Origin of the sequence: Thermoflexus hugenholtzii JAD2, from assembly GCF_900187885.1 — a bacterium.
Taxonomy (GTDB): Bacteria; Chloroflexota; Anaerolineae; order Thermoflexales; family Thermoflexaceae; genus Thermoflexus; species Thermoflexus hugenholtzii.
Genome location: NZ_FYEK01000028.1, coordinates 1 through 112697 on the forward strand (window position 1 = coordinate 1; position 112697 = coordinate 112697).

Genomic DNA, 112697 nt, shown 5'->3' on the forward strand with positions numbered 1-112697 from the left:
CCCCACATTCACATGCGGCTTCGCCCGCACAAACACCGCCTTCGACATCGCTCGCCTCCTTATAAATGTTCTGAGTTCTGAGACAAATCGCCCGGATTATCGACCGACGGGCTTCTTTTCGCCGGCGCGGATGATCCCCTCCGCGATGTGGGGCGGCACCTCGGCATAGTGGTCGAACTCCATGGAGAAGGTGCCGCGGCCCTGGGTGATGGAGCGCAGGGTGGTGGCGTATCCGAACATCTCGGCCAGGGGGACCAGGGCGCGGATGGACTGGATGCCTTTCCCCCGGTTCTCGATCCCCTGGATCTGGGCCCGGCGGGAGGAGAGATCTCCGACTACGTCCCCGGTGTAAATCTCCGGAACGATCACCTCCACCCGCATGATGGGCTCCAGGAGGACGGGAGCGGCCTTCTCGGCGGCGTTGCGCAGGGCCAGGGAGGCTGCCACCTTGAAGGCCATCTCCGAGGAGTCCACCTCGTGGTAAGACCCGCCCACCAAGGTGGCCCGGATGTCGGTTAGGGGATACCCGGCCAGCACCCCGGCCTCCATGGCCTCGATCAGGCCCTTCTCGATGGCCGGGATGAATTCCTTCGGGATGATGCCGCCCACTGTGGCATCAATGAACTCGAAGCCCTTACCCCGCTCCAGAGGCTCGAAGTCGATGACCACGTGCCCATACTGGCCTCGGCCGCCCGTCTGCCGCACGAAACGCCCCTCCACGCCCTTCACCGGCCGAGTGAACGTCTCCCGATAAGCCACCCGTGGGCGCCCCACATTTGCCTGCACCCGGAACTCCCGCTTCATCCGCTCGATGAGCACCTCCAGATGCAGCTCACCCATCCCGGAGATGATGGTCTGACCGGTCTCCGGATCCATACGGACCCGGAAGGTAGGGTCCTCTTCGGACAGCTTGCGCAGGGCCTCGCTCAGGCGGTCCTGATCGGCCAGGGTCTTGGGCTCGATGGCCACCGAGACCACGGGCTCCGGGAAGGTGATGCTCTCCAGGATGATGGGAGCCTCCGGATCGCAGAGGGTGTCCCCCGTGAAGGTGTCCTTCAGCCCCAGGGTGGCCGCGATATCTCCGGCGTAGACCTCCTTGATCTCCTCCCGACGGTCCGCGTGCATCCGGAGGACGCGGCCGACCCGCTCCCGCTTGTTCCCGCGGGTGGAGTTGGTGATCTGCTGGCCGGCGGTGATCTTCCCGGAGTAGACCCGGAAATAGACCAGGCGGCCCACATAAGGATCTGTGACCACCTTGAAGACCAGGGCGGCCAGGGGGGCCTCGTCGGAGGCAGGCCGGGCTTCCTCCTGGCCGGTGAGGGGGTTGACGCCCTTCACCGGCGGGATGTCCACCGGGGAAGGCAGGTAATCGACGATGGCGTCCAGCAGGGGCTGGATGCCCTTGTTGCGAAGGGCCGAGCCGCACAGCACCGGGACCAGCTTCCCGGTGATGGTGGCCCGGCGAAGAGCTGCCCGCAGCTCCTCGGTGGAGATGGGCTCCCCCTCCAGGTATTTCACGGTGAGGGCATCGTCGGTCTCCGCGATCCGCTCCACCAATGTCTCCCGGGCTCGCTCCGCCTCCTCCCGGAGCTCCGGGGGGATCGGCTCATAAACCATCTGAGTTCCCAGCTCGTCGACCCAATAGATCGCCCGCATCTCCAGCAGATCGATCACCCCCCGGAAGTCCGCCTCGGCCCCGATGGGCAGCTGGATGGGGACGGGGTTCGCCCCCAGGCGGTCCCGGATCATCCCGATGGTGTTCCAGAAATCCGCCCCCACCCGATCCATCTTGTTCACGAAACAGATGCGGGGCACCCCATACCGGTCCGCCTGGCGCCAGACCGTTTCGGACTGGGGCTCCACTCCGTGGACGGCGTCGAAAACGACGACACCCCCGTCCAGCACACGCAGGCTCCGTTGGACCTCGGCGGTGAAGTCGATGTGCCCGGGGGTGTCGATGATGTTGATCTGGTGTTCCCGCCAGTAACAGGCCACGGTGGCCGCGGTGATGGTGATCCCCCGCTCCCGCTCCAACTCCATGTAATCCGTCACCGTGGTCCCCTCATCCACGGAGCCCAGCTTGTAGGTCCGCCCGGTGTAAAACAGGATCCGCTCTGTCGTCGTGGTCTTGCCGGCGTCGATATGGGCGATGATTCCGATATTTCGGATTTTCTCAATCGGGACTTCCCGTGGCATCTTCTCAGATCCTCCCCGATCAGCCGAGCTCCCTCTGAAATGTTCTCCGTGATCCAGCAATCATACCCGCGGCGGAGGCGCTTTTCGGGCCACCGCCCCTGAGATCTTCTCCCCTGCTGGCGGGAAGCGCGCCGGTTGTTCAGCGGCAGGGTCACGGCCCCTGGGCCGTCGCGCCTGCCGCGCCCTGCGGGTCCGGTTCCTGGCTCTCGGAACCGCTCACCAGCGGTAGTGAGCGAAGGCGCGGTTGGCCTCGGCCATGCGATGGGTGTCCTCACGCTTCTTGACGGCTGCCCCGGCCCCGTTGGCCGCATCGATGAGCTCGGCGGCCAGCTTCTCGATCATGGACTTGCCCGGGCGCTCCCGGGCGGCGTTCACGATCCAGCGCAGGGCCAGGCTGACCTGGCGATCCGGCGGCACCTCCAGAGGGATCTGATACGTGGCGCCGCCGACCCGGCGGGGCCGGACCTCGAGGAGAGGCTTGGTGTTGGCCAGGGCCTTCTCGAAGATCTCCATGGCCGGCCGGCCGGTGCGGCGCTCGATCAGGTCGAAGGCGCCGTAGACAATCCGCATCGCCAGGCTCTTCTTGCCGTTCATCATCACCTTGTTGATGAGCTTGGCGACCAGGACGCTGTTGTAACGAATGTCCGGCGCGATTTCCCGTTTGGGCGCACGACCCCGTCGCATCGTCCTCCTTCCTGCAGGTCCGGGTTTCCGATCCGAATATCTGCCAGGGGATGAGGCTCCCACCCCAGAGGATCACACCGCACATACATCGGATCCAGCCGCCGATGCGGCCCAGGCCGCCGGCGCGCGGAACGTCCCCGCGGCCGGACGGCGAAAAGAGGATCCCGGGGAAGCGCCCGCCTGGCAGACGCAACACAAGATTATAACGAGGGGGAAAGGGATTGTCAAACTCCATTCGCGCGGCCGGCTCACGGGTATGTCCCGAGATCATAGGACAACTGCTCGCAGTTGTCCTACAAAGCAGCCAGGCCCGACAAAATTGGAACACACCCCGCGCGGACACTGTGCCGGGAGATCGTCGCCCGATGGGGCGGCCGGAAAGGCGCAACGTCCATCCCGGGAACGGGAAGGAGTATATCCCCGCCGGAGGGGCCTCTTCGATGCCCAAACTCGGCCCACGGCCCCGGGGTGCTGCTCCCTCCAGCCCATTCCACACCCGGGGCGTGGATTCACATCCTCTTATACAATGAGCGGATGGAGGGATAGACCAACCGGTGAGGATCCCGATGGCTCAGGAACCCGATCGCAACCTGGCCCTGGAGCTAGTGCGGGTGACGGAGGCCGCTGCCTTGGCCGCCGGCCGCTGGATGGGCCGGGGGGATCGCGAGGCTGCGGACCGCGCCGCCGTGGAGGCGATGCGCCTCATGCTCCGCTCCATCGACATGGACGGCGTTGTAGTGATCGGCGAGGGGGAGAAGGACGAAGCCCCGATGCTTTACAACGGCGAGCGCATCGGCAACGGCCGCCCCCCTCAAGTTGACGTCGCCGTCGATCCCATTGATGGAACCCGGCTGCTGGCGCTGGGGCGGCCCGGGGCCCTGGCGGTGATCGCCCTCTCGGAGCGGGGGACCATGTTCAGCCCGGGCCGCATCGTCTATATGTCTAAGCTGGCCGTGGGGCCCGAGGCCCGGGAGGCCATCGACTTGGACGCGCCGGTCGCTGAGAACCTGCGCCGCATCGCCCGGGCGAAGGGGAAGGACATCGATGACCTTACGGTAGTGATCCTGGACCGCGACCGCCACGCAGATCTGATCCGTGAGGTCCGGGCCGCTGGGGCGCGGATCAAGCTGATCCCCGATGGGGATGTCTCCGCTGCCCTGATGACCGCCTTCCCGGACTCCGGGATCGATGTGCTGATGGGGATCGGTGGCTCCCCGGAGGGGGTGATCGCCGCCGCTGCCCTGAAATGCCTGGGTGGGGAGATCCAAGCCCGGCTCTGGCCGCGGAACGAGGAGGAACGTCGCTTCGCCGCTGAGATGGGCTATGATCTCCGCCGCATCCTCACCGCCGACGACCTGGTTCGGGGCGACAACATCTTCTTCGCGGCCACGGGGATCACCGATGGGGAGATCCTGCGGGGGGTCCGCTACACCGGGGCCGGGGCGCGGACGCACTCCCTGGTCATGCGCTCTCGATCCGGGACCATCCGGTTCGTCGAGGCCCATCACCGCTGGGACAAATTGATGCGGATCAGCGGTTACCCATACGATCGAGGCGCAGGCGAAGCCCCTCGATGAGGGCGCTGAGGGAGGCGGGGATCTCCCGGAGGCTCCACCATATCGCCCGGTTCCCGTAGGTTGAGCGATCCGCCGCCAGCCCCACGGCGTCGATGCCGGCCGACGCGCACAGCCAGAGGGCGCGATCGAGATGGAAACGCTGGCTGACCACCACGGCCCGGGTCACGCCGAAGACCTCCCGGGCCCGCCGGCATGAGTCCAGGGTCCGCATGCCCTCGGGGTCCAACCGGAGGGCGGCATCCGGGACGCCCAGGCGCAAGGCCAGGCGGCGCATGGCCTCCGGCTCGTTGTAGTAAGGGGAGGAGCGGCCGTCTCCGCTGAGCAGCAGGAGCTCGACCTTCCCGAGGTGATAGAGGGCGGCCCCGGCCCGAACCCGGTCGGCCAGCACGGCAGTGGGGGAGCCGTCAGCGCGCAGGCCGGCCCCCAGGATGAGGGCCGCCGGCCGGGATGGAACCTCCTCCGGCCGTTCGTAGATCCGATGGCGGCTGTAGAGCCCCAGGAAGAACCGGGCGGCCACCGGCGTCGCCGCGATCAGGGCGATCAACACGCCCACGTATCCCCAGCGCATCTCCCTCTCCCCAGGATACGGGAAACGGCCTCTGAATCCACAGGGAGCCCCCCGGAGGGCCCCGGACTTTCGAACTATCCTCTCCTACGGATCCCGGAGGTAAGATGATGAGGGATCCTAACCCGGAGAGATATCATACCGGATCTTCGAGAGGAGAGAGCCCGTGGAGGTGTTCTCCCTCACGGCCGTCTGGCTGACGCTGATCCTGTTGCTGATGGCCGGCCTGCTGATGAGCGGGGCGCTGCGGCCCGATCTGGCGGCCCTGATCCTGGCCCTTGGGCTTTCCTTTAGCGGTCTGCTCTCGCCGCAGGAGGCCTTCAGCGGGTTCAGCCGCTCCGCCGTCATCGCGCTGATCGCGCTGTTCATCCTCACCGCCGGCCTGAACCGCACGGGAGTCTCCCGGGCGCTGGGGGAGCGTCTGAGCCGATGGGCGGGGGATTCCCCCGGGCGGCTGGTGGCCGGGATGACGCTGCTCAGCGCGTCGCTCTCCCTGGCCATGAACTCGGTGACCGCGGCGGCGGTGGTCATGCCGATGGCCGTTCAGGCCGCCCGGCGGATCGGCCTGGCCCCTTCCCGCATCCTCATCCCCATCGCCTACGGCGCGCTGCTCGGGGGGATGCCGACCCTCTTCACCACCGCCAACCTGCTCCTCAGCGGGCTGATGCGGGACCACTACGGCCGATCCCTGACCATGCTGGATTTCATCCGGGCAGGTCTGCTCCCAGCCGCCCTGGGGTTGCTCTGGGTGATCGGGGTGACCTGGCGCACCCTCCCGGAACGCTCTCCGGCAGGACAGCTGATGCGCTTGCACCGGCTGAACCGGGAGCTGGCGGAGCTCTACGGCCTCCAGGATGGGCTGGTGGAGCTTCTGGTCGAGCCGGATTCGCCGCTCTGTGGGCTCTCCCTGGTGGAGAGCCAGCTGGCTTCCCGACACAGCGTGACGGTCATCGGGATCCGCCGTAAAGGGCACCTCCTCCTTTCCCCGTCCAGCTCGGAGAGTTTGCAGGCCGGGGATGTGCTGCTGGTCGCTGCCGGCCCGGAGGGCACAGCACCCTTCGAGCAGGCCCTCCGGGACCTGGGGCTGCGTCCTCTTCCCCGCCCGGTCTCCCCCCAGGTGCTGGAGGAAGGAGAAGCCGGCCTGATGGAGATCCTCCTCTCCCCCCATACCACCCTCATCGGTCGGACGCTGCGAGAGCTCCGGTTCCGGGAGCGCTATGGGCTGCAGGTCCTGGCCATCTGGCGGGAGGGGCAGCCGCTTCGGGCCCGGCTGGCGGACGAACGTCTCCGCTTCGGCGATGCCCTCCTGGTTTACGGCCCGTGGGAGCGTATCCGCCTGCTCCAGGGCGATCCCGAGTTCATTGTCTTGCAATCCAACGGGGAACCGTTGCGGACCTCCCGCCGCATCCCGGCCATCGTGATCATGGCGGGGGTGATCCTGGCCTCGGCCTTGACGTCCCGCTCGGTGGCCGAGGTGACGATGGCCGGGGCGGTGCTGATGATCCTGGCGGGATGTCTGACGATGGAGGAAGCGTATCGGGCCATCGAGTGGCCCACGGTGTTCATGGTGGCCGGGCTGCTGCCCCTCTCCATTGCCATGACGCGCACCGGGGCCGCGGAGGAGCTGGGGACGGTGCTGCTGTATGGTCTGGCGGGGGCACCTCCCTGGGTCAGCGTGCTGGTCTTTACCGGGATCGCCGCCGCCCTCACCCAGGTGCTCTCGGCTTCGGTCACTGCCGTGGTGTGGGGGCCCATTGCCCTGCGGGCGGCCGCGACCCTGGGCGTCCCGCCGGCGGAGATGGGGCTGGCGGTGGCCCTGGCGACCTCGGCGGCGTTCCTCACCCCCATGGCCCATCCGGCCAACGCCCTCGTGATGGGCGCCGGCGGTTACCGACCCCGGGATTTCCTGCGAGCCGGATGGCCGCTCTGGCTGCTCTCGGTCGGGGCGATCACAGCATCGACGGTGGGGTGGGGACTGGGACTTCCCCGGTGAGCGGGATCGGCTCCAGGGCGGTGTAGTACGGGGCTTCCGCGCACGCCCGGCAGAGGACCTCGCCGTCCCGCACGATCTCCCGCCCGTCGTTGATGCCCTCGCCGCAGCGCGCGCAGAAGACCCGACGGATCGGATGGCCAGGCAGATCCTCCGGAGGGATCTCCACCCGGACCCACCGGGCGTAGAAGAGGTCTTCGTCGGGCATGATGCGATAGGCGTGGCGTTGGGCAGCGGCCCGGCTGAGGCCCGGGGGGGCCAGATGCAGGGCCGTCTCGCGGGCATCATCCCGGGCCACAATCCGCACCGCCCGACCGGTCCGGGTGTCCACGAAAGTGGCGGCAGCCTTCCCGTAGTCGATGTGCTTGAGGGTCCGCCGCCCAAGCCGGCAACCGGTGACGGTGGCGATGGCGTCGGTCAGGCAGCGGTCGATCTCCACATAGACGATGAGCCGACGGCGATCCGCGGGGTCCTCGGGGTTCAAGCCCAGCAACCGGCATCCCAGGAGGGCCATTCGGACGCCGAGGATCTGGCCCGGGCAGAGGTGACCGTGGAACGCGGCGGCCTCTTCCAGCCATTCGTCAAGGGTGCGCATGGCGTGCCTCGTCAGGGATCCAGAGGCGATTGTGTCCCCCATCACGAAGGCTTGTCCGGCTTCGTCTCCCCTTTTTCCTCCTCCGAGGTCAGACCGCGCCGGAACTCCCGGATGCTCTGGCCGAGCTCCCGGGCCAGGTTGCTCAAGCGGCCGGGGCCGAAGAGCAGCAAGGCGATCAGGAGGATGATGATCAGCTCGGTTGGTCCCAGACGGAACGGCATCTCGGCCTCCATTACGCAATGTGAGCCTCCCCGCGGGGATCGCGCGGGGACCCTTTTCCATCATACGTCAGCCGGCCTGGGGAGGAAACCCAGGGGCTCCCTAGGAGGATAGGCCCGGAGCCGGACGGACGCGGAGAACGCCTGTCCGGCTTCCGGGGCTGAAGCGGGAGAACGCGGTGCCTATTCCACCAGAAGGAGGAGAGGGTTCTCCAGATAGCGCCGGAAGACCTGGAGGAAGCGGGCCACCTCGGCGCCGTCGGTCACCCGGTGGTCCGCCGACACGGTCACCTTCATGCGCTGCCCGATGGCGAGCTGCCCGTTCTTCACCACGGGCACCTCCCGGACGCTTCCGACGGCCATGATGGCGGCTTCCGGGGGATTGATGATGGCGATGAAGTGCTCCACGTCGAACATCCCCAGGTTGCTGACGGTGAAGACGCTGCCCTCAATGTCCTCGGGGCGCACCTTCCCGCTTCGGGCCCGTTCCACCAACTCCTTGCTCTCACGGGCGATCTGGGCCAGGGGCTTGCGATCGGCGTCCCGCAGGACCACGGTGATCAACCCCTCCTCCAGGGCCACGGCGATGCCGATGTGGATGGCTTCGTGGCGGACGATCCCACCCTCTTGGTAGGAAGAACGCAGGGCAGGGAACTCCCGAAGGGCCAGGGCGGCGGCCTTCACCACCATATCGTTCACGGTCACCTTTCCCCGCTCCCCCAGCGCCTCGTTGATCCGCGCCCGCCAGGCCATGGCTTCATCCATGTCCACCTCGACCGTGACATAGAAATGGGGCGCCGTCTGCTTGCTGGCAGTCATCCGCCGGGCGATGGCCTGTCGCAACGGGTTGACAGGCACCGCGGTGGGCGCGGGCGTGGGAACCGGGGCGGGCACTGGGGTGGGGATGGGCGCGGCGGCCGGCGGAGGCGGGGCAGCGGCCGGCGTGCGGGCTTGGAGGTAGCGATCCACGTCGCGCTTGACCACCCGCCCCCCCGGGCCGGTGCCGGAGATCTCCCGCAGGTCGATGCCGGCCTCCCGGGCCAATCGACGGGCCAGGGGGGAGGCCTTCACCCGCCCGCCGGGAGGCGGGGTGGGCGCCCCAACCGGAGCCGGCGCAGGCGCGGGTGGAGGAGGGGTGCCGGGCGCAGGGGTCGGGAGTGGAGGCCCCTCCCGGACGGCCGGGGCTGTGGCGGGGGCTTCCACCAGCTCATCCGGGGCGGCGATGATGGCGATGGGCGTGCCCACCGGCACCGTCGTCCCCTCCTCGATCAGCACAGCCTTCAGGACCCCGGAGGCCGGCGCCTCGAACTCGATGTTCACCTTCTCCGTCTCGATCTCCGCCAGGGGCTCGCCCGCCTTCACCGGCTCCCCCACCTTCTTCAGCCAGCGCAGCAGCTTCCCTTCCACCATATCGAAGCCCATCTTGGGCATCGTCACCGTCGTCGCCATCCCGGAACCTCCCGCCCGGCGTGTTCCTCAGCGCAACAGGAGCTTCACCGCCTTCACCACATCCTCCGGCCAGGGAAGGACCGCCCGCTCATGATGCTTGTTGTAGGGGTGCGGGACCTCGCGGCTGCCCAGGCGCATCACCGGGGCGTCCAGCTCATCGAAGGCATGCTCCTGGATGCGGGCGGCGACCTCAGCGCCCACGCCGAAGGAGCGCCACTCCTCGGTAACCACCAGGGCCCGATGGGTCTTGGCTACGGATTCATATACCGGTTCCATATCCAACGGGCGCAACGTGCGCAGGTCCACCACCTCCACCTCGATGCCCTCCCGGGCCAGCTGCTCCGCCGCCTGCAGGCTGGCCTGCAGCATCCGCCCGTAGGTCACGATGGTGCAATCCCGCCCGACGCGTTTGATTTCGCTTTTGCCGATGGGGACGACGTAATCCCCTTCAGGGACCTCGCCGCGCACCGGGTAGAGGGCGGTGTGCTCGATGTAGATCACCGGGTCCTCGTCCCGCAGGGCGGCCTTCAGCATCCCCTTAGCGTCGTAGGGGGTGCCGGGGTAGACCACCTTCAGGCCCGGCACGTAGGCGAAATAGACCTCGAAGGTTTGGGAGTGGGTGGCAGCCAGCTGGCCCCAGCCCGCCGGCACCCGGATCACCAGAGGCACCTTGAACTGGCCGCCGAACATGTAGGACATCTTGGCCGCGTGGTTGACGATCTGATCCAGGGCCAGGAGGATGAAATTGATGGTCATGATCTCCGCGACCGGGCGCAGGCCGCCCAGGGCCGCCCCCAGGGCCACCCCCACGATGGCCGACTCCGCGATGGGGGTGTCTCGCACCCGTTCCTCCCCGAACTCCTCGTAGAGGCCGCGGGTCACCGCATAGGTCCCCCCATAGGCTCCCACATCCTCTCCCATGATGAACACCCGGCGGTCCCGCTGCATCTCCTCCCGCAGGGCCTGCCGGATCGCCTCACGGATGGTCATCACCGGCATCGCGTGCCCTCCATGGCGGCGGATCAGGATCCTGAGGATTGATCCCAGAGCCGGAGGAAGCGCTCATCGCCCCGCCAGTCCCCCACTGGGTTGGCGTAGATGAAGTCGTAGAGCTCCTCCAAGGGCGGATCCGGGCTCTCCTCAGCGAAGCGCATCACCTCCTCCATCTCTCGCTCCACTTCCTCGTGGATCGCGTCCAGCTGGGCCTCCGGGATCCCCTCGACCTCGATGAGGTGCCGGCGGAAGCGCTGGATGGGATCCCGCTGCTTCCACTGCTCGACTTCTTCTTTGGTTCGATAGAGCTCGGGGTCGGCGACGGAGTGGCCCTGGAAGCGGTAGCAGAGGGCCTCGAGGAAATAGGGGCCGTTGCCAGCGCGGGCCCACTCCACAGCGCGGGTCGCCGCTTCGTAGACGGCCAGGACGTCCATGCCGTCGACCCGCTCGGCGGGAATGTTCGCCATGCAGGCCTTCTTGTAGACTTCCGTGACCGCAGAGGCCTTCTCGATGGCCACGCCCATCCCATAGAGGTTGTTCTCGCAGAGGAAGACCACAGGGGTCTTCCAGAGGGCAGCCATGTTCAGGGCCTCGTAGAACTCTCCGATGTCCGTAGCCGCATCGCCGAAGATGGCCATCACCACGCGTGGCTCCCCCAGATAGCGGGCGGCGAAGCCCAGGCCCACGGCCATGGGCAGGTGCCCGCCCACGATGGCGTGCCCGCCCCAGAAGTTATGTTCCCGGCTGGCGAAGTGCATGGAGCCCCCGCGGCCCCGGCTGCACCCGGTGACTTTCCCATACAGCTCCGCCATCAGGACGCGGGGATCCAGCCCCCGGGCGATGGCGTGGCCGTGATCCCGATAGTGCGTGAGGAGGTGGTCCTCCGGGCGGAGGGTGGCAATGGCGCCCACCGCCACGGCCTCCTCGCCGATGTAGAGGTGCAGGAAGCCGGCGATCTTCCCCTGCTGATACGCGATGCGAGCCAGCTCCTCAAAGCGGCGGATCAGGACCATCTGGCGATAGAAGGAGAGCTTGGTCGCCACGTCAAGCGCCGCGGCCGGCGCTGCAGCCTTCGCGGTGTTTCCTTTCCCACGACCGCTCATCCGGGACCTCCCCTTATGTGCGCTCGATTCGACCGGACGTCCTGGGGGCTCACCCCAATTTTGCAATTCGGTGTGATTATAACATATCGGGTGCAACGGGGTCCGATTTTGCCGGCCTGGGCTCTGACGCCCCGAATGGGGCCGGGTTAAAATTAAATCCCGGGCGGAGCGCTTGGGTTTTCCCTCCGCCCCGATTCGATCCATCTCCGATGGAGGAGGTGGTCCCGTGGAGGAGCCCAAGGAGACGATGGCGGAGAGCGCGGAGGAGAACACGGCCCCCACGATGTCCCCGGAGGCCCCGGCGGCGGAAGCCGAGGTCTCCCTCATGGAACAGCTGGATGCGCTGCGGAAAGAGCTGGAGCAGGTCCGGGCCCAAGCCCAGGAATACCTGGAGGGCTGGCAGCGGGAGCGGGCGGCCTTCGCCAACTACCGCAAGCGGGTGGAGGCCGAACGGGCCCAGTTCGCCGCGGAGGCCACCGCCCTCTTCATCCACAAGCTGCTGCCGATCCTGGACGATTTCGAGCGGGCGCTGCGGACCCTCCCGGACAACCTGCGGCATCTCACCTGGGTGGAAGGGGTGGCCCTGATCTACCGCAAGCTGCAGCTGGCCCTGGAATCGGAGGGCGTGCGGCCCATCGAGGTGAAGCCCGGCGATCCCTTCGACCCGATGCTGCACGAAGCGGTGCTCTACGAGCCGGCCGAGGGATTCGAGGACGGACAGATCGTGGAGGAGCTGCAGCGCGGCTACAAGCTGGGCGACCGGGTGCTGCGGCCGACCCTGGTGAAGGTCGCCCGCAAGGTCGAGCCCGGGCCGGAACCCTCAGCCGCAGAGGGCGGATAAGGCGCCATGGCGACTTTCCGGAAGGACTACTACGAGATCCTCGGCGTCCCGCGCAACGCCACGCTGGAGGAGATCAAGCAGGCCTACCGACGGCTGGCCCGCCAGTATCACCCGGATGTCAACAAGTCGCCGGACGCCGAGGAGAAATTCAAAGAAATCAACGAGGCCTACGCCGTCCTCTCCGACGAGGAGAAGCGACGGATCTATGACATGTACGGCCACGCCGGGCTGGAAGGGCGGGGGCTGCGCCCGGAGCCGGCGGACTTCACGGATCTCTTCGCCGATCTCTTCGAGGATCTCTTCGGGTTCGGGGTCCGGACGCGGGCGCGACGGGCGCCCCGGCGGGGCGCGGACCTTCAGACCGAGGTCACGCTGACGTTCGAAGAGGCCGCCCGGGGCGTGGAGAAGGATGTGGAGGTCGTCCGCCACGAGCTATGCCCGCGCTGCCGGGGGAACGGCGCGGAGCCCGGGACCGGCCCGGCCCGCTGCCCGACCTGCGGCGGCATCGGCGAGGTGCGGCGGGTGAGCCAGTCCTTCCTGGGCTCTTTCGTCCAGGTCACCACCTGCCCGACCTGCCAGGGGGCCGGCGAGGTGATCGCCACCCCATGTCGGGAGTGCGGCGGGGAAGGGCGCGTGCTCACCCGTCGTCGCCTCGCCGTCCGCATCCCGGCCGGCGTGGACGACGGGATGCAGATCCGCATCCCTGGGGAGGGGGAGCCCGGGGAGAACGGGGGGCCGCCGGGCAACCTCTATGTCCAGGTTAAAGTCCAGCCCCATCCCTACTTCCGGCGCCGGGGGGATGACCTGATCGTCCAAGTGGCGATCAACGTGGCCCAGGCGGCCCTGGGGGATCGCATCCCGGTCCCCACCCTGGAAGGAGAGGAGCGGGTGGAGATCCCACCGGGGACCCAGCCGGGGCATGTGATCCGGCTGCGGGGGCGGGGCATCCCCCACCTGCGGCGCAACGGCCGTGGGGACCTGCTGGTGGTCGTCCAGGTGGAGGTCCCCACGCGCCTCACCCCGGAGCAGCGACGGCTCTTCCAGGAGCTGGCGCGCACCCTTCCGACGGGGGGCGCGCAGAAACCGGAGAAAGGGTTCCTGGAGCGCCTGCGGGAGCTTCTCAGCGGATAAGCAGGGGCGCATCCCATGCGCTGGCTGGAGATCTCGGTGCGGGTGCCCACGGAGCTGGCGGACAACATCGCGGAGATCCTCTCCCGCTACGCGCCGAACGGCATCGCTTACGATTACGGCCCCGTGGAGGCGGACGACACGGACTGGGAACGTCCCCGCCGGCCCCCGCCGGTGCTCACGCTGCGGGCCTACCTGCCGATGATCGGGGACTGGGAGGCCGCGCGGCAACGCATTGAGGAGGGGTTCTGGCATCTGCGTCAGATTCTCCCCTTCCCCCCGCCGCAGTTCCGGGAGCTGGATGAGACCGCGTGGGAAGAAGCGTGGAAAGCCCACTACGATGTGCTGCGGGTGGGCCCCTTCGTGATCAAGCCGAGCTGGCGGACCGCGCGGCTGGAGCCGGGGGATGTGCTCATCGAGCTGGATCCGGGAATGGCCTTCGGGACCGGCACCCATCCCACCACGCGGATGTGCCTGCAGGCCCTGGCGGAGTGGCTCCGGCCCGGGGATCAGGTCCTGGATCTGGGCACCGGGTCCGGGATCCTGGCCATCGCCGCTGCCCGGCGGGGGGCAGGCCGGGTGTGGGCGCTGGACATCGACCCGGTGGCCGTGCAGGTGGCGCGGGAGAACGTGGAGCGCAATGGGGTGGCCGACCGGGTGGAGGTCCTCCAGGGCTCCCTGGAGGAGGCCCGCGCCCTGGGGGAGCGGTTCGATGGGATCGTGGCCAACATCGTGGCCCCGGTGATCGGCCGTTTCTGTGAGCAAGGGATCGCCGACCTGCTGCGGCCGGGGGGATGGATCGTGGTCTCAGGGTTCTTCCAGGGGGAGCAGGAAGGGACCGTCCGTCAGGCCCTGGAGGCCGCCGGCCTCACCGTGGCGCGCCGCTGGGCCGAGGAGAGCTGGGTCGCCCTGGGGGCGCGGCGGGAGATGGCGGCGGGCTACGCGCCCTGACCCGAGCCTTCGCCAGCTTCCGCGCGAAGCCGCCCGAGCTCCTCCCGGATCGTCTCCACCACTTCCTCATTCCAAATCCGCTTCCGACCGCCCTTCTCCGTGATGGAGAACACCACAAAGACCTTCCCACCCTGCTCCTGCTGGAAACGCGCATGGGATCGCTCCATCCACTCGTGCCATCTGTGGGCCTCCGGGGCCTGCTGATAAGTGATAGGCTTCACCTGGATCCCCACCGCCTTATTCCCAACAGGGATGTAAAAATCTACATTGTAGCGACGATCCCATTCGTCCGGAGCGGGCAAAATCTCCACACCCAGCCTTTCCTGCAGCTGCTCATAGATCGTCTTCTTCTCTGTGACATAGCCCTCGAAAGTCCGTCGGATTACCACGTCATGCACGTAATCCAAACAGTCTTTTTCTGTGATCTGATCGATTTCAGCTCGGAGCTGCTCGCTGATCTTCACGTAGAGCCTGCGAGCGACCTCCGCGAGATGCTCCCGCATATCATGGCCCAGAAGAGGGCCTTCTGGACGGACGTTCTCGAAGTAATAGCGCTCCCAGTCCTCCAGGGTGCGTGGAGCACAGGCTCGGATCGATTCGGACAGCCGGCCGACATAGCGAGGGCGGTTGAACTGCCAGCGGTTGAAGGCGATGTTCAGCACCCATTCTTTAGAGGATCGCATTCCGTCGCTCCTCCGCGGCGAGGAACCGCTCGCGATACCGGTGGGAGATCGAGCGATCGGCATCCGCCAGCCCCATCTCGATCATCTTGCGGTTCACGAAAAGCCGATTCGTCAGATAGAGATAAGCCGGCATCGGAGCGTTTTTCTCTTCAGGAGGCTGATCGAAGCGCAGGTGGACGGGCTTGCCCAACACGAACTTTCGCAAATAATGGATCGCCGCCTCACGGCGCTCCGGAGGCACCCGGATTCCCAGCAGCTGCACCACCAGCCCGTTCTGGAGCTGCAGGGTATGTTCATCCAGGACCGCCACCACTCGGAAGGTGACCTCTTCATCGAATCGCAGGGGGCCGGGGTCCACCCGCGGCTGGGCGTCCTTCACGCGGGGGATGTAATCCGGAGGCGGATCGACCGGCGGCGGTTCCTGCTCCCGCCGGAGGATCCGCACCGAGGGCGCGAACAACGCCGGCGCATGAAGGCCCAGCTTCTGGCGGATGATCGGCTCGAAGGCCGGCTGGATCTCATAGCCGATGGCCTTCCGACCCAGGTCGAGGGCCACCTTCACCGTCGTGCCGCTGCCCAGGAAGGGATCCAGCACGGTCTCTCCAACGAACGAGAACATCCGGATCAGCCGGCGAGGCAGCTCGTCCGGGAACATGGCCTCGTGAAGGGTCTGGCGCTCGCCGCCGAAAGACCAGTGGCCGCTGAAGAAAGCCTTCCATTCCTCGCGCGTCATCCGGGAGGCTTCGCGGATCTCCGCGGGAACCGGCTCCGGCCGACCGGGCTTTTTGAACAGCAGGATGAACTCATAATCCAGCTCCACGATCCCGTTCGGCGGATAGGGGAAGGAGCCCATGACCACCGCCCCGCCGGTGGTGCGCATCGTGGTTTTCTTCTGCCAGATGATCGCGCCCATGTAGTCGAAGCCGATGACCTCGCACTGGGCGATGATCTCCGCATGGAGCGGGATCACTTTATACTGGCCGTAAACCACGGCCCGCGCGAACTGATCCCCGATGTTGATGCACAGACGGCGACCCGGCCGCAAGACCCGCCATGCCTCCCGCCAGACCCGGCTGAGATCCATTAAATACTCGTGAAGGGTTTGCCCGTAGCCGATCTGGCCCTTTACGCCGTAGTCCTTGATATGCCAGTATGGGGGGGAGGTGACGATGAGATCCACGCTCTCATCCGCCACCTCCGCCATGTTCCGGCTGTCCCCGATGATGATCAGGGCTTCCGCATCCATCATCGCGCTCCTCGAAGTTCATCCCACCCAAGCCCGGGAAGCGTCCGCGGCTCCCTCTATAATGATAAACTGGGCTCTTGAGGGACCGCCGTCGTGGCTAAAGCCGCTCCTACAGACGAGGGAAAACAGAATGGTCATTTCACCCTTATCGAAATGGACCTTTGCTCTGTTGCAGGCCTTCTTCCACTGGCTGTATCACGGAGGGGCGTGGGCCTACGATGGGGTGGCAGCGCTGGCCTCGATGGGGCGCTGGACGCGCTGGGTGACCCGGGCCCTAGACGAAGTGGAAGGAACTTGGGTGCTGGAGCTCGGCCACGGCCCGGGGCATCTCCTCGCCGCGATGGCCCGCCAGGGCCTCCGCCCCGTCGGCCTGGATCCCTCCCCGGCGATGGGGCAGCGCGCCCGCCGGCGGACAGGTTCGTCTGTCCCCTTGGTGCGGGGACGCGCGCAAGCCCTCCCCTTCCGGGACGAGGTCTTCGACACGGTGGTGGCCACCTTCCCCGCTCCCTTCATCCGAGATCCTCGCACTTGGCAGGAGGCGGCCCGGGTGGTGCGCCCCGGAGGGCGCGTGGTGGTCCTGTTCGCCGCCCATCCCCCACTCTCTCTCGTCGGGCTCCCCTGGCGATGGCTCTACCGCCTGGCCGGGCTTCAACCTCCTAAAGGCCTTCTGGGGGCCTTTCTGCATGACCCGGCCCGACAGGCGGGGCTCGAAGTCGAGCCCTGGACGTTCCCCGATGGCGGCTGGACCCTCCACGGGATCCTCGCCCGCCGGCCTTCCCGCCCCTGAGCGCGCGCCTGACTTTTTGATTCGTCGCAGCGAGTGACCGACATTCCGCACTCAAATGGTGTCCAAACCGCATTTTCCACAATAGTGCCCCTTAATAAATGTCCTTATCTTGGTTCCTTTACCAGCCCCCCGCTGGCCTGCCTGCGATCCTCGGGACGGAAGACCTCTCCGCCTTCGATTGCTCGATGCCAGCGGGGACTCCGGTTGGGCCTACCCACCGCCGCCCGTTGCCTCACCAGCCCCCGCCCGCCGTTGGGCCTCTCTCCGAAGGGAACGGAGCGCTTCCGGATGGCCAGTCACCCCACCGACGTGCCCTTCCCGCAGCGCCCACCGCCCGAACAGCCACCGGCTTCCTTCCTGCCCCAGGCCAGGTAACAATGCCCTCTGCCCGAACGCGCCCCGCGCTCCCTTCTGGCCGACTCCCGGATTTAACTGATAGATTCCTCACTGCCCAGGTCACTAACGTGGATAGTGATTTGCATCCAACTATCGCGCGCCAATTCTCCCAAAAGTTTTACTGCGATGGGACTTTCGGATGGTAAACAGAACTTCTTAAATATATCAGCTATTGGCAAAACTTCTCGCACAACACCTATACTTTCAACTTTTTCGCCTTCTTGGGGATGACAAGCCCGTATAGATATCTTCCAGCCATGACGAAGACGCTCGTGGCGTTCTGCCACACGACGCGCATATTCTTCTGCGCTGCTGATCTCTACTTGCTGAAGGATACTATTCACACAGTCGTGAACTGGCCAAGGCTAGCCCAGGGAGTCAAAAAAGACTTTAGAACCGCAATCACAACTGAAGTAGAACACCTTTGCTCCGCGGTGTGGACATCTGGTGGGATAGGTGCGTGCCTTGCACCACCACCCCTGAGTAGGCTCATGATAGAGCATATTCGGCTCCGATCAATGCTGGCCCAACGATCTGCACATCAGCCGTCGCGAAGCGAGCGCGAAGCGCGAGCGAAGCGGTCGGCTGGATGCGCGGGTTAGCACAACTTTTCACTCTTTTGTATAGGCTATTCCTTTGATAATGCTTCGAATGATCTTAAACGCTTTCTCACCGTTTTCATTGTGAACTACGACGAGGTAGTAATCACTTGTTTCATCAAGGAGATCAAGTTTCGCGGTGAGCTAAGGAGTCTCAAGAGGTATTCCAAGTTGTTTTAATAGCTCAAACTCGTCTTTACTTCCCATAAATTGCACTATTTTCAGTTTGCCAGGGCCAATCAAACAGACAGATTAGGGACCAACGGGAACAGGATTGGCATATATCTTAACGCCAAAGTATAAGGTTGCAAGCATCAACCCCGACACCCCATACAAAACTGCTAGTCCCAAGTATAGGTTTAATTGCTGGAGAACACTCGGTTCACTGAGCATCCACCCCGCAAAATACTACTGACACTGGGAACAGAGCTATTCCGATCACCGATAGTATCCATAAGTAAAACGATGCCCCTTGCTCAACTCGCAAAATGCGATGCCAAAGGTGTTTTGACCAGTTACGAAAGCACTGGTTGTAGTATAGTAGGGCAAACAATAGCAGAGTAATGGTGCTGATAGCTAATCTGATTTGCAAGCTGGAAAGAGATCGAACAGGGAAGAGGAAAGCACAAGCAGACAAAACACCGAGAACGACCACCGTAAGAGAGGCTAAGAAGTTTAGGCCAACGGCAAGATACTTGGCCTTGAGTAAAAAATTACCCCCGCAGCACCCGCCACAGGATGCCTGGCCGCATCAGGCTCTGGGGTGGGGCCAGGAGCGAGGCCACGTCGTTGAAGGCCCGAGCCACGACCGGATCATGGTGCGCCGTCCGGTGCAGCCGCGCCATGTAGGCGTTGATAAAGCGGATGGAGGCCGTGCGCCTGCCTTCCGCCTCCGGGAAGCGCAGGTCGCCGCTGACGACGATCTGCCAGGGCATGTCAATGCTCCTGGCTGCGCGCCGGAAGAAGCGCCACCACAGCTGTTCGGTGCCCTGGCGCAACGCCTGCTGCAAATCCAATGCTTCCATGGCCGCCACGGACATCCCCTGGCCGTAGATGGGGTTGAAACTGCAGATGGCATCTCCGAAAACCAGAAATCCCTCCGGGAAGCTGGACAACCTCTCGTAGTGCCGGCGCAGGCTGGCTTTGAAGCGGTAGGTGACGATGTCCGACAGGGGCTCGGCATCTTTGATGACGTTGTAAACCTCCGGCGCGGCCAGGCTTTGGGCAAAGGCCAAAAAACCCGCTTCGTCCGCAGGCGGATAATCGCCGAGATTTCCAACCAGGCCGACGATCCACCGCTCGCCCTCCTGCGCCAGGATCACCCCGCCGCGTTTCAAGTGCGGCGGCTGAGGGGTGATGAGCGCCACTTTGGCGCCGTTCAGATGCTCCGGCCGACGGCGGTAAAGGCGGGTGCTGTAGCCGACGTTGATGGTGACTTGCTCCTCCTGCGGCGGCGCATAGCCCATCTCTGCCAGCCATTTGGGCGCCCGGGAACCGCGGCCGCCGGCATCCACCACCAGGTCGGCCTCCAGCACCTCCTCGGCGCTGCCTTCTGCCCGCCGTAGCAGGCGCACCCCGCGCACCCGGCTGACGCGTTCCGACGGCACCAGCCCCAGCGCATCGCACTGTTCGATGGCCCGCACATTGGGCAGGGCCAGCAGCCGCTGCCGCACGTAGCCTTCCAACAGCGGACGGCTGACCGCCAGCGCGCCGAGACGGCCGTCTTCATTCGTGAAGCGGGCGTGATAGCCGCCGCCGTCGAACCAGATCAGCTCCTTCTCGGGCCGGTCGAGGAACGGCGCGCCCCGCGCCATCAGGTCGGCGATCAGGCCGGGGAACATCTCCTCCAGAATTTTGCTGCCCCGCAGCAGCAGCACGTGGAGGTGGCGGCCCTGGGGCACCCCTTTGCGGTTTTCGCCCATGGGGGGGAAGGCATCCCGCTCGATGAGGGTGACCTGCTCGAAGAAATCGGCCAGGGCGCGGGCGGCGAGCAGCCCGCCCATGCTGGCCCCGATGACAATGGCGTGTTTTCGATTCGACATGATGACCTCCGTCTGAAAATGGACGACCCGCCGGGTCGTCCCTACTGTGTCTGTTTCTGCAAGAAGGGGATGAGGGCTCCGGCGACGGCTTCGGGGTCGTCGGCAAAGGGCCAGTGGCCGCTCTCCTCCAGGATCACGATCTGGGCGCGGGGGAAGAACGCCCGCTGACGCTCGGCGAAATGCACCGGCACGAAGGGGTCGGCCGCGCCCCAGATGACCAGGGCCGGCACGTCCAATTGTCGGAAGAGCGGACCGAGCACGTCGGCCATCCGCCCGGGGTTGTCGGTGGCCCGGTAGAGGCGCAGCACCGCCCGCTTCGTGCCCCAGTCCAGGTCGCGGTACATGCGGTCCACCGTGGCCCTGGGCAGGCCGCGAGGGCTGCTGCGCTGGATGAGAAAACCGAACCCGAAGCGGGTGGTGGTGGCCTGGAAGAGCTCGCCCAGGATGGGCGTGCGCCAGATGCGGGCCAGAGAGTGCCAGCGGTAGCCGGGCATGATGCCGATGTTGATCAGCGCCACGCTGGCCAGCCGTTGGGGATGTTGCGCCGCCCAGGTCAGACCCCACGGCCCGCCGAAGTCGTGCAGCACCAGGTGCGCTCGCTCGATCCCCAGGTGGCCGAGGATGCCATCCAGGTGCCGGGCGTAGCCTTCTACGGTGTAGTTGAAGTCCTCCGGCTTGTCGGCCTGGCCGAAGCCGGGCATGTCCGGGGCCACGGCGCGGGCAAAGGCGCCCACCCGGCCCAGCAGGTCGCGCCAGTCCTCCGAGGAGCCGGGGTTGCCGTGGACGAAGACCACCGCTTCCTCGCTCTGGCGGTCGCCGCTGGCCAGATAGGGGGAGCGGACGCCCTGGAAGACGACCTCACCTTTCTGTACCTCAGCTTGTGTGGTCGTTGCAGCACGCATCCTCATCCTCCTTCCCCCCAGGCCGCCCGGAAGTTCGGCCCGGTGTCGAAGATGAAATCCTGGATGTGTACCGCCTTGCCCCGCCGCAGGGTAGTCACGGTGACGCCGCTGTTGTGACCCTGCCGTCCATCGCGGTTGACGACCTCCACGTCCCAGCGGGTGGCGACCACGTTGTCCCCCGTCATGTCGAACAGGTTGGCCACCGCCACGCGGCGCACGGTAAAGCGCAGGGTGGGGAACTGCGCGAAGAACTGCTCGAACCAGCGCGCCACCGCCTCCTTGCCGCTGTGCACGCCGCTGGCGCGCACGTCGCCGGGGAAGATGAAGGTGACGTCGTCGGCGAAGTTTGCCAACACCGCCTTCAGGTCGTGGCGGTTGAAGGCCTGATAGATCTCGGGGATTTTGCGTTGAGCCAGCCAGGCGCCGATCATCGCTGCCTTCCTCCTGACTGGATTTCGAGGCGTGCCGCCACGCCCTCTTGCAGACAGGCCGGCTTGTTCGTGAGCCAGCCCTGCTGCCAGTAATAGTCCAGGGTCCTGGCGATGGCCTCTTCCAGCGGGGTGTAGCGCAGGCCCAGTTCCCGCTCGGCTTTGGAGCCGTCCACCCACGTGCCGTGGGCCAGCATGGATACAACATCGCGCGGCAGGTCGGGCGGGCGTCCGGTCAGCCGGGCAGCCAGTTCCTGCAAATTGGCCACAACTCGACCGACAAACAGCGGCCCCACCGGCGGCGGCTTCACCCCGGCCAGCCGGCAGGTTTCCCGCAGGAAATCGGCAGTATCCACGTTGTAGGCGCTCAAAATGTGGCGTTCGCCAGGACGGCCCTTCTCCGCCGCCAGCAGGTGGCCCTGGACCACGTCGTCGATGTACACGTAGCTGACACGGCCGCGGAAAAGCATCGGTTGCCTGCCAGTCACGGCCCTGAGCATGAGGTCGCCTACCGATTTCAGCGGGCCGGGGCCGAAGATGCCGGCGGGATTGAGGATGACCACCGGCAACCCCTGGCGCGCGAAATCCTGGGCGACCTGTTCGGCGCGGTATTTGGCCTCTTCGTAGGTGTGTACAAAATAGCCCCGGTGGGGTGTCTCTTCGTTTCCCACCTGGCCCCGGGGCTCGCCGATGGTGAAGCTGGTGCTGGTGTAGATGACCCGCCGGATGCCTTTTGCCTGGGCCGCGGCCAACACGTTGCGGGTGCCTTCCACGGCCGTGCGCTTCAAGAGTGCCTTGTCCGGCGTCCAGAATTCGTAGATGGCAGCGACGTGGTAGAGGGTGTCGCATCCGTCCAGCGCCTGTTCCACCGACGCTTGGTCGAGAATGTCGCCGGTGACGATCTCGACCCCCAGTCGGACCAGGTCCTCGGTGCGGCTGGTCTTACGAGCCAGCACTCGCACCCGTTCGCCGCGCCGGCGAAGCGCCCGCACCAGCGCGCCGCCTACGTAGCCTGTGCCTCCGGTTACCAGCGTCGTCATGGTCATGCCTCACTTCCCTGCGTTTTGCGCGCCCAGGCGGCGACCATGGGCGGGGTCACCAGCGTGCACCCCTTCTCCACCGCCTCCTGCCGCATGCGCTCGACCAGGGTGTCCACCTGCACCTCGTCGGCCGTGGCGACGCCGACCTGCTGCATCAGCGGCAGCAGGGTGCGGGTCAACTGCTCGATCCAGGCATAGATGGCCGAGTCGGGCCCGTTTTCGTAGCGGAGCATGGCGATGGTCTGGGCGCCGGGCAGCCCGGCCTGCTCGAAAATGCGCCGGAGTTTCGCGCCGCAGCGCGTGTCCACACCGAGACGGGTGAGGGTCTGGGTGATGCGGGTGGCGGCAGCCACGTAGGTGTCGCAGAAGGGATCGCACATCACCGCCGGGGGCGGGGTTACCGGGGTATCCAGCTCTTGAAAGGCGACGATGCCGCCCGGCTTGACGAAGGTGAGCAGCCGCCGCAGCACTGCGGCCGGATCGGGAAAGTACATCAGCACCAGCCGGCCGATGAGGGCGTCCACCGGCTCGCCGTCGAGTTGGAAATGGGCCAGGTCGGCAGCGATGAAACGCACATTCTGCAATCCGGCTGCCTGCGCCCGCCCTTGGGCGTAGCCGATGGCCTCCGGCGCCTTGTCCACGCCGATCACCGCGCCCTGCGGCCCGACCAGTTTGGCTGCCAGAAACGAGACATCGCCGGCGCCGCAGCCCACGTCCAGCACCCGCATGCCGGGGGCCAGGCCGGCCTTGAGCAGCATGTGCTCGGTCATCTCGCCGAAGAAGCGGCCCTGCTGGACCAGCCGCTCCAGCTCTTCCTGGGTGTGTCCCAGGGCATAATCGTTCGTCTGCATCTCGCACCTCCATTGAAGATTTGTTCACAATATAGTGCGGGCGATTGCTGAATTGCCAGACGAACTGGTGCCGAATTTCTGCCCAAAAAAGGCGGCCACGTTGAATCTGACCGCCTTTTCGGTGAGCCGATCTTACGCGTTCCTGCCGAGAGAATCAGGCGTCCGGGCCGTACAACTCCCGGTGCCAGAGCCAGTCGGTGACCCGTGCGATGCCTTTGTTCAGATGGTAGCGGTAGGTGTTGAAGGGCAGGCCGAGCCGTTCGGCGGCGGCTTCTTGGGTGGGGGCTGGCCGAAAGAACGTGAGGTCTAACGCCCGGTAGAATTTCTCGTCCTTCGGCGTGGCGGTCAGCGTGGCGGCGGCGTCCCGCAGCAGGGATTGCAGGTCCTCCGGGCCGGGGTTGGGGCCGGCGCTCTCCCGCAGGACCCGGGAACGCAGCAGGGGATTGCGGGCCAGGGCCTCCGGCCGATGGTAGTCGCGCAACGCCTGGCGCACGGCATCGGCGAACTCGGGCTGGGAGAGCACCAGCAGCGGCGGCGGAGCGGACTGCCCGACCGGCTCCGGCCTGAAGTCCAAATCCAGTTGTCGCTCCGCCATCTCCTCTCTCCAGACCGACAGCGGCTCGGCCCGCCAGTCGTGGGCGAAACCGCCGTAGCGCCGGCCGCCTACCTCGAAGTCGGCCTCCGCGACGCGGCGGAAGTTAATGTAGGCAAATACGCTCTCCCAGGCGGCCGGATCGGCCATGCAGCAGAAGGTCCAGGCCAGGTTGGGCGTGGTGAGCCAGGTGATCACGGTGTTCAAGGTGACCATGTTGTGAGTCAGAGGGGTCTGGTAGACCTCGCGGCCCATCCAGAAGCGGGCGATCTGGATGCGTTCGCCGGGGCGCAGGGGGCCGTAGCGCCGTACATACGCCCAGATGGCGCGCACGGCTGGGTCGGCCTGCTCGTCTTCCGGGGTGACGGTTTCCAGCAGGAGATTGGCGGCGAATCCCAGGGGTTGCGGTTCTGGCCCCCGGAACACAACGAAGGCCTGGGGCTGGCGCTGCAGCCAGTAGGCGGCAATCCGGGCCGACTGCGGCCCCTCGTGCTGCGCGACCATGGCCAGGATGTGGGGGTGATCCTGTGGGGTGATGGCATCCTGATAGACGCCGCCCAGGGTTCTCCAATCGTAGAAGGGTTTCATGGCCGGATGGTGACGCTGCAGAAAGATCAGGTCGGAGAAGGCCTGCTGACGGGCCAGGCCGCTGCTATTCCAGAAGCGATGGTTCAGGTGGCGTTGCACCTGGCGGTAGAGCTGTCGCCAGGCCTCCGGATTGCGCCAGCGCAGGTCGGTTTCCACAATCTCTCGCACCAGGTCATGAGGGAAGATGCCCGCCGGGCCGGTCTCGATGAAGGACAGGCGGCGCAACCAGGCGAAGAGGCCGGGCGCGGCTTCCTCGCCCAGCACCTCGGCCAGCAAGGCTTCGGTGGTCACCCGGGCCAGGGCACAGGCTTCCAAGGCCTGACGATGGTGGGGGGTGGGCACGTCTTGCATGAACCGCTCCACCAGCAGGTGGAGTACATCTGGGGCGTGTTCCAGGCTGATCTCTTCTGCCCTGGTGGCGCCCAGCGCCAGCCAGTCGGCTAGCAAGACCAGGGCCAGAGGGTGACCATAAGCCACGTCCAGGACGGCTTCCTGCAGCGGCTGCGGTACGCCTAGGGTCGTCAGTAGTTGGCGGCTTTCTTCGGGGCGCAGGTTGCGTAGGGAGACGATGCGGGCCAGGCCACGCCAGGCCGGGTCGGTGCGCCAAGGTTCGGTGGGGGGATTGCGGCCGGCGATGATCACCAACACGTGCGCCGGCAAGGCCGGTAGGAATCTTTCGCGCAGCCAGTCGTCCAGGGGCGCCAGGCGTTCGTAAGTGTCGAGCAACAGCACGGCCGGCGGCAAGGCCGTCAAGCGCTCCAGACTCAGGTGGCCTTCGCCGCCCCCGGTTTGCGCGGAAAGCGCCAGCAGAAAACTTTGCGGCGAGGGATCAAGATCGCGAGCATCCAGGTGGAAGATCCTACGTCCACTTTCGACGGCAATCTGCGCGTATGCGTGCAGTAGGGTTGTCTTGCCTACGCCGCCGGGGCCGAAGAGATACAGCACGGAGAATGGCGCTTCGTCGGCCTCTAGCGCCTGCCGAAACAACTCCAGCTCGGCAGCTCGGCCGACGAACGAATGTAACCGGGCCCGCGCCATTCGGTCGGCGAAACCAGAGGAAGTGGGTTCCTGACTCGTCGGTAGTCTCCCTATTTCGTGTTGGTGACATCAGGGGCCACAACCGTCATTAGCAGCTCTTTAACAGTCCAGATATGATCAGTCAAGCCAGCCGCCATCGCGGGTGAGCGTGGCTGCCACCGGCCTCGTCCGTTGCCCGCCTCGATGCGCAACGTTTTGACAGAGCGGGTCAGGTTGTAAACCCAATCTTCCCAGGCACAGGAGGCCTCGAGCATCTCCCGTCTCTTGGAAAAGGAGAGGGTCTTGCGCACCAGCCTCCCGTTCATCTGCCGGGACGTCAAATGCGTGCGCTCGACATAGGCGGTATGCTCACCAAGAAGATTAAGAACCTCTTCCGGGTCACCGTAGACCACTTTGATGGTGATCCCCTTCCAGCGGTTCCCGGAACGATTCTTTATCACCTGGAGGTAGTGCCAGTCGGGTTGGGCTTGCCTGCGCCTGGGCCTTCGACCTCGCCCCGCATATTTAGGTGCCTTTCCCCAAGTCTTGACCATCGCTTCCCTATAGCTTCCCTCCCCATCGCTGGCTATGGCAGGTGGAGAATCCGGATGACCACGGGCCTTGAGCTTAGCCATCAAAGCTGTGGCGACTTCACCCTCCTCCTTCCCAATGGCTCTTCCTACCCGCAGCCGCGTGTCGATGTCGATGATGGTGCCCCGCCAGAAGGTGCCTCGCTCTTCCTCTTCGAGATGCCCCCTTTCCCCCTTGTGACCGACATACGTCCAAAGGGCATCCAGTTGAGCGCGCGTTAGATGATAATTGGCCAATAGTAGCGCTTCGATCTCTTCGACATGCTTGGCTGCCTCCTTCAGCCAGTCTAAAACCGTCTCTTCCTTAATCCCTTTGACCCTATGAATGGCTGCCAGACTGCTTCGTTCCGCTAACCATGCCAGGCACTCAAGGATGGTCTCTTGGGAATGGTGGCGTCCGTAGAACACGGTCCCTTTAGTTTGGACAAAGGTCTTGCTACAAGTCTTGCATCGGTAGCGTTGCGTGCCCTTCTGGGTCCGACCGAACTTGATGATATTGCCATGACCAACCTTGCCGTAATCTGGACAATCTTGGTTCCAGCAGAAGGAACCGGGCGAAACCAATCGTGGGTGCTGCATTTGCGCCCTCCAATCGTCTGATGTGAAATTATTATACACCAACACGATTGAGGGAGACTACCGGGATGTGCATACGACAATGATCCGCGCCCACGTCCTCCAGCGCGGTGGCCTGGCGGTGCGCAGTCCGCTGGATTTTTAAGAAGTCTGGAGTAACCGATGGACCTCCTCTGTGTCGCCCCGATTGGCGTGGAGACCGGCTTCTGGCGATGCCGAGATCATCGCTAAGGGCGATTTCTTAAACTTTATCCCAGAGGGGGGAGATTTGTCAAACGCAATCGCAGGAAAGGCAGGGCTTTCCAGTAGGGGCGACCGGCCGGTCGCCCCTACCGGGCACGCATATTCGAAACCTGTCGACCAGGAACCGATCCCCCAGCGCCCTTATCCGCCTCGCATCTGGAAAAACCGGAAAGCCCTGAAGGAAAGGCCAGGCCACCTCTTCTCCCCTTCGTCGGATCTGGGCCGAGAGGGGTGATGCGGATCAACGGATCGAGTGGATCATCTGAGCGATTTCACCGCAACAGGAACACCCACTCTCCTTCCACCAGGGCTTCCCGGGCCGCCTGACGCCCCGCCTCTGTCAGGCGGAGGCATTCCCCCTCCCGGATCACCCACCCCGCCTCCTCCGCCCGCCGGATCACCGCAGCCGTGAAGCCGGGCTTCCAGCGCAGATGCGTCGGGAGATGGGCGAGGGCGCACTCCTCCGCTTCCGCCGGGGTGCCTTCGTGGCTCAGCAGATGGACCGCCAACAGCTGCTGGGCCAGGCGCCAGCGCCGCTGCGCCGCCAGGCGGCGCCGGGCGATCCACCCGTGGCGCGGCCCCCCGATCCAAGCCAGGGCGAACAGGAGGCCTCCCGTCGTCGCCATAGCCCCCGCGATGGAGACATCGAAGGCATGGGCAAGGCCGTATCCACCCATCGCCATCGCCACCCCCAGCCCGATGGACCCGAGGAGCATACGGCCCAGGCGATCGGTCAGAAGATAAGCGGTCGCCGAAGGCGCCACCAGCATCGCCACCACCAGCACCACCCCGGCGACGTCGAAAGCCGCCACCACCGTCAGGGAGGTCAGGGCCATCCACGCGTAGTGCAACCCGGCCGGCCGGAACCCGAAGACCTGGGCGAGATCGGGATCGAAGGCGGCCAGCTGGAGCTCCTTGTAGAAAGCCAAGACGAAAACGACCTGCAGGCTAAGCAGGGTCCCCATCACCCAGGCGCCCCGAGGCCCCAGATCCCATCCGCCCCACGTCAGGCGATCGAAGGGCGCAAAGGCCAGCTCCCCCAGCAGGACCGCATCGAGATCCAGGTGGATGGAGCCCGCGCCGCGGGCGATCAGCACCACCCCCAGGCTGAACATCGCCGGGAACACCAAGCCGATGGCTGCGTCCTCCTTGAGCCGCCCGCTCCGCAACAGGGCGTCCACCAGCCCCACCGTCAACACTCCGGCGCCGGCGGCCCCGAGGAGCAGCAGCGGGGAGCGGAGGTCCCGGACGATCAGGAAAGCCGCCACGATCCCCAGGAGGATCGAATGGCTGATGGCGTCGCCGATGAGGACCATCCGGCGCAGCAGTAGGAAGGCCCCCGGCAGGGCGCAGGCGGCCCCGGCCAGGGCAGCCACCAGCATGATCTCAACCTGCGGGGCGAGCATGGGACTTCCTCCGGTGCAGATACCAACGGCGCAGAAGCCCCCGGCGCGGCGCGATCAGGAGGGAAAGCAAGGCGATCCCACAAGCCCAGAGAACGATCAGGGGTCCCGTGGGCAGCCGGCCGATCTCCGCGCTCATCAGCGTCCCCAGCCCGCCGGAGAGGGCGCCGAACCCTCCGGCGAGGACCACCATCCGCTCCAGACGATCCGTCCACTGGCGGGCGGCAGCCGCCGGGGCCACCAGCAGCGCGCTCACCAGCACCACCCCCACCGCCGGCAGGCCGATCGCTACGGTCAGCACCATGAGCGCGGCGAGGAGCAGCTCCAGGGCTCCTACCGGCAGGCCGCAGGCTTTCGCGAAGACCGGATCGAAGGCGAGGAGTTTCCATTCCTTCCACAGGAGGATCAGGAGGGTGAGGACGAGGAGGGCTACCAGGGCGATGGCCGCCACATCCCGTCGGAGCATCGTCGCGGCCTGTCCGAAGAGGAAGCGATCCAGGCCGGCCTGGGCCGCCGTCGGCCGCTGCTGGGCCACCGTGAGCCCCACGATCCCCATCCCGAAGAACACGGAGAGGACCAGGCCCAGGGCCGCGTCCGGCTTGATGCGGGAGCGCCGGGGGATCTGCACGGCGAGGAGGGCGCCGATCCCAGCGGAGAGGGCCGCCCCGAGGAGCAAGGGCGGAAGCTCCCGACTGCCGGTGATCAGGAAAGCGAGGACGAGGCCGGGCAGGGCCGCGTGGCTCATCACATCCCCGATCAGGCTCTCCCGGCGGAGCACAGCGAAGACCCCCAGGGCCCCCGCCACCCCGCCCAGCAGGCTGGAACCCAGGGCAACCGTCCAGAACGTGGGATCCCGAAACAGTTCCGGAACCATTCCACCCCTCCGGGGGATGGCGTCTCTGCCCCATGCGCGCCTTATAGGAGAGCGACCGGAAGACCGGCGACCGCTCCCTGATAGGTCCGGCGCAGGTTCTCCACGGTGAAGGCCTGGGCCACCGGCCCCCAGGCGACACAACGGACGTTGAGGAGGGTCACCCAATCGAAATAGGCCGGCACGGTCTGGAGATCGTGGTGCACCACCACGACGGTCCGGCCGGCCTCCTGGAGGCGCTGCAGAACCGCCACCAGGGCCTGTTCGGTAACCGCATCCACGCCGGCGAAGGGCTCGTCCATCAGGTAGAGATCGGCATCCTGAGCCAGGGCCCGGGCCACGAACACCCGCTGCTGCTGTCCGACGGAGAGCTCGCCGATCTGCCGGTCGGCCAGGTGGTCCATTCCCACCTGGGCCAAGGCCTCCAACGCCCGCTCCCGATCCGCCGGGCCCGGCCGGCGGAACCAGCCCAGGTGGGCATAGCGGCCCATCAACACCACATCCAGGACCGTGGCCGGGAAATCCCAGTCCACCGCGGTGCGCTGGGGGACGTAGCCGACCCGGCGGCGGACCTCCGCGGGAGGGTGCCCGAACAGGGTGATGGATCCGGAAACCGGACGGACCAGGCCCATCAGGGCCCGCAGGAGCGTGGTCTTCCCGGCCCCGTTGGGGCCGACCACCGCCATCCGCACCCCTCGGGGAACCCGCCAGTCCACATCCCACAGGGCCGGGCGATCCCCATACATCACGGTGAGATCCTCCACCTCGATCGCCCACTCCTCCCCGATCATCGCCGTTCCTCCGAAGGCAAAGGCTCCAGCAGCCCACGGATGATGGTCTCCAGGTTGTAGCGCATCATCCCCGCATACGTGCCCTGCGGGGAGTTGGGGTCTCCCAGGGCATCGGAATACAGCGGCCCGAGGACCCGCACCGCCCATCCGCGCGCCCGCACCGCCTCCTGAACGGCCTCCAAATAGCGGAAGGGCACGCTGGTCTCCACAAAGATCGCCCGGATCCGCCGGCGGGCGATGAAATCGGCAAGATCCTGGACGTCCGCCAGGCCCGCCTCCGCAGCGGTGCTGATCCCCTGAAGGCCGCGGACCTCGAAACCGTAAGCCCGACCGAAGTAACCGAAGGCATCGTGGGAGGTGATCAGCACCCGCTGCTCGGGAGGGATCCGCGCCACCTCCGAGCGGATCCAGGCGTCCAGATCCTCCAGCTCGCGCTGGTAGGCCTGCAGCCGGGTCGCGTAGAGATCGGCGTGGGCGGGATCGAGATCCCTCAACGCCTGCGCCACCGCCTCCGCCGCCCGCATCCAGAGGCGGACGTCGAACCAGATGTGGGGATCGGGGGTGCCCTCGAACCCTGGAGGATAGCGGAGATCCTCCGGGGGGATGGCCTCCCCAACGGCGACCACCGGGGCCCAGCGGGACATCCCGGCCAGGACGTCGGCCATGCGAGCCTCCAGATGCAGGCCGTGGTAAACGATCAGATCCGCCCGCATCAGCTTCCACACGTCGCTCTCCCGCGCCTTGTAGAGATGGGGATCCACCCCCGGCCCCATCAGCGCGGCCACCTCCACCCGATCGCCCCCGATCCGCCGAACCAGGTCCGCGACCAGGGTGGTGGTGGCCACCACGCGGATGGGACGCTGCGCCAGCTCCGCCGCGCGGGCCCGCCGCTCCGCCGGAGCGCAGGCGACGATCCCGCTCACCGCCAGCACGAGCCAGAGCGCCCACCCGCCCCACCGCATTCCCTTCAACTCCCCACCCACGGCGCCCTCCGAGGCGATCGTCCGAACAAGATTTTAGGCTTTCCTAAAATCAGCGTCAAGCACCTCGATCCGTCCTCTCTTCTCCGAGCGCCGGCGAACCGCAGAGATGAGGATGTGTGCGCGTCGCCCGTTCCTCCCCTTGCCTCCGGGGGCTATTGCCCGCAACATTAAAGAGGGGCGCGTTCTCCTCCTGCGCGTCCGCATCCTCCCGGGAGGAAGCGAGCGATGTCCAGCGTGCATGGGGGACGGCTGGCGGCGAAGGCCTTGAAGGCGGCCGGTGTGGAGGTGATCTTCACCCTGTGCGGCGGCCACATCCTGCCCATCTACGACGGCTGCCTGGACGAAGGGATCCGGATCATCGATATGCGCCACGAGCAGGCGGCGGTCCACGCTGCCGATGCCTGGGCCCGCCTGACCGGACGGCCGGGCGTGGCGGTGGTCACCGCGGGGCCGGGGGTGACCGACAGCGTCACCGGGGTGGCCAACGCCTTCCGGGCCAACAGCCCGGTGCTGGTCATCGGCGGGCAGGGGCCCTTCGCCCAGCTGGGCCGTGGGTCGCTGCAGGAGATGGACCACGTGGCGGTGATGCGGCCGATCACCAAATGGGCCGGCGCAGTCTACGAAACCGAGCGGATCCCGGAGTTCATCGAGGTGGCCCTGCGCCACGCCTGGAGCGGGCGCCCCGGCCCCGTCTTCCTGGAGATCCCCTTGGACGTGTTGTTCCGCTTCGTGGACGAGCGGCACGTGAACTTCCCCCGTTTCGACCGCCCTGTGCCGCGGCCCGGGCCGGCGAAGGCAGCCCTGGAGCAGGCGGTGGGGATGCTGGGCGAGGCCGAGCGCCCGGTGGTGATGGCCGGGAGCGCGGTCCGCTGGTGCAACGCCTACAGCGCCCTGGCCCGCTTCGTGGCCGACCTCGACCTCCCGCTGTTCACCAACGGCATGGCTCGCGGGACGCTGCCGCCGGACTCCCCCCAGTTTTTCCAGCACGCCCGCCGGAAGGCCTTCGCGCAGACGGATCTGCTCATCCTGGTTGGCGGGGAATTCGACTTCCGGCTGCGGTTCGGGCAGGAGATCGCCGCCACCGCCCGGGTCATCCACGTGGACCTGGAGCCCACGGTGATCGGCCATAACCGCCCGGTGGACTTGGGGCTGGTGGGGGACATCGGGGAGATCCTAGAGGCGTGGCGCCAGGGCATGCAGGCGCGCTTCCCCGGCCGGCGCTTCACGGCGTGGCGCGAGGCGCTGCGGGCCGTCGAAGCGGAGCAGGCCGCCTTCTGGGAGCAAGGGAAGGACGCGACGGACGTCCCCATCCACCCGCTGCGGTTGTGCCACGAGCTGGCCCGCTTCATCGACGAGCGGACCATCGTCATCGGGGACGGAGGGGATATCGTGGCGGCAGCCTCCCGGGTCCTCCCGGTCTACCGCCCGGAGAACTGGATGGATCCGGGGCCCTTCGGCTGTCTGGGGATCGGGGCGCCCTTCGCCATCGCCGCCCAGCTGGCTTATCCGGACCGCCGGGTGCTGGTGCTGTTCGGGGACGGGGCCTTCGGCTTCAACGGGTTCGAGTTCGACACCGCGGTCCGCTTCGGGTTGCCGATCATGAGCGTGGTGGCCAACGACGCGGCCTGGAGCCAAATCCGGCGGCCCCAGATCGAGATGCTGGGGGAAGCCCGGGCGGTGGCCACCGCGCTCGCGCCCACCCGCTATGACCGGGTGGTGGAAGCCCTCGGGGGATACGGGGAGCTGGTGGAGCGGCCGGAGGAGATCCGGCCCGCCCTGGAGCGGATGGCCGCGGCCCGCCGCCCGGCCTGTCTGAACGTCCGCACCCAGCCTCTGCCGCCGGGCGTGCTCTCCGCTCGGTATTTCTAAAGGCTCCGGCTTCACTGCCTCAAGGGGAGGGTTCGGGATGCGGGTGCTTCTCACCGGCGGCACGGGCATGCTGGGACGCGCGATCCGGGAGGTCTGGGGGTCGCAGCCAGGGGTCGAGCTCCTCGCCCCGCCCCGCGCGGAGCTCGACCTCGCCCATCCACCCCAGATCTTCGATGCCGTTTCGCGCATCCGCCCCGAGGTGATCCTTCACGCCGCCGCCATCGCCGACGTCGACCGTTGCGAGGCCAACCCCGACCTGGCGTTCCGGGTGAACACGGTGGGGACCGCCTGTTTGGCGGCGGCCGCCCAGAGGATCGGCGCTACCCTGATCTTCATCAGCACCGACTATGTGTTCGACGGCACCAAGGGAACCCCCTACACGGAGTTCGACCGGCCCAACCCGGTCAACGTCTACGGATGGAGCAAACTGCAGGCGGAGGAGTATGTGCGGACGCTGTGTCCCCGCCACTTCGTGGTGCGCACAGCGTGGCTCTTCGCCCCCTGGGGACAACACTTCGTCACCCACACGGTGGAACGGATCCGGAAGGGGGAGCCTGTGGGGGGGATCGCCCAGACCAGCTCCCCCACCTTCGTCCTGGACCTCGCCCAGGCCCTGCTCCGCCTGCTGGAGTATCCGGCCTACGGGCTGTATCACATCGCCAATCACGGGGCGGTCTCCCGCTATGAGATGGCTCGGACCATCCTGGCGATGTTGGGGCGGGATCCGGAGGAGGCCGTGCGGCTCTCGGGGATCTCCGGCCGGCGGGCTCCCCGCCCCGATCGCAGCCCCCTGCGCAATTACGTGCTGGAGCTGCAGGGCCGGGACCCCATGCGGCCGTGGACGGAGGCCCTGGCGGAGTGCCTGGAGCGGATGGGGCTCCGGGTGCGCCATCTCTCGTCCTGAGCAGGAGCCTATACAACCCGATAGGAGAGGACCCGAATGGGCTTGAAAGAACGGTTGCAAGAAGACCTGAAAGCAGCGATGCGGGCGGGGGACGAGCCGCGCAAGACCGCCATTCGCATGGCGCTGCTGGCCATCCGGATGGCGGAGGTGGAGGCCGCTCGCCCCTTAAGCGAGGACGAGATCCTGAGGGTGCTCCAGAACGAGGTGAAGCGGCGCCGCGAGGCCCTGGCGGAGCTGGAGAAGGCGAACCGGCCGGACCGGCTGGCGGCGGAGCAGGCGGAGCTGGAGGTCCTGCTCTCCTACCTCCCGCAGCCTCTCACCCGGGAGGAGATCGAAGCCATGGCCCGGGAGGTGATTGCGGAGGTCGGCGCCGCCACGCCCGCCCAGCTGGGAGAAGTGATGAAGCGGCTGATGCCCCGGGTCCGCGGCCGAGCGGATGGCCGGGAGGTGCAGGAGATCGTGCGCCGTCTGCTCTCCGGGCCGTCCGCCGGCTCGTGATCCCATCGGTTCATCGCCCGCCGATTATCGCAGCTCCCAGGTCACCTCAATCTCCACCGCGATCTCCAGCTCCCCGGCCGCGACGGGGACAGCGGCTGCCTCGGCGGCCATCCGGGCCATGGGGACCGGGATGGGGCGTGCGAAGGAAACCTCCCGGACCATCCGCACGGGCCCCAGCTGGGCCCCCAGGGCGGCCGCCAGGGTCTGGGCCCGGGCCTTCGCGTCTTCGGCGGCCAGCCGCCGCGCCTCCATCGCCAGGCGGTCCGGGCTCCCGATCCGGAAGGCGATCCCCTCCACTCGGTTCGCCCCGGCCGCCACGGCGGCATCCACCCCGGCGCCTACCGCCTCCAGATCCCGGAAGATCGCGGTGTAAACGTGGACGACCCGATACACCCGAGGGCCGATGGGCCGGCCGGTTTGCGGATCCCGGGGCTCCTCGAACTGGATCTGGAAGGAGGCGGTCTGGATGTCGTTCTCCGCCACCCCATGGGCCTTCAAGGCGTCCAGCACCGCGGCGGCCCGCTGGTTGTTCTCGGCCAGGGCGGAGGCCAGGGTTTCCCCGGACGTCTCCACCCCCAGGGTGACGACCGCCTGATCCGGTCGCGCCCGCACGGTCCCCACCCCGTTCACCGTCAGCGTGCGCGGGCTCGCCTCTGTTCCCTGAGAACGCACGGCCTGGGCCGATGGCCCCACCGGCACCCCTGCTCCGGGCGCGGAGGGATTCGTCCGGCACGCGGCCAGCAGGATCCCCCCCACGACCCCCAGCCATCGCCAGCGGTTCATATCCGCCTCCTGATCCCATCGGGATGTAAGATGAAATTCACTTCGGCATCCGGAGGAAAGACGTTCCGGATCGCCCCTCGGTTCCCAGCCCCCCGGACGACCCCGGAGGGTGGAAGGAGCCTCAGCGAGCGAACCCCGAGGGGCGGGCGACGAGGCGGGTCAGCGCCCCAAGGGTCAGGAGATAGATCAACGTCCCAAGGCCTCCGACGGCGAGGAGGTGAAGGGCTTCGCCGGTGGTGGAATGGGGGAGAGGAAGCCGGGCCCATGCCATGGAGATGCCCAGCGCCATCATCAGGGAGGCGACGAGGACGCGGAGGGCCAGCCGGGACAGGCCGTAGGGGCGCATCGAACCCACCTGGCGGAGCAGCAGGACCCCCATGATCGCCGCATGGGCGGCCCACTGCACCGAATTGGCCACCGCCAGGTCGGTCACCTGCAGAGGCCGGAACAGCGTGGGGGCCATGGCGGCCGCGAGGTAGATCCCCACGTTGCAGATCAGCCCCACCAGGGCGGGGGTGAAGGTGTCCTGCCGGGCGTAGAAGGCGAACACCAACGGCTGATCGACGGCGGCGAAGATCAGGCCGGGCAGGTAGCCCCGCAGCACCCCGGCCACCACCGCCGTGTCTGTAGCGGTGAAGCGGCCGTGCTCGAAGAGGAGGGCGATCACGGGCTCGGCCAGCACATACAGGCCGAAGGCGGCGGGGATGATCAGGATCAGCACCATCCGCAACCCGGCGGCCAGGGTGCTCCGGAAAGGCTCCAGATCCCCCCTCCCCTGGCGGGCCTCCACGCTGAGGCGGGAGAGGCGGGGGAGGATAGCCACGGAGATAGCGGTCACCACCAGCCCCAGGGGGAACTGGATCAACGTGGTAGCGTAGCGCATCCAAGCGATGCTGTTGGGGCCGGTGCGGGAGGCCAGATGGTAGCTCAGCAGGATGGCGACCTGATTGACCGCCAACCCGAACACGACGGGAAGGTAAAGGCGCAGGATCCGCCGCAAGGCGGGATGATACACGGAGGGGCGGGGCCACAGGCCATGCAGGCCAGGCAGCTGCAATAGCACCTGGGCGATGGCGCCCAGGACCATCCCCAGGGCCAGGGCAAACACCCCGATGCGCGGCCCCAGCAGGAGGGCGGCCATGACGATGGCGGCGTTGAAGGCGGCCGCGGTGAAGGCCGGCAGGGTGAACCGCTGGAACGCCTGCAAGAGCCCGCCGATGACCCCGGCGGCGGCGAGGAACCACACCGCCAGAACCGTCAGGCGCAGGAGGTCCGCTGTCAGATCCAGCAGATCGGGATCCAGGCCCCCGGCTAACAGCCACGCGACCGGCTTGGCCCCGATCTCCACCAGAAGCACCACCGCCCCGATGATCCACCCGGCCCAGACCAGGACCGCGCCGGCCAGACGCCGGAGCTCCTGAGGCTGATCCGCATATTCCCGGAACACCGGGATCAGGGCGGAGCTGACCATGCCCCCGACCAGAAGGTCATACAGCTGGACGGGAACCACCGCTGCGGCCTCGAAGGCGCTCAGCGGCCCGCTGGACCCGAACAGCCCGCTCTTGACCGTCTCGCGCAGCAGGCCGATCAGGCGGCTGGCGACGTTGCCCGCGGCGATGATCAGCGCATCCCGGGCCAGAAGGACCGTCTCCGCCTCCCGCCCGGCCATCTGTCGGATCCGCCTGCGGAACCGTTCCCACCGGTCCATGTCAGTCTCCGCGCCGGATTCGGCGGGCGCACAGATACCCCCTGGGACACCTTCCCCATTTTACGCGCAGGCCGAAGCGCGTTCCGCCCTCCGGACGCTCCGCCTACCCGAGCCCCACGGAAAAGCACGTGGCCCTGGTCTGCAATTTGGTTGTTTCCACCTAAAAGGATGTTAAAATAGTTCCGAACAGGCGCGACGTCTGCTGCAGTGGAAGCGTCCTTGCCCGGGTTGGGATCTTCCGGCGATTCGGTATCCCAGTGTTTTCGAGGAGCGCCGCGATGGGGCACCCGTATCTCACACCGGATGAATGGCTCTCCCGGCTGGAGCAGCAGGTCCTCTCCGCCTTTCGAGAGCTCCGGGAGTTGTATGAGCAGGAGAGAGCCCGGCGGGAAGAGCTGGAGCGTGCCTACCGGCGGTTGAAGGATCTGGACGAGCTGAAGACAACCTTCGTGGCCCGCGCGGGCGCGGAGCTCCGCCAGCCCCTGGGGCTGGTGATCGGCTTCCTGGAAGCGGCCCTCGGCCAGCTTCCATCTTCAGGGATGCCGGACATCGCGGCGATGTTAGAGGGGGCCTTGCGAGGCGCTTATCGGCTGCTGGAATACATCGCTCCTCTCACCGCCTTTGCGGAGTTACACCGCCAGCCGACGGCTTTTGTGGAGCCTCTTCCGCTGGGCCAGCTGATCCATGATCTGCTCCGGGCGGAGCAGCCGACCCTCGCCGAGCGTTCGACGGAGATCCGTCTGGATCTGAGCGAGGAGGCGGAGAACACTCGCGTCGATGGACCTTATGGGGCTTACATCCTGCGCACCTTACTGGATTTCCTTTTCGCCGCTCGTCGAGAGGGAGGCCCTCTGGAGATCCGCGCCCGGATCCGGGAATCCGTCCTGCTGGTAGAACTGGTCGATCCCACTCTCCGCCTCCCGGCGGAGACGCTGGCCTGGCTGAACGAAGGGGCCGCCGGGATCTCCGGGCCACAACCCGCTCGCCCCCGGGTGGATCCCGCGGTGCTGGGCCTAGCGATCACCCGGAGGGCCGCTCAGGCCTTAGGCGGCGATCTCTTCCTCCAGAGCGAGGGGGACCAGGGGATCACCCTGAGCGTCCTGCTCCCGGCCCGCCCCCTGGGGGTGGAGGATCAAATCGCCCTGCTCAGCCAGGCCCTGGAACGCCTTCCCTCTTCCGAGCCCCAGCGGCCAAGCCCCAGGGTCCCCGAGTAGAAGCTCCGCCGAGGCCCTTCGAGGATGGGGAGACCGCATCGCCGGTGGGGGGAGAAGTCTCTCCCCCCACCGGGGTGTCCGACGCCTTCAGACGCCCATCGGGAGGGCGGAGGAGCGGAGCGAAGGCGTCTCCGTCTCTACTCGCAGAGCGGGGAGGACCATCAGGGGGCCCAGGCCGCGTTCCAGGGTGATTTGGGCCGACTCCTCGGGCTGCAGATAGTCCTTGAGCACCTCCACGATCACCTCCGGATCGGCCTCCCCGCAGGTGAACACGTCCACGGCTACGTAGGCGTATTCCGGCCAGGCGTGGAGGGAGATGTGGGACTCCGCCAGCAGCACCAAGGCGGAGAACCCATCCGGGACGAAGCGGTGGATTTTCATGTTCAGCAGGGTGGCGCCGGCCCGACGCACTGCGTGCTCCAGGACCTGCTTCAGCCCGCGCAGGGGCTCCCGGTTCCGGCATTTCCAGAACTCGGCGATGATGTGCCGGCCCAGGGTGAGCTGGGTGGGGAATGGGGTGGGCGCGGGGGTCATCACCGAGGCAGTGATGGCCATATCCACATCCGGGCTGCGCCACACCTGATCGATGGCGTCCTCGTCCTCATAAAGCTCCCGCCCTCCCTCGATGACGTAGTCCTCCGGCGGCTGGAACTCCGGCAGCGTCTCCACCCGGAAGAAGGTCGAGCGATACCATGGCGTCCGTGCCGGGCGGGCGAAGGGCGGCAGATCCGGGATGGGCTGCTCGTCCGGGTCCTCCCAGTTGGCATAGAGACTGAAGTCCGGCAGGATGTGGGTGAAGGTGATGGCGTGCCGGCTGAGGAGCTCCCGCTGCCACACGTGCCACTTGCCGATGTTGGACTCGATGCGGGTGATGCCGAAGTAGCCCGCATGCCCCTCCCCTTTCCGCAGGCACATGAAGCCCTTCTCCAGGAAGAGCAGCAGGCCGTGCTCGGTCTCGGTCGGGTCGGTGAGGAAAGTGTCGAAGCGGCCGAGCAGCTCGGTGGGGAGGCGCTCGGTGAGGCTGCGGCAGTAGACGGTGATGTTCAGGCCGGCCCGGCGGGCGGCCTGTTCGATGAAGTCGCAAAGGCGGCGGTCGATCTCAATCACCACGACCGAGCGGGGTAACCCGGTCAGGGCCAGGGCCAGGCTGGCCAGGTCGTCATCGCCCAGCACGATGATGTCTTTGCCCTCCACATCCCCCTGGGCGACCATGAGGGCGACCCGCCGCATCACCGAGTCGATGGTCTGATAGCCCTGGTCGTAGGCCGCCAGAGGCTCCGGACGGCCCTGGGCCAGCTCCGCGTAGCGCCGGGTCACTTCCGCGAAGAAGCCCAGGTCCACCCCGGTCCCCCCGCAGGCGGCGCAGCGGATCTCGGGGGCCACCTGAACGCCCAGCTCCCGGGCCAGGGCCTGGCCGCGGTCCGTTAGATGCAGGCGCTGCCCGTCGAAGGCCAGGAGTCCGTGACGGAGCAGTTGCTGGACGCCCTCCACCACTCGTGGAAAGGGAAGCCCGGCGGTGCCGGCGGCCTGCCAGGGATCCCCCTCCCGCACGATGGCGCGCAGGAGGCGAGCCAGCTCCGAGCGCCCCAGGGTCAGGATCTCCCCCGCCATCGTTCACCTCCTTTCCCCGGAATGTTGACGGCGCCTTCCGGCGCCCGGAAGCGGAGACGGCTCCGCACGCACCGTCCCCTTACAAAGCAAATAGGCAGCACGGGTTCCGCACCCGGCATCATCGGAAGTCCCGACGCATGCCCAAAGCCGGAACGGCTGCCTATTGAGTTGTCGCTTGCCTCAACGCAGCGCGACTTCGCACAAACCCGGCCGGCTCCCATTGCCGGTCCGCAAATCTCAATTATAGCAAAATGCGCGCGGGAGAACAACCTGGGCTTGCTGGGCCGCTTGCTGCGCTGAGGTTTAGAAACGAGTTGGGATGAGGACAAGGGCCTGATTCACCCTGATACTCGCCCCCATTTCCCGGAACGGTAGCGATCGCCTGGTCTGTCCATCACCTTTATGTCCCAACCTTAAAGGCGCAGATAAGAGGAGGCAGGCAGCCCAAACAGCACTCAGACTCTTCGGTTTTCCCGCCACAAGCGAATCTGGGCCGCCGCCTCGAGCATCCGCAAGCGTAAGCGATTACCCCGCCCTGGAGAGAGGATGATACGAGACCTTCAGCCTCGTTCAGAAAACGATTGGGCCTGAGTTGCTACCAATTGCGCAGAACAAGAGGCAGGTAAATCTGAAAACCAGGATGGCCGTGATGATCTGGATACAGATCGGGCGCGGAGAGCGCCAGATCGATTCGCAGCCCACTACTCCATGCCAGGGCTCCGATCAATATCAGCCCCAACAAGATCCCCACAGCCAAACCGTGATCCCGATCCTCCCACCACCTTCGATTCCTCTCCAGAGTCTCTATCCCCAGCGCCACCATCCCTGAGATCATCCACACCAACACCTGCACTCCACCGTGAAAGGCAAAGAAGTTCGAAGCAGCAGTGATGTAACGGGCCTCGGCAGGGGTCAAGAAGATGTGATGTAACAGCGGCAACTCCAGATAGGCCATCGCCGCCCCAGCCAGCCATATCTCCCAACCTCGTATGGGCGGGGCGTCCCAGAAAGCCCGCCATCGCGCCAGCCCCAGCAACCCTATCCCGCTGCTCAACAGTCCTGCGAGAACCATCCATGCTGCGACCTCCGGCTGGGCTAACCCCAAACCGGGCAGCTCCACCACTCGCAACCCCAGCAGCAACGGGGTTATCACCATCCCATACCCCAGCCGGGTCAGCCCTCGAGTCGGATCCCAAGCCATCCCCTTCGCCAGCCATAACCCCACGGCCAGACCAGCCAGGGTCAGACCGGCCACCTCCAGTCCTACCTTTATGGGAAGAGATGGCACACCCCCCCAGGCCACTATCGGAGGGATGCCCAGACCGAGCGGACTCACCGCTGTCAACCAGACCCCCAGCGCAGAAGGCGCGCTTACGGGGAGAAGGCGGCGCCGGGCGAAAACACCCCAAGTGCCGTAAAGAAAGAGCATGAAATCCATCACGGCGCCTGCCGCCACCAGCCCGCTCATCCGATAACGGCCTAGCGTTCGCTCATCCAGGGGGAGCGCTCCCATATGCCCGTAGAGGAAGAGACGAGAGCGGTCTGCATGGGTAAACCACTCCCAGAAAAGAAGCAGGAGCCCCACCGCAATCACCCCCCCCAGAACCACCGAGGGGAACGTGAACACCGTCCGAATTCGGCTCCGAATCCCCTTCACCAACCTGTATCCCACTCTCGCCGAAAGCATTGTCCTTTTTTGTTTAAAGCTTACATGATGCATTTAATTACTCCTTCAAATTAGTTTTTGCGCATATCTAAAACATATAAGATCTTGTAAGATATCTGTAGGTTGCCCTCACCGTCCCCGAAGGATAAGGGGAAGCCAGAGGCGGCGGGTCAAGGCCCGCTCCTCGATCCAGACCAGACGGTTGTCCCCCTCATGGCTGAGGACGGCGATCCCCCTCTCCGGATCGAAAACCATGTCTCGGGGATAGATCCCGGTGGTCAGCTGCGTCCACACCTGCGGACCCCTTAAAACCGCGACCTGCGTCTCCCCGGCCACATAGGCCAGCCCGCTGCGGGGGCTCACCCAAATCCGAAGGGGCTCAAAAGGAAGCGTGACCGTAGCCACCCGGTCTGTCCCGCTCAGCACCGCAACCCGCTGGGTGCCGCTCAGGGCCACATAGACCCACGGCCCCCCGGGGTCCGTCGCCAGGGCCACCGGTACCCCCTCCACCCCGATGGAGATCACCGGAGTAGAACCCGAGAGGATCCAGAGGGTCCCGGTGGGACCGAGCCCGGACCCCACATACGCCCGGCCAGTGCCCGGGTGGGCGGCCAGGGCCCGCAATGGATACATCCCGATCACCGTCGTCAGCCACGGCGAGGTGGTCACCGGCGTCGTGAGGGAGAGGACGGCCACCTGCCCGATTCCTCCCACGTAGAGATAACCGTGCGCGGGATCCACCGCCAGATCCCGAACTGGCCCTGCGAGCCCTCCTTCGATCGGCAGGCTGAAGATCTCAGTGCCTGTGATCGCGTAAATCTCGTCCACATAATAAGAGTCCTTGCCGCCGAAGATCACCCCGTGGTGCGGGTCCGCCCGCAGAACACTGATGCCGGAGGGGAGGGAACGTGTGAGCCAGCCTTCCCCCTGCCAGATCCAGAGCCACACGCTCCACGGGAGCGCCACATAGGCCCAACCGGTCCCCGGATCAGCCTCCAGCCGCCGCTCCTGGGGCAGGAGGATCGGATAGCTCCACGGCAAGAACGCAGTGGAAGTCACCACCTCCGTCCCTGAGAGCACATCGAAACGGCCTGTGAAGAGATCCAGAACGTAAAGCCGGCCATCGGGGGACCGCGCCAGGGAGCCCAGGCCGAAACCGTTCGGATACTCCGCCACAGGGACCGTCCGGCTGAGCACCAGCAGGTCGGAGGGCAGGGACCCCCCAAGGCTGTCTCCCCATCCGACCACATACACCCAGCCGTCCTCGTGGGGGAAGATCTGCCGGGGGCGCACCGGCATGGAGATCACGTTCAGCAGGGTGAGATCCCGGGAGAACACGTGGATCTGTTGCGAGAAAAAGGCCCCGGCCACAATCTCCCCCGTGCGCGGGATTACTGCGATGGGATTGTCGCCTTGGGGGAAGGGAACGCGCGTGATCACCTCCGTCCGGGAGAGGACGGTAATCCAGTCCGGACTCAGGTGGGTCAGATAGGCCCGTTCGCTGTCCGGATCAGGGGCGAAATCGAAGGTCCCGGTGACGGCAAGGGAGGCAAGCACCGTCCGCCCGTTCAGGACCTTCAACTCACCCTGGCTACCTACATAGGTGAGACGGCTGTAGGGATGATATTCGATCCAGCGAAGCATACCGGTCATCGTAAAGGTCCCCACCCGCTGGGTCCCGCTGAGGATCCAGACTTCGGGGTTAGGCCCGTAACTGTTGACGCCCACGTAAACATCCCCGCTCTCCGGATGCGGAGCGAGGGGCCCGGCGCTTGGGGTACTCGCTATGGTCAGGACCGTCGTCCCGGTGATCACCGCCAAATGCGTGGAGATCGGTGGGTAAGGAACGCTTTGCATCGTGACATAAAGCAGCTGGGTTCGGGGGTGGAGGACGATCCCGGTCACCGTGTAGGGGAGCGTCACCTGCCCCACAGGCGTCGTCCCGCTCATGATCACCACCGAGCGCCCCTCCGCCCGGAACCAGCGCGGGGTCTGGGCGTGGAAGCCTATGTCGCAAGAGCCAGGCTGGATGCTCCGGAGCTCCGCCCCCTGAAGGGTCATCCAGCCCCCATTGCGGCAGACCCACACCTCCCCGGAGACCGGATGAACCCCCAGGACGCCGGGAAACATCCCTGCCCCCGGGCGCAGAAAGCGCTCAGCTGTGATCACGGGGACCACCGGATCAGAGAGGGGAGCGCTGGCGAGGACAGGCCCGATAGGGGAAGTGGGCTGCAGGGCGATGAGGGCGATCCCCAGGAGGAGGCCGCCGGCGATCAGCATGCATATCCAGAGGACCCGCATCCTTCCCTCCAGATCTTCCGGTTTGCTCGGGGACCGATGCCCCAGTAGGGAAATCCAGTATCACATCGCCCCGCGATTTCCGCCAGGTGGGCCGCCGGCGCGGGAAGGCGATCCCCCGGACGGATCTCCTACCAGGAGGAGGACCTGGGTTAACATTGTAATGAGGTGCCGGTTGAGGGAAGGCGCCCGCTTGTGCGTCGAATGAATTCGCCCTCGGAAGGCCTTCGGCCGATGGTCGGCCTGCGCCGACCAAAAAGGTATTCTTTGCGTCGGTGTAGACCGACACCTGGCGCGCAAGCGTCTTGAGAGGCCGATCTCAATCGGCGTGAAGGAACGGGCGATGCCGGCCTCTCGGCGCTCCCCTGCCCCAGCGGGCCCTCCAAGGAAGGCCGAGGGACGAATTCGTGTATTCGCGCCCTGATTCGTGGATGGCTGGCAACAGGGGACGAGGCGGATCGCTGCAAAGGAGGCCTTCCCGCATGGCTTCAGACCGAACCTGGAGACACCGCGCCTATGCCTAAGCGGATCGCGATCATCGCCCACGACGGCAAGAAAGGGGAGCTGGTCGAATGGGCCCGGCGGGAGCGGGAGCGCCTGGCCCGGCATCAGCTGGTGGCCACCGCCACCACCGGGCGCACCCTTCAGGAAGCCCTGGGGCTGGAGGTGGCCTGCGTCCGCTCCGGCCCCCAGGGCGGGGATGCCCAGATCGCCGCGATGGTGGTGGAAGGCCGGATCGACGCGGTGATCTTCCTGGTCGATCCCCTCTACGCCCATCCCCACGAGCCGGACATTCGCACGGTGATGCGCCTGTGCAACGTCCACAACGTCCCCCTGGCCACCAACCTGGCCACCGCCTCGATGGTGCTGCGCGGCCTGGAGGAGGAATGACCCGACGCCGGCGCTGGATCCTCTGGCTGGTCCTCGATCTCTTAGCGCTGGCCGCCCTGTTCGGAGTGGACTGGCAGCTGCGGACGGGAGGGCGCGCGTCCACCGTGGCTGCGACACCCACCCCGACCCTCTCCGCCGCGCACTACGCCCGTCGGGCGGAGGCCGCCTATCAGGGGGGAGATCTCCGGAGCGCGGAGGAAGGCTACCGCCTCGCCCTGGCCCTGGAGCCGGAGAACCCGGCGCGCTACCCCCCGCTGATCCGCCTCCTGGCCTTCACCAACCGCCTGGAGGAAGCCGCCGCCTGGCTGGAGCGAGGCCGCCGGCTGGCTCCGGAGGATCCGCGCCTTCTTGGGATGGCGGCGTTGATCCTGGACTGGCAGGGGAAGATCCCCGAGGCGATCCAGGCTGGGGAACAGGCCGTGGCCCGCCTGCCCGGCGAGGCCGCTTTCCACGCCTATCTGGCGGAAGCCTACGCCGACGCCCATCGCCCGCAGGCCGCCCTGGCCGCCGCCCAGAAAGCCCTGAGCCTGGCCCCGGATTCGCCGGACGCCCACCGGGCCCTGGGCTACGTCTACGAGACCCTGGGGCGCTATGCGGAGGCGATGGCGGCCTATCGAGAGGCCCTGCGTCGGGATCCGCTGATGGTGGTGACCTGGCTCGCCCTGGGGCGCAACGCCATGGTCCTCGGGCAGACCGCCGCCGCCCTGGACGCCTTCCAGCGGGCCGCCGCCCTGCGGCCGGAGGACCCACGGGTTCTGGACGAGCTGGGCTGGCTGTATTACAACCTGGGCCGGCTGGAGGAGGCGGAACAAACCTTGAGGAAGGCCCGGGAACAAGACCCGGACGACTGGCGGCTTCTGTATCACCTGGGGGTCACCCTCTACGCCCGGCGGAAGTATGAGGAGGTGGTGGACACAAACCATCTGCCGCGGGGGATCGTCCGGCTGCAGGCTGTCCTCCAGGCAGAGGGGAAAACCTGCGCCCCGGAGACGCTGCCGACAGAGCCGCGCTGCGCCCGCCTGGTGGAGATGGCCTACCTGCTGGGCCTCTCCCACTACTATCTGGGGGACTGCGCCGCCGCGCGCCCCTGGCTGGAGCAGGCCCTCGCCATCTCCCCTCAAGAGGAAAACGCTCGGCGTGGCCTCCGGTGGTGCGAGGGTCAATCACCCACACCTTGAGGGAGCTACACCGAAGCACCTATGCGCGAACACTCACCGCCTCGGATCATAAGCCATAGCCAGGCCCCAGGGAAGCGATGTTGCGCCCTGGGGGCTCCGCTGGGGACCCTCCTGATCGCCTTCACCTTCTACCTGCTCGGGCTGCCTGCGTCCTTTGTCCACAACGATGAAGCCCATGGGGCCATTGTGCTGATCTACGATCTCCCGGGCACCCTGGCCGCCGTGGCCCGGGACAGCCATCCGCCGCTCTATTACCTCGTGCTCTGGGGGTGGCTCCGCTTGGTCCCGCATCCGTTCGCCCTCAAGTTCGCATCGCCGTTCTTCGCATTGCTGGCGCTGGCCCTCACCTACCGCCTGGTGGCGGAGGCCGCCGGGCGTCGGGCCGCCGCAGGGGCGATGCTCCTGATGGCCTTCAACCCGCTGTTCTTCGCCCTGGCCACCCTGGGCCGGATGTATCCGATGGCCATCGCCGCCGCCGCCCTGGGGTTCCGGCAGGCCCTCCGCCGGCGCGATGGCAGCTGGCTGCTCAGCGCCTGGGCCCTGACCCTCACCCACTTTTACGGCCTCCTTTTCCTCCCGGCCCAGCGCCTGCTGATCCCGGGATGGCGCCCCCGGCTCCGAGAGCTGGGCCGGATGGCCCTGGCCCTCCTCCCCATCGCCGGGTGGTCCCTCTGGGCCCTCGGCCCCTCCATGGCTCACACCGTCCGCACCCTGTCCCGCATCCCGGTTCGTCCCACCCCCCCGGAGGTCCTGGCCAACCTGATGGGCGCCCTGGGGATCGGGATCGGGGCGGACGGGCGGCTGGGGATGCTGGGGGCCCTTGCCGTCGCCCTGGGGATCCTGGCCTCATGGCGGGCCCGACGCCTCTGGGCCGCGATGGCGCTGCCCGTGGGCCTGGGGCTCCTCCTCACCCTGCGCTTCCCTTTCTACGCGGCCCGCTATTTCGCCCCCCTCCTCCCGCTTTACGCCTGGGCCCTGGCCGCCGGTGGGGCGGCGCGGCGGCGCGCGCTGTGGCTCCTGCTGCTGAGCCTGGGGCTCTACGGGATCGGACGGACATGGGCGGTTTACGCCAACGCACCGATCTACGCCGAGGCCCAGCGGGAGCTCTACGCCACCCTCTTCGAAACGGCCCATCCGACGGACCGGATCGCCTTCCACGGCTACTGGAACCAGGCGGAGATGGCCCTGTTCTACCCGGAGACCCGTCCGCGTCTGCTCCCGCTGGAGGCGATCCCTCCGGCGGGCTCTGCGCTTCCGACGCGCACCTGGGTGGTGGGCGTCACCTTCTTCCAGGACCTCTATCGGCCGGTCATCGAGGCCCTCGCTCGGGAGGGGCCCTTTGACATCCACACTTGGTATCCAATGGCGGAGGTCTTCCGTTTCGTCCCATGGGAGGAGCCCGCGCCGTGGCGGCCGGCCGGGGTTCGTTTCGAGCAGGGGATCGTCCTGGAAGCGGTGGCCTGGCTGGACCCGGTCACGGACCCGGGCGGGAGCATCCGGGTGGGGCTGCGCTGGCGAGCGGAGCGCATCCCTGAAGGGCGTTACGTGGTCTTCCTTCATCTATGGGATGAGCAGGGGCGCTACCGGGCCGGCGTCGATCGAGAGCCGGATCCCTCCACCTCCGAATGGCAGCCCGGGCAGATCGTCACCCAGACCCTGGCCCTCGCGGCCCCGCCGTTCCTGCCGGCCGGCCGCTATCGCCTGATGGTGGGGCTTTACGAGCGCCTGGACTCCGGCTGGCGGCGCCTGCGCACGGCGGAGGGCGCGGAGGCCTGGCAGATCGGGGAAGCGGAGATCCGCCCCCGCCTCGGGAACGCCCGCGTCCCCGGTGTTCCCCTGCCGGGCGGGATCACCGTCCGGCCGCAGGGGGCATGGCGGACGACCATCGATGGGACCCCACGGTGGCGGGTGCATCTCCTCTGGCAGACGGACCGCCCGCTCCCGGATGACACCCATCGCCTCTGGATCCGGGGTCCGGACGGAACGATGCGGCCCCTGGATCCCCCGGAGGGATGGTTTCCGGGATCGCGGATTGCCGGCGAGGAGGCCGCGGAGATCTGGGAATGGCGGGAGCCGCTCCCCCCGGGGCGTTATCAGGTTTTCTGGGAGGGTGGGGGTCTCTTCCCCCTCTTCGCCTTCCGGATCCCTCTGGAGGGCTACCGGTGGGATTACGACTGGATCTTCCGGAACCGTCTTCCCTGGTAGTCGCTTCGCCACGGGGGATGGCAAAATAGGAAGGAATCGCACGCGGGAAGCCAAGGAGGGCGCGCTGAACGCGGATTCCGGGACGGCGCTGCGCTTCTTCGCCGGACTGGTCTACTACACGCTGGGGCTGATCCTCCTTCTGCAGTCCCGAGGCCAGAGCCGGCTCCGTCTGGCCCGCAGCCTCCCCTGGCTGGCGGGGTTTGGCCTCCTTCACGCTCTTTACGAGTGGAGCGGGGTTTTCTCCTCGCCCGACCTTGCCCCGTCGGGGGAGCTTCTGGCCCTCACCCGGACGATGGTCCTCGCCTTGGCCTTCCTGTGCTTGTTCGAGTTCGGGGCGGACATTGTGGCCCCGCTGGGCCCCCGCTGGCGATGGCTGCGCTCCCTCGGGTGGGGCCTGTTCCTGACCTGGGGAAGCGTGACCCTGCTTCTCAGCCTCCTCCCTCAGCCCCTGCCCGCCTGGCGGATGGATATTGAGGCCGCCGCCCGGCTCCTCCTGGGCTTCCCCGGCGGGATGCTCACCGCTTACGCCCTGCGCCGCCACACCTTCCACCTGCTCGTTCCCCTGGCCCGTCCCCATATCATCAGCATGCTGCGCATGGCCGGCCTCGCCATCGCCGCCTACAGCGTCCTGGCCGGGCTGATCGGACCGGCGGAGATTTTCCCTCCGCTGAGCGAAGCGACGCTGGAGCGTTTCCTCGGAGTCCCGGTGTTCCTGCTGCGCAGCCTGGCCGGCATCGTGCTGGTCGGAGGGATGCTGCGGGCTCTGGAGATCTTCGAGATCGAGCTGAGCAGCCGGCTGGGCAGCCTGGAGGAAGCTCAGATCCTGGCCAGCGAGCGGGAACGGATGAGCCGGGAGCTGCACGACCGCACCCTCCAGATGATCTACGGCGCCGGGCTCCTGCTCCGCAACCTCCAGACCCAGATGGAGCCCGCCCAGGCTGCCACCCTCGACCCGGTCATCCGCATGCTGGACCAGGCGGTGCAGAGCCTGCGGGAGATCCTGCAGGAATGGCAGGCCCGTCCGGCCATGGCCAGCCTGGTGGATGGGATGGAGCGGCTGATCCGCGAATACGGGCTCCCCGCCCTGATGGACGTGGAGACCGACTGGCAGATCCCGGCCGACGCCCAGCTCCCTCCGACCCAGCTCCGCCACATCCTGGCCATCGTCTCCGAGGCCCTGAGCAACGTGGTTCGCCACGCCCGCGCCCGCCGCGTCCGCATCGCCGCGGCGCTGAAGGACGGGCGCCTGCAGATCCGCATCGCTGACGATGGTCGGGGCTTCGGGCCGGAGGCCCAGCCCGGCTTCGGCCTGCGCAACATGGAAGAGCGCGCGCACCTCCTGAACGGGCGTCTGGAGATCCAGAGCCAGCCCGGCCTGGGGACCACTGTGATCTTAGAGATCCCGTGGGGAGGGATCCGTCGGGGGGACCTCTATCGTCCTCTGCGAGCGGGCCAGCCCCAGCCGGAGGAACAGGAGGGGCGCCCCGGCGGTCACGTAGAGGCCAACCAGGAGGTAGCGGAATAACCGGAGCCCGGGCATCCCGGCGGCCTCCCCGAAGAGGCCGGTGAAGGCCATCCCCAGAAGAACATAAACCGCTCCCAGGCTGACCAGGCCGAGCGCGAGCCGGATGCCGCGCTGCATCCACGCTCCTCCGGGATCCAATCCCCCAGAGGTCTGGGATTCCACGAGGACCCCCCAGGCCATCCCCAGCCAGGCGCCCAGCGGCACGGCGGTCTCCCGGGTGGGGTGGAGGAGGAACAACGCCAGGACCGCCCCAGCAGCCAGGGTCGCTTTCGAAAGGGCGGAATGAGGAAGGCGCCGAACCAGCCCGGGGAACAGACGCAGGGTTGCCAGCGCCACCAGAGCCCCGACGGCCCAGCCGGCCACCACATCGTGCGGGAAGTGCACGCCCAGGACGATGCGGGAGAGGCCGACGAGCAGGATGAGGAGAACCGCGAAGAAGGTGAAGGGCCCGCTGCGGATCATCCCGGCCAGGGTCCCCCACATGGCCGCCGCGTTCAGCGCGTGCCCGCTGGGCAACCCGTAGCCCAGGGCCTCCCCGCCCGGCAGCCACACCTGCACCCGGTCGGGCGCGACCTGGAAAGGCCGGGGCATGGCGAAGAGGTCCTTGAGGACGAACGTGAGATAGGCTCCCAGCAACAATGCCGTGGCGGCGTAAAGCGCTTCCCGCTTCCGGTAGCCCCAGAGCAACGCGGCGAGGATAAGCAGGAAAGCCTGCTCCTCCCCCAGCCCGGTGATCGCCCGCCACAGCGGGAGGGCCCAGGGCGGCTGGAGCGCCTGCAGCGCAACGATCCCCTCGATTTGCCAGTGGATCCAGTCGGGCATCCCTTTCCTCCGGGAGAGATGAAGCAGCTTCCGAGGCGCCTCTATGCACGATCCTTCTCCGCACGCGCACCGCTATAGTATCATGGATAGTTGAGGGAAATCGAGCCTTCCATACGCTGTGTGCGGAAAGGAGGTTCCTATGGCCGTTCGGGTCACCTGGTATGGCCACGCGGCGTTCCTCCTGGAGAGCGATGGCAAGCGCATCCTCATCGATCCTTTCCTGAGCGGCAACCCCCTGGCTCCGGTGAAGGCCGAGGAGGTGCAGGCCGATGTCATCATCATCACCCACGGCCACGCCGATCACGTGGGCGACGCGGTGGACATCGCCCGGCGGACCGGCGCGCTGGTGATCAGCAACTATGAGATCACCTCGTGGTTCCAGAGCAAGGGGGTGCAAAACGTCTGGGCGCTGCACATCGGCGGAGGCCGGGATTTCGACTTCGGCCGCGTCAAGCTGACCCCCGCCCTCCACGGCTCCGTCCTTCCGGATGGCGCCTATGGGGGGAACCCGGCGGGCGTCCTCCTGTATCTGGGCAAGCACCGCATCTACCATGCCGGCGACACCGGGCTCTTCGGGGATATGAAGCTGATCGGCGCGGAGAAGCTGGACCTGGCCCTGCTGCCCATCGGGGACAACTTCACCATGGGGCCCGCCGACGCCCTCCAGGCCGTCCGCCTGCTGAAGCCGAAGGTGGTCATCCCCATGCACTACAACACCTGGGAGCTGATCCAGCAGGACCCCCATGCCTGGGCCCGGAAGGCGAAGGCGGCGGTGAAGGGCCTCAAGGTGGTGGTGCTGGAGCCCGGCGGGACCTTCGAGCTGAAATGAGAAAACCCGCGTCGATGTGGCCCAGTTCCTCTCGGAGCCGGCGGGCCCTTCGGGAGCCCGCCGGCTCTGCTCTCGGGGCCTTCCGGGTTTCCCGGGCAGGTGATTGCTTTCGGCCACATGATTCGGCCACATGACATGTAGGGCGACCGCTCGCAGTTGCCCTACGTAGGGCCTCCCCCTTCTATCCGGCGCCAGTAGCGGCGGCGCAACCATGCCAGGTAGCGGGGGATCAGCTCGGTGTAAAGCCGGTAGAGAAGCGGCCGGACGGGGTAATCCCAGGTCCCGATGAAGCGCACATAGCGTCCCCCGAACCCCCGCTTGAAGCGATATACTCCCCACATGGGGTCTGACTCCACGGGCTCGGCCGGTGCTCCCCAGAAGTCATACCGGCGGCATCCGACCGAGCGGGCCCAGCGGATGGCTTCCCACTGCAGGCGGTGGTTCGGCATCTTGTCCCGGTGGCGGTCCCGCGAGGCGCCGTAGAAATACCAGGCGATGGGCCCGAAGCGATAGAGGATCACCATCGCCACCGGCTCCCCGCCCACCTCGGCCAGGAGCGGCCGGGCGCAACCCGCCTCGTAGAACATCCCCCAGGCTTGCCGGTAGTAAGCCCGCGGTCGGATCACGAAGCGATCCCGCCGCGCCGTCTCCGCGTAGAGGTCGTAAAGCAGGTCGAAGGCCTCCGGGCCCACCGGCCGCACCGTCACGCCCTTGCGCTCGGCCAGGCGGATGTTGTAGCGGGTCTTGGGATGCATCCCGCGCAGCAAGGTCTCCTCATCCGCCTCCAGGTCCAGCCACAGGCTGGCGGGGAACTGCACCGACTCGGCGGCCGGCCGCCACCTGCGACGCAAAAGGATAGTTTTCAAGGGGGCAGCCACCGGAGCCCGCGGCCCCTCCTCCGCGGGGCCCTCCGCCTCCACCACCTCGGGGTCGATCCGCAAGAGGATCCCCCGACTCCGGCGGGCCAGCGCCTCCAGGTCCCGGAGGACGGCTTCCGCCGCTTCTTCATCGGCCGGATCCATCAGAGGCCCTCGGGGAATATAGAGCAGGCGGAACAGGCCCAGGCGGTCCTCCCGGCACAGAACCTGGGCGGCCGCCCGCACCCGTCCGCCCGCGTCCACCCAGAGCCAGCGCATGGGCCGCCAGCCATAAAGGGCCTTGAAGGCCCCCCACGTCCAGCTCTGGAGGATATGGGGGAAAGGCAATTGGAGCAGCGCTTGATCCCAGGCCCGTGAATCCTCGATCGGGAGGGAGCGGATCATGCCCGGATCAGCCTCCGAAGCAAGCGGTAGAGCCGGGGGCGATAGACGCGATCGAAGGCGCCCGCCCAGCGGACGATGCGGCCGCCGAACCCCCGCTTGAAGCGATACACGCCCCACAGCCCATCCCGGCGGGCCATAAACTGAGCCTCCAGGATCTCCGGCTCCTCATCCGGGATCCCCCACAGGTCATACAGGCGGCATCCCCGCGCCTTCGCCCAGCGCATCGCCGTCCACTGAAGGGCGTAGGTGGGCATCTTCTCCCGGTGGCGGTCTCCCGAGGCGCCGTAGAAATACCAGGCTCGCTCTCCCCAGGCGAAGGCCATCAGCCCAGCCAGAGGCTCCTCCTCATAGTAAGCCAGCCAGAGGCGGGCCAGATGAGGGACGAAGCGTTCGTAGGCGGCGCGATAATACGCGAAGGTGTGGATGGCGAAGCGATCCCGCTCCGCTGTCCGCCGAAGCAGCTCGTAAAACCGGGGGAGATCCTCCGGCCCAGCCTCCCGCACCCTCACGCCCTTGCGCTCGGCCAGGCGGATGTTATAGCGGGTCTTGGGATGCATCCGCTGCAGCAGGGCCTCCTCCTCTCCCTCGAGGGAGACGAGGATGGTCCGCCGGGGCTGCACCGGCGGGGCAGGCTGGAATCCGAAGGCGAGAAGGTCCAGGGTGAGCTCCCCCTCGGCCGCGTCGGGCTCCAGGCGCAGGTAGAGGGCCCGGACCTCCCGGGCCAGGTGGTCCAGGGCGCTCTGCAAGCAGCGGAAGACCTCCGGGCGTTGCCAGTCCCCCACCGGCCCTTTCGGAACGTAGAGGATGGAAAAGCCCAGGGGGAGGGAGCGGATCAGAACCTGCAGGCCGGCGCGGGGGAAGCCGTCCTCGATCACCAGCCACCGGCGGGCCTGCCAGCCGAAGCCCGCCTTCAACGCGGCCCAGGGGGCGGTCTGGAGGATGTGCGCCTCCGGATGGGCTTCCAGGAAGGCCATCCAGGCTTCCCTATCTACCTCCCGGATGCTCATCCCCTCCAGCGCGCAACTGCCCCCTGGAGGGACCACCAACCCGCTGTGCGGCTCAGGCTCCCGGTGAGGCCAGCGTTCCGTCATCCGAGGGCGAACCGGTAACCGTGGCCGCGCTCCGTCAGCAAAAAGCGCGGCTGATCAGGGTCCGGCTCGATCCGCTGGCGGAGGCGCCAGATATACCATTTGACGTTCTGGGGATCCACGCTGCCATCGGGCCAGACGTTCCGGGCGATCTCCTCGGGGCTGAGGGTTTGCCCCGCCCGCTCCGCTAAGTAGCACAGCAGACGGTGTTCCGTCTCGGTCAACAGCCGCTCCTCCCCATGCAGGATCACCCGGGGATACTGGGGATCGATGAGCAGGGCGCCCTCCCCAAACCGCCAGTAGATCCGTTTACCGGGCGGCGGCAGGCGAACCCGGCGCAGGTGGGCATCGATGCGGGCCAGGAGCTCCTCCATCGAGAAAGGCTTGACAATGTAGTCATCGGCGCCCAGCTTCAACCCCTCCACCCGTTCCTCCACAGCGGCGCGGGCGGTCAGGATCAGGATGGGCACCGTGGAGACCGCCCGGATCTGCCGGCAGACCTCCAGCCCATCGATATCGGGAAGCATAAGGTCCAGGATCACCAGGTCCGGCTGGTGCTCCTGGAACTTCTGCCAGCCCTCCGTGCCGTTGAAGGCCAAGATCACCTGGAAGCCCCGCCGCTCCAGGAAACGACGGATGAGTTCCGCCAGCTCGACCTCATCCTCCACCACCAGGATCGTCTCCGCCATCCGCGCCCTCCCCGCGCAGAGATCGAAGGGTCCCGGGAAACACTCCATCCATCATCAGCTTCCAGTATGACATAAGGCACGGAGTTTGAGCAAGGTTAGCCAGCGGAACCCCGAAATCCTGGCTCGCTTAATCTCTGGAAAGGAAGGACCGGAGGCCCGGCCTCACGCCTCCTCCGCCTCATCGAGGAGTCCGGGCATGGGCCAGATCACCATCCGATTGGCTTCGACGTCGATCTCCCGGACCACATCCCGGATGGCCGGAATGAGGACCTCCCCGAAGGGGCCCAGGACGACATACACGTCGTTGGCTCGGGTGTAGAGGATCTCCTTCACGCGCCCCAGGTATACCCCTTCGGTGGTGTAGACGTCCATGTCCAGGATCTCGTGCTCATAGAATTCCCCCGGCGGGAGCGGGACAGCCTCTTCCCGGTCGATCAGCACCAGACGCCCCCGCAACGCCTCCGCCGCCTCCCGCGTCTCGCATCCGGGCAACCGCATGAGGACCATCCCCTTGTAATACCGGAAGCGAACCCCCTCGTAGGGGATGGCCTCTTCCCCGATGTAGACCCGCTTGAGCCGCTTCAGCTGCTCGGGGAAATCCGTGAGGATCTCCAGCTTCATCTCGCCCCGGACCCCCCAGGGGCGGGCGATCCGGGCCACGGCGAGGAAACGGGGGAGCGGCTTCCGCATCGCGGACAACCCCGGGCCGGCTGTTCACTCCAGAGGCTCGATTCGCAGATCCACCTTCCGATGCGGAGGGGCTGCGGCCCGCATGACCTGACGGATGGCCTCCGCCAGATGCCCCTCCCGGCCGATCAGGCGTCCCATCTCGCCAGGCGGCGCCTTCAGAATGTAACGGATCACCGGCCCCCGGCGCAGCTCTCGGATCTGCACCGCGGAGGGATCGTCCAGCAGGGCCCGGACGATGAACTCCAGGAAGGCCCGCATCGCAGCCTCTCAGCGGGTGGAGGTGCGGGTGCCGGCCTCCAGGGCTGTGGCCTCCGCGACCAGCGCCTCCAGCGGCTCGCCGGCCTTCAGCCGCTCAAAGCGGGCCAGCGTCCCCGTCTTGCGGAACAGGATCCGCACCGCCTCCGTGGGCTGGGCGCCTACCCGCAACCAGTAGAGGGCACGGGCCTCGTTCACCACGATGGTCTCCGGCTCCGTGCGGGGATTGTAATGCCCGATGATCTCGATGAACTTCCCATCCCGCGGCGCCCGCGAATCCGCCACGACGATCCGATAAGTGGGTTCATGCTTCTTCCCCATGCGTTGCAATCGGATCCGAACCATCTCCACCTCTCGAGGGATGAAGTTTTCATCGGGACAACCCTGGGGTCGTCCCGTTCCTGAGCCAGGATGTCAGGGACACAGCTGGTTGCGCCCGGGCCTCAACGGAAAAACGGGAAAGGGAAGCCGCCGCGGCCGGCTTTCATCTGCTTCATCAGGCGCTGGAGCTGGCGGAACTCGTTGAGCAGCTGGTTGACCTCCTGCACGGTGGTCCCGCTGCCCCGGGCGATCCGCCGCTTGCGGCTGGCGTTCAGGATCTCCGGGTTGCGCCGTTCCTCCGGCGTCATCGAGTTAATGATGGCCTCGATACGTTTGAACTGTCGATCCGCCTCCTCCGGCGAGAGCATGCGGGCCATCTGACCGTAGCCGGGCAGCAGCTCCAGCAGCTGGGAGAGCGGCCCCATCTTCCGCAACATCCGCAGCTGTTCCCGGAAATCCTCCAGGGTGAACTCAGCCCGGCTTAGCTTGCGGGCCATCTCAGCCGCCTTCTCCGCCTCCACCGCCTCCTGGGCCCGCTCGATCAACGCGAGCACATCCCCCATGCCCAGGATCCGGGAGGCCAGCCGCTCCGGCTGGAACGGCTCCAGCTGATCCGGCTTCTCCCCCACCCCGATGAACTTGATGGGGACCCCGGTCACCGCGCGGATGCTGATGGCCGCCCCGCCCCGCGCATCCCCATCCAGCTTGGTGAGGATGAGGCCGGTCAAGCTCAGCCGCCGATGAAAAGCCTCCGCCGCCCGGACGGCATCCTGACCGGTCATCGCGTCGACCACCAGCAGGATCTCCTCCGGCCGGATGGCCGCCCGGATGGCCTCCAGCTCCGCCATCATCTCCTCATCGATGTGCAGCCGACCCGCTGTGTCCAGGATCACCAGGGTGTGTCCGTGATCCCGGGCGAACCGCATGGCGCGGCGGGCGATGTCCACCGGGTTCGCCTCCGGCCCTTCCCGGTAGACCGGGATGTTCAGCTGCTTGCCCAGGAGCTCCAGCTGATCGATGGCCGCCGGGCGGTAGACGTCGGCCGCCACCAGCAGGGGGCGCTGGCCGGCCTTCCGCATGCGCAGGGCCAGCTTCGCCGCCGTAGTGGTCTTGCCCGATCCCTGCAACCCGACCAGCATCACCCCGTGGGGCGGGGAGCCCGCGAGATGGAGGGGGGCCGGGCTGCCCAGGGTTTTCACCAGTTCCTCGTAGACGATCTTGACCACCTGCTGGGCTGGGGTGAGGCTCCGCAACACCTCGGCCCCCACCGCCCGCTCTCGGACCCGCGCCAGGAAGTCGCGGACCACGGTGTAATGGACATCGGCCTCCAGGAGGGCCAGGCGGATCTCCCGCAGCGCCGCGTCCACGTCGGCCTCGGTGAGCACCCCCCGCCGCCCCAGGCGGTCGAAGATCTGCTGGAATTTCTGGGTCAGCCCCTCAAACATTCTGTGATCTTTCCCGCTCAAGAGTTCCGGAGCAAAGATCCCCCTCGCCAACCCAGAGGAAGATTATAACACAAGCGCGGATCGATCTACGGGTTCGCGCCGCCGCCCATGCATCGAGGCACGGATGGGTCTATGCGCCTTCATCGGGGAGGCTCGCCGGGATGGCGATCGCACCGATGGGAACTCGGCCCCCCATAGACGCCCCGTGCCGGCCTTTGCGCCGATTGAAATCGGCCTTCATCGGCGCTTCGCGCCAGGCGTCGGCCTCCGCCGACACAGACGCAAAGAATGCCTTTTTCGGTCGGCCTGCGCCGACCGTCGGCCGCAGGCCTTCACGCCGATTGAAATCGGCCTCCACAGGCGCTTCGCGCCAAGCGTCGGCCTTCGCCGACGCAAAGAACCCCTTCTCGGTCGGTGCAGGTCGACCGCTGGCCGCAGGCCTTCCGAGGCCGGATTCATCCGGCGCGTCCCACCAGAGGGGTCAGGAACGTTCAGAGGGTCACCCCTCCCAACAGGAACCAGAGGAAGCCTAGGAGGAGCGTGCCCAGGCCAGAGATCAGCACGGAGGCGCGCACCCAGGGATAGCGAGCCGGGAGACGAAGGGGCTCCGGCCGGCCCATCCACATGGCCACCACCACCCGCAGGTAGAAATACGCGGAGATCACCGTGGTGATCACCCCGATGAGGACCAGGGCCGTCCACCCGGCCTGCCAGGCCGCCGCGAACAGCAGCAGTTTGGCGAAAAAGCCCGCCGTCGGCGGCACCCCGATGAGGGAGAGCATGAAAAGCGCCATGGCCGCTCCCATCCCCGGGGCGCGGCGGGCCACCCCCGCGTAGGCCTCAAAGGAGTGATCCTCCCCCTCGGGGCCTGCCATGCTCACCGCCACCGCGAAGGCCCCCAGGGTGGCGAAGGCGTAAGCCAGCAGGTAGAACACCACGCCCGGCAGCGCCAGCGACGGCTCCCCCAGCAGGCCCAGGAGCAGATACCCGGCATGGGCGATGCTGGAATAGGCCATCATCCGCTTGAAGTCGGATTGCATGAGGGCAACGATGTTGCCCACCAGCATGGTCGCCGCAGCCATCCACGCCAGCGGCCCCGCCCAGAGAGCCGCTGCCGGCGCCAGACCTGTAAGGAGCACCCGGGCCAGGGCGGCGACGGCCGCGGTCTTGGTCGCCGCAGCCATAAACCCCGTCACCGGCGTGGGCGCCCCCTCATACACATCCGGCGTCCACAGATGGAAAGGGACCGCCGCCACTTTGAAGCCGAGGGCCACCAGCAGGAGCGCCCCGCCGATCCAGACCAGGGGCCGGGCCGCGGGATCCGGCCGCTCCAGCCATGCGGCCAGGTCCCGCAAGTTCGTCACGCCCGTCCCGGCAAAGATCAGGGCGATCCCGAACACCAGGAAGGCCGAGGCGAAGGCCCCCAGCAGGAAATACTTGAGGGCCGCTTCCTCCGATTCGGCCCGGGGCCGGGCGAAGCCCGTCAGCACATACAGGGGAAACGACAGCCACTCCAAGGCCAGGAACACGATGAGCAGATCCCCGGCCACCGCCATCAGCAGCATGCCGGCGGAGGCCAGCAACAGGAGCGCGTAATACTCCCCGCGCTCCAGCCCCCGATCCACTAAATAATGGCGCGACAGCAGGATGGCCATCCCGGTCCCGAGCAGAACGGCCAGGCTGAACCAGAAGGCCGGGCGATCCCACACGACCATCCGATGGAACCCCTCGACGGGCCCCTCGCCGGCCAGGGCGAGGGTGACCCCCAGCCCCGCTCCGGTGATCCCCAGGGCCCCCCAGGCCATCCCATGGGCCGATCCCGGACGCCGGAAGGCTTCCACGAGGAGCAACCCCAGCGCCCCCGCCGTCAGGACGATCGTCGGCCACAGCGGTGTCCACACCATCCCCAGTCCCCTCGCTGGATCTCAACGCATCGCGAGCGCCGCCCCGGCCAGGGCGGCCAGCGTCTGCTGCACCGAAGCCTGCATCGCCGCGAAGAAGGGATGCGGATAAAGCCCAATGAACACAATCAACGCCAGGAGCGGCGCCATGATCGCCAGCTCCCGCCCGCTGAGATCCGGCAGCCCCTGCCAGCGCTCCGGCAGCGGACCATGCAACACCCGCAGGATCATCGTCAGGATGTAGACCGCCGCCAGCACCACTCCGAAGGCCGCCAGGATCGTCAGCGCGCGGGCTGCCGTCCCCAGGGCCGTGGATCCGAAAGCGCCCAGCAGGATCAGGAACTCCCCCACGAAGCCGTTGAGGCCGGGCAGCCCCATGGAGGAGAACCCCACCACCATCAGAATCCCACCATACAGCGGCAGCACCTTCCACAGCCCCCCCAGCTCCCGGAAGTCCCGCGTGTGGGTGCGCTCATACAGCATCCCCACCAGCAGGAACAGCCCCCCGGTGCTCAGACCGTGGTTGACCATCTGGAGCAGCGCCGCCTGCACCCCCAGGGGGTTCAGGGCGGAAAGCCCCAGCATCACGAACCCCATATGAGAGACGCTGGAGAAGGCCACCAGGCGCTTGAAGTCCTCCTGGGCGTAAGAGGCCAGGGCCCCGTAGAGGATAGCCACCACCGCCAGGATGGCGATGGGGAGAGCGAGATCCTGAGCCGCGGCCGGGAAGAGCGTGAAGTTCCACCGCAGGAACCCGTAGGCGCCCATCTTCAGCAACAGGGCGGCCAAGATCACCGACCCGGCCGTCGGGGCCTCCACATGGGCGTCCGGGAGCCACGAATGGAAGGGCCACATGGGTACCTTGATGGCGAAGGCCAGCCCGAAGGCCAGAAAGAGCCAGCGCTGGACCTCCGGGGCGAGCAGCGGGGAAAGCCGCACGGCCATCCATTGGGGATCGAAGGTCCCCGTCCCGGTCAGCGGGCGGGAGAGGAGCCAGAGGGCCACGATGGCCACCAGCATGAACACCGAGCCGGCCATCGTGTAGAGGAAGAACTTCACCGCCGCATACACCCGCCGCGGGCCGCCCCAGATCCCGATGAGCAGCGTCATGGGCACCAGGGTGAATTCCCAGAAGATGTAAAACAGCAAGAGGTCCAGGGACAGGAACACCCCCAGCACCCCGGTCTCCAGGGCGAGCATCAACGCCATGTATTCCTTCACCCGCTCCTCGATCGTCCAGGAGGCGGCCAGGGCCAGAGGGAAGATCAGGGCGGTGAGCAGCACCAGCCACAGGCTGATCCCATCCACGCCCACCGTGTAAGAGGCGCCGATGGCGGGTGCCCAGACCCAGCGCTCCACCAGCTGGGGCTCCGGATGGGAGAGATCCAAACGGGCCAGGGCCACCAGGGCCAGCCCTAGGGAGATCAGGCTGAACCCGAGGGCCGTCCACCGGATGGCCCTCGTTCGCTCCCGTGGGAGACCCAGGATCAGCAGGGCCCCGACCAGGGGGGTCATGAGGATCGCCGTCAAGATTGGAAACTCCCGCATCCCCTTTCGCTCCCGAGAGCAGATCGTCCGGTTTTGCCAGGGGGATCCGGCTCCCGCTCAGCGCAGTATGAGCAGCACGTAGAGCAGCAGGAAGACCGCGCCGAAGAGCACGGAGAGACCATACTGCCGCACGTAGCCGCTGCTCCAGCGGCGTGCCCAGGCGGCAGCCACTCCCACCAGGCGGGCCAGGCCGTTCACCGCCCCGTCGATCCCGTAAGGCTCCACCACCGTCGCCACCGCCCACGCCAGCCCCTGGAAGGGGCGGACGAACAGCGCATCGTAGACCTCATCCACGTAGAGCTTGCGGTTCAGGGCGGTGAAGAAGGCGCCGAGGGCCTTCTGCAAGGGATCCTCCACGCCCGCCGGCCAGGCTTGGGGACGGTAGATCGCCCATCCCGCCCCCACCCCCGCCAGGGCAATGAGGGTGGCCAGGGCGGCCTGCTCGGGATGGAAGGTGGGAGGATGCCCTGGCTCCAGCCAGGCGGCGAGCAGGCCCAGGCCGGGGGCGTTGATCCACCCCGCCACGATGGAGAAGAAGGCGAAGATCCCCAGCGGGGCCGTCATCACCGCCGGGCTCTCCTCGGCGTGGGCGGCCTCGGGGCTGCGGGGCGCGCCGGCGAACACCATCCACACCTGACGGGTCATATAGAAGGCGGTGAGGAAGGCTGCGGCGAGCAACAACCCGTAAGCCAGGGCGGACCATCCCGCTGCTCCCCGGAGGGCGTTCAGGATCTCATCCTTGCTCCAGAACCCGGCCAGGGGCGGGATCCCGGCCAGGGCCGCCGCCCCGATCCCATAGGTCCAGGCGGTGGTCGGCATCCGCCGGGCCAGGCCGCCCATGCGACGCATGTCGTTCGGATCGAAGGGACCGGATCCCCCACCGTGATGGTGCGCGTGCTCCAGGGCGTGGATCACCGATCCCGCCCCCAGGAAGAGCAGCGCCTTGAAAAACGCATGGGTGCCCAGGTGGAAGATCGCCGCCGTGGTGGCCCCTGCTCCCGCCGCCGCCACCATATAGCCCAACTGGGAAATGGTGGAGAAAGCCAGAACCCGCTTGATATCGAACTGCCCCGCCGCGATCAGGGCCGCCCACAGGGCCGTGGCCGCCCCCACCACGACCACCACGCCTTGGGTCAGCGGGGCCGCGGCGAAGAGGGGATGGGCGCGGGCGATCAAATAGACGCCTGCGGTGACCATGGTCGCCGCGTGGATCAGGGCGGAGACCGGCGTGGGGCCGGCCATGGCATCGGGCAACCAGACATAGAGGGGGATCTGGGCGCTCTTCCCCGTCACCCCCGCAAAAAGCAACAGCGTGATCAGTGTGAGCAGGCCCGCCTCCACCGTCCCCCGCTCCACCGCCTCAAAGACCGGCCCGTAGCGGAACGTGCCGAAGGTCCAGAAGAGCAGCAGAAGGCCCACCGTGAACCCGAAGTCCCCAATCCGGTTCACGATGAAGGCCTTGCGCCCCGCCCATGCGTTGTAAGGCACCTCGAACCAGAAGCCGATCAGCAGATACGAACAGAGCCCCACCAGCTCCCAGCCCACGAAGAGGAGAAGGAAGTTGTCGGCCAGGACCAGGAGGAGCATCGAGGCCAGGAAGAGGTTGAGGAACATAAAAAAGCGGCGGATGTGGGGATCGCCCGCCATGTAGCCGATGGAGTAGATGTGGATCAGCGTCCCTACCAGGGTCACGATCAGCGCCATCGCGGTGGAGAGGGGATCGAGGCGAAGCCCCACCTCGACCGCGAGCGGCGGGACGGCTGCCCAGCGGTAGAGGGAGACCTCCACCAGACGGGCCTCCGCCGGGCGGGCCAGCAGGGCGGCGAAGACCAGGACCGAGACCCCAAAAGAGGCGGCAGCGGCCGCCGAGGCCACGATCCCGACCGTGCGCTCTCGCGTCGGGCCGGTGGAGACCAAGTTGATCAAGAAGCCCAACAACGGGAAGGCGATGATCAGCCACGACCACCCGAACAGCGCGTCCATCTCCCGTCTCCGCTTCAAAGTGAAAAGGCCGGGTCCGGCCCCAGGATCCTCTCGATCCCGCAGATCTCGTCTCTCAGCCTTTCAGGCTGCGCAGCTCGTCCACATTCGTGGTCTGCCGGGTGCGGAAGATCGCTACCATCAAGGCCAGGCCCACCGCCACCTCAGCCGCAGCCACCGTCAACACGAAGAAGACGGCCATCTGCCCCTCCAGCAGGCCGCGATACCGCGAGGCGGCCACGAAGGCCAAAGCGGCCGCGTTCAGCATCAGCTCCACGCACATAAACACGATCAGGGCGTTCCGCTGGATCAGGAACCCCACCGCCCCGATGCCGAAAAGCAGCGCGCTGAGGGCCAGATAGTGGGTCAGGGTGACCATCCCTCAGCCTCCTGATCGCAGATCCCGGGCCAGCACCACCACCCCGACCATGGCGATGAGCAACAGGATGGAGGTGATCTCGAAAGGAAGCACATGGGTCGTCAACAGCCGCGCTCCGATGGCGGCCGGATCCCCCAGGGGAGCCGGCGGGCTCCCGGCGGGGGCCAGCCCGGCCGGCGCCTGGAGAAAAGCGAACAGCGCCCCCCCGACCAGGACGATCCCCAGACCGACGGCCAGAGGGATCTGGGTGCGCAGACCGATGGCCCCGCCCACCCGCTCCGCCCCGAGCATCATGATCACGAAAAGGAAGAGAACCATCACCGCCCCGGCGTAGACCGCGATCTGCACCATCGCCACGAAGGGGGCGTTCAGGAGCAAATAGAAGATCGCCACGGTGATCAGGTTCAGCACCAGGAACAGGGCGCTGTGCACCGCGTTTCGGGTGAGGACCATCGCCAGAGCGGTGGCCACCGCGACCCCAGCCAGCACATAGAACGAGATCAGCTCCCCCAACGTCGCCTCCCGGGATCGAGATCCGTCGAAAGCAGCGCCGCCTCACACCGGCTCGTTGACCAGCCCCTCCTCCCAGATGGAGCGCGTGCGCAGGGCCGGGTCCGTGGTCCGCTGAGGGGTGCCCGGGACCCCGGGGGGCGGCGGCACCAGCAGCTGCGCCTTGGTCACGATGAACGACTCCCGGGTGTAGCCGGCCGGCGGGATCTTATCCGTCAGCACGATAGCATTGGTCGGGCAGGCGTCCTCACAGTATCCGCAGAAGATGCACCGCAGCAGGTTGATCTCGTAAACGCGGGCGTAGCGCTCCCCCGGCGAGTAGCGCTCCTCGTCGGTGTTCTCCCCCGCCTCCACGTAGATGGCATCGGCCGGGCAGGCTGCGGCGCAGAGGGCGCAGCCGATGCAGCGCTCCAGGCCGTTGCTGTAGCGCCGCAGCTCGTGAACCCCCTTGAAGCGCGTGCGCAGGGGCCGCCGCACCTCTGGGTAAGGATAGGTCACCGGGCCCCGCAGGTTGGTCTGCAGGAACTCCTGCAACGTGGTCAGCAAACCTCGCAACAGCTCCGCCACCATCGGTTCACCTCGCTTCCCGCCTTCCGGCTCATCCGATCAGCGCGATCACCACCGCCGTCCCCATCACGTTGGCCAGCGCCAGGGGCAGAAGCACCTTCCAGCCCAGCCCCATCAGCTGATCGTAGCGGATCCGCGGCAACGTGGCCCGGATCCAGATCAGGAGGAAGAGCAGCAGGATCACCTTAAGGGTAAAGTAAACCACCCCCAGGGCCGGGTAGAGATCCACCCAGGGCCCCAGGTAGCCTCCCAGGAAGAAGGTGGCCATCAGGGCGCTGAAGCCGATCATCTTGACGTATTCGGCCATGAAGAAGAGGGCGAACTTCATGCTGCTGTATTCCGTCAGATAGCCAGCTGTCAGCTCCTGCTCCGCCTCCACCAGGTCAAAGGGAGCCCGCTTGATCTCCGCCAGGCCGGTGAGGAAGAAGATGACCGCCGCCAGGGGTTGATAGAAGATCAACCATCCCCCGCGCTGGAACTCCACGATCCCGCTGACCTGCAACGTGCCCGCGGTCAGCACCACGCTGACGATGGCCAACCCCATCGCCAGCTCGTAGCTGATCATCTGGGCCGCCGCCCGGATGCCCCCCAGCAGCGCGTATTTGTTGTTCGAGGCCCAGCCCGCCAGGGTGACCCCGTAAACGCTGATGGAGGTGATGGCCACGATGTAAAGCACCCCCACGTTCACATCCGTCAGCTGCAGCCGGGTCCGATAGCCCAACAGGGTGAGCTCCGGCCCGAAGGGGATCACGGCGAAGATCATGATGGCCGGCGCCAGGGTGATCAGGGGGGCCAGGACAAACAGGACCCGATCCGCATAAGCCGGGACGAAATCCTCCTTGAAGAACAGCTTGACGGCGTCCGCCAGGGGCTGGAGCAGCCCGTAAGGCCCGGCCCGGTTCGGCCCGATGCGGGCCTGGAAATCCGCCACCAGTTTGCGCTCGGCCAAGGTGAGATAAGCGAAGCCGGTGAGCAAGAGCATCACCAGCACCGCGCTCTTGATGGCCGCCTCAAGCAGAAACGGCCCCATCCCCCACCTCCACGCGCAACGCCACCGGGAGCCCCTCCAGGATGCCCGTCCGCCCAATTCGGGAGGCCGGGGCCAGGATCACCCCAGCCGGAACCGCGGCATCCAGCTCCACCCGGAGGGGGATGCCGCCTCCGTTCACCGGCAGGAGGACCGATTGCCCGTCCCGCAGGCCCAACCGCGCGGCCGTCTCCGGATGCGCCCGCGCCGCCGGCGGGACCATCCGGTTCCGCAGGTGCGGCGTGCGCCCGATCAGCGTCCCCTCGTCGTAAAGCCGGCGGACCGGCACCACGAGCACGGCCTCCTCGGAGGGGATAGTGGGAGCCTTCCAGGCCAGCGGCCAGCGGGCCTGGGGAAGCTCCGCCTCCGTCGGCCAGACCCGGCCTAAGCCCCCGGTGTTCGGCCGCGCCGTCCCACCAAAGTAAAGATCCCGCGACGTGCCCACCGGCGGCCATTGGGGCCGGGTCCAGGCCAGGGCCTCGTAATCCATCCCGGCATAGCGGGGGAGAGCGCGGGCGATCTCATCCATTACGGCCTCCGGGGTGAGGTAGAGCCAGCCCGCACCCAGCCGGCGGGCCAGGGCGGTGAAGATCTCCCAGTCCGCCCGGGCCTCCCCCTGCGCCGGGATGGCCTTGTAGAACCGCTGCACCCGCCGCTCCGCGCTGGTGAACGTGCCATCCCGCTCGGCCCACGATTGGGCCGGGAGCACCACATCGGCAAGGCGGGCCGTCTCGGTGAGGAAGAGATCCTGCACCACCAGGAACCCCGCCCGGGGCATCGGCCGGCCATCCCCCAGGGGATCCGCGCCGACCACGTATAGGAAGGGGACCTCCTCCGGAAGGGGCTGCACGCCGATGAAGTCCAGGGCCCCCTGAGTGTTGCCGTGAGGCCAGAGGGGCAACAGCCCGTTCTGGGCCCGGCCCACATGACCGGTCAACGCCAGCAGATCCGCCGCCAGCCCGACGAGGGCCTCCTCGTCGAAAACCCCCTCTCGCCCGAAGAGGAACACCACGTCCCGCGCCTCCGCCACCGCCCGGGCGAAGGCCTGCAGGGCCTCCCGCGGGACGCCGCTCCGCCGACCGATCTCGTCCAGGGAATACCCCATCACCGCCTTCCGCAGGGCCTCCACCCCGTCCAGGCGGGGCCGCGCCTCGGGGGCGATGCGGTCCTCCTCGAAGAGCACCCGAAGCGCCCCGATGAGCACCAGCGCCTCGGTCCCATATCGATAGCGGAGGATGGGATCCGCATAGCGCTCGGCCTTCTGCGGGCGGCCGCCGGCCACGATCAGCCGGGCCCCGCGGCGCACCGCCCCTCGGACCCGCAGGAACCAGACCGGGGCCTCCTCCTCCAGGTCGCCCGCCATCACCACGATCAGGCTCCCGGGGCCCATCCGTCCGAAGTCCGTGCCCACCCCCACGCCGTAGCGGGCCACCCACTCGGCACCGGTGATCGGCGGGTCCATCGTGATCCAGGAGGAACCCAGCACCTCCGCAAACAGCCGGCGGAACAGGTAGAGATCTTCGTTCGGCAAGCGATCCCCGACGATCCCGGCCGCCCGGGACCCCGCCTGCCGCATGGCCTCCGCCACGCGCGTCAGGGCTTCCTCCCAGGAGACGGGGACCAGCTCCCCGTTCCGCCGCGCCAGGGGCTGGCGGAGGCGGTCCTCCGCGGTGGCGAAGTGATGGACGAAGCGGCCCTTGTCGCAGATCCAGATCTCGTTGACCTCCTCGTGCTGGCGCGGCATCACCCGCAGGATGTCCCATCCGCCCTTGCGGGCCGAGATCCGAACGTCCAGGGTGATGTTGCAACCCACCGGGCAGTGCGGACAGACGCTGGGGATCGGCGTCATCTCCCAGGGCCGGGCGCGGAACCGGAAGTCCGTGGTGGTCAGCGCCCCCACCGGACAGATGTCCGTGGTGTTGCCGGAGAAGTAACTGGCGAAGGGAGGGTCCGAGAACGTGATGATCTCCATTCCCCGCCCGCGGTCCGAGAACCCCAGCACCGGGTCGTCGGCGATCTCCTCCTGGAAGCGGATGCAGCGGCCGCACAGGATGCACCGCTCCCGATCCAGGATGATCAGATCGCCCAGGGGCACCCGCTTCTCCTGGTGCATCTTATCCCAGTAATCGAAGCGGGACTCAGCGGGGCCGTAACGCATCGTGAGGTTCTGGAGGGGACATTCCCCGCCCTTGTCGCAGATCGGACAATCCAGCGGATGGCTGGTGAGCAGGAACTCCAGGACCGCCCGCTGGGCCTCCCGGACCTGGAGGGTGTTCGTCCGCACCACCATGCCCTCGACGACCCGGGTGGTGCAGGCGGTCTGAAGGCGGGGCATCCAGCGCACCACCGGCCGTCCCTCTTCATCCCGGAGGGGCTGCCGGGTGTTCGGGTCCACCTGGATCGTCCCCACTTCCACCAGGCACATCCGGCACATCCCGGCCGGCTCGAGCTTGGGATGGTAACAGAACACCGGAATATCGATCCCGGCCTGCTTGGCCGCGTCCACCACCAGGGTGCCGGCCGGCACCTCGATGGGTCGATCATCGATCAGGATCCGCACCGTTCCGGCCATCCTTCATCCCTCATCAGCGAGTTCGACGCGAAAGGGCATCGCGCCGGGATGTCTGATCATCCCCCGCGTCCTCCAGGACCATCCGGCCTGGAGCGGCGCGCCAGCGCCTCCGCCAGATCGGCGTAGAACCGTCGGAAGTCCTCCGGATCCAGAGGCTTGTGGAGAGGCGGGAGGGCCCGCATCCGTTTCAGTTGCTGATAAATGAAGCCCGCCAGATAGAACTCCCTCAGTCCCGGATCCTTCTGACGAGCCAGGATCAGCAAGTGATCGAAATCCAAATCCGTCTCCCTCAAAATGAAGTAGAGATCGATGAAATCCCGCATCTCGCCACGGCTCATCAGGGCCGTCACCTTGTTGGCCGCGATGTTTTCCAGGGAATCCACCCGTATTCCCTCCCGCTCCATGGGGGAGCCAAACCAGGGTCCGGGATCATACACCAGATCCACCTTGAGGGGTGGCTGATCCCTGGACTCGAAGAGGAAGGCGCGACAGAAAAAGGGCGAGCGGCGCTCGAGATCCACCGTCAGCCCTTCCCGGCGGGCGATGTCGCTCACCCCACGCTCCACATCCTGCATATCCTCCGGGTTCGGCGTGAAAAGATCCAGATCCTCGCTGATCCGATGGAACAGGTAGAAGGCAGCCAGCGCGGTCCCACCGGTCAGCACGAACCCCCGGGAGAGGGGCATGGCGAAGAACGCTTTAAGCACCTTCTCCTGAAGGGGCGTCAGAAGCCACTTCGTATCCCCAGACACGGAGCCCCCATTCCCAGATCTCGCGAAGGTCCGGCGGCCAGATGTAACGGCGGACCACCGGCCAGTTCGCGGCGATCTCCGCGGGCGTGACATACCGCCAGATCTCCTCGAAGGGAGCCTCGGAGACGATCCGGCCGATCAGGCGAGCCCGCTCCTCCGGATCCCCCTCGCGAAGGATTTGCCGGATCTCTTCTTCCGTTAAGTCCCCGCTCCATGCGAAAGGCGCCCGAGGCATCGTCCCCTCCAGCCGCCACGCTGGATTGAAGCGATCGCCATCGCTCTTATTCTTTCCCCGCTGTATTCGTGCTCCCCATTCGCGGACACCCCCCGCTCATGCAGGCGCTCCCACCGGCGCTTCGATCGTGCGCCGAAGGTAGGCCTCGTATTCCTTCCGGAAGTGTTTCAGGCTGGAGAGGACCGGGCTGGTGGCGAAGTCCCCCAGCGGGCACAGGGTCTTGCCCGCCATCTGGCGGGCGATGCTCTCCAGGAGCTCAGCGTCCCCCGGCCGCCCGCGCCCGGCGACGATCCGCTCGTAGACCCGCCGCAGCCAGTAGGTCCCCTCCCGGCACGGCGTGCACTTGCCGCAGGACTCATGCTGGAAGAAGCGGATCATCTTGTAGGCCGCCCAGACGATGTCCACCGTGTCGTCCAGGACGATGATGGAAGCCGAGCCCAGCATGGAGCCCGCGGCCTGGACGGATTCGTAATCCAAGGGTGTGTCCAGGGCGGAGGCCGGCAACATGGGGGCGGAGGCCCCCGCCGGGAGGATGGCCTTCACCGTCCGCCCATCTTCCAGCAGGCCCTGACCGTATTCTTCCCCAAAGATGAGATCTCGGAAGGTGATCTTGCCCAGCTCCGCCTCATAGTTGCCCGGCCGGCGCACCCGGCCGCTCAGGCAGAAGATCTTAGGGCCCGGGCTCTTCTCCGTCCCCATGGTCCGATACCAGGCCGCCCCGTGGAGGACGATGGGCGGGACGTTGGCCAGGGTCTCCACGTTGTTGACCACCGTGGGCTTGCCGTAGAGGCCGTAAGTGGCCGGGAATGGCGGACGCACCCGGGGATGGCCGATCTTCCCCTCGAGGGATTCCAGGAGCGCTGTCTCCTCCCCACAGATATAGGCCCCAGCCCCCAGGTGGACGAACATCTCCACCGAGTAGCCGGTGCCCAGGACGTTGCGACCGATGAAGCCGGCGGCGTAGGCCTCGGCGATGGCCGCCTCCAGCCGACGGGCCACCGAACGGTATTCCCCCCGCACGTAAACGTAGACCCGCTCCGCCTGGATGGCGTAAGCCGCCAGGAGGGCCCCTTCGATCAGCTGATGGGGGTTCCCCTCCATGATCTCCCGGTCCTTGAAGGTCCCCGGCTCGGACTCATCGGCGTTGACCACCACGTATTTGGGGAAGACGTCCTTGGGCACGAAGGACCACTTCATCCCGGTTGGGAAGCCCGCCCCACCTCGTCCGCGCAGGCCTGAGGCCTTCACCTCCTCGATGACCTGCTCCGGGCTCATGGCCGTAAGGGCCTTCCGCCAGGCCTCATAGCCCCCGTGGCGGACATACACCTCCAGCCGGTGGAGGTCCGGGATCTCCCGATGTCGCAGCAGGACATAGCGCCCCATCACATCCCATCCCGAGAGAGATCTTCAACAATCCGATCGAAGACCTCCGGCGTCACGTTCTCCACGAACTCCAGGTCCACCTGCATCGCCGGCGCGCGATGGCACGCCCCGATGCACATCACCGTCTCCAGGGTGAACCGGCCGTCCGGCGTGGTCTCGCCCGGGCGCACCCCCAGACGGCGGGTCGCGTGGGCCACCAGATCCTCCGCGCCCCGCAACGCACATGGGAGATCGTCGCAGATCTGAATCAAATGGCGTCCGATGGGGTGGTCATAAAAAAGCGTGTAGAAGCCCACCACCTCCCGGACCTCCGTGGGGCTGACCCCGGTGATCTCCGCCACCTCCCGGATGCCCTCCTCCGTGCAGTAGCCGTATTCCCGTTGCACCAGATAGAGCAGCGGCAGCACTGCCGAGCGCCTCACCGGGTATTTCGCCAAGATCGTTTCGACCTCCTGCGCGTATTTCTCCCGGAGCATCCGTTCCACCTCGATCCAGAATGGGAAAACTGGCTCGCGGGGACGCAGTGGCGCGCCCCCCATGTCCCTTTACCATTCGACTCGATACCGACAAGCCGGCTCCCCGCGGCCACGGCAGGACTCTTCGATCACCCGGATCGCCCCCACCGGCCGCTCCAGGACCCAGGCGGTGAGGGCCTCCAGCACGCCGGCGGGAAGATCGCAGCAAGGCTCCGCACAGCTCACCCCCACGCAGTAAGGACAGGAGGGGTTTTCCCAGTAAACCCAGTCTCCTTCCCGCCATACCTGAGGGGAGGAGCCGGTCTCCGTGCGGACCACCGCGGCGGCCCGCTGCCAGGCGTTGTAAACCCGCTCCCGGGGGGCCTGCAGGATCCCGGAGACCAGCCGGACCAGGTTCGCCACCCAGCCGTAGGCCTGGAGATCCCGCTGGAGAACCTCATGGCCGATCCGGCGCAGCATCCACCTCCCATCCGGGCCGAAGCGCTCCCGGATCGCCTGGCAGAAGGCGGAGATCTCCTCGAAGGTGATCCCGGGCTCCGGGCTGAGGGGCGGCAACGCCTCCTCATACCGCGTCAGCCCAGCCTGGCGCAGCGCATCCCGATAGGCCTCCGGCCCGATCAGGGATCGGGCGGCGTCCAGGATCTGGCGGGCATAGCGATTGGTGAGCTGCCCACTCATCGTGCGCCCTCCCCCAGGGCCTGGGCCAGGAAGGACTCCAAAAGCGGCGTCACCACGTCCGGGCGCTCCAGGTTAGCAATGTGCCCGGCCTCGGGGATGACCTCCAGGCGCGCCCCGGGGATCGCCCGGGCCATTCGCTCCGCCTCGTGAGGGGGTCGCGAGACATCATCGGCCCCCACCACCACCAGGGTCGGCGCCCGGATCTCCCCCAGCCGCTCCAGCACCGAGGTCCGGCTGAAGATCCCGCGCCCGATGGCCAGGATCCCCGGCAGGCGCTCCGGCGGGATGGCGGCGAGGGCCGCCTTGAACCGGGCGATGAGCTCCGGATCCCGCCGGACCGTGACCGGCGAGAAGAAGAACGGCACCAGCGCCTCCAGGATGGGCGGAGGGAGCGCCCCGGCCTGCTCCACGGCGGCCATCATGGCGAAATAGCGCTGTCGGGATTCCTCCGGCTCCGCCCCCGCGTCGGTGTCCATCAACACCAGGGCAGCGACAGCCTCCGGGTGGTTCAAGGCCAGGCGCATCCCCCACATCCCGCCCACCGAGAGGCCGACCACCGCAAATCGGGAGAGCCCCAGGGCCTGGGCGAAAGCCCACATGTCCTCCGCCAGCTCATCCACCGAGTAGGGCGAATGCGGCGGAGGATCTGAGCGGCCGTGGGCCCAGATCTCCGGCACGATGCAGCGGTAGGCCCGCGAGAGGACGGCCACCTGGGGCTCCCACATCCGGGCATCCCACAGATAGCTGTGCCCGAACAGCACCGGGAACCCTCTCCCGTGCTCCTCGTAGAACATGCGGCGCCCGCGGATCATCACCTCCGGCATCTCTCACCTCCCCACTTGAGATGGATTGAGTGAAAATGCCTCCTCAGCGATCCACTTCTCCCAGCACGATGTCGATGCTGCCGATGATGGCCACGAGATCGGCCACCAGGCATCCCTTCGCCATGATCGGGAGGGCCTGCAGGTTCACGAAGGAAGGAGCCCGGAAATGGACCCGGCGGGGCTTCGGCGAGCCATCGCTGTTGATGTAGACCCCGAACTCCCCGCGCGGGGACTCCACGGCGTGATAGACCTCGCCCGGCGGTGGGCTGAAGCCCTCCGTCCAGAACTTGAAGTGATGGATCAGGGCCTCCATGCTCCAGGCCAGCTCCTCCTTCGGCGGCGGCGTCACCTTGCGGTCCGGGGTGATGTAAGGACCCTTGGGGAGACGCCGCAGGGCCTGGTCGATGATGCGCAGGCTCTGGCGCATCTCCTCGATGCGCACCATGAAGCGGTCATAGACATCCCCGTTCTCCCCCAGCGGCACATCGAACTCAAAGTGATCGTAAGAGGAATACGGCTGGGCCTTGCGGACGTCGTAGTTCACTCCGGAGCCCCGCAGGGAGGGGCCGGTGACCCCCCAGGCGATGGCGTCCTCCGGGGAGATCACGCCCACCCCCTTCGTCCGCCGGAGCCAGAGCGGGTTCTTCTTGAGCAGGCGTTCGTATTCGTTGATCCGCGCCGGCATGATCTTCAGGAACGCGCGCACCGCTTCCTCGAATCCCTCAGGGACGTCCCGCCACAGTCCGCCGACCCGGAAATAAGAGACCATCATCCGCTGGCCGGAGACCATCTCGAAGATGTCCAGGATCATCTCCCGTTCGCGGAAGCAATACAGGAACACGCTCATCGCCGCGATATCCAGGGCGTGGGTCCCCAGCCAGACCAGGTGGCTGGCGATGCGCTGCAGCTCCGTCAGGATGACCCGGATATACTGGGCCCGCAGGGGGACCTCCACCCCCAGCAGCTTCTCCACGGCCATCACGTAGGCCAGGTTGTTGGACATGGGGGAGAGGTAATCGATGCGGTCCGTGAGGGGGATGATCTTGGTGTAGGTCTTGGACTCGCAATGCTTCTCGATGCCGGTGTGGAGATACCCGATGTCCGGGACCACGGAGACGATGGTCTCCCCGTCCAGCTCCACCAGCAGGCGCAACACGCCGTGGGTGCTGGGATGCTGGGGCCCGACGTTGAGGAGGATGGTCTCCCCGCGCAGGGCGCGTTCGGAGACCAGATGCTTCAGCTGCTCCAGGGTGAACGCCTGAACCTCGCCTTCCCGGATGGCCATGGCCGGCCCCCTCATTCCCGCGCGTAGGGTTTGCGGGCGTCGATCTCCCGCCAGTTGAAGGAGAACTGAACCGGCTCCACCACCAGCGGGTGATCCCGCCGCAGGGGATGCCCCTCCCAGTCCTCCGGCAACAGGATGCGGCGCAGGTCGGGGTGGCCCTCGAAGCGGATGCCGAAGAGATCATAGACCTCACGCTCGTGCCAGTTGGCCGTGGGCCAGATCCCGGTCACCGTAGGGACCACCGGGTCCTCTTCCTCCAGGAAGACCTTCACCCGCAACCGGAGGTTGTGCGGGAGGGAGTAAAGATGATAGTTCACCGCGAAGCGGGGGCGCTCCGGCCAGTAATCCACCGCGCACAGGTCGGACAGGAAATTGAAGCGGCATGCCGGATCGTCCCGCAGGAAACGGCAGATCTCCACCAGGGCCTCCCGGCGGACCACCAGGGTGGTCTCTCCCCGGAACTCGATGACCTCCTGAACCGCCTCGCCGAACCGCGCACGCACCCGCTCAATCACCTCAGGGATAGGCACCGCCGTCCTCCTCTTCCCAGGGGTCAGGCAACGTCCTGGGCATGGCCGGTAGGAGCCCCTCGATCGTCCATCAGCGAGATCGGCTCCCCCGGCGGATCTTCTCGTGAAGCCGCATGATGCCGTCGATCAGGCCCTCCGGGCGCGGGGGGCAGCCGGAGACATAGACGTCCACGGGGATGATCTCATCCACCCCCTGGACGATGGCGTAGTTGTTGAAGACGCCGCCGGTGGAGGCGCAATCGCCCATGGCGATCACCCACTTGGGCTCGGTCATCTGATCGTAAAGCCGCCGCACCACCGGGGCCATCTTCCGGCTCACCCGCCCGGCCACGATCATGAGATCCGCCTGACGGGGGGAGGCCCGCATGATCTCCATCCCGAAGCGGGAGAGATCGTAGTGGCTAGCCTGGGTGGCCATCATCTCGATGGCGCAGCAGGCCAGGCCGAAGAGCAGCGGCCACATCGCCCGGGTCCGCCCCCAGGCGGCCACCCACTCCAGGGCCTCCTCCAGGGTGGTCAAAGCCACCCCTATCTCCCCGTTCTTCTGACCCGGAGCCGAGGCGCCATATCCCGTCAAAGGCTCGCTCACCGCTCCCATTCGAAGGCTCCTTTCCGCCAGGCATAGACATACCCGATCAGCAGGACCAGGACGAAGAGCCCCATCTCCACGAGGGCCAGGGTCCGCAACGCCCGCACCTGCAGGGCCCAGGGGTAAAAAAAGATAATCTCAATGTCGAAGAGGATAAAAAGTAGGGCGGTGAGATAAAATTTGACTGGGAAGCGGCGTTGGGCCGGCCCGATGGGGAGCATGCCGGACTCATAGGGGAGATGCTTGCGGCGGCTGGGCCGCTTCGGGGCGAGCAGGGCTGGGGCCAACAAAGCTACCCCCCCGATCCCCAGCCCGATCAAGAGCAGCATCCCGATGGGCACATACTCCAGTAGCGTCCCCGTCCACATCGATATCCCCCCTCGGGAACCTTTTGTTCATTTTACCACAAAGGGAGGGAGCGTCAATGTTCTGAGCGTGCGAGAACCAAGGAGCTACCGATGCGCCCCCCTTACGCTCTGGAGTCGCCATAGGCTCTTCGAAGCCCTGCGCGCCGACCATTTTTAAATCACAAGCCTCATCCTAAATCGGAGCGTGGTTCCCTCCGAACCGGATTCGGCCTCCTCACAGGGAAACGCCCAGCAGGATGCGGGCCTCCTCGCCCTCCCGCTGCACCTCCAGGACGGTGTAGCCGTTCCGCTTCGCCCACGCGGTGACCGTGAACTCGTCGGCGTAGCCTTTCACCCAAACCGCCACCGCCTCCCCCGGTTCCAGGCCAGCCAGGGCCTGCTGAACCCGTCCGATGGGAGAATCCGTGCACAGCTCGATCCCCGCCCGCAGATCCACGGTCCGCACGATCCATGCCATGGCTTCCCTCCGGTCTTCCGAAGGGCGAGCCTCCGGCCAGAGGCCCGCCCTCGCCTCGCCTTAGCGCTCGATCGGAACGCCGACAGTGTTGCCCCACTCCGACCAGGAACCGTCATAGTTGCGGACATTGGGGTAGCCCAGCAGATGGCGCAACACAAACCAGGTCACCGAGGAGCGTTCCCCGATACGGCAATAGGTGATGACCTCCTTGTCCGGGGTGACGCCCGCCTCCTCGTAGATCCGGCGCAGGGCCTCAGGGTCCTTGAAGGTGTCGTCGTCGTTGAGGGCCTTTGACCAAGGGATGTTCACCGCGCCGGGGATGTGCCCGCCCCGCTGGGCCGCCTCGTTGGGATACTCCGGTGGGGCGGTGATCTCCCCGGTGAACTCCGCCGGCGAGCGCACATCCACCAGGGCCACCCCGCGCTTGCCCAGCACGTTCAGGACATAGGGAAGATGCGCCCGAAGTCGCGCGTCCGGCTCCTGGGCTCGGTAGACCGCAGGAGGATACGAGGGGACCTCCTCGGTCAGCGGCCGCCTCTCCTCGATCCACTTCTTGCGGCCGCCGTTCAGCAGCCGCACGGCCCCGTGGCCGTAATACTTGTAGATCCAGAAGGCGAAGGCCGCGAACCAGTTGCGGAAGTCCCCATAGAGCACCACCGTGGTGTCGTTGGAGATCCCAGCGCGGCTGTTGAGGGCCTCGAAGGCCTCCTTGCTCAGGATGTCCCGCCGCACCGGGTCGTTGAGGTCCTTGCGCCAGTCGAAGAGCACCGCGCCCGGGATGTGGCCCAGATGGTAAGCGCTGGCCGGATCGTAATCCACCTCCACGATGCGCACCTTCGGGTCGTGAAGGTGCTGGGCCACCCACTCGGTGTCCACCAAAGCCTGCGGATCCGCATACGTCGCCATGGCAGGTCCCTCCTGAAGCTCAGTTTTTAGAATCAGGCAAGTTGGGAGGACAACTTCTTTATCCCCCTCCCCCCGAAGGGGATCCGTTTTCCCTATAAAAGGAAGATCACCTTCGCCAAGGTGGTCTCTTAGGCTCCCCTTCGGTCCTGCCCTCCGCTCACCCCTGATAGATTGGAAACAGCAATCGATGACAGGGAGGACAGAACCGGTAGAGGGAGGTTGGGTTGACCGGAAGCGGAGAAGCGGGGGCAGAGGAAGGTCGGTTCCGCTCAGCGGGGCGCGCGTCCCAAGCGGGCGGCCTCCTTCTGCCCCCGCTCAGGACAGATACAGGTGTTCATCGAGGAGGTGAAATCCACCCGCTGCGCGATCCGCAACCGCGGAGCGCCCCTCGCGCCAGCCGGTGGGTGCAGGATCCCCATCCGCATCGGCGGTCCACGCCTTCCGGGGTTTGTTCATATATGTAGCACGCGCGGGTTTTTCTGTCAAGCCGTTTGAGCGAAAAGGGATGCGGCGGTCGCATTCGGCCATCCGGGGCATGCCCCGCGTCGACCGGAACAGAGGCATGGGGATCCCTGGCGTCCTCCCCTGGAACGCTCTCCAGATCTTCCGCGTTATGATAGAAGCGCATCCGCGTTCGGAGGAGGCCATGGATCCCAAAGAGCAGGCGGAGGACTTCTTCTCCAGTTATGCCCCGGCCTACACCGAGAGCGTCTCCCATCGCTCCGGGGAGGATCTGCAGCGGCTGATCGTCCTGCTTCACCCCCAGGGCCGCGGGCGTTTGCTGGACGTGGCGACCGGCCCCGGGCACACCGCCTTCGCCATGGCCCCATATGTGGAGGCCGTGGTGGGCCTGGATCTCACTCCGGCGATGGCCCGGGAGTTCCGACGCCAGGCCCCTTCCTTCCCTCGATCCTTCTTCGTGATCGGTGACGCGGAGGCCCTGCCGTTCCGCGATGGGGCCTTCGAGTGGGTCACCTGTCGGCGGGCGGCCCATCACTTCCCGAACCTCCCCCGCGCCCTCGCGGAGATGGCCCGCGTGCTCGCCCCGAACGGACGGCTGGGCCTGGTGGATATGATCGCCCCCTCCGACCCGGCCGCCGCCCGCTTCCTGAACGAGCTGGAACGGATCCGGGATCCCTCCCATATGCAAGCCCTCAGTCGGGAGGAATGGCAAGCCCGGATAAAGGCCGCCGGCCTGCAGGTGCGCGCCCTGGAGGTCGTGGAGGAGCTTCTCCCCTGGGAGCGCTGGTGGGCGCCGGTGCCCTCGGACGGCCCGGCCGCCGCCCGGGCCCGCGCCTTCGCCGCCTCCGGCGGCCCCGAAGCCGCAGAGATCCTCATCCGCCGCTCAGATGGATGGATCATTCGCAAGCAGCGGATGATCCTGATCGCATCCCATGCCCTTGCCCATCCCTCTTGAAGGAAAGGAGCGAGAGCCGGTGCGCAGTCTGGTGATCATCCCCACCTATAACGAACGGGAGAACATTGAGGCCCTCCTCCGGGCCATCCTGAGCCTCCCCCTGGACCTGGAGGTGGTGGTCGTGGACGATCATTCCCCCGACGGGACGGGGGAGATTGTGGACCGGATGGCCGCGGCGGATCCACGGATCCACGTTATTCATCGGCCGGCCAAGCTGGGCTTAGGGACCGCTTACGTGGCCGGGTTCCGCTTCGGCCGGGCCCGGGGCTACGACCGTCTCCTCACCATGGACGCGGACTTCTCCCACAATCCGGCCCACCTGCCCGATCTCCTCGCCAGAAGCCAGGAGGCGGACCTGGTGATCGGATCCCGTTACGTCCCCGGCGGGGAGGTGATCGACAGCCCCTGGTATCGCCGGCTGCTGAGCCGAGGGGCCAACGGGTTCGCCCGCCTCATGCTGGGGCTGACCCCCCGCGACGTCACCGCCGGCTTCCGCTGCTATCGCCCCCAGGTCCTGGAGGCCATCGCCCCGGAGACCATCCGCGCGGAGGGTTACGCTTTCCTCATTGAGATCACCTACCGGGCGCAGCGGGCCGGCTTTCGCATCGCCGAGGTGCCCATCCGCTTCCGGGACCGCCGCTACGGGCGGTCCAAGATCTCCCGGCGGGAGATCTGGCGGGCCCTGGGCACCGTCCTCCGGCTCGCCCGCGACCGGATCGCCGGATGAACCTGGAGGCTTCGATGGAGTTCGTGGCCTGCAACCTCTGCGGCTCCTCCCGGGCCCGCCTGCGGTTCCCCAGCACCCTGGCCCGCCGGCGAAGCCGGGCCCCGGACTTCCGGTGCACCAGCGATGGCTACGGCATCCATCCGCCCATCGTGCAATGCCTGGAGTGCGGACTGGTCTACACCAACCCCCGCTATGAGACGGCGGAGATCACGGAAACCTATCGGGCGATGGAGGACCCGCTGTATGTCTTAGAACGGGAGGGACGGGTGCTGACCTTCGAGCGGCACCTCCGGCCCATCGAGCAGCTTCTCGGACCCGGCCGGGGCCGACGGCTGCTGGACGTGGGTTGCCACGTCGGCGTGTTCCTGGAGATCGCCCAGGCCCACGGCTGGGAGGCCTGGGGGGTGGAGCCCTCCCGATGGGCGGTGGAGGTCGCCCGCTCCCGGGGGCTACGGGTGGTGGAAGGCACCCTCCGGGAGGCCGCTTTCCCGGAGGCCTGGTTCGACGTGGTCACTATGTGGGACGTCATCGAGCACCTCAGCGATCCGATGGGAGAGCTACGGGAGATCCATCGCATCCTGAAGCCGGGGGGCTGGGTGGTGATCCATACGATGGACATCGAGAGCCCCTTCGCCCGGTTGCTGGGCCCGCGGTGGCCCTGGCTGATGGAGATGCACCTTTACTACTTCTCCCGGCGCACCCTGCAGCACATGCTGGAGCGAGCCGGGTTTCGCTTCCATCACGCCGCCGCCGAGGGCCGCTACCTGCGCCTGGGCTACCTCGCCACCCGGGTCCGCGCCCTCTTCCCAACCCTGGGCGCGCTGCTGAGCCGGCTGGTCCGGGCCGCGCGGCTGGAATGCCTGCCGGTTTACATCAACCTGGGCGATCTCTTCACCGCCTATGCTTGCAAGCCGGAATAACCCTCGTTGCCCTCGCCTGCCCATCCGCTTAGAATGGGGACGGATGGATCCTCTGCGCCGGAGGTCACCATGAACATCCCGCCGGATCTGCGTTACACCGAGTCCGACGAGTGGGTCCGCCTGGAAGGCGACGAAGCCGTCTGCGGTGTCACGGATTACGCCCAGAGCCAGCTCTCCGATGTGGTTTACGTGGAGCTCCCCGAGGTCGGTCGCACCTTCCGCAAGGGCGAGGTCTTCGGGACCATCGAGTCCGTCAAGGCCGCGGCCGACCTTTACATGCCGATGAGCGGGACCATCACCGCGGTGAACGCGGAGCTCGTCCAGAACCCGGAGTGGGTCAACCAGGATCCCTACGGGCGGGCCTGGCTGATCCGATTCCGCCCCAGCGATCCGTCGGAATACGAGACCCTGATGGACGCGGAGGCCTACCGGGCTCACTGCGAAGCTCGCGCGCACTGAGCCCATCTTCCTCCGCGCAACCTCGGAGTTCCCCGCGCGGGACCATCGTGTTCCGGAGGCGCCGATGCGGTTCATCCCGCACACCGAGGAAGAGCGTCAGGAGATGCTCCGGGCCATCGGCGTGGAGCGCATCGAGGACCTCTTCGCGGATGTCCCGGAAGCCTATCGGTTCCCTCCGCTGAACCTCCCCCCTCCTCTGACCGAGCTGGAGGCCCGCTGGGAGCTGGAGGCCCTGGCGGAGGCCAACACCCACGCCGGCCAATATGCCTGCTTCCTGGGGGCCGGCGCCTACCGCCATTTCATCCCCGCCGTGGTCGATGAGCTGCTCCGCCGGGGCGAGTTCTACACCGCCTACACCCCCTACCAGCCGGAAGTCAGCCAGGGGACCCTCCAGGCGATGTTCGAGTTCCAGTCGATGATCTGCGCCCTCACCGGCATGGAGGTCGCCAACGCCAGCCATTACGACGGTTCCTCGGCGCTGGCGGAGGCGGTGCTGATGGCCCTGCGGCTGACCCGGGGCGAGCGGCCCCGCATCCTTCTCTTCCCCACCATCCATCCGGAATACCGGGCTGTGGTCCGCACCTACGTGCAGCACCTGGACGTCCGCCTAGAGGGGGATGAAGGCTGGACCCGGGAGCAGCTGCGGGAGCCGCTGGCCGTGCTGGAGGCGCTGGAGGCCCGTCTGGATGGGAAGACGGCGGCCCTGGTGATCCCTTACCCCGACTTCCTGGGCCGGGTGCTCCCGCCGGCCCGCCTGCGGGAGACCGCGGACCGCGTGCACCGGGCGGGGGCGCTGCTGATCGCGGTGATCAACCCCATCGCCCTGGCCCTCTTCGACCCCCCGGGGTCCTGGGGGGCGGACATCGTGGTGGGCGAGGGGCAGCCCCTGGGGATCCCCCTGAGCTTCGGCGGGCCTTACCTGGGCCTGATGGCCACCCGGATGGCCTTCGTGCGCCAGCTGCCGGGGCGCCTGGTGGGGGAGACGGTGGACCGGGAGGGCCGTCGGGGCTATGTGCTCACCCTCTCCACCCGCGAGCAGCACATCCGCCGGGAGAAGGCCACCAGCAACATCACCACCAACGTGGGCCTGATGGCCCTGGCGGCCACGATCTATCTCTCGGCCCTGGGCCGGCATGGCCTGCGCCAGGTGGCCACCCTCTGCTACCACAAGGCCCACTACTTGGCCGGGCGCATCGCCGCCCTCCCCGGCTACGAGGTGTGGACGGAGCAGCCCTTCTTCCATGAGTTTGTGGTCCGAACCCCCCGGCCAGTGGAGGAGATCAACCGGATCCTCTATGAGGACTATCAGATCATCGGCGGCTATGACCTGGGCCGGGCCTACCCAGAGCTGGACGGCCACATGCTGCTGTGCGCCACCGAGATGAACACCCGGGAGGAGCTGGACGCCCTGGTGACGGCCCTGAGTGAGATCGGCGGGCTGAAAGCCGTGGCGGAAGCGGGTAAAGATCCTTTGTAGGAGGGGCTTTAGCCCCGAACCTCCGCCTTCGATGACGCGAGGGGTCGCGGCGAAAGCTCTAACCTGAACCCGCGTCTTCGATCCCGCAAGGTCGCGGCTGAAGCCGCTCCTACAAGGAGGGAGGTGAACCGATGACGGAGCCCTTGATCTTTGAATATTCGGTCCCCGGCCGGCGCGGGGTGGAGCTGCCGGAGCCCGATGTGCCCGAGACCCCTCTGCCGGAGGGGTTCCAGCGGGCGGATCTCCCGCTGCCTGAGGTCAGCGAGGTCGACGTCGTCCGCCACTTCCTCCGGCTCTCCCAGATGAACTACGGGGTGGACAAGGGCTTTTACCCCCTGGGCTCCTGCACGATGAAATACAACCCCAAGATCAACGAGGAGATGGCCCGCCTGCCGGGCTTCGCCCACCTGCACCCCTATCAGGATCCGGAGACGGTGCAGGGCGCCTTGGCGCTGATGTATCACCTGCAGGAGTTCCTGAAAGAGATCGGGGGGTTCGCCGCGGTCTCCCTGCAGCCGGCGGCGGGCTCCCAGGGGGAGCTGGCCGGCATCCTGATGATCCGGGCCTACCATCGGGACCGCGGGGAGGGGAAGAAGCGGATCAAGATGCTGATCCCCGACTCGGCCCACGGCACGAACCCCGCCTCCTCGGCGATGGCGGGCCTGCAGGTGGTCAACATCCCCTCCGACCGGCGGGGGAACATCGACCTGGACGCCCTGCGGAAGGAGTGCGACGAGACGGTGGCGGGGCTGATGATCACCAACCCCAACACCCTGGGCCTCTTCGACGAGAACCTGCTGGAGGCCATCGACCTGGTCCATCGCTGCGGGGGGCTGATCTACGGGGACGGGGCCAACATGAACGCCCTGATGGGGATCTGCAAGCCCGGCGCGATGGGCTTCGATGTCATGCACTATAACCTCCACAAGACCTTCAGCACCCCCCACGGCGGCGGCGGCCCGGGGGCCGGCCCCATCGGGGCCAGCGAGCGGCTGGCCCCCTATCTGCCCGGGCCCATCGTGGCCATCGATCGGGAACGAACAGTGCGGCCGGACGAACCCTTCTACACGTTCGTCTGGCCGGAGCGGAGCATCGGCCGGGTGCGGGCCTTCCACGGCCACTTTGGGGTCTTCGTCCGCGCCTACACCTACATTCGGATGCACGGCCCGCGCCTGCGGGAGGTCTCCGAGGCGGCGGTCCTCAACGCCAACTACCTCCTCGCGCGGCTGCGGGGGATCTACCCGGTGCCCTACGACCGGCTCTGCAAGCACGAGTTCGTGATCATGGGGAAGATCCCCGGCACCCCCATCCGGGCCCTGGACATCTCCAAGCGGCTGATGGATTACGGCTTCCACCCGCCGACGAACTACTTCCCGCTGATCGTCCCCGAAGCCCTGATGATCGAGCCGACGGAGACCGAGAGCAAGGCCACCCTGGACGCCTTCGCCGAGGCGATGCGGCGCATCGCCGAGGAAGCCCGGGAGGACCCTGAGCGGCTGCAGCAGGCTCCGCACACCACCCCTGTCCGTCGGCTGGACGAGGCCCGGGCGGCCCGGAGCCTGGTGCTGCGGTATGCGCCTGCCCCGGCCCCACAGCCCGCCTCCGAGCCGCGATAGGCCGCGGGGGAAAGCGGAGATCCCCCGCTCCGGGCAATGGATGTTCGCTTCGTCAAAATGGGCTTGCAGGGTGTGGTAAAATGTTTTAACCGGATATGGAAATCGGAAGATCCGAAAGGGGGTGGGGGAAGGATGCGGTGGATAGAGCCGGAGTGGATCACCGTCGTGGAGGGGCCGGCGCCGCAATTCCAACCTGCCCGGGAGGTCTGGGCGTTCTCGATCTACGAAGGGCCCACGCCCCAGCCGGTGGCGGTGTGCCAGATGCGGACCTTCAACGGGGAGAAGATGCTGGAGCGCTGCCGTCGGGCCTGGGGGGAGGGACGCCCGGTGCAGCTGGATTTCCCCGCCCCATCGGGAGAGCGGCGCTGGGCGGACGTGATCGCCGCCCGGGTGGAGCGCTGGCCGGAGGGCGACGTGCTGGTCCTTTGGGTGCGGCGCCCTCGCCCCATGGAGCATCCGGAGAACGCATAGAAAAGGGAGCGGAACCGTGAGCCATGCGCTGCAAGCGTTCATCGAGGCCCACACCCGGCAGGTGGAGCCACTGGTCGTCGCCCAGTCCGAAGCCTACTGGCGGTTCACCACCACCGGCCGCAAGGAGGACGAGGAAGAATACGCCCGGCTGACCGCGGCGCTGCGCAAGGTTTACGCCGACCGGGAGGCCTTCGCCCGGCTGCGCCGGCTGATGGAGGAGGCCGGGCTCCTCAAAGACGGCGTCTTCACCCCGAACCCCCAGGTCCCCCCTCTGCTCGCCCGCCAGGCCCGCATCCTCTATGACGACTTCCGCGGCCTGCAGATCGACCCCGCCCTGATCGATGCCATCACCGAGCTGGAGAAAGAGGTCGAGGGCGCCTTCAACACTTTCCGGGCCACCCTGCGGGGACGGCCGGTCACCGACAACCAGATCCGCCAGATCCTGCGGACCTCCGAGGACCTGGCCCTGCGGCGGGAGGCCTGGGAGGCCAGCAAGCAGATCGGCGCCCAGGTGGCCGAACGGCTGCTCCGCCTGGTGGAGCGGCGCAACGAAGGGGCCCGCCAGGTGGGCTTTGACAACTTCTACACCATGAGCCTAGCCCTGGCCGAGCAGGATGAGGGGGAGCTGTTCCGGCTGCTCGATCATCTGGATCGGCTGACCCGCCCCCTGTTCGCCGCCTATAAGGCGGAGCTGGACGCGGAGCTGGCCCGGCGGTTCGGTGTGGAGGTCGCCGACCTCTACCCCTGGCATTACAGCGACCCCTTCTTCCAGGAGCCGCCGGAAGCCGGGGATGGGATCAGCCGCCTGTTCGAGGGCCGCGACCCGGTGACCCTCTCGCGGGCCTTCTACTCGGCCATCGGGCTGGAGATCGAGGATATCCTGGCCCGCAGCGATCTCTACGAGCGGGAGGGAAAGCAGCAGCACGCCTACTGCATCCACATCGACCGCAAAGGGGACGTGCGGATCCTGGCCAACCTCCAGCCCGACGCCTACTGGGCCGAGACGATGCTCCACGAGCTCGGCCATGCGGTCTACGACAAATACATCGACCGGGACCTCCCCTTCCTGCTGCGCACGCCGGCCCACATCCTCTCCACCGAGGCCATCGCCGTGCTGATGGGCCGCCTGATCCACCACCCGGCCTGGCTGCGGCGCTATCTGGGCCTGGAGGAGGAGTCCCTGCAGCAAGCGCTCCCCCAGGCTCTCCGACGCCACCGGGCTAAGCTCCTGATCTTCACCCGCTGGGTGCTGGTGATGGCCCATTTCGAACGCGCCCTCTACCAAAACCCCCGGCAGGACCTCAATCGTCTGTGGTGGGATCTGGTGGAGGAGTTTCAGATGGTGCGGCGCCCGGAGGGGCGGGATGCGCCCGACTGGGCGGCGAAGATCCACTTCAGCGTCGCGCCGGTTTATTATCACAACTACCTGCTGGGGGAATTGGCAGCCTCCCAGCTGCTGATGACCTTGCGGGCCCGGATCGGGGAGGATGAGGCCTGGATCGCCTCCCCGGAGACCGGGGCCTTTTTGATCCGGCGCTACTTCCGGCCCGGACGCTCCGTCGACTGGAACACCCTGATGGTGTTCGCCACCGGATACCCCCTCTCCCCGGAGCCCTTCGCCCGGGATCTGGAGCCGGCGGCATGAGGGGAGGGCAAGCGACCCGGATCTCTCCCTCCAAGAGGAGCGGATGAACGCCGGGGTTCCTTGGGTTTCGGCGCTGACAGGGATCGGGTTGATCGGGGTGCTCCTCGCTCTGATCCTGGCCTTCCGGGCATGGTGGGAAGCCCGCCTGACCCCCTATCTGATCGTGCGCCGCGCCGCGGAGCGGCGGGCGCGCCGCTGGCTCCGGCTGGCCCTCGGGCTGGCCCTCGGCATAGGCACCCTGAACGCCTTCGCCCGCTCCGGCTTCCACCTGCCCTTCGAGATCCCGCCGCCAGGATGGCCTGCGCCGGTTTCCCCTTCCCCTACGCCTTCCCTGGAGGCCCTTCCTTCTCCATCCCCTACACCCCTTGAAGAGATCCCACCAACACCTACATCCCGGCCGACACCCTCCCCGTCGCCCACCTCGCCGCCGTCTCCCCTCCCCTCGCCGACGCTGCCGTATCCGCCCACCCTGCTGACCCCGCTTCCCGGCGCGGTCCCGGCGCCCCCGAACGCTCGGTTCACGGATTTGGCGCTCACAAGCGCCTGCGACGAGCGCGGGCGACCCCTCCGGATCCCCACGCCGCCGCCGACGGTCTTCCCTGCCGGGACCGTTCGGATCTGCGGGCGGTTCCGGGTGGAGAACATGCCGGTGGGGGCCCCATGGACGGTAGCCTGGTATCGGGAGGGCGCCTTGGAGGACAGCAGCACCCTGCTCTGGGACGGCCGCCCAGGCCAGCCCGGCTACATCTACAACACCCGGCCGGACGGCTTCCCGGCCGGACGATGGGAGGTCCGCCTCTACATCGAGGACCGCCTGCAGGTCCGCGTGGAGTTCGAGGTGCGATGAGGGAGCCTGTCATTGCACAGCACAGCACGAATCATCCGCGGGGATCTCCGCGGCGGCCGCCTCGGCCTCGGCCCGAAGGACCGGAGGGAGATCCGCGGCCATGGCCAGCCCCTTGCGCAGGACAGCCTGCACATGGTCCCCACAACAGCGTCCGGAGGGATTCCGGATGTGGCACTCCGTCCCCGTGCGGGCCTTCGTATAAGCCTGGATGTCTTTGATGGAATCACAGCAGCGCTTAACCACGATCTCATAGAGGATGGTCTGCTCATCCACTCTCTTGCAGTAACAGACCGGGATCGGCGTCTCGAGACGCTTGATCCCCACCGGGACCTGTACGTCCTCCAGGGCGAAGTAAAGGCCCTCCCCGTTGTGGAAGTACACGATGGGACAGGTCGGGGTCTCGCAGAAGTGAACACCCGCATCCCGGATCTTGTCGAAGTGCTCGCCTCGGACCATCCGCTCCAGCGTCCAGCGCCGGATCCGGAAGGGGAACCGCCCCCCGCAGACCGGGCACATCGCTTCCGCCTGCGCAGGGTCCTGAGCCGTCAAGGCGGCATACACCGGATCCACCGGTAACAGCCGGCCGGAGACCGTGGTGAGATACGCCATGCTGACCTCCTCCTGGATCAGGGTTCAGATGGGCTTGTCCCTTCAACGCCATCCCCGGGCTCAAGGCCCCTCCGGGATGAGCTCCAGCTCGGTGGTGATGGCCACGCAGTTCCCGATCGTCCGCGCGACCGGACAGTAACGGGCATGGAAACCATGGACGCGGCGAGCGGTCTCCATCTGGGAGGGAGCGATCCGCAGACGATAGGTCACGTGGATCCTCCGCAAGACCAGGACGTTGTCTTCCTTTTCAACCTCCCCCACCGCTTCGGCGATCAGCCGGCCTTCCCCTGCCGGGATCCCGCGCGCTTCCAGCGCGCCACCCAAGGTCCCGGTGAGTCAGCCTGCCGCCGCCGCAACCAGATCATCCAGCGTGGTGGCATGGGGCTCATGGGCGTGAGGATCCACGCCATAATGCCGGGCGACTTCGGTGTGAACTCCGAAAAAGATAGGCTGAGGTTCGATGGGGAGAAACGCCCGCCGCAAGGGGCCCTTCACTCGCTCAACCCGCACGCGGGATCGATACACCACGGCCTCGCTCATGGCGGCCTCTGATCAAAGAAAGATACGTCCCCAATAGTAAATCAGATAGAGCCCGGCCCCCAGCAGGAGCAGGACCCCAGCCGTCTCCACGGCGGCGGCCAGACGGCGGAGCCCCCGGGCCAGGGGACGCCCAGCGAGGGCCAGGGCCATGGAGAGGGCGACGAGCACCACCCCCATCCCCAGCCCATATAACAGGACCAAGAGGAGCGCCTCCCCCCCGCTCTGCCGGGCCACCGAGAACCCCACCAGGGCGAGGAACAGCGGCAACGTGCACCCCAGGGAAGCGAGGCCATACGCCAACCCGAAGCCGAACCAGGTCCATCGGGAAGGGCGCTCCCCCGCGCGGACTTCCAAAGGGATCCCGAGGAGGAGCCAGGGCCGGCCGGCGAGCCGGGAGAGGGCGAGAAGGACCAGGATCCCACCGACCCCCAGGCCCAGGAAAGGGGACCAGCGGGTGAGGGTTCTCAGGCCCATCGCCAGGGCGAACCCCGCCGCCACAAACAAACCGGTGCAGCCGGCCGCCATCGCCAGCCCCATCCCGACGGCGTCCCGCACCGAAAGACGCCCTCCCGTCCGCGCCAGGGCGTAACCCACATAAGCCGGCAGCACCGCCAGGCCGCATGGATTGACCGTGGCCATCATCCCGGTCATCACCGCATAGAAGGCCAGGGCAAGATCCATAGGAGAGACCTCCGGATCCTGGGCTCCTGCTAACGGGAGGCGGGCGGGAGGATCCGCGCCATCTGGGTGGCCAGCGTCTCATACGACGTCGGAACCTCGTCCCGGAAGACGATCCGACCTTGCGGATCGATGATCACCGTGGTGTCCAACCGGGTTACCCGGTAGGCGAGGGCCACCGTGTTGTCTCGATCGAAGGCCCATATGTAATCCGGGTTCCCGGCCGCTTCGCGAAAAGCCGCCAGGTCCTCCGGGGTGCTGGTGGGGTCCACATCCAGGGCCACGATCACTGCCTGATCCCCATAGTGCGCATGGAGACGGGCCAGCGCCCGGGCCTCCGGGACACAGGTGCCGCACCAGTAGGCCATAAAGAAGAGCACCACCGGCTTGCCCTCGCCCAGGGCCTGCGAAAGCGTGAACGTCCTCCCTTCCAGGGTGGGCACGCTGAAATCCGGCGCCGGAGCTCCACCTCCCCCCAGCCCCGCGCAGCCTGCGAGCACGAGCCCGATCCCCAGCCAGACTCCCCACCGCCGCAGCGCCTTCACGGGCTCACCTCCAGCCCCTGCAACGCGAAGAGCACCGGGAGGTCCTCGGCCGAGAGAACGCCCGGATCGTAGTCCACGATCAGGCGGTCTCCCTCCAGATGGATCGCCCGGATCCCCGGCATGCCCTCCAGCGAGGCGATCACCTCCAGGAGCGGGCGCGGGGGACAGCATGGGGAGGGGATCGTCCGAAAGGTGGTGTAGATCTGACGTGCTGCCCGCTCGGGCGTTGCCGTCGCCAGGGGCTCAGTGGACTGGGGCAACGAGCGCCCCTCCCGCTCCGGAGGTGGAGTCGGCGCAGAGGCCGGAGCCACCGTCCCCCGTGGGAGGGCCGAAGGGACCTCCGGCGGGGCGGGGGGCGCAGCGCAGGCGGTCCAGAACAGCATCGCCGCCAGCAGGAGAACATGCCATCGATTCTGTATCATCGCCGGGACCTCCTGGAAGCGGCGGGATGAGCGGCTGCACGGCCGGATCCCTGGCGGCCCTCGGATCCGGCTGCCGCCAGCGCCAGCCCGACCAGGAAGAGCGCCGTCGAGGCCGCCACCAGGACCTCCAGATGCGTCGAGAGATAGGCTCCCAGGGTCGTCCCGGCCAGCAGGCTCAGAAGCAGAGGGGCCGTCACCGGCAGATGGCATGGACAGGTCACCAGCGCCAGAGCCAGTCCCACGCCCTGGCGAAGATGCTTGAGCATATCCACCTCCTCTCTGTTCAGCAGCAACCGCCTCCTCCGGATTCCCCCGGACCCCTCAGGGCGCGCCACAGCCGCTGCCAGAACCCGGGATGGGTGCGCGGATACCGCTCCGCGTGCCACGGATGGCAAAACGCCTTCCCATGGGCGAAGACCGGGGTCCCCTCAATCGGAGCTCCGCACTCCGCGCAGCGAAGCGACGTTTTTCCCATCTTCCGATCCGCTCCAGCCTCCTGTTCCATCCCTGCCTCCTCAGAGATCGGGATCGGGGATCGCCGCGCAGCAACCGATCCCCCCTTCCCATTGCAAATAGGGCCCCAATCGTCGCGCTAGATGAAAGGCCTCCGGGAGAGAGAGCAACGCCAGGACCGGATCCCAGGGACCGCCGGGTTGGAACAGGCGCGGCGAGGCGAGAAAAACCGTTCGCTGACAGAACGCCGCCCGGATGCCCGCTCCAGGCCCGGGGGCCGCCAGGACCAAGACGGCTTCCACCGGCTCGATCTCCCGGATCCCCGCGGGGGAGATCGTGAAACGGATGGGCTGTCCGGTCCGTGCGCACGAGGCCTCCACCTGGGCCTCCCGCTGCAGGCAGAGCGGGAAGAGCAATGTGTCCAGCGCGCACCAAGTCCAGAGGGACCGTCCCTCCCACTCCAGGCGGAACGGCGTAGGGCGGAGGGTAAGGCCCCAGCCGATCAGCCGCCCGGCCTCATCCCATTCGACCGCCGGATCTCCCTGAAGGGCCCCGCGGACGGCCTCCTCGGGCTATCCGACCGCCTCGGCCAGGCGATCCAGGGGGACCGGCTCCCCGCGGGCGAGCAGCCGCAATGCCGCCTCAAACAGCGGCCCGCGGTCCAGGGCCCATCCACGGCCGCTCAGCTCCAGCATCAGCCGATGGGCCAGATGCTCCGGATCCAGGGTTTCCGCCATGGGGCCCTCCTATCCCGCGCAGCAGCTCAACCGGGCTACATCCCGCGTGAAGGACTGGGCGCCCAACCGCAGGCCCTCCGCCCAGGTGAGATACGGGAAGAGGGTGCGGCCGAGATCCTGAGCGGTATATCCGGCCTGGAGGGCGATCACGCCGGCGGCGATGGCCTCCCCGGCCTGGGGCATCGCGAGATGGATGCCCAGCAGCCGGTCGGTGTTCGCATCGGCCACCAGCTTGATCACCCCGCGGGTCTCGAAGGCGATGCGCGCCCGGGGCACCGCCTCCAGCGGGAGCAGAACAGCCTTCGGCGTCTCCCCCCGTTCCCGGGCCTGCGCCTCCGTCCATCCCACCGAAGCCACCTCCGGATCGGTGAAGGTGACCCGAGGGACAACGCTCAGGTCCAGCGTCCGGTGATTGCCCAGCAGGGCGTTCTCCGCCGCCACCGTCCCGCTGGCCGCGGCCACATAGACGAACATGGGTAGGTCGGCGCAATCGCCGGCGGCGTAGATCGAGGGGTTCGAGGTTTGCATATAGGGGTTGACCCGGATCTCCCCCCTCGGCCCCACCGCCACCCCGACCGCCTCCAGCCCCAGGTCCTGGGTGTTCGGGCGGCGGCCGGTGGCTATCAACAGCTGCTCCGCAGAGACGATGCGGGTTTCCCCGTCTTTCTCGAAAGACACCTCATAGCGGCCGTCGGATCGAGCGGCCCGGATGATCTTCACGCCGGTGTGGAAGGCCATGCCCTCTTCCTCCAGGGCGCGCTGCAACGCCTCGCTGATCTCCGGCTCCTCGAAGGGGACGATGCGGGGGAGGGCCTCGAGGACCGTCACCGCGACGCCGGCGCGGGCGAAGACCTGGGCCAGCTCCAGCCCCACCGCGTTGGCGCCGACCACGATCATGGAGCGAGGCAGCTCCCGCAGGGAGAGGGCCTCGGTGCTGGTGAGATAGCCCGCTTCGGCCAGGCCTGGGATGGGCGGAGCCCACGGCCGCGCGCCGGTGGCCAGGATCACCCGGCCCGGGGCGTAGGTGATGCCGTTCACCACCACCGCTCCGCCCTCCGTCAGGCGGGCTCGACCCTGGATCCGCGTGATTTGGGGATAGGCGGCCAGGACCTCCTCATATTTCTCCCGGCGCATAGCCGCGATGAGGGCCTCCTTCTGAGCGATCAGCTCTGCCCAGTTCAGCGCCCCCCGGGCGGTGCTCACCCCCCGGAAGCCATGGGCGCCCGCCCGATGGTAGACCTCCAGGGCGCGGATCAGGAACTTCGACGGAACGCAGCCCACGTTCACGCAGGTCCCGCCCAGGGTCCCTGCCTCCACGAGGGCCACGCGGGCGCCCAGCTCGGCGGCGCGGATGGCCGCGGCGAAGGCCGCCGATCCCCCGCCGATGATCAGGAGATCGAACCGGCCATCGCCCCGCGGGGCTGCGGGAGCCTCCGGGAGCTCCGCCCGGACCACCCGGGCCCGATAGCCGGCGCGGGCGACGGCCTCCTCCATGGCGGAATCGGGGACCTCTCCCTCCACGATGGCCTCGGCCTTCCCGGAGGACCAGTGAGGGACCCGGGCGGAGAGCACCCCGGGCACCGCGCGGAGCGCCCGCTCCACGTGCCGGGCGCAATCGTCACACGTCATCCCCTGCACCTCCAGCTCCACGCGAACCAGCATCTGATCCCTCCTTCTCCAGATCCCCCTCCCGGGGATAGGGATATGCGCTCTCCAGTATAAACCCGTGGGAGGGGTTTGTCAAGCAGAGGGAGGTCCATCGCGCTATCATGGAGGCGTTCGTGCTCAACCCTGAAAGCGTGCGCCCGTATGGATCCCCGCCTAAGAGCGCTGACCCGGCGCATCGGAGGCTGGCTGATCCCGCTGTGGGTCTGGTTCCTATGGCTCCACCAGGCCTGGCCCGCCCGGGTCTTCTTCACCCGCGCCCCTGCCGGGGAGGACACCCTGGAGGTGATGTGGGCCCTCGCCTGGTATCGGCGGGCCCTCCTCGAGCTGCATACTTCCCCGCTCTTCCATCCGTTCGCCTTCGCTCCCCAGGGTTGGCATGTGGCCAAGCTGCATCATGGCCCCTTCCTGATCGCCCTGATGCTCCCCGGGGCCTTGCTGGGCGGGGACGCCTTCGCAGTCCACTTCTTCGGGTGGCTGGTTTACTCCCTGGCGTTCCTCGGCGTCTTCCGCCTCACTTATCATTTCTCTCGAGATCGTGGGCTGGCCACGGCGGCCGGGGTCGCCTATGCCCTGTTCCACGGCAGTTACGCCGCCATGCGGATCTATGGGGATCACCTGCCGGTCGCTGCTGCCAGCCTGGCTTGGATGGCTTGGGCCTTAGAGCGGGCCCGAGCGATGGGATGGTCCCCTCGGGCGCTGCGCCGGGCCGGGATCCTCTGGGGGCTGGGGATCGCCGGCACCCCCTACTTGGTGCTCCTGGGCGGGGCGCTGGCGCTGGTTTACATGTGGGGAGCCTGGCGGCGCAAACGCCTCGGGCGCTTTCTGCTCTACGGGATCGGTGTCGCCGCGGCCATGGGCGGACCCTGGCTGGGCCTCTGGGTTCACGCCATCCGCCAGGATCAGATGCTGGGCCAGACCCTGGAGACCGCCCGGGGCAACGGATATCCGTGGGCCGATGCCCTGACCTGGAACCCCTACCATCCCGGTTCCGGGCACCTCCCCCGGACCGATCGTCCGATCCTCACCCTGGGGCTCGTGCCGGCCGGGAGCAGCCTGATCGGCCTGGGGTGGAGCGCGATCGCGGGCCGGCGGCTGCGGAGCCGTCGGCTGCTGCGGGCGGCAGCCCTCGGGGCGCTGCTGGCCACCGGGATCGCCCTTCGGGCCGACGCGCCCCTTTCGATCCCCGAGATCCCTGCGATACAACGGGTTTACGAGGGGATCTGGCGCATCGGCCACGTCCGCAAACCCGAGCTCTTTCGGGAGCCCTCCCTCCCGGGGGAATGGGCCCATCAGGCCCTCACCCCGCTGCTGTTGCTGTGGGCCGTGGTGCCGTTCTACGAGGCCGCAGGGACCGTGTGGCGGTTCATCGCCCTCACCGCCCTGGGGCTGTTCGTCGGTGGCGCGGAGGCTTGGTCCCGGATCGCTCCACGGGGATTCCGGTGGGGGTTGGCGGCCCTCTGGCTGGGGGAGGCGCTGATGCGTCCGATCCCCACCCTCCCCTGGCCCTACGCCGTCCATCCCGCCTTCGAGTGGTTGCGGCGGAACCCGGAGCCGGGGGCGGTGATCGACGTCTTCGCCGATCACACGCCGGGGCTTCACCTTTCGCGGGTGACGGTGATGGCCACGGAATATCACCGGCGCCCGACCCTTTCGGGCTTTCCCCCCTTCCATCCCCGCTGGATCGAGGCGCTGCAACGGGGGCGCGGGCTGCTGTTCCGACATCGGCCGGACTGGCTGGGCCGGCATGGTTTCCGGTTCCTGGTGGTTCACCATCCCCCACCGGACTGGTGGAAGTGGGGCTGGCCCTTTTCTTTGGAAGGATGCTTCGAGCCGCCGTCGGTCCCCTCGCCGTGGGACTATCCGATCTGCATCTTCCGCATCCCGGACCGCGGGGAGCCGGAGATCACCAACCTCCTGCTGCTCAGCGGCTGGTCGGGTCCGGAGGCGTGGGGGATCTGGGCCGAGGGGACAGAGGCGGAGGCGCTGGTTCTGGCGGAAGCGGGGGGAGGGCCGGCCACGCTGGAGCTGGAGGCCTTCCCCCTGTGTCGGGCCGGGGAGCCCCAGCGGCTGGAGGTCCTCTTCAACGGACGGCGTCTGGGGGAGGAATCGTTCCCCGATTGTGGAGAACGGAGGATCCGCTGGGAGATCCCGGCGGGGGCGATCCGGCGGGGCGTCAACGAGGTGCGCTTCCGGTTCGCCTACGCGGTGTCTCCGCACGCTGGGGACCTCCGCCCACTGGCCGTGGGCTTCCGCCGCATCTGGATCTTCGAGAAGCGGGCCCCAAGCCGGCCATAGGGAAAGACGCCTCCGGCCTCGGAGGGAGTCCTTCGCGTTCGCGATGCATCCCCTTCGCGCCTAGATCCACGCAGGATGCTGTTTATTCATTCGGAAGATTCGGTTCCGCTTCACTCCTGCGGTCGTGAGAACAAAGGAGACCAACCCGCGCCTTCCCATCCTGAACCGGAGAATCTCACTCTCACCCCGGAGGAGGTATATCCGCGCCCATCTGCCCGCTCTGTTTAATATGATAGCCATAGATTCGATTACGCCCACTCATCCAAGGAGAGCCAGTGTTCCGCACCCACCGAAGCCACCGATTTGCTCCCCATATGGGTCCCATCGATTCACGGGATCGGCCCACGCATACCCATATCGGTGCCACGTGCGGGGCTCCCCGGCCTGCGCCGGCAACGGCTCCCGCGTCAGCCACACCCCCGCCCAGGGGTCGTAGAGCCGAACGCCAAACTCATACAATCCCAGGTGCTCGTCCCACTCTTTCCCCGCAAAGGTGTAGTGATTATGGGGATCCGTCCAGTTGCCCTGAGCCGGGAGCAGTAAGCCGTAAGCATCATACCGGTAGTTGTGGGTGCTCTGGCCCTGGTGTTTGGTGAGGCCCGCAACGCTCCCCCGCCCGTCCAGATGAACCCAGTAGGTCTGACCCTGAGTGCCCGCCGGGAAGTGGCGCAGCGCCAAAAGCATCGGCGTGGGGCTGAAGGCCTCGGCCCCGCCCCGGTAATACTCCGCCCGCTGGCCGTTCCACAGGAAGTATTCCGCCACCGGGTTCAGATGGTCAAATGCATACTCCGTCCGCTTCACCCCGCCCGCACCGGCTTTGGGGTCGTATTCCTTGACCAGCCGCCGCCCCAGACCATCGTAGTAAAGCCGCGTCACCTCCCGCTCCACCCGCTGGCCCCGATGGTTGACCTGGTAGGCCTGGACGGCGATCAGGCGGTTCTCCCGGTCGTAGACATAGTCCATCCCCTGGGTGTTCGGCCCTGGCGGGCCCGGCCAGTTCAGGTTCACCCGGTTGCCATTGGCATCGTAGGCATAAACAAAGGCCTGGCGGTCGTTGGGCTGGGAACCCACCCGCAGGGCCTGGAGCAACTGGTCCGCCGCATCGTAGGTGGAGGTGACCTCAAAGCCGTCCCGTGGCCGCGGGGTGGTCTGGTCATCATTGGCCCACCAGCGGGTGCGGTTTCCGGCGGCATCGTATTCGTAAATGGCCTGGAAGCCCTCACTGTCACTCACCCCAACCAGGCGGCGCAGGGGGTCATAGGTGTAACGTTCGGTCACCACCGGCGGGTTGCGCCAGCCGTAGGTGGCCGTCATCACCGTCCGCAGCCCTACTTCGTTGAGTTCATAGGCGAAGGCGGCGATGACCGTCCCATCCAGACGACGGGTGGTCAGGCTGCGCAGCCGATTGGCCCGGTCATAGGAGGCTTCGGTCACGGTGCCGTTGGGGTTGAACTGGCGCCGGAGGTTCCCCTCCCCGTCCCGTTCAAAGAGCGTGCGCCGCCCCTCGGGGTCGGTCACGCCCCGCAGCCGGTTGTTGGCGGAGTAATGATACCGGATGACGCCCCCCTCGGGCAAGGTCAGGGCCACCCAGTTGCTGGCGGGGTCGTAGCCATACCCCAGGCGGCGGCCCAGGCTGTCGGTGACTTCCACCACCCGGTTCAGGGGGTCGTAGACCCAGCGGCTCACCCCCAGGGTGTCGGTCATCACGGTGCGGTTGTGGTTCTCGTCGTAGGCGAAGGCGATAGCGGTGCCGTCGTCGTAGGCGATGCGGACCAGGAGGTTGTCAGCGTCGTAGGTGTAGGTGGTGACGTGGCCTTCAGGGTCCACCCGGCGGATCCGGTTCCCGGCGGGGTCATACCCATAGCGCCAGGTGTTCCCCAGGGGGTCAGTCTCGGCCATCAGGCGGTTGAGAGGGTCGTATTCGTAGCGCAGCGTGCGGGTGAAGGCCGCGGCGTTGGGAGGAAGGTCTACCTGCAACCGGTTCCCGACCGGGTCGTAATGATACCGGTATGTAACGTTGGTCTGGTGGTCCGCCGGCGCGCCGGGGCGGTGGTTGAGGGTGACGGCCGCCAGGCGGTAGACGCCGTCGTAGTCATAGCGGGTCACCACCCCGTCGGGCTCGATCCGTTGGGTCTGGTTGCCCACGGGGTCGTAGGAATAGCGGGTGGTCTCTCCCTCGGCATTGGTCACTGTCTCCAGCCGGTCCAGGGGGTCGTAGGTGAGGGTGGTGCGGTGGCCGTTGCCGTCCACGAGGGCAGTGCGGTTGCCGTTCGGGTCGTATTCATAACGGGTGACGAAGCCCTCCGGGTCGGTGACGGTGGCCAGGCGGTAGAGGCCGTCGTAGGTGAAGTGGGTGGTATGGTTGTTGGGGTCGGTACGGGCCAGGAGGTTGCCGGCGGAGTCATAGCGGAAGACGACGGTGCCGGAGAGGGCATTGGTCACGGTGATAGGTCGGTTGAGGGCGTCGTAGGCGTAGGCCGTGGGGAAGCCGCGGGCGTCCACCTGGCGGATGAGGTTCCCTACACGGTCGTAGGAGAAGGTTACGGTGTGCCCACCAGGGTCAGTGCGGGAGACCAAGCGGTTGAGGCCATCGTAGACGAAGTGGGTGGAATGGCCGTTGGGGTCGGTGAGGAGGATAAGGTTCCCCACCCTGTCATACTCGTAGTGGGTAGCGACGTTCACGTCTGGCCCTGGCGGCTGGCCCGGCTGGCAGTTGCGGATCTCAGTGATGAGGCGGTTGAGGGCGTCATACTCGTAGCAGGTGGGGATGCCATTGGGATTCACAACCCGGACGAGGTTCCCGGCCGGGTCATATTCGTAGCGGGTGGTGACGTTGACGTCGGGGCCTGAAGGCAGGTCAGGACGGAAGTTACGGATTTCGGCTGTGCGGCGGTCTAATAGGTCGTATTCGTAGCGGATGGTCATCCCGGCGGGGTCGGTGAGGGCGAGGAGGTTGCCGTCCGGGTCGTAGGCGTAGGTGGTGGTCTGGGAGAGGGCGTCAGTGACGGCGATGAGGCGGTTGGCGGCGTCATAGGCGTAAACGGTGGCGAAGCCGCGCGGGTTGACCCGGCGGATGAGGTTGCCGTTGGGGTCGTATTCATAATGGGTGGTCACGTGGACGTCGGGCCCTGGAGGTTCGCCGGGGCGGAAGTTGCGGATCTCGGCCCGGAGCCGGTTCAGGACGTCGTATTCGTAGCGGGTGACAATGCCGTTGGGGTCCACCACCTGGATGAGATTCCCCGCCGGGTCGTATTCGTAGTGGGTGGAGACGTTGGTGTCGGCGTTCTGAGGGCCGCCGGGGACGTAGTTCTGGATGCGCTCCACCAGCCGGTCCAGGTCGTTGTAGATGTAATGGGTGACCCGGCCCTCGGGGTCGGTCTCATCGGTGAGGTTCCCCACCCCGTCGTAAGCGTAGCGGGTGGTGGCCCCCTCCGGGGCGTGGACGGCGATGAGACGCAGGAGGGCATCATACTCGTAGGTGGTCACCCGCCCCTCGGCGTCCTGCATCGCCACCAGTTCGTTCATTAGGCCGTAGGTGTAGACGGTGGTGTAGCCCAAAGCATTGACTTCGGCCACCAGGCGGTCGGAATTGTCGTATTCGTAGCGGGTGGGGTTCCCGTTGGGGTCCACCTTCTGGGAGAGGTTGCCGTTGGGGTCGTATTCGTAGGTCTCCCGGTAGCCCAGGGGGCCGAAGATGCCGGTAAGGAGGGGGCTTCCGGCGTCGTAGGTGTAGGTGAAGACGGCGCCGTTGGGGGTGGTCATGGCCACGGTGCGGCCCAGGCCGTCGTAGCCGTAACGGGTGACGGCGCCGACGCCGTTCTCTACGGCGATGAGGTTCCCGGCCGCGTCGTAAGAGTTCGTGATGACGTTGCCGTTGAAGTCGGTGAGGCGGATGGGGAGACCCCGGTCGTCATAAGCGAAGGTGCGGGTGAAGCCCAGGGCGTTGGTGATGACGGTGAGGTTGCCCCGGTCGTCGTAGGTGTAAAGGGTGCGGCGGCCGGCCGGGTCCTGCTCCATCGTCAGCCGGTCCATTTCGTTGTATTCCCAGGCCCGCTCCCAGCCCAGGGGGCCGTCCTCGTGGATGAGGTTGCCCCGATCGTCGTAGACGTAGCGCCAGCGGCGGCCTTCTTTGTCCTTGAAGAAAACCCTTCGGTCCTGGTCGTCGTAGCCGTATTCCTCGGTCTCGCCCAGGGGATCGGTGAGGCGGATCAGGCGGTAGCGCGCGTCATACTGGTGGACGGTGACGCGGCCGTAAGCGTCGGCGACCCGACGGAGGTGGGCCGGGTTGTCGTAGGCGAAGGTCCGCCGGGCGGTGGCCCCCTCGATCAGCTCGATCACCCGGCCCTGATCGTCATAACGCATGCGGAGGGCGGGATGCCCCTTCGGGGCGCGGATCTCCGTCAGGCGGCCCGCCGCGTCGTAGGCATACTGCCAAGTCTGGCCCCGGGCGTCGGTGAAGGCCGTGAGGAGGCCGTCGGTGTAGGCGTAGCGCAACCGCACGCCCCCAGGGGCGCGGATCTCGGCGATCCGGCCCTCCGGGGTGTAAGCGATCTCGATCCACCGCCCGGCGCTGTTCTCCACCCGGACCAGCCGTCCGGCCCCGTCGTAGGTGAGGGTCTGGGTGTTGCCGTTGGCGTCCCGCACCTCCACCAGGCGGCCCTCGGGGTCAAAGCGATAGCGGGTGAGGTCCTTCTGCTGGAGGACGTAGCCGCCGGGAACGGCCTGGAGGCGATCAGTGTTTCCCGGCGTCAGCGGCGTGAAGGCGCCGCCCTCCTCCCGCCGGAAGCGGGCGGTGTGGCCGTCCGGGTAATGGACTTTGATGCCGCGCAGGAGGTCGTTTTCCATGAACTCCAGGCGGAAGTCAAAGGGCCAGGACCAGCCGGGGCCGAAGGGGCCGGGATCCATCCCGATGAGGGCGAAGTCCCCTTGCGGGGGGACGGCCTGGGCGTTGTAGGTGCGCTCCACGCGGATTTCGGTGTTCCCGATGCCGGGCAGCCGCAGGTCCAGGGTGCGGGTGACGAAGTTGCCCGAGGCGGTGTTGACCGGGTCGCCTTCGGTCCCGCAGGTGCCGCCGCAGGGGCCCTTGAGGGCGGCGAAGCCGAAGGCGCCGGAGTAGGCGGCGGGGAGGGCGGCGCTCCAGACGGCGACGTTGCCGGTGGCGTCGGCGGCCCAGATGGTGAAGGTGTTGCGGCCCACGCGGGGGAGGGTGAAAACGGCCCCATAGCGGCCGTTCCCTGAGGCCACCGGCGCGGCCACCCCGCCGCCTCCGCTGTCACTGGCGGCGACGAAGACGACCGCGGCCAGGGCGCAGTTGTCCTCGATGTCAGCGGAGATCGCCACCCCGCCCTCGCCGTCCTGGAAGATCTGGACCCCACGAATACGCGGCGGCAGGCGGTCCACCAGCTCCAGATCGAAGGGGCCGGAGGTGTGGGTGAGGATGGCCGTGTTGTCCACCTCCAGTTGGGCCGTGTAGCGCAGAGCATACGGGTTCGTGATCGGACCTGAGGGCCGCGGGAAGAGATCGGCGACATCCTCGGAGAAGGCGCCGCCGGGGAAAACCCACGAGCGGCTACGGGCGTCGGAGGCACGGCGGAGGGTCAGCGTCCCCTTCCCATAGGCCGAGGGGGAGACGAGCCGGGCGCCGCCCTCCGGCCCGGGATCCGGCACCTCCGGGGCAGTCCCAGAGCCGGTCTCCCCTGGCGGCACCGCCTCCAGCAGGCGGAACCGACAGGCGGCGCCTTCCCCTTCCTGCACCTGCACGCCGAAGGTGGAGAAGTGCGAGGTCCATGCCCGAAGCACGCGATGGACGCGGTCGAAGAGGCTTGGGAGCGGAACCCAGCGACCCTGCCCGGGATCGTAGACGGAGAGCACGACCCCGCTCGACGCGGGCAGCGCCTCGGGCAGGCGGACGGTCAGGGCGAGCGGCGCGCGGAAGGCGCGGACCGCCCGGCCTTCCTGATCCGTGGCCTCCAGATCGAAGGCCAACGCCAGCCCCGCGTCGGGGGGCGCGGGCGAGCGGACGGCGTAGCGCAACCGCACCGAGGAGGTTACCGCCCCCGGGGGCACCTCTACCGTCACCCGCCCATCGGGGCTGGTGAACACACCGCCATACGGGGAGATCCGGTCCGGATCCCCGGCCTGCCGCACCAGCGGCAGGAACACCCGGTAGGGAGCGCCCCCCGCCGGATGGCGGTCTCCTCCGAGCGAGGCGGGGGTGGCAGGAACGGGACGATCGATCTGCGGAAGGGGATCTCTCGGACGGTCCGGGGCCGCCCGGGCGAGGACCGGCGGCGGCATCTTGGGAGCCGGCAGAGCCGGGAGGAGCCCCCATATCCCAACCAGGAGCAAGCGAAGGATCCGGCGAACCCGCCCGCGGCGGCCTGTCCCCATCCGTGCCCTCCTGATCCTGAGGATGCTCCAGAACGGAAAGGGTCGAATCCCATGATCCGGCCTGGGCAGGAACACGCGATAGGAATTTGGTCATAGGGTTCTGACCATCGGTGGAGCACGGATGGCGCTCCCCGGGATGGGAACTCTGTGTTAAGATGGGGAAGGAATCCGGAGAGGGGGCCGAACGAAGCATGCCCCGGTTGAGCGCTTCGATGGAGGATTACCTGCGGGCGATCTACATCCTGGCCGAGCGGGAGGGGGTGGTGAGCACCACCCGGCTGGCCGAATACCTGAACGTCTCCCCCCCTTCCGTGACCGGGATGCTGAAGAAGCTGGCCCGGCTCCGCCTGGTCCATTACACCCCCTATCGGGGAGTGGCCCTCACGCGCGCCGGCCGCCGCATCGCCCTGGAGGTGATCCGGCACCACCGCCTTCTGGAGCTCTTCCTGATGGAAGCCCTGGGCTACGATTGGGACGAGGTCCACGCGGAGGCGGACCGGCTGGAGCACGCCATCAGCGAGGCGCTGGAGGAACGCATCGCCACCCTGCTGGGCCACCCCGCTTACGACCCCCACGGCGATCCCATCCCCACCCGCTCCGGCGAGATCCCCGCTCCCCTCGCCTGCCGCCTGAGCGAGGCGCCCCTCGGGGTGGCCTGTGAGGTGCTGCGGGTGACGGATGAGGTATCCACACTGCGCCAGGCCGCCCGGGTCGGCCTGCGGCCCGGAACCCGGGTGACCGTCGAGGAACAGGAGCCCGGGGCCGGCCTACGGATCCGGGTGGGGGATCAGACCCACCGCATCCGACGCCGCCTGGCCGACCGGATCTTCGTCCGCGTGCCGATCCCCGAACCCACGGAGGAACCCCCACCGGATGCGGCGACGCCTTCGGATCACCCCTGAGCTGGTGGAGCGGATCTGGACGGAGGTGTTGGAGCGCCTTCCGGCAGACCTGCGGGGGGCGGTGGATAACGTGGCGGTGCTGCTGGAGGAGGAGCCTTCCCCGGCGCAGCGGGCGGCGCTGGGGCTGCCCCCCGGGGAGAACCTCTATGGGATGTTCGAGGGACCCACCCGCGCGGAGCGGGAGCGCATGCTCATCGCCTGGCCCTCGCGCATTCGGTTGTTCCGCCGCCCCTTAGAGGCCGACTTCGGCCACGACCCCTTCCGGCTGCGGGCGGAGATCCGCCGCACCCTCCTGCACGAGCTGGGGCATTACTTCGGGCTGAGCGAGGAGGACCTGCGCCGGCTGGGGATGGAATAGATCAGGCCCCCCGCTTCCCCACGCGGTCCACGTAGGCCCGGGTGTAGACGTTGATCCGGACGATGTCCCCTTCCGCGATGAACTGGGGGACCAGCACCTCCAGGCCGTTCTCCAGGATAGCGGGTTTGTAGACGTGGCTCTCCCGCTCGCGCAGGGGCTGGGAGGTGTGGACCACCCGCAGGTCCACGGTCTCGGGGAAGGCCACGGCGACGGGACGGCCCTCATGGAACTCCACGGGGATCCGCTGGTTGGGCTGGAGGAAGACCTCCAGGTCGCCGATCATCGCCGCCGGGACGGGGACCTGATCGTAGGTCTCGGGGTCCATGAAGTAGAACATCTCGCCGTCGTTGTAGAGGTATTCCATCACCCGGCGCTCCAGGGCGACCTCCTCCACCCGCTCCTCGGGCCGGAAGCGCCGGTCCACCACCACGCCGGTGCGCAGGTTGCGCAGTTTCGCGTGGACCACCCCTTTCTGCTGGGCGGTGCCCGAGTGGTAAACCGCCTCGATCACGCGGAACAGGTTCCCTTCCAGTGCAACGGTCATCCCCGGTCGAAGCTCGCTGGCCGCCGGCATCCTTCCCTCCTGATTGCCCGGATGGGAGGCAAGGATCTCTTATGGATTTTAATCGAAACCGCATCCCCCGGGTCCTATCCCTCCAGCCGGTAGCCGAAGCCGGGCTCGGTGAAGAGGTGCCGGTGATCCCCCGTTTCCCCGAGCTTGCGCCGCAGCCGCCCGATGTAGACCCGAAGGTATTCCACCTCATCCACATACTCCGGCCCCCAAACCCGCTGGAGCAAGAAGCTATGGGAGAGGGTGCGCCCGGCGTGGCGGGCCAAGAGATAAAGCAGGTCGAACTCCTTCCCGGTCAGGCGCAGGGATTCCCCCCGATGCCAGGCCCGCCGCTGGTCCCCATCCAGCTCCAGATCGCCCACCCGCAGGACCCCGGGCCCGCCGGTTCCCTCGCTCCAGCGCATCCGGCGCAGGGCCGCCCGCACCCGGGCGAGCAGCTCCCCCACCCCAAAGGGCTTGGTGAGGTAATCATCCGCCCCCAGGTCCAACGCCGTGACCTTGTCCGCCTCCTGATCCAGCGCTGTGAGCACCAGGATCGGGACCAGGGAGGCCTGGCGGATCCGCCGAAGCACTTCCAGCCCGTTCAGCCCCGGCAACAGGATGTCCAGGATCACCAGATCCGGGGCCTGCTCCTCGAACCGCCGCAGCGCCTCGTAGCCGTCCGAGGCCGTCTGCACCTCGTATCCGCGGGCGGACAGGTTGCGGGCGATGAACCGCCGGAGCGGTTCCTCATCCTCCACCACCAGGATCCGCTCGGCCATCGTCGCCCCTCCAGATCGGGAGGGTGAACACGAAGGTCGCGCCCGGGCCCTCATCGGCCAGCCAGATCCGACCCCCATGGGCCTCGATGAAGCCCTTGCAGATGGCTAAGCCCAGGCCGGCGCCGGAGGATCGAACCTGGCCGGGGATGCGGTAGAAGCGATCGAACAGACGTCCTCGATGCTCGGGCGGGATGCCCGGGCCCTCATCGCGCACGCGGACGACCACCACCCCGTCCGCGACGCCGGCGGAGATGGTGATCGGCGTGCCCGGAGGCGTATAGCGGAGGGCGTTGTCCAGGAGGTTCCGAAAGACCACCTCGATGCGCGCCGCGTCCACGTCGACAGGAGGCAGATCCGGCGGCAGCTGCACGGAGATGGGATGGGTGTTCGTCCGGAGGCCCCGGCGGGCCCGGGCGATGAGGGCCTCCAGGGGGTAGGGCTGCCGGTTGAGGATCAAGGCCCCCGCCTCCAGGCGCGAGAGATCCAGCAGATTGCTCACCAGATGGGCCAGACGCTCCGTCTCCTCCAGGATGATCTGGAGGAACTCCCGGCGCGCCGCCGGATCCCACTCCACATCCTCCGCCAGGAGGGTGGTGGTGTAGCCCTGGATGGCCGCCAGGGGGGTGCGCAGCTCGTGGGAGACGGCGGAGAGCAGGGCCGATTTCGCCCGATCCAGCTCCCGCTCCACCGTGATGTCCCGGAGGACCAGGATGCGTCCCAGGCGCTCCTCTCCTTCCCCGCGGACCGGCAGGCTCTGGATGCGGAGCTCCCGAGCCCGGGCGTCCCTCTGCCAGCGCACTTCTACTGTTCCCTCATCGGTCCTCTCCAGCAGCCGGGCGGCCTCTTCCGAAGGGGAGAGATGCGGGAGCAAGGCCGCGTAGGCGATGTCGGCGGAGCATCCCGGCGCGCACGGCTCCTCCAGGCCGCACCATTCGGCCGCTCGCCGGTTCATATACAGGATCTCCCGCTCCCGGCTTTCCATGATCAGTCCGTCATGGAGATGCTCGATCAGGGTCTCCAGCCGGCGGGTCTGTTGCTGGAGGAGCATGTCGCTGCGGGCGTAGAGGACGGCGTGCTCCAGGGCGAAGGCGGCCAGGTTGGCGAAGTTCCAGGCCAGGGAGACCTCGTCCTCCGAGAAAGGATGGGGATCCGGCCGGTAGATCACCAGGGCGGCGGGAGGAACGTGGCGGGCCTGAAGCGGCACCGCCAGGAGCGAACGAAACCCCTCCCGGCGCGCCCGCTCCCGCAGCTCCGGATAACCCTCGACCTCGATATCGGCGATCTGGACGGGGCGGCCGGTCCGGATGGCGCGCATGGTGGGCGAGCGTGGATCATCCGGATGGAAGGAGAGCCCGCGGGCGTAATCCGGGCTCAGCCCGCGCACCGCGCGCACCCGATACCACCCCGTGCGCTCATCCAGGGTGAAGAGGGCGCAGGTGGGGACGCGGAGCAGGTGCTGGATCTGCTCCAGGATGGTGGCGATCACCGCCTCGGTTTCCAGCGAGGACAGGACGACGCGCCCGGTGTCGAGGAGGGTGCGCAGCTCGCTCAGGCGTCGTTCGATCGCCGCCTGCATCCAGAGCAGCGAGCGGGCGAGGTGTCCGATCTGATCCCCGCGGGCGGTCAGGCGCAGGATGGGCGCGGCGCTGGCCGATCCCGGATGCTCGCCGAGCTCCCGGCTGAAATGGGCGATGGCCTCCAGCGGGCGCAGCGCCTGATGGGTGAGGAGATACCAGAAGCCGAAGCCGCTGATCAGCACCAGCGTGAGCAGGAGGAGCAGCCCCCGCCGGAACATATAGAGGGTGGCCAGGGCCTCATCGGCCGGGCGGCGCACCAGGATGCGCCATCCGGTTCGGGGAAGAAAGAGGGAAGTGGCCACCCAGGCCCGCCCCTCAGGATCCCGGGACAGGCCCGGGGGGACGGCCTCCCCCGGATCCAGCCGGTGGGTCGGATCCAGGGGGATCAGGGGGCCGGAGGCGGCGATCAGCTGCCCGGTGGCATCATACAGGCGGAGATCCAGAGAGCCCCCGGCGACGGTCCGCAGGACGGTGCTGAGGCGCTCCAGGGAGAGGTTGAGGGCCACCAGTCCGTTGAAGGCGCCCTGTTCATCCTTCAGGGGCACGGCGATCGTCACCACGGGCTTCCCGGTGGTGGGGGAGAGCCATCCCTTGGAGAGCACCGGGCCATTCCCCTGGGCGGCGGCCTGGAAATAATTCCAGAAACTGAAATCCCAGCCCACGGTGCTCCCAGGTCCCTCCGGGTAGTGATAGCGCATCACGCCGCGGCGATCCAGGAGGAAGAGCATCAGGGCGTCCGGGCGGGCGGAGAAGGCGGGGGCGAAGAGGGCCGGGAGGGCGCGGAGGTCGTGCCGGCGTACCGCCTCCATCCGGGCGAGGGCCTCCACGCCCTGGATCGCGTCCTGGAGCCAGGCTTCGGTCTCCAGCCCCACCGCCTGGGCCAGAGCCCGATTGGAGGCCTCGGCGTCCCGGAGCAGCCGGTCGGCGCTCCAGAAATGGAACAGGAGGCCCAGGGCGACCAGCCAGCCGATCAGCAGACCGTAAGCGGCCAGCAACGTGGTCCGCAGATCATGCGGATGCCCCCTCCCCATGGGTCCCCCCTCTCCGATCCGGGGTGTTTACGCGGCGTTTATGCGCGGCGAACGATCGTTTGTGGACATTTTATCCCGACCGCCTAACTTAAGGGATGACGGGCATGCCCCGAACTCCAGTGCGCAGGAGGTTGCGATGGTGCGCGGGCTGAAGTGGATCGGGATCCTGATCGGCCTGGCGCTGCTGGCCGCGTGCGCCACCCCCACGCCCCCGGCGCCCACGGCGACGCCGGCGGGGCCGGCTCACCCGGCGGCCCAACCCAGCCCCACCCCGGCCGCCTCCCCCACCCCCGCCGTGAAGAAGATCATCCTGGGCTTCACCGCCTCCCAGACCGGCAAGCTGACCAAGGAGTCCAAGGAACAGGTCCAGGGTTTGCAGCTCTGGCTGGAGGATCTCCAGCGGGCGGGGGGCATCCGGCTGCCCGACGGCACGGTGCTCCAGGTCGAGCTCAAGTTCTACGACGACGAGAGCGCCAAGGAACGGGTCCAACAGCTTTACGTCCGGCTGATCAACGAGGACAAGGCGGACTTCCTGATCAGCCCCTACAGCAGCGGCCTGGCTGACGCCGCGGCGGTGATCGCTGAGCAATACGGCAAGATCATGATCACCACGGGGGCTGCCTCCGACAGCACCTACGAGAAGGGCTACCAGCACATCTTCCAGATCTACACCCCGGCCAGCCGTTATCTGACGGGGGCCATCGACTTCCTCAAGAAGATGGATCCGAACGCCAAGCGGATCGCCATCGTTTATGAGAACGAGAAGTTCTCCACCGACGTGGTGAACGCCGCCAAGCCGTATGCGGAGAGCCAGGGCTTCGAGGTGGTGCTCTTCGAGGGCTACGAGACCGGGACCACCGATTTCGGGCCGTTCATCAACAAGATCATGGCCGCCAAGCCGGATGCCATCATCGGCGGCGGTCACTTCCAGGACGGCTCCACGCTGGCCAAGCAGCTCTTCGAGAAGAAGGTGCCGGTGAAGATGATCGCCCTGCTGGTGGCCCCGGCGGTGCCGGAGTTTGCCCAGTTGGGCGACGCGGCGGTGGGCGTGATCGGCCCCAGCCAGTGGGAGCCCGGCGCGAAATACTCGCCGGATTCGGCGAAGGCGGCGGGGCTGCCCTGGTATGGGCCGACGGTGGACCAGTTCGTCAGCGCCTACAAGGCCAAATACGGCTACGAGCCCGGCTATCATGCCGCCGGGGGCTACGCCGCCGGCCTGGTCCTTCAGAAGGCCATCGAGGACGCCGGCTCCACGGACACGGAGAAGGTGAAGGCGGCCCTCGAGAAGATGGACATCATGACCTTCTATGGCCGCATCCAGTTCGACACCGGGAAGGCCCACGGCAAGCAGATCGGCCACGAGATGGTCTATCTCCAGTGGCAGAAGGACGCCTCGGGGAACTTGATCCGTCCCATCGTCTGGCCGGAGGCCGCCCAGGCGGCGACGCCGCTCTATCCCCTGAGCCGGTGAAGCGGCGCGGGCCGGGGGGATCCTTCTCCTCCCGGCCCCGAACCGTTGGGGCAGTGTCGGATCGTCGGGTTATGCCATCTGAGGAACTTCACCATTGATCCGGGAGGAGGCTCGGGTGGATCCGGGAGTGTTGCTGGCCTCGCTCATCGATGGGCTGTTGCTGGGCTTCGTTTACGGCCTGGCCGCCATGGGGCTCACCTTGATCTGGGGCGTGATGCGGGTGATCAACCTGGCCCACGGCCCGGTCATCGCCCTGGGGATGTTCGGCGTCTATCTGCTCTTCGCCCAGGCCGGGGTGCATCCTTACGTGGGGCTGTTCGTCGTGGCCCTCCTGGGCCTGCTCTCCGGCGTCCTGATCTACGCCGTCGCCGTCCACCGCGTGCTCAACGCTCCTCACCTCTCGACGCTGCTGGCGACCTTCTCGGTCAACATGATGATCATCGGGGTGGGCACGGCCCTGTTCACCACCACCCCCCGTAACGTCAACCTCTCCCTGGGGAGCCTGACCCTGGGCCCGGTGGTCCTGTTGGGCACCCGGCTGGTGGCCGCCCTGGCGGCGCTGCTGATCGCCGCGGCCCTTTATCTGTTCCTTTACCGGACCACGCTCGGGAAGATGGTGCGGGCGGTGGCCAGCAACCGGTCCGCCGCGGAGCTGATGGGCATCCCCTCCACCCGGATCCTGGCCCTGAGCTTCGGGCTGGGGACGATGTTGGCGGCGACGGCGGGGGGGCTGATCGCCACCTTCTTCCCGTTCACGATCCTGTCCGGCGGGACCTATGAGCTGAAGAGCTTTGTGATCTGCGTGCTGGGCGGGCTGGGGAACCCCACCGGGGCCTTGCTGGGCGGCCTGATCCTGGGCGTCCTGGAAGGGCTCATCCCGGTCTTCCTGCCCACCGGCTGGGTCCCCGTCATCGAGTTCGCGATGTTCGTCCTGCTGCTGCTGGTGCGCCCCCAGGGATTGCTGGGAGAGCGATAGGGATCCTTTTGCCCGGGTGAAGGACGATGGAGTTCTGGCGCTCGCGTTCCTTATGGATCACACTGATCGTCCTGCTGGGGGTGGGCCTGTGGCCGGTGGCCACCGGCTCGGCCACCCTGCGCGAGGACCTGTTCCTGATTTTCATGCTGATCGTGCTGGCCTCCAGCCTGAACATCCTGCTGGGCTACACCGGATACGTCAACTTCGGCCACATCGTCTTCTTCGGGCTGGGGGGCTACATCGGGTTCTACCTGATGCACCGCCACGGATGGGGGTTGTGGCCGGCGATGGCGGCGGCGGGGGTGACCACCGCCGTCCTGGCCCTGGGCCTGGGCGCGATCATCCTCCGGTTGCGGGGGGCTTACTTCGCCCTGGCCACCATCGGGATCAACGAGGCCGTCCGGGCCTTCGTGACCAACTTTGAGCCCTTCGGCGGCCCCACCGGCATGTCGCTGAACTTCGCCGTTTACAACGCCTACGGCGGGCCCGCCCGCGCCCTCTGGCTCAGCTACGGCACGCTGCTGGCCCTCGCCCTGCTCACGGTGGGGGTGAGCTTTGCGGTGAAGAGCTCCAAATTCGGGCTGGGGTTGATGGCCATCCGGGAGGACGAGGACGCCGCCCTCGTCCTGGGCGTGCGGGCCCCTCGCTGGAAGACCCTGGCCTACGCCCTCTCGGCGCTGTTCCCGGGCATGGTGGGGGTGCTGTTCTTCTTCAAGAACGGGAACATCGAGCCGGGGGATGCCTTCCGGCTTCATCTTTCCATTGAGACCATTGTGATGGTGATGCTGGGGGGACAGGGGACGGTGTGGGGGCCGATCCTGGGGGCCGCGCTCTACGAGCGGCTCCGGGGTTACTTGCTCACCAGCCCCCTGTTCAAGAACCTGCACTTAGCCCTGGCGGGGGCCTTCCTGCTGCTGATCATCCTTTTCATACCGGCGGGCCTGATCGGCTGGCTGCGGGCCCGCTTCCCGGCTCTCCGGAGGATGCTGGCATGAACCTGCTCGAGGTCCAGGAGGTCTCCAAACGGTTCGGCGGGCTGCAGGCGCTGAACCGCGTCTCCCTCCACCTGCGGGAGGGGGAGATCCTGGGGCTGATCGGCCCCAACGGCGCCGGCAAGACCACGCTCTTCAACGTGATCAACGGCGTGTATCGGCCCGAGGAGGGACGGGTGATCTTCTGCGGGCGGGACATCACCGGGCGTCCCCCTTACGAGATCGCCCGTCAGGGGATCGCCCGGGCCCATCAGATCGTGCGCCCGCTGAACGAGCTAACGGTCCTGGAGAATGTGATGGTCGGCGCCTGCTTCGGCCGGGAGAACCGCCCCCTTCGCGAGGCCCGGCAGATCGCCCTGGCCGTCCTGGAACAGGTGGGCCTGGCGGACAAACGGGATGTGGAGGCGGCCAAGCTGAACGTGGCCGAGAAGAAACGCCTGGAGCTGGCCCGCGCCCTGGCCGCCCGGCCGCGCCTGCTTTTGCTGGATGAGGTGCTGGCGGGGCTGAACCCAACGGAGGTCGCCGCCATGGTGGGGGTGATCCGCGCCATCCGGGAGAGCGGGATCACCATCCTGATGATCGAACACCTGATGCACGCGATCATGAACGTCTCCGATCGCATCGTGGTGCTGGATTACGGGGAGGTGATCGCGGAGGGCACGCCGCAGGAGATCGCCCACCATCCCCGGGTGATCGAAGCCTACCTGGGCGACCCCCGCCTCTCCCAGAGCCTGCTGGAAGCCAACGGAGGAGCGGGATGACTCTTCTGGAGGTCCGGGACCTGACATCCGGTTACGGAGAGGTGCAGATCCTGTGGGGTCTTTCGTTCCGGCTGGAAGCCGGGCGGCTGACCACGCTCATCGGCGCCAACGGGTCCGGCAAGACCACCACCCTGCGCGCCGTGATGGGGTTGATCCGGCCGTGGCGGGGGGCGATCTTCTTCGACGGCCAGGACATCACGTTGCTTCCCCCACACCGGAAAGCGGCCATGGGGCTGATCCTGGTCCCCGAAGGCCGGCAGCTCTTCACCGATATGACGGTCCAGGAGAACCTGGAGATGGGAGCGGTGACCGGCCGGGCGCGCGCCCGCTTCCGCCAGAACCTGGATTATGTTTTCGATCTCTTCCCCCGCCTGAAGGAACGCCGCCATCAGAAGGCGGGGACCCTCAGCGGGGGCGAGCAGCAGATGCTGGCCATCGCCCGGGCCCTCATGGCCGAACCCCGCGTGCTGTTCCTGGATGAGCCCTCCCTGGGCCTCTCCCCGCTTCTGGTGCTGAACCTTTTCGAGGTCATCCGGCGCCTGAAAGCCCAGGGGCTGACCATGCTCCTGGTGGAGCAGAACGTGCACCTGGCCCTGGCCGTCAGCGATTACGCCTATGTCCTCAGCGGCGGGCGGGTCGAGCTGGAGGGCCCCGCCCGCCAGATCGCCCGCGACGACCGGGTCCGTCAGGCCTACCTGGGTCTGTAGGGCTTTGCCTCGCGTTTGACACACCGGCCCCTCCGATTTATCCTTCTATACGGGTAGGGGGTAACCCGGTTATCGCCCCCTCACCGCCCGGGATCCGGGAGGATCCCTCGCCGCGGGATTCCGCGTCGAAGGAGGTGAGGCGAGCGATGCCGCTTTACGAATATCGCTGTCGCGCCTGCGGCGCCGAGTTCGAGCGCCTGGTGCGGTGGAACACCCCGACGGAGGAGATCGAATGCCCCCGCTGCGGCCGGCGGGAGGCGGAGAAGCGCCTCTCTCTTTTCGCCACGGCAGGGACCGGGAGCGAGCTCCGCCGGGGATCCACCTGCGGACCGGTCACCTGAGGGATCCGCTGAGCCGGGGCCGGTGGCCCCGTTCGATCGTAAGGAGCATCCGATGATCGATCTCCCTCCGGATGCGGAACAGCGCCTCATCCGCCGCCTCCGGCGTATCCAGGGGCAGGCCCGGGGGATCGAGCGGATGATCCAGGAGGGGCGGGATTGCCGGGAGGTGCTGGAGCAGCTGGCCGCCCTGCAGGCCGCCGCCCGCCAGGCCTTCCTGTTCGCCTCCCGGTCTTACCTTCAGGCATGCGCCCAGGAGGATCCGGCCCACGCGGTCCCCGCACTGCGCGACCTCCTGGAGGCCCTGAAACGGTTGCCCTCCTGACCGATCCGGCTTCGAGGTCCTCCATGGGGAACTACTGGTGGGAAGCAGAAGGCTCGCCATCGAAGCCTCGGGCGAAGAAGCGCCGCGCGTCCCAAGCGCTGGCCGAAGGCCCCTCCTTGACTTTCTCCCTGCACCCCCCGCAGGAAGCGGAGCAGGCCGTGGAGATCCACCGGGCAGGGGATCCCTGCCCCAACTGCGGGTTCGCCCGTCTGGAATACGATGGGTATTTCAACCTCCACTGCCCGATCTGCGGTTTCCGCACCGGCGCCCGCGGCGCCTGCACCTGATAACCGGACCCACCGGGGGCGGCGCCCCCGATCCCATCTGATCTGAGGAGGAGTCCTCAATGGCCACCGAGATCCGTCTTGATCTGCTGGACCCTCAAGGGATGAAAATGGAGGCCCGCACACCCAGCGGTCACGCGGTGATCATGGACGCGGCCCCGGACATCGGGGGGACCAATGAGGGGCCGCGGCCGATGGAGCTGGTGCTGGTCGCCCTGGCCGGATGCACGGCCATGGACGTCCTCTCCATCCTCCGGAAGAAGCGCCAGCCCCTGGAAGGATTCGCCATGGAGGTGCGGGCCGAGCGCGCCCCGGAGCACCCCAAAGTTTACACGGACATCAATCTCCTCTATATCATCCGGGGGAACGTGGATCCTCAGGCGGTGGTTCGGGCGATCGAGCTCTCAGCCACCAAATATTGCTCGGTCAGCGCCATGCTCCGGAAGACTGCCCGAATCCGCTACCGCTACCGCATCGAGCCGACCGCGTCGGGGGCCTCGCCTGTCGAGGGCGAATATCGGATGGAAGAGGTCCCGGCCTCCGCCGGATCCACGGGCTGAAGGCTACCAGACTCATACGAAGAAGAAGGCGATCCCCAGCATGCCGTAGACGGCCAGCAGCTGGGCGCCCTCCAGCCAGTTGGTCTCTCCATCCAGTGCAATGAAGGATGCGATGGCCCCCGCCATCATCAGCGCCATCAGCTCCAGGGGATGGAAGACCAGGTCCATCGGCCGCCCCAGGGCTAAGCTGGCGAAGACCAGGACGGGGGCCACCAGCAGGGCGATCTGCAAGCTGGAGCCTACCGCGATCTCCAGGGAGAGATCCATCTGGTTCTCCGCCGCCATCTGGACGGCCACCAGGTGCTCCGCCACATTGCCGACCAAGGGGATGAGGATGATCCCGACGAAGAACTCCGTCAGGCCCAGGGCGTGCAGGGCCGGCTCCAGGGCGTGAACCAGGATCTCGCTCATGACCACCACGCCCAGGGTGGCCAGGGCCAGGATCCCCAGGGCCTGGGGGAGCGTCCAGCGGGCGTGGGCGACGGCGTGTCCTCCCAGGGGCTCCCGGGCGCGCAGGGTATAAAGCACGCTGAGGATATAAAGGGCCAGCATCAACCCCGCCACCCCCAGGCTGAGGGCCTCCACCGCTTCGGGATGGTGAGCAGCGATGGTGTGGCTGAACAGAGAGGGGACCCCCAGGGCGATGAAGGCGAGGACCGTCATCGTGGTCAGGACCCCGGCCCGCTGCTGAGAGAACCGCTGGATCCCATGACGCCATCCCCCAACCGCCAGGCTCAGCCCCATCACCAGCAGCAGGTTCCCCAGGATGGATCCCGTGATGGAGGCTTTGACCAGGTCCAACAGCCCGGCCCGGATGCCGGCCAGGGCGATGATCAGCTCCGCGGCGTTGCCCAGGGTAGCGTTGAGCAACCCTCCGATCACCGGGCCGGTGCGGGCGGCCAGCTCCTCCGTGGCCTCCCCGATCAGGGCCGCCAGCGGGATCAGGGCCAGGGCGCTGAGGGCCAGCTCAGGGATCGGTCCCGCCCGAAGGAGGACCGCCCCCAGGGCGAGGGGAACCGCGAGCAGCATCAATCTGGACCATGTCATCGTTGATGACCTCCCGGATGGGATTCCCTCAGGGTCGCAGCGGAAACTGCTCCTACAAACACATCGATCTTCCCGCAGGAGGAGCCTCCACCCCAAACCTCCGCCTTTGATGGCGAAAAGGTCGCAGCGAAGGCTGCTCCTGCAACCCGAGCCCTCTGTCTTCGAGACGGGAAGGGTTCGCGGCTAAAGCCGCTCCTACAGGGAGCGATTTCCCCTGTCCAGCGACGGACGCTTGTTTTCCCGTGCGGGTCGGATGGTGCTCCGCTGTAAGGGACCGGGATGATCCCGGGAAACGCCTTTGCTCGACCTGCGAGGGCTTCGCTTCCGTGGCGGAGACCGGCCGAAATTCATTTCGACCTGCGAGGGCGAGCGATCCGCCTTCAGCCTTCAACGGCGGTCTCCAGGCGGCGGACCCGGAGCTTGCGGATGCGGCGCCCGAGGACCTCCTCCACCCGGAACTCCAGGCCCTGATCCGTGAAGACCT

At 67.2% G+C, this 112697-nt stretch carries 105 protein-coding genes and 1 pseudogene (1 of these 106 running past the window's edge); 36 read left to right on the forward strand and 70 right to left on the reverse strand.

Features of this window, described 5'->3' with window-relative positions; translation table 11 throughout:
* Positions 1-96 precede the first annotated feature (96 nt).
* Together fusA and rpsG are read right to left on the reverse strand one after the other, a co-directional pair.
* Positions 97-2196, reverse strand: coding sequence for an elongation factor G (gene fusA / locus CFB18_RS07870; RefSeq protein WP_088571264.1), 2100 nt, complete (start codon positions 2194-2196; stop codon positions 97-99).
* Between the two features lie 216 nt (positions 2197-2412).
* Positions 2413-2880, reverse strand: coding sequence for a 30S ribosomal protein S7 (gene rpsG / locus CFB18_RS07875; RefSeq protein ID WP_088571265.1), 468 nt, complete (start codon positions 2878-2880; stop codon positions 2413-2415).
* A 566-nt stretch (positions 2881-3446) separates the two neighbouring features.
* Here rpsG and glpX point away from each other — a divergent pair.
* Complete coding sequence (gene glpX / locus CFB18_RS07880; protein ID WP_088571266.1) at positions 3447-4457, forward strand: class II fructose-bisphosphatase; 1011 nt, start codon at positions 3447-3449, stop codon at positions 4455-4457.
* Here the strand turns inward: glpX and CFB18_RS07885 are convergent.
* On the reverse strand, positions 4411-5025 hold the full coding sequence (locus tag CFB18_RS07885) for a SanA/YdcF family protein (RefSeq protein WP_088571267.1): 615 nt from the start codon (positions 5023-5025) through the stop codon (positions 4411-4413). The genes glpX and CFB18_RS07885 overlap by 47 nt on opposite strands.
* 163 nt (positions 5026-5188) lie before the next feature.
* Between CFB18_RS07885 and CFB18_RS07890 the strand changes: the two genes are divergently transcribed.
* Positions 5189-7015 carry an SLC13 family permease gene (locus CFB18_RS07890; RefSeq protein ID WP_088571268.1) on the forward strand — a complete coding sequence of 609 codons (1827 nt, stop codon included), beginning with the start codon at positions 5189-5191 and terminating at the stop codon, positions 7013-7015.
* On the opposite strand, the gene CFB18_RS07895 is transcribed toward CFB18_RS07890, so the two are convergent.
* The 5 genes from CFB18_RS07895 to pdhA all read right to left on the reverse strand — a co-directional run bounded on the left by CFB18_RS07895 (position 6972) and on the right by pdhA (position 11370).
* Positions 6972-7607, reverse strand: coding sequence for an FmdE family protein (locus CFB18_RS07895; RefSeq protein ID WP_088571269.1), 636 nt, complete (start codon positions 7605-7607; stop codon positions 6972-6974). The genes CFB18_RS07890 and CFB18_RS07895 overlap by 44 nt on opposite strands.
* A gap of 41 nt (positions 7608-7648) precedes the next feature.
* Positions 7649-7828, reverse strand: a complete 180-nt coding sequence (locus CFB18_RS07900; protein WP_088571416.1) for a Sec-independent protein translocase subunit TatA/TatB — start codon at positions 7826-7828, stop codon at positions 7649-7651.
* Between the two features lie 180 nt (positions 7829-8008).
* The gene (locus tag CFB18_RS07905) at positions 8009-9274 is read right to left on the reverse strand and encodes a dihydrolipoamide acetyltransferase family protein (RefSeq protein ID WP_088571270.1); all 1266 of its coding nucleotides are present in this window, start codon (positions 9272-9274) and stop codon (positions 8009-8011) included.
* A 27-nt stretch (positions 9275-9301) separates the two neighbouring features.
* Positions 9302-10273, reverse strand: a complete 972-nt coding sequence (locus tag CFB18_RS07910) for an alpha-ketoacid dehydrogenase subunit beta (RefSeq protein WP_088571271.1) — start codon at positions 10271-10273, stop codon at positions 9302-9304.
* Positions 10274-10296: 23 nt separating this feature from the next.
* Positions 10297-11370, reverse strand: a complete 1074-nt coding sequence (gene pdhA / locus CFB18_RS07915) for a pyruvate dehydrogenase (acetyl-transferring) E1 component subunit alpha (protein WP_088571272.1) — start codon at positions 11368-11370, stop codon at positions 10297-10299.
* A 226-nt stretch (positions 11371-11596) separates the two neighbouring features.
* Between pdhA and grpE the strand changes: the two genes are divergently transcribed.
* The 3 genes from grpE to prmA are packed head-to-tail and all read left to right on the forward strand — an operon-like array spanning position 11597 to position 14290.
* The gene (gene grpE, locus CFB18_RS07920; RefSeq protein WP_088571273.1) at positions 11597-12211 is read left to right on the forward strand and encodes a nucleotide exchange factor GrpE; all 615 of its coding nucleotides are present in this window, start codon (positions 11597-11599) and stop codon (positions 12209-12211) included.
* A gap of 6 nt (positions 12212-12217) precedes the next feature.
* Complete coding sequence (gene dnaJ, locus CFB18_RS07925) at positions 12218-13342, forward strand: molecular chaperone DnaJ (protein WP_088571274.1); 1125 nt, start codon at positions 12218-12220, stop codon at positions 13340-13342.
* A 15-nt stretch (positions 13343-13357) separates the two neighbouring features.
* Entirely contained in the window at positions 13358-14290 is a 933-nt protein-coding gene (gene prmA / locus CFB18_RS07930) for a 50S ribosomal protein L11 methyltransferase (protein ID WP_088571275.1), read from the forward strand.
* On the opposite strand, the gene CFB18_RS07935 is transcribed toward prmA, so the two are convergent.
* A complete protein-coding gene (locus tag CFB18_RS07935; RefSeq protein ID WP_088571276.1) occupies positions 14278-14973 on the reverse strand; it encodes an MjaI family restriction endonuclease in 696 nt (231 codons plus the stop codon). The genes prmA and CFB18_RS07935 overlap by 13 nt on opposite strands.
* Positions 14960-16219 carry a DNA methyltransferase gene (locus CFB18_RS07940; RefSeq protein WP_200808129.1) on the reverse strand — a complete coding sequence of 420 codons (1260 nt, stop codon included), beginning with the start codon at positions 16217-16219 and terminating at the stop codon, positions 14960-14962. Before CFB18_RS07940 ends, CFB18_RS07935 begins: the two co-directional genes overlap by 14 nt.
* Positions 16220-16349: 130 nt before the next feature.
* On the opposite strand from CFB18_RS07940, the gene CFB18_RS07945 reads away from it, so the two are divergent.
* The gene (locus CFB18_RS07945) at positions 16350-17006 is read left to right on the forward strand and encodes a class I SAM-dependent methyltransferase (RefSeq protein ID WP_159461645.1); all 657 of its coding nucleotides are present in this window, start codon (positions 16350-16352) and stop codon (positions 17004-17006) included.
* 1708 nt (positions 17007-18714) lie between these two features.
* Here the strand turns inward: CFB18_RS07945 and CFB18_RS07950 are convergent.
* From CFB18_RS07950 to CFB18_RS08005, 11 genes are all read right to left on the reverse strand, one after another.
* Positions 18715-20043, reverse strand: a complete 1329-nt coding sequence (locus CFB18_RS07950) for an FAD-dependent monooxygenase family protein (protein WP_088571279.1) — start codon at positions 20041-20043, stop codon at positions 18715-18717.
* 41 nt (positions 20044-20084) lie between these two features.
* Positions 20085-20945: an alpha/beta fold hydrolase gene (locus tag CFB18_RS07955; protein ID WP_088571280.1), complete on the reverse strand. Its 861-nt coding sequence runs from the start codon at positions 20943-20945 to the stop codon at positions 20085-20087.
* 2 nt (positions 20946-20947) lie between these two features.
* Positions 20948-21376 (reverse strand): nuclear transport factor 2 family protein, encoded by a 429-nt coding sequence (locus tag CFB18_RS07960; protein WP_088571281.1) that lies wholly within the window; start codon positions 21374-21376, stop codon positions 20948-20950.
* Positions 21373-22419 (reverse strand): NAD-dependent epimerase/dehydratase family protein, encoded by a 1047-nt coding sequence (locus CFB18_RS07965; protein WP_088571282.1) that lies wholly within the window; start codon positions 22417-22419, stop codon positions 21373-21375. The genes CFB18_RS07960 and CFB18_RS07965 overlap by 4 nt, the downstream gene beginning before the upstream one ends.
* Positions 22416-23264, reverse strand: a complete 849-nt coding sequence (locus CFB18_RS07970) for a class I SAM-dependent methyltransferase (RefSeq protein ID WP_088571283.1) — start codon at positions 23262-23264, stop codon at positions 22416-22418. Before CFB18_RS07970 ends, CFB18_RS07965 begins: the two co-directional genes overlap by 4 nt.
* A gap of 154 nt (positions 23265-23418) precedes the next feature.
* Complete coding sequence (locus CFB18_RS07975) at positions 23419-25197, reverse strand: hypothetical protein (RefSeq protein WP_200808130.1); 1779 nt, start codon at positions 25195-25197, stop codon at positions 23419-23421.
* A 335-nt stretch (positions 25198-25532) separates the two neighbouring features.
* Entirely contained in the window at positions 25533-26630 is a 1098-nt protein-coding gene (locus CFB18_RS15610; RefSeq protein WP_200808131.1) for an IS1/IS1595 family N-terminal zinc-binding domain-containing protein, read from the reverse strand.
* Positions 26631-27142: 512 nt separating this feature from the next.
* A complete protein-coding gene (locus tag CFB18_RS07990; protein WP_088571285.1) occupies positions 27143-28276 on the reverse strand; it encodes a metal ABC transporter permease in 1134 nt (377 codons plus the stop codon).
* On the reverse strand, positions 28257-29147 hold the full coding sequence (locus CFB18_RS07995) for a metal ABC transporter permease (RefSeq protein ID WP_088571286.1): 891 nt from the start codon (positions 29145-29147) through the stop codon (positions 28257-28259). The genes CFB18_RS07990 and CFB18_RS07995 overlap by 20 nt, the downstream gene beginning before the upstream one ends.
* Before the next feature lie 41 nt (positions 29148-29188).
* On the reverse strand, positions 29189-29935 hold the full coding sequence (locus CFB18_RS08000; protein ID WP_088571287.1) for a metal ABC transporter ATP-binding protein: 747 nt from the start codon (positions 29933-29935) through the stop codon (positions 29189-29191).
* Positions 29932-30918, reverse strand: a complete 987-nt coding sequence (locus CFB18_RS08005; protein ID WP_200808132.1) for a metal ABC transporter solute-binding protein, Zn/Mn family — start codon at positions 30916-30918, stop codon at positions 29932-29934. The genes CFB18_RS08000 and CFB18_RS08005 overlap by 4 nt, the downstream gene beginning before the upstream one ends.
* Before the next feature lie 225 nt (positions 30919-31143).
* On the opposite strand from CFB18_RS08005, the gene CFB18_RS08010 reads away from it, so the two are divergent.
* The 3 genes from CFB18_RS08010 to CFB18_RS08020 are packed head-to-tail and all read left to right on the forward strand — an operon-like array spanning position 31144 to position 34189.
* The gene (locus CFB18_RS08010; RefSeq protein WP_088571289.1) at positions 31144-32787 is read left to right on the forward strand and encodes a thiamine pyrophosphate-binding protein; all 1644 of its coding nucleotides are present in this window, start codon (positions 31144-31146) and stop codon (positions 32785-32787) included.
* A gap of 37 nt (positions 32788-32824) precedes the next feature.
* Positions 32825-33691, forward strand: a complete 867-nt coding sequence (rfbD, locus tag CFB18_RS08015) for a dTDP-4-dehydrorhamnose reductase (RefSeq protein ID WP_088571290.1) — start codon at positions 32825-32827, stop codon at positions 33689-33691.
* A 36-nt stretch (positions 33692-33727) separates the two neighbouring features.
* Positions 33728-34189 carry a GatB/YqeY domain-containing protein gene (locus CFB18_RS08020; protein WP_088571291.1) on the forward strand — a complete coding sequence of 154 codons (462 nt, stop codon included), beginning with the start codon at positions 33728-33730 and terminating at the stop codon, positions 34187-34189.
* 24 nt (positions 34190-34213) lie between these two features.
* On the opposite strand, the gene CFB18_RS08025 is transcribed toward CFB18_RS08020, so the two are convergent.
* Positions 34214-34972, reverse strand: a complete 759-nt coding sequence (locus tag CFB18_RS08025; protein ID WP_088571292.1) for an SIMPL domain-containing protein — start codon at positions 34970-34972, stop codon at positions 34214-34216.
* Positions 34973-35093: 121 nt separating this feature from the next.
* Positions 35094-36680 carry a murein biosynthesis integral membrane protein MurJ gene (murJ, locus tag CFB18_RS08030; protein ID WP_088571293.1) on the reverse strand — a complete coding sequence of 529 codons (1587 nt, stop codon included), beginning with the start codon at positions 36678-36680 and terminating at the stop codon, positions 35094-35096.
* A gap of 278 nt (positions 36681-36958) precedes the next feature.
* Between murJ and CFB18_RS08035 the strand changes: the two genes are divergently transcribed.
* Complete coding sequence (locus CFB18_RS08035) at positions 36959-37894, forward strand: sensor histidine kinase (RefSeq protein WP_088571294.1); 936 nt, start codon at positions 36959-36961, stop codon at positions 37892-37894.
* An 87-nt stretch (positions 37895-37981) separates the two neighbouring features.
* Here CFB18_RS08035 and speD read toward each other — a convergent pair whose 3' ends face one another.
* From speD to CFB18_RS08050, 3 genes are all read right to left on the reverse strand, one after another.
* A complete protein-coding gene (gene speD / locus CFB18_RS08040; RefSeq protein ID WP_088571295.1) occupies positions 37982-39505 on the reverse strand; it encodes an adenosylmethionine decarboxylase in 1524 nt (507 codons plus the stop codon).
* A 595-nt stretch (positions 39506-40100) separates the two neighbouring features.
* Positions 40101-41162 carry a hypothetical protein gene (locus tag CFB18_RS08045; protein ID WP_143597555.1) on the reverse strand — a complete coding sequence of 354 codons (1062 nt, stop codon included), beginning with the start codon at positions 41160-41162 and terminating at the stop codon, positions 40101-40103.
* 138 nt (positions 41163-41300) lie between these two features.
* Complete coding sequence (locus CFB18_RS08050) at positions 41301-43472, reverse strand: YncE family protein (RefSeq protein WP_088571297.1); 2172 nt, start codon at positions 43470-43472, stop codon at positions 41301-41303.
* Positions 43473-43985: 513 nt separating this feature from the next.
* Between CFB18_RS08050 and CFB18_RS08055 the strand changes: the two genes are divergently transcribed.
* From CFB18_RS08055 to CFB18_RS15975, 4 genes and pseudogenes are all read left to right on the forward strand, one after another.
* Positions 43986-44360 (forward strand): methylglyoxal synthase, encoded by a 375-nt coding sequence (locus tag CFB18_RS08055; RefSeq protein WP_088571298.1) that lies wholly within the window; start codon positions 43986-43988, stop codon positions 44358-44360.
* Entirely contained in the window at positions 44357-45538 is a 1182-nt protein-coding gene (locus CFB18_RS08060) for a tetratricopeptide repeat protein (protein WP_088571299.1), read from the forward strand. Before CFB18_RS08055 ends, CFB18_RS08060 begins: the two co-directional genes overlap by 4 nt.
* 21 nt (positions 45539-45559) lie before the next feature.
* Positions 45560-47743 carry a glycosyltransferase family protein gene (locus CFB18_RS08065; protein ID WP_088571300.1) on the forward strand — a complete coding sequence of 728 codons (2184 nt, stop codon included), beginning with the start codon at positions 45560-45562 and terminating at the stop codon, positions 47741-47743.
* An 844-nt stretch (positions 47744-48587) separates the two neighbouring features.
* Positions 48588-49112, forward strand: a pseudogene (locus tag CFB18_RS15975) (sensor histidine kinase); the annotation flags it as partial.
* Positions 49113-49136: 24 nt separating this feature from the next.
* Here CFB18_RS15975 and CFB18_RS15980 read toward each other — a convergent pair.
* Positions 49137-50090 carry a phosphatase PAP2 family protein gene (locus CFB18_RS15980; protein ID WP_088571301.1) on the reverse strand — a complete coding sequence of 318 codons (954 nt, stop codon included), beginning with the start codon at positions 50088-50090 and terminating at the stop codon, positions 49137-49139.
* Positions 50091-50229: 139 nt separating this feature from the next.
* On the opposite strand from CFB18_RS15980, the gene CFB18_RS08080 reads away from it, so the two are divergent.
* On the forward strand, positions 50230-50919 hold the full coding sequence (locus tag CFB18_RS08080) for a metal-dependent hydrolase (RefSeq protein ID WP_088571302.1): 690 nt from the start codon (positions 50230-50232) through the stop codon (positions 50917-50919).
* Positions 50920-51080: 161 nt separating this feature from the next.
* Here the strand turns inward: CFB18_RS08080 and CFB18_RS08085 are convergent, their stop codons facing one another.
* From CFB18_RS08085 to CFB18_RS08210, 27 genes are all read right to left on the reverse strand, one after another.
* A complete protein-coding gene (locus tag CFB18_RS08085; RefSeq protein ID WP_088571303.1) occupies positions 51081-52181 on the reverse strand; it encodes a lipid II:glycine glycyltransferase FemX in 1101 nt (366 codons plus the stop codon).
* A complete protein-coding gene (locus CFB18_RS08090; protein WP_159461647.1) occupies positions 52178-53188 on the reverse strand; it encodes a lipid II:glycine glycyltransferase FemX in 1011 nt (336 codons plus the stop codon). The genes CFB18_RS08085 and CFB18_RS08090 overlap by 4 nt, the downstream gene beginning before the upstream one ends.
* Before the next feature lie 80 nt (positions 53189-53268).
* Positions 53269-53958 (reverse strand): response regulator transcription factor, encoded by a 690-nt coding sequence (locus CFB18_RS08095; protein ID WP_088571305.1) that lies wholly within the window; start codon positions 53956-53958, stop codon positions 53269-53271.
* Between the two features lie 162 nt (positions 53959-54120).
* On the reverse strand, positions 54121-54648 hold the full coding sequence (gene rimM / locus CFB18_RS08100; RefSeq protein WP_088571306.1) for a ribosome maturation factor RimM: 528 nt from the start codon (positions 54646-54648) through the stop codon (positions 54121-54123).
* Positions 54649-54672: 24 nt separating this feature from the next.
* A complete protein-coding gene (locus CFB18_RS08105; RefSeq protein ID WP_088571307.1) occupies positions 54673-54906 on the reverse strand; it encodes a KH domain-containing protein in 234 nt (77 codons plus the stop codon).
* 9 nt (positions 54907-54915) lie between these two features.
* A complete protein-coding gene (gene rpsP / locus CFB18_RS08110) occupies positions 54916-55248 on the reverse strand; it encodes a 30S ribosomal protein S16 (protein WP_088571308.1) in 333 nt (110 codons plus the stop codon).
* Between the two features lie 98 nt (positions 55249-55346).
* On the reverse strand, positions 55347-56669 hold the full coding sequence (ffh, locus tag CFB18_RS08115) for a signal recognition particle protein (RefSeq protein WP_088571309.1): 1323 nt from the start codon (positions 56667-56669) through the stop codon (positions 55347-55349).
* 491 nt (positions 56670-57160) lie between these two features.
* The gene (locus CFB18_RS08120) at positions 57161-58573 is read right to left on the reverse strand and encodes an NADH-quinone oxidoreductase subunit N (protein WP_088571310.1); all 1413 of its coding nucleotides are present in this window, start codon (positions 58571-58573) and stop codon (positions 57161-57163) included.
* 21 nt (positions 58574-58594) lie between these two features.
* On the reverse strand, positions 58595-60118 hold the full coding sequence (locus CFB18_RS08125) for a complex I subunit 4 family protein (protein ID WP_088571311.1): 1524 nt from the start codon (positions 60116-60118) through the stop codon (positions 58595-58597).
* Between the two features lie 57 nt (positions 60119-60175).
* A complete protein-coding gene (nuoL, locus tag CFB18_RS08130) occupies positions 60176-62101 on the reverse strand; it encodes an NADH-quinone oxidoreductase subunit L (RefSeq protein WP_088571312.1) in 1926 nt (641 codons plus the stop codon).
* Between the two features lie 73 nt (positions 62102-62174).
* Positions 62175-62477 carry an NADH-quinone oxidoreductase subunit NuoK gene (nuoK, locus tag CFB18_RS08135; protein ID WP_088571313.1) on the reverse strand — a complete coding sequence of 101 codons (303 nt, stop codon included), beginning with the start codon at positions 62475-62477 and terminating at the stop codon, positions 62175-62177.
* Positions 62478-62480: 3 nt separating this feature from the next.
* On the reverse strand, positions 62481-62990 hold the full coding sequence (locus CFB18_RS08140; RefSeq protein WP_200808133.1) for an NADH-quinone oxidoreductase subunit J: 510 nt from the start codon (positions 62988-62990) through the stop codon (positions 62481-62483).
* A 42-nt stretch (positions 62991-63032) separates the two neighbouring features.
* A complete protein-coding gene (gene nuoI / locus CFB18_RS08145; RefSeq protein WP_088571314.1) occupies positions 63033-63557 on the reverse strand; it encodes an NADH-quinone oxidoreductase subunit NuoI in 525 nt (174 codons plus the stop codon).
* A gap of 28 nt (positions 63558-63585) precedes the next feature.
* Positions 63586-64584: an NADH-quinone oxidoreductase subunit NuoH gene (nuoH, locus tag CFB18_RS08150; RefSeq protein ID WP_088571315.1), complete on the reverse strand. Its 999-nt coding sequence runs from the start codon at positions 64582-64584 to the stop codon at positions 63586-63588.
* Positions 64565-67153 carry an NADH-quinone oxidoreductase subunit NuoG gene (nuoG, locus tag CFB18_RS08155; protein WP_088571316.1) on the reverse strand — a complete coding sequence of 863 codons (2589 nt, stop codon included), beginning with the start codon at positions 67151-67153 and terminating at the stop codon, positions 64565-64567. Before nuoG ends, nuoH begins: the two co-directional genes overlap by 20 nt.
* Before the next feature lie 56 nt (positions 67154-67209).
* Positions 67210-67860: a nucleotidyl transferase AbiEii/AbiGii toxin family protein gene (locus tag CFB18_RS08160; protein ID WP_159461648.1), complete on the reverse strand. Its 651-nt coding sequence runs from the start codon at positions 67858-67860 to the stop codon at positions 67210-67212.
* Entirely contained in the window at positions 67853-68140 is a 288-nt protein-coding gene (locus CFB18_RS15295; RefSeq protein ID WP_159461649.1) for a hypothetical protein, read from the reverse strand. Before CFB18_RS15295 ends, CFB18_RS08160 begins: the two co-directional genes overlap by 8 nt.
* Before the next feature lie 96 nt (positions 68141-68236).
* Positions 68237-69523, reverse strand: a complete 1287-nt coding sequence (gene nuoF, locus CFB18_RS08165) for an NADH-quinone oxidoreductase subunit NuoF (RefSeq protein WP_088571318.1) — start codon at positions 69521-69523, stop codon at positions 68237-68239.
* Positions 69523-69999 carry an NADH-quinone oxidoreductase subunit NuoE gene (gene nuoE / locus CFB18_RS08170; protein WP_159461650.1) on the reverse strand — a complete coding sequence of 159 codons (477 nt, stop codon included), beginning with the start codon at positions 69997-69999 and terminating at the stop codon, positions 69523-69525. The genes nuoF and nuoE overlap by 1 nt, the downstream gene beginning before the upstream one ends.
* A gap of 69 nt (positions 70000-70068) precedes the next feature.
* Positions 70069-70677 carry a 4-vinyl reductase gene (locus CFB18_RS08175; RefSeq protein WP_088571320.1) on the reverse strand — a complete coding sequence of 203 codons (609 nt, stop codon included), beginning with the start codon at positions 70675-70677 and terminating at the stop codon, positions 70069-70071.
* Positions 70674-71501 (reverse strand): alpha/beta fold hydrolase, encoded by an 828-nt coding sequence (locus CFB18_RS08180; RefSeq protein WP_088571321.1) that lies wholly within the window; start codon positions 71499-71501, stop codon positions 70674-70676. Before CFB18_RS08180 ends, CFB18_RS08175 begins: the two co-directional genes overlap by 4 nt.
* A gap of 43 nt (positions 71502-71544) precedes the next feature.
* A complete protein-coding gene (gene nuoD / locus CFB18_RS08185) occupies positions 71545-72786 on the reverse strand; it encodes an NADH dehydrogenase (quinone) subunit D (RefSeq protein ID WP_088571322.1) in 1242 nt (413 codons plus the stop codon).
* 11 nt (positions 72787-72797) lie between these two features.
* Positions 72798-73343, reverse strand: a complete 546-nt coding sequence (locus CFB18_RS08190) for an NADH-quinone oxidoreductase subunit C (protein ID WP_366971950.1) — start codon at positions 73341-73343, stop codon at positions 72798-72800.
* A gap of 43 nt (positions 73344-73386) precedes the next feature.
* Positions 73387-73914: an NADH-quinone oxidoreductase subunit B gene (locus CFB18_RS08195; RefSeq protein ID WP_088571324.1), complete on the reverse strand. Its 528-nt coding sequence runs from the start codon at positions 73912-73914 to the stop codon at positions 73387-73389.
* Positions 73902-74273, reverse strand: coding sequence for an NADH-quinone oxidoreductase subunit A (locus tag CFB18_RS08200; protein ID WP_088571325.1), 372 nt, complete (start codon positions 74271-74273; stop codon positions 73902-73904). Before CFB18_RS08200 ends, CFB18_RS08195 begins: the two co-directional genes overlap by 13 nt.
* A 214-nt stretch (positions 74274-74487) precedes the next feature.
* Positions 74488-74730 carry a sulfurtransferase TusA family protein gene (locus tag CFB18_RS08205; protein WP_088571326.1) on the reverse strand — a complete coding sequence of 81 codons (243 nt, stop codon included), beginning with the start codon at positions 74728-74730 and terminating at the stop codon, positions 74488-74490.
* 60 nt (positions 74731-74790) lie between these two features.
* Complete coding sequence (locus CFB18_RS08210; RefSeq protein WP_088571327.1) at positions 74791-75636, reverse strand: sulfurtransferase; 846 nt, start codon at positions 75634-75636, stop codon at positions 74791-74793.
* Positions 75637-76282: 646 nt separating this feature from the next.
* Between CFB18_RS08210 and CFB18_RS08215 the strand changes: the two genes are divergently transcribed.
* From CFB18_RS08215 to CFB18_RS08255, 9 genes are all read left to right on the forward strand, one after another.
* Positions 76283-77053 (forward strand): class I SAM-dependent methyltransferase, encoded by a 771-nt coding sequence (locus CFB18_RS08215; RefSeq protein WP_159461651.1) that lies wholly within the window; start codon positions 76283-76285, stop codon positions 77051-77053.
* Positions 77054-77072: 19 nt separating this feature from the next.
* Positions 77073-77780, forward strand: coding sequence for a polyprenol monophosphomannose synthase (locus tag CFB18_RS08220; RefSeq protein WP_200808134.1), 708 nt, complete (start codon positions 77073-77075; stop codon positions 77778-77780).
* A 14-nt stretch (positions 77781-77794) separates the two neighbouring features.
* The gene (locus CFB18_RS08225) at positions 77795-78700 is read left to right on the forward strand and encodes a class I SAM-dependent methyltransferase (protein WP_159461652.1); all 906 of its coding nucleotides are present in this window, start codon (positions 77795-77797) and stop codon (positions 78698-78700) included.
* A 69-nt stretch (positions 78701-78769) separates the two neighbouring features.
* Entirely contained in the window at positions 78770-79159 is a 390-nt protein-coding gene (gene gcvH / locus CFB18_RS08230; protein WP_088571331.1) for a glycine cleavage system protein GcvH, read from the forward strand.
* Positions 79160-79223: 64 nt separating this feature from the next.
* On the forward strand, positions 79224-80636 hold the full coding sequence (gene gcvPA, locus CFB18_RS08235; RefSeq protein ID WP_088571332.1) for an aminomethyl-transferring glycine dehydrogenase subunit GcvPA: 1413 nt from the start codon (positions 79224-79226) through the stop codon (positions 80634-80636).
* A 131-nt stretch (positions 80637-80767) separates the two neighbouring features.
* Positions 80768-82252: an aminomethyl-transferring glycine dehydrogenase subunit GcvPB gene (gene gcvPB / locus CFB18_RS08240; protein WP_088571333.1), complete on the forward strand. Its 1485-nt coding sequence runs from the start codon at positions 80768-80770 to the stop codon at positions 82250-82252.
* 132 nt (positions 82253-82384) lie between these two features.
* Positions 82385-82723, forward strand: coding sequence for a hypothetical protein (locus CFB18_RS08245; protein ID WP_088571334.1), 339 nt, complete (start codon positions 82385-82387; stop codon positions 82721-82723).
* 16 nt (positions 82724-82739) lie between these two features.
* Positions 82740-84368 carry a M2 family metallopeptidase gene (locus CFB18_RS08250; RefSeq protein WP_088571335.1) on the forward strand — a complete coding sequence of 543 codons (1629 nt, stop codon included), beginning with the start codon at positions 82740-82742 and terminating at the stop codon, positions 84366-84368.
* Between the two features lie 43 nt (positions 84369-84411).
* A complete protein-coding gene (locus tag CFB18_RS08255; RefSeq protein WP_088571336.1) occupies positions 84412-85215 on the forward strand; it encodes a hypothetical protein in 804 nt (267 codons plus the stop codon).
* A gap of 9 nt (positions 85216-85224) precedes the next feature.
* Here the strand turns inward: CFB18_RS08255 and CFB18_RS08260 are convergent, their stop codons facing one another.
* From CFB18_RS08260 to merA, 10 genes are all read right to left on the reverse strand, one after another.
* Positions 85225-85824: a hypothetical protein gene (locus CFB18_RS08260; RefSeq protein ID WP_088571337.1), complete on the reverse strand. Its 600-nt coding sequence runs from the start codon at positions 85822-85824 to the stop codon at positions 85225-85227.
* 60 nt (positions 85825-85884) lie between these two features.
* Complete coding sequence (locus CFB18_RS08265; protein ID WP_088571338.1) at positions 85885-86148, reverse strand: OsmC family protein; 264 nt, start codon at positions 86146-86148, stop codon at positions 85885-85887.
* A 12-nt stretch (positions 86149-86160) separates the two neighbouring features.
* Positions 86161-86364 carry a hypothetical protein gene (locus CFB18_RS08270; protein WP_088571339.1) on the reverse strand — a complete coding sequence of 68 codons (204 nt, stop codon included), beginning with the start codon at positions 86362-86364 and terminating at the stop codon, positions 86161-86163.
* Between the two features lie 12 nt (positions 86365-86376).
* Complete coding sequence (locus CFB18_RS08275; RefSeq protein ID WP_088571340.1) at positions 86377-87045, reverse strand: cytochrome c biogenesis CcdA family protein; 669 nt, start codon at positions 87043-87045, stop codon at positions 86377-86379.
* A 29-nt stretch (positions 87046-87074) separates the two neighbouring features.
* Positions 87075-87587 carry a TlpA family protein disulfide reductase gene (locus CFB18_RS08280; protein WP_159461653.1) on the reverse strand — a complete coding sequence of 171 codons (513 nt, stop codon included), beginning with the start codon at positions 87585-87587 and terminating at the stop codon, positions 87075-87077.
* On the reverse strand, positions 87584-88009 hold the full coding sequence (locus tag CFB18_RS15300; RefSeq protein ID WP_159461654.1) for a hypothetical protein: 426 nt from the start codon (positions 88007-88009) through the stop codon (positions 87584-87586). Before CFB18_RS15300 ends, CFB18_RS08280 begins: the two co-directional genes overlap by 4 nt.
* A complete protein-coding gene (locus CFB18_RS08285) occupies positions 88006-88302 on the reverse strand; it encodes a hypothetical protein (RefSeq protein WP_200808135.1) in 297 nt (98 codons plus the stop codon). Before CFB18_RS08285 ends, CFB18_RS15300 begins: the two co-directional genes overlap by 4 nt.
* A 222-nt stretch (positions 88303-88524) precedes the next feature.
* On the reverse strand, positions 88525-88968 hold the full coding sequence (gene merB, locus CFB18_RS08295; RefSeq protein WP_088571343.1) for an organomercurial lyase: 444 nt from the start codon (positions 88966-88968) through the stop codon (positions 88525-88527).
* 66 nt (positions 88969-89034) lie between these two features.
* Complete coding sequence (locus CFB18_RS15305) at positions 89035-89199, reverse strand: hypothetical protein (protein WP_159461655.1); 165 nt, start codon at positions 89197-89199, stop codon at positions 89035-89037.
* Between the two features lie 9 nt (positions 89200-89208).
* A complete protein-coding gene (gene merA, locus CFB18_RS08300) occupies positions 89209-90861 on the reverse strand; it encodes a mercury(II) reductase (protein WP_088571344.1) in 1653 nt (550 codons plus the stop codon).
* Positions 90862-91008: 147 nt separating this feature from the next.
* On the opposite strand from merA, the gene CFB18_RS08305 reads away from it, so the two are divergent.
* A complete protein-coding gene (locus CFB18_RS08305; protein ID WP_088571345.1) occupies positions 91009-93162 on the forward strand; it encodes a hypothetical protein in 2154 nt (717 codons plus the stop codon).
* Positions 93163-93420: 258 nt separating this feature from the next.
* On the opposite strand, the gene CFB18_RS08310 is transcribed toward CFB18_RS08305, so the two are convergent.
* A complete protein-coding gene (locus CFB18_RS08310; RefSeq protein ID WP_088571346.1) occupies positions 93421-99552 on the reverse strand; it encodes an RHS repeat-associated core domain-containing protein in 6132 nt (2043 codons plus the stop codon).
* A gap of 191 nt (positions 99553-99743) precedes the next feature.
* On the opposite strand from CFB18_RS08310, the gene CFB18_RS08315 reads away from it, so the two are divergent.
* The gene (locus CFB18_RS08315; RefSeq protein ID WP_200808136.1) at positions 99744-100454 is read left to right on the forward strand and encodes a metal-dependent transcriptional regulator; all 711 of its coding nucleotides are present in this window, start codon (positions 99744-99746) and stop codon (positions 100452-100454) included.
* Positions 100426-100812 (forward strand): metallopeptidase family protein, encoded by a 387-nt coding sequence (locus tag CFB18_RS08320; protein WP_088571347.1) that lies wholly within the window; start codon positions 100426-100428, stop codon positions 100810-100812. Before CFB18_RS08315 ends, CFB18_RS08320 begins: the two co-directional genes overlap by 29 nt.
* A gap of 1 nt (position 100813) precedes the next feature.
* Here CFB18_RS08320 and CFB18_RS08325 read toward each other — a convergent pair whose 3' ends face one another.
* The 3 genes from CFB18_RS08325 to CFB18_RS08335 form a co-directional block, all read right to left on the reverse strand.
* Positions 100814-101386, reverse strand: a complete 573-nt coding sequence (locus CFB18_RS08325; protein ID WP_088571348.1) for an elongation factor P — start codon at positions 101384-101386, stop codon at positions 100814-100816.
* A gap of 74 nt (positions 101387-101460) precedes the next feature.
* Positions 101461-102144: a response regulator transcription factor gene (locus tag CFB18_RS08330; protein WP_088571349.1), complete on the reverse strand. Its 684-nt coding sequence runs from the start codon at positions 102142-102144 to the stop codon at positions 101461-101463.
* Positions 102113-104752 carry a sensor histidine kinase gene (locus CFB18_RS08335; RefSeq protein WP_088571350.1) on the reverse strand — a complete coding sequence of 880 codons (2640 nt, stop codon included), beginning with the start codon at positions 104750-104752 and terminating at the stop codon, positions 102113-102115. The genes CFB18_RS08330 and CFB18_RS08335 overlap by 32 nt, the downstream gene beginning before the upstream one ends.
* Positions 104753-104888: 136 nt before the next feature.
* Between CFB18_RS08335 and CFB18_RS08340 the strand changes: the two genes are divergently transcribed.
* The 9 genes from CFB18_RS08340 (at position 104889) to CFB18_RS08380 (ending at position 111166) form a co-directional block, all read left to right on the forward strand.
* Positions 104889-106223, forward strand: a complete 1335-nt coding sequence (locus CFB18_RS08340; RefSeq protein WP_088571351.1) for an amino acid ABC transporter substrate-binding protein — start codon at positions 104889-104891, stop codon at positions 106221-106223.
* Positions 106224-106338: 115 nt separating this feature from the next.
* A complete protein-coding gene (locus tag CFB18_RS08345; protein ID WP_143597558.1) occupies positions 106339-107199 on the forward strand; it encodes a branched-chain amino acid ABC transporter permease in 861 nt (286 codons plus the stop codon).
* Positions 107200-107225: 26 nt separating this feature from the next.
* Positions 107226-108194: a branched-chain amino acid ABC transporter permease gene (locus CFB18_RS08350; RefSeq protein ID WP_088571353.1), complete on the forward strand. Its 969-nt coding sequence runs from the start codon at positions 107226-107228 to the stop codon at positions 108192-108194.
* On the forward strand, positions 108191-108952 hold the full coding sequence (locus tag CFB18_RS08355) for an ABC transporter ATP-binding protein (protein ID WP_088571354.1): 762 nt from the start codon (positions 108191-108193) through the stop codon (positions 108950-108952). The genes CFB18_RS08350 and CFB18_RS08355 overlap by 4 nt, the downstream gene beginning before the upstream one ends.
* Positions 108949-109659, forward strand: coding sequence for an ABC transporter ATP-binding protein (locus CFB18_RS08360; RefSeq protein WP_088571355.1), 711 nt, complete (start codon positions 108949-108951; stop codon positions 109657-109659). Before CFB18_RS08355 ends, CFB18_RS08360 begins: the two co-directional genes overlap by 4 nt.
* 146 nt (positions 109660-109805) lie before the next feature.
* Positions 109806-110000 (forward strand): FmdB family zinc ribbon protein, encoded by a 195-nt coding sequence (locus CFB18_RS08365; RefSeq protein ID WP_088571356.1) that lies wholly within the window; start codon positions 109806-109808, stop codon positions 109998-110000.
* Positions 110001-110052: 52 nt separating this feature from the next.
* Positions 110053-110322, forward strand: coding sequence for a metal-sensing transcriptional repressor (locus tag CFB18_RS08370; RefSeq protein ID WP_088571357.1), 270 nt, complete (start codon positions 110053-110055; stop codon positions 110320-110322).
* Between the two features lie 23 nt (positions 110323-110345).
* The gene (locus CFB18_RS08375) at positions 110346-110609 is read left to right on the forward strand and encodes a hypothetical protein (RefSeq protein ID WP_088571358.1); all 264 of its coding nucleotides are present in this window, start codon (positions 110346-110348) and stop codon (positions 110607-110609) included.
* Positions 110610-110668: 59 nt separating this feature from the next.
* The gene (locus CFB18_RS08380) at positions 110669-111166 is read left to right on the forward strand and encodes an OsmC family protein (RefSeq protein ID WP_234977032.1); all 498 of its coding nucleotides are present in this window, start codon (positions 110669-110671) and stop codon (positions 111164-111166) included.
* Positions 111167-111178: 12 nt separating this feature from the next.
* Here the strand turns inward: CFB18_RS08380 and cax are convergent, their stop codons facing one another.
* Together cax and CFB18_RS08390 are read right to left on the reverse strand one after the other, a co-directional pair.
* Positions 111179-112213, reverse strand: a complete 1035-nt coding sequence (gene cax / locus CFB18_RS08385) for a calcium/proton exchanger (RefSeq protein WP_088571359.1) — start codon at positions 112211-112213, stop codon at positions 111179-111181.
* A gap of 380 nt (positions 112214-112593) precedes the next feature.
* A protein-coding gene (locus CFB18_RS08390) for a hemolysin family protein (RefSeq protein ID WP_088571360.1) crosses the window boundary here: on the reverse strand, positions 112594-112697 show its 3' end. Its footprint extends 1153 nt past the window's final position; 104 of the gene's 1257 nt are visible here — the last part of the coding sequence; its start codon lies beyond the right edge, outside the window; its stop codon occupies positions 112594-112596.

What these genes read in the sequence shown, in the direction of transcription:
- ffh (WP_088571309.1), bottom strand. Translation starts at nt 56,669, where the DNA reads ATGTTTGAGGGGCTGACCCAGAAATTCCAGCAGATCTTCGACCGCCTG.
- CFB18_RS08330 (WP_088571349.1), bottom strand. Translation starts at nt 102,144, where the DNA reads ATGGCCGAGCGGATCCTGGTGGTGGAGGATGAGGAACCGCTCCGGCGG.
- cax (WP_088571359.1), bottom strand. Translation starts at nt 112,213, where the DNA reads ATGACATGGTCCAGATTGATGCTGCTCGCGGTTCCCCTCGCCCTGGGG.
- CFB18_RS07995 (WP_088571286.1), bottom strand. Translation starts at nt 29,147, where the DNA reads ATGGTTCCGGAACTGTTTCGGGATCCCACGTTCTGGACGGTTGCCCTG.
- CFB18_RS08025 (WP_088571292.1), bottom strand. Translation starts at nt 34,972, where the DNA reads ATGAACCGCTGGCGATGGCTGGGGGTCGTGGGGGGGATCCTGCTGGCC.
- CFB18_RS08105 (WP_088571307.1), bottom strand. Translation starts at nt 54,906, where the DNA reads ATGCGGGCCTTCCTGGAGTTCATCGTCCGGGCCCTGCTGGACGATCCC.
- CFB18_RS07945 (WP_159461645.1), top strand. Translation starts at nt 16,350, where the DNA reads ATGGTCATTTCACCCTTATCGAAATGGACCTTTGCTCTGTTGCAGGCC.
- CFB18_RS07950 (WP_088571279.1), bottom strand. Translation starts at nt 20,043, where the DNA reads ATGTCGAATCGAAAACACGCCATTGTCATCGGGGCCAGCATGGGCGGG.
- CFB18_RS07960 (WP_088571281.1), bottom strand. Translation starts at nt 21,376, where the DNA reads ATGATCGGCGCCTGGCTGGCTCAACGCAAAATCCCCGAGATCTATCAG.
- CFB18_RS08365 (WP_088571356.1), top strand. Translation starts at nt 109,806, where the DNA reads ATGCCGCTTTACGAATATCGCTGTCGCGCCTGCGGCGCCGAGTTCGAG.
- prmA (WP_088571275.1), top strand. Translation starts at nt 13,358, where the DNA reads ATGCGCTGGCTGGAGATCTCGGTGCGGGTGCCCACGGAGCTGGCGGAC.
- CFB18_RS08335 (WP_088571350.1), bottom strand. Translation starts at nt 104,752, where the DNA reads ATGGGGAGGGGGCATCCGCATGATCTGCGGACCACGTTGCTGGCCGCT.
- CFB18_RS08350 (WP_088571353.1), top strand. Translation starts at nt 107,226, where the DNA reads ATGGAGTTCTGGCGCTCGCGTTCCTTATGGATCACACTGATCGTCCTG.
- nuoI (WP_088571314.1), bottom strand. Translation starts at nt 63,557, where the DNA reads ATGGTGGCGGAGCTGTTGCGAGGTTTGCTGACCACGTTGCAGGAGTTC.
- CFB18_RS15295 (WP_159461649.1), bottom strand. Translation starts at nt 68,140, where the DNA reads ATGCCTCGGGCGCCTTTCGCATGGAGCGGGGACTTAACGGAAGAAGAG.
- nuoH (WP_088571315.1), bottom strand. Translation starts at nt 64,584, where the DNA reads ATGGGGCCGTTTCTGCTTGAGGCGGCCATCAAGAGCGCGGTGCTGGTG.
- CFB18_RS08260 (WP_088571337.1), bottom strand. Translation starts at nt 85,824, where the DNA reads ATGGCGTATCTCACCACGGTCTCCGGCCGGCTGTTACCGGTGGATCCG.
- nuoD (WP_088571322.1), bottom strand. Translation starts at nt 72,786, where the DNA reads ATGGCCATCCGGGAAGGCGAGGTTCAGGCGTTCACCCTGGAGCAGCTG.
- CFB18_RS08050 (WP_088571297.1), bottom strand. Translation starts at nt 43,472, where the DNA reads ATGCGGGTCCTCTGGATATGCATGCTGATCGCCGGCGGCCTCCTCCTG.
- CFB18_RS07935 (WP_088571276.1), bottom strand. Translation starts at nt 14,973, where the DNA reads ATGCGATCCTCTAAAGAATGGGTGCTGAACATCGCCTTCAACCGCTGG.
- rfbD (WP_088571290.1), top strand. Translation starts at nt 32,825, where the DNA reads ATGCGGGTGCTTCTCACCGGCGGCACGGGCATGCTGGGACGCGCGATC.
- CFB18_RS08375 (WP_088571358.1), top strand. Translation starts at nt 110,346, where the DNA reads ATGGGGAACTACTGGTGGGAAGCAGAAGGCTCGCCATCGAAGCCTCGG.
- rpsG (WP_088571265.1), bottom strand. Translation starts at nt 2,880, where the DNA reads ATGCGACGGGGTCGTGCGCCCAAACGGGAAATCGCGCCGGACATTCGT.
- CFB18_RS08080 (WP_088571302.1), top strand. Translation starts at nt 50,230, where the DNA reads ATGGCCGTTCGGGTCACCTGGTATGGCCACGCGGCGTTCCTCCTGGAG.
- gcvPB (WP_088571333.1), top strand. Translation starts at nt 80,768, where the DNA reads ATGACGGAGCCCTTGATCTTTGAATATTCGGTCCCCGGCCGGCGCGGG.
- murJ (WP_088571293.1), bottom strand. Translation starts at nt 36,680, where the DNA reads ATGGACCGGTGGGAACGGTTCCGCAGGCGGATCCGACAGATGGCCGGG.
- CFB18_RS07990 (WP_088571285.1), bottom strand. Translation starts at nt 28,276, where the DNA reads ATGCTCGCCCCGCAGGTTGAGATCATGCTGGTGGCTGCCCTGGCCGGG.
- CFB18_RS08255 (WP_088571336.1), top strand. Translation starts at nt 84,412, where the DNA reads ATGAACGCCGGGGTTCCTTGGGTTTCGGCGCTGACAGGGATCGGGTTG.
- dnaJ (WP_088571274.1), top strand. Translation starts at nt 12,218, where the DNA reads ATGGCGACTTTCCGGAAGGACTACTACGAGATCCTCGGCGTCCCGCGC.
- CFB18_RS08305 (WP_088571345.1), top strand. Translation starts at nt 91,009, where the DNA reads ATGGATCCCCGCCTAAGAGCGCTGACCCGGCGCATCGGAGGCTGGCTG.
- rimM (WP_088571306.1), bottom strand. Translation starts at nt 54,648, where the DNA reads ATGCGGAAGCCGCTCCCCCGTTTCCTCGCCGTGGCCCGGATCGCCCGC.
- rpsP (WP_088571308.1), bottom strand. Translation starts at nt 55,248, where the DNA reads ATGGTTCGGATCCGATTGCAACGCATGGGGAAGAAGCATGAACCCACT.
- CFB18_RS08085 (WP_088571303.1), bottom strand. Translation starts at nt 52,181, where the DNA reads ATGATCCGCTCCCTCCCGATCGAGGATTCACGGGCCTGGGATCAAGCG.
- CFB18_RS07900 (WP_088571416.1), bottom strand. Translation starts at nt 7,828, where the DNA reads ATGCCGTTCCGTCTGGGACCAACCGAGCTGATCATCATCCTCCTGATC.
- CFB18_RS08175 (WP_088571320.1), bottom strand. Translation starts at nt 70,677, where the DNA reads ATGAGTGGGCAGCTCACCAATCGCTATGCCCGCCAGATCCTGGACGCC.
- CFB18_RS08245 (WP_088571334.1), top strand. Translation starts at nt 82,385, where the DNA reads ATGCGGTGGATAGAGCCGGAGTGGATCACCGTCGTGGAGGGGCCGGCG.
- CFB18_RS15300 (WP_159461654.1), bottom strand. Translation starts at nt 88,009, where the DNA reads ATGATACAGAATCGATGGCATGTTCTCCTGCTGGCGGCGATGCTGTTC.
- fusA (WP_088571264.1), bottom strand. Translation starts at nt 2,196, where the DNA reads ATGCCACGGGAAGTCCCGATTGAGAAAATCCGAAATATCGGAATCATC.
- CFB18_RS08055 (WP_088571298.1), top strand. Translation starts at nt 43,986, where the DNA reads ATGCCTAAGCGGATCGCGATCATCGCCCACGACGGCAAGAAAGGGGAG.
- speD (WP_088571295.1), bottom strand. Translation starts at nt 39,505, where the DNA reads ATGGCGGGGGAGATCCTGACCCTGGGGCGCTCGGAGCTGGCTCGCCTC.
- CFB18_RS08090 (WP_159461647.1), bottom strand. Translation starts at nt 53,188, where the DNA reads ATGAGCATCCGGGAGGTAGATAGGGAAGCCTGGATGGCCTTCCTGGAA.
- CFB18_RS08370 (WP_088571357.1), top strand. Translation starts at nt 110,053, where the DNA reads ATGATCGATCTCCCTCCGGATGCGGAACAGCGCCTCATCCGCCGCCTC.
- nuoG (WP_088571316.1), bottom strand. Translation starts at nt 67,153, where the DNA reads ATGGCCGGAACGGTGCGGATCCTGATCGATGATCGACCCATCGAGGTG.
- CFB18_RS08120 (WP_088571310.1), bottom strand. Translation starts at nt 58,573, where the DNA reads ATGGTGTGGACACCGCTGTGGCCGACGATCGTCCTGACGGCGGGGGCG.
- gcvH (WP_088571331.1), top strand. Translation starts at nt 78,770, where the DNA reads ATGAACATCCCGCCGGATCTGCGTTACACCGAGTCCGACGAGTGGGTC.
- CFB18_RS07940 (WP_200808129.1), bottom strand. Translation starts at nt 16,219, where the DNA reads ATGGATGCGGAAGCCCTGATCATCATCGGGGACAGCCGGAACATGGCG.
- CFB18_RS07910 (WP_088571271.1), bottom strand. Translation starts at nt 10,273, where the DNA reads ATGCCGGTGATGACCATCCGTGAGGCGATCCGGCAGGCCCTGCGGGAG.
- CFB18_RS08325 (WP_088571348.1), bottom strand. Translation starts at nt 101,386, where the DNA reads ATGCCGGCGGCCAGCGAGCTTCGACCGGGGATGACCGTTGCACTGGAA.
- CFB18_RS08195 (WP_088571324.1), bottom strand. Translation starts at nt 73,914, where the DNA reads ATGGGAGCGGTGAGCGAGCCTTTGACGGGATATGGCGCCTCGGCTCCG.
- CFB18_RS08340 (WP_088571351.1), top strand. Translation starts at nt 104,889, where the DNA reads ATGGTGCGCGGGCTGAAGTGGATCGGGATCCTGATCGGCCTGGCGCTG.
- nuoE (WP_159461650.1), bottom strand. Translation starts at nt 69,999, where the DNA reads ATGCTCCGGGAGAAATACGCGCAGGAGGTCGAAACGATCTTGGCGAAA.
- CFB18_RS07970 (WP_088571283.1), bottom strand. Translation starts at nt 23,264, where the DNA reads ATGCAGACGAACGATTATGCCCTGGGACACACCCAGGAAGAGCTGGAG.
- CFB18_RS08270 (WP_088571339.1), bottom strand. Translation starts at nt 86,364, where the DNA reads ATGAGCGAGGCCGTGGTGTATCGATCCCGCGTGCGGGTTGAGCGAGTG.
- CFB18_RS08275 (WP_088571340.1), bottom strand. Translation starts at nt 87,045, where the DNA reads ATGGATCTTGCCCTGGCCTTCTATGCGGTGATGACCGGGATGATGGCC.
- CFB18_RS08215 (WP_159461651.1), top strand. Translation starts at nt 76,283, where the DNA reads ATGGATCCCAAAGAGCAGGCGGAGGACTTCTTCTCCAGTTATGCCCCG.
- CFB18_RS08205 (WP_088571326.1), bottom strand. Translation starts at nt 74,730, where the DNA reads ATGGCATGGATCGTGCGGACCGTGGATCTGCGGGCGGGGATCGAGCTG.
- CFB18_RS08315 (WP_200808136.1), top strand. Translation starts at nt 99,744, where the DNA reads ATGCCCCGGTTGAGCGCTTCGATGGAGGATTACCTGCGGGCGATCTAC.
- nuoF (WP_088571318.1), bottom strand. Translation starts at nt 69,523, where the DNA reads ATGGGGCGCTATGTCCTGCTGCGACATCGGGAGATCCCGGACCTCCAC.
- gcvPA (WP_088571332.1), top strand. Translation starts at nt 79,224, where the DNA reads ATGCGGTTCATCCCGCACACCGAGGAAGAGCGTCAGGAGATGCTCCGG.
- CFB18_RS08035 (WP_088571294.1), top strand. Translation starts at nt 36,959, where the DNA reads ATGGGGCACCCGTATCTCACACCGGATGAATGGCTCTCCCGGCTGGAG.
- CFB18_RS08360 (WP_088571355.1), top strand. Translation starts at nt 108,949, where the DNA reads ATGACTCTTCTGGAGGTCCGGGACCTGACATCCGGTTACGGAGAGGTG.
- CFB18_RS08065 (WP_088571300.1), top strand. Translation starts at nt 45,560, where the DNA reads ATGCGCGAACACTCACCGCCTCGGATCATAAGCCATAGCCAGGCCCCA.
- nuoK (WP_088571313.1), bottom strand. Translation starts at nt 62,477, where the DNA reads ATGGTCACCCTGACCCACTATCTGGCCCTCAGCGCGCTGCTTTTCGGC.
- CFB18_RS07885 (WP_088571267.1), bottom strand. Translation starts at nt 5,025, where the DNA reads ATGCGCTGGGGATACGTGGGCGTGTTGATCGCCCTGATCGCGGCGACG.
- CFB18_RS08225 (WP_159461652.1), top strand. Translation starts at nt 77,795, where the DNA reads ATGGAGTTCGTGGCCTGCAACCTCTGCGGCTCCTCCCGGGCCCGCCTG.
- CFB18_RS07965 (WP_088571282.1), bottom strand. Translation starts at nt 22,419, where the DNA reads ATGACCATGACGACGCTGGTAACCGGAGGCACAGGCTACGTAGGCGGC.
- CFB18_RS08060 (WP_088571299.1), top strand. Translation starts at nt 44,357, where the DNA reads ATGACCCGACGCCGGCGCTGGATCCTCTGGCTGGTCCTCGATCTCTTA.
- CFB18_RS08125 (WP_088571311.1), bottom strand. Translation starts at nt 60,118, where the DNA reads ATGCGGGAGTTTCCAATCTTGACGGCGATCCTCATGACCCCCCTGGTC.
- CFB18_RS15305 (WP_159461655.1), bottom strand. Translation starts at nt 89,199, where the DNA reads ATGGCGGAAACCCTGGATCCGGAGCATCTGGCCCATCGGCTGATGCTG.
- CFB18_RS08310 (WP_088571346.1), bottom strand. Translation starts at nt 99,552, where the DNA reads ATGGGGACAGGCCGCCGCGGGCGGGTTCGCCGGATCCTTCGCTTGCTC.
- CFB18_RS07905 (WP_088571270.1), bottom strand. Translation starts at nt 9,274, where the DNA reads ATGGCGACGACGGTGACGATGCCCAAGATGGGCTTCGATATGGTGGAA.
- CFB18_RS08380 (WP_234977032.1), top strand. Translation starts at nt 110,669, where the DNA reads ATGGCCACCGAGATCCGTCTTGATCTGCTGGACCCTCAAGGGATGAAA.
- pdhA (WP_088571272.1), bottom strand. Translation starts at nt 11,370, where the DNA reads ATGAGCGGTCGTGGGAAAGGAAACACCGCGAAGGCTGCAGCGCCGGCC.
- CFB18_RS07895 (WP_088571269.1), bottom strand. Translation starts at nt 7,607, where the DNA reads ATGCGCACCCTTGACGAATGGCTGGAAGAGGCCGCCGCGTTCCACGGT.
- CFB18_RS15610 (WP_200808131.1), bottom strand. Translation starts at nt 26,630, where the DNA reads ATGCAGCACCCACGATTGGTTTCGCCCGGTTCCTTCTGCTGGAACCAA.
- CFB18_RS08180 (WP_088571321.1), bottom strand. Translation starts at nt 71,501, where the DNA reads ATGCCGGAGGTGATGATCCGCGGGCGCCGCATGTTCTACGAGGAGCAC.
- CFB18_RS15980 (WP_088571301.1), bottom strand. Translation starts at nt 50,090, where the DNA reads ATGCCCGACTGGATCCACTGGCAAATCGAGGGGATCGTTGCGCTGCAG.
- glpX (WP_088571266.1), top strand. Translation starts at nt 3,447, where the DNA reads ATGGCTCAGGAACCCGATCGCAACCTGGCCCTGGAGCTAGTGCGGGTG.
- CFB18_RS08010 (WP_088571289.1), top strand. Translation starts at nt 31,144, where the DNA reads ATGTCCAGCGTGCATGGGGGACGGCTGGCGGCGAAGGCCTTGAAGGCG.
- CFB18_RS08020 (WP_088571291.1), top strand. Translation starts at nt 33,728, where the DNA reads ATGGGCTTGAAAGAACGGTTGCAAGAAGACCTGAAAGCAGCGATGCGG.
- CFB18_RS08210 (WP_088571327.1), bottom strand. Translation starts at nt 75,636, where the DNA reads ATGGCGACGTATGCGGATCCGCAGGCTTTGGTGGACACCGAGTGGGTG.
- nuoL (WP_088571312.1), bottom strand. Translation starts at nt 62,101, where the DNA reads ATGGACGCGCTGTTCGGGTGGTCGTGGCTGATCATCGCCTTCCCGTTG.
- CFB18_RS07955 (WP_088571280.1), bottom strand. Translation starts at nt 20,945, where the DNA reads ATGCGTGCTGCAACGACCACACAAGCTGAGGTACAGAAAGGTGAGGTC.
- merA (WP_088571344.1), bottom strand. Translation starts at nt 90,861, where the DNA reads ATGCTGGTTCGCGTGGAGCTGGAGGTGCAGGGGATGACGTGTGACGAT.
- CFB18_RS08095 (WP_088571305.1), bottom strand. Translation starts at nt 53,958, where the DNA reads ATGGCGGAGACGATCCTGGTGGTGGAGGATGAGGTCGAGCTGGCGGAA.
- CFB18_RS08355 (WP_088571354.1), top strand. Translation starts at nt 108,191, where the DNA reads ATGAACCTGCTCGAGGTCCAGGAGGTCTCCAAACGGTTCGGCGGGCTG.
- CFB18_RS08200 (WP_088571325.1), bottom strand. Translation starts at nt 74,273, where the DNA reads ATGTGGACGGGGACGCTACTGGAGTATGTGCCCATCGGGATGCTGCTC.
- CFB18_RS08320 (WP_088571347.1), top strand. Translation starts at nt 100,426, where the DNA reads ATGCGGCGACGCCTTCGGATCACCCCTGAGCTGGTGGAGCGGATCTGG.
- CFB18_RS08000 (WP_088571287.1), bottom strand. Translation starts at nt 29,935, where the DNA reads ATGATCGGGGAGGAGTGGGCGATCGAGGTGGAGGATCTCACCGTGATG.